This window comes from Microbaculum marinum (genome assembly GCF_037855135.1).
GTDB lineage: Bacteria > Pseudomonadota > Alphaproteobacteria > Rhizobiales > Tepidamorphaceae > Microbaculum > Microbaculum marinum.
Genome location: NZ_JAZHOF010000005.1, coordinates 172,214 through 285,790 on the forward strand (window position 1 = coordinate 172,214; position 113,577 = coordinate 285,790).

Below are 113,577 nucleotides of genomic sequence, written 5' to 3' on the forward strand. Positions count from 1 at the left end.
GACGGGGGCGAGCGTGCTCGAGGACCTCGCCGCCGCCGGCCACGAGCTGCCGAGCAAGGTGCTGGCCTGGCGGCAGCTGACCAAGCTGAAGTCGACCTACACCGACGCCCTGCCGGGCTACGTCAATGCCGAGACCGGCCGCGTCCACACCTGCTACGCGCTGGCCGCCACGACGACGGGACGGCTGTCGTCGTCGGAACCGAACCTCCAGAACATCCCCGTCCGCACCGAGGAAGGGCGGCGCATCCGCAAGGCCTTCATCGCCGAGAAGGGCATGAAGCTCGTCTCCGCCGACTACAGCCAGATCGAGCTCCGCGTGCTCGCCCATATCGCCGACATTCCCCAGCTGCGGAAGGCCTTCGAGGACGGGCTCGACATTCACGCCATGACGGCCTCGGAGATGTTCGGCGTGCCGGTGGAAGGCATGGATCCGATGGTCCGCCGCCGCGCCAAGGCGATCAATTTCGGCATCATCTACGGCATCTCGGCCTTCGGCCTCGCCAACCAGCTCGCGATCCCGCGGCAGGAGGCGGCCGACTACATCAAGCGCTATTTCGAACGCTTCCCCGGCATTCGCGACTACATGGATTCCACCAAGGCCTTCGCCCGGGCGAACGGCTACGTCGAGACGATCTTCGGGCGGCGCTGCAACTACCCCAACATCACCAGGGGCCACCCGTCCGAGCGGGCCTTCTTCGAAAGGGCGGCGATCAACGCGCCGATCCAGGGGTCGGCCGCCGACATCATCCGCCGGGCGATGGTGCGCATGGAAGACGCGCTGGAAAAGGCAGGCGTCGAGGCGAGCATGCTGCTCCAGGTTCACGACGAGCTGATCTTCGAGGTGCCGGAAGATGCCGTGAACGACGTGATGCCGGTGATCGCCAGGGTGATGGAGGAGGCGCCGCTGCCGGCCGTCGAGCTGAAGGTGCCGCTGCGGGTGGACGCCCGGGCCGCCGACAACTGGGACGAGGCGCACTAGTCTCGCAGGCCGGCTGAACCGATGGCCGTCAGGAACATCCTGTGGATCATGTGCGACCAGCTCCGGTTCGACTACCTGAGCTGCGCCGGCCACCCTTCGATCAGGACGCCCAACATCGACGCGCTCGCCGCCCGTGGGGTGCGTTTCACGCGCGCCTACGTGCAGTCGCCGATCTGCGGCCCGTCGCGGATGAGCTTCTACACCGGCCGCTACGTGCGCTCGCACGGCTCGACCTGGAACGGCTTTCCCCTGCGCGCCGGCGAGCCGACGCTCGGCGACCACCTGAACGAGATCGGCGTGCGCAACGTGCTGGTCGGCAAGACCCACATGAAGGCGGACTTGGAGGGCATGCGCCGCCTCGGCATCGATCCGGGGACGACGATCGGCGTGCATGTCTCGCAATGCGGCTTCGAACCCTACGAGCGCGACGACGGACTGCATCCCGACGGCCCCTATTCGCCAAACCCACCCTATGACGACTATCTGCGCCAGCACGGCTTCGACGCCGCCAATCCGTGGGAGCACTGGGCGAACTCGGCCGACGGGGAGGCCGGCGCGATCCTGTCCGGATGGCTGCTGGCGCATGCCGACAAGGCTGCCCGGGTTCCCGAGGAGCGTTCCGAAACCGCCTACATGACCAACCGGGCGATGCAGTTCATGCGGGAGGCGAATGCCGACGGCCGGCCGTGGTGCCTGCACCTCAGCTACATCAAGCCGCACTGGCCCTACATCGTCCCGGCTCCCTACCACGACATGTACGGCGCCGACGACGTGGTCCCCGTGGTCCGGTCGGACCGGGAGAAGCGCGACCCGCATCCGGTCTACGCGAGCTACATGCAGGAGCGCTTCTCGGAGGTGTTCGCCCGGCCGGGCGTGCGCGAGCGCGTGATCCCGGCCTACATGGGCCTGATCACGCAGATCGACGACCATCTCGGCCGCCTGTTCGCCTTCCTCGACGAGGAGGGCCTGGCCGACAGCACCATGATCGTCTTCACCTCCGACCACGGCGACTATCTCGGCGACCACTGGCTCGGCGAGAAGGAGCTGTTCCACGAGGTCTCGGCGAAGATCCCGCTGATCGTCGCCGATCCCTCGCCGGACGCGGACGTTACGCGAGGCACGGTCAGCGACGCCCTGGTCGAGGCGATCGATCTGGCACCGACCTTCCTCGACGCCTTCGGCGGCAGGCCGAAGCCCCACATCCTGGAAGGGCGGTCGCTGATGCCGCTGGTCAGGGGAGAGGACTGGCAGCGGCGCTACGTGATCAGCGAGTACGACTATTCGATGCGCCGCGCGCGCACCGACAACGGCGTGCCGATCGCCGACTGCCGGATGACCATGGTGTTCGACGGGCGCTGGAAGCTGACCCATGTCGAGGGCTTCCAGCCGATGCTCCACGATCTCGACAGCGATCCCGACGAGTTCGTCGATCTCGGCGCTGACGACGCCCATGCCTGCGTCCGCGACCGCCTGTACGCTGCGATGTTCGCCTGGGCGCGCACGCCGAAGAGCCGCATCACGGTCTCCGACGCCGACATCGCCGCCGCCTACGGACGCGAACTCGATGCCAACATACTCATCGGCTACTGGGACGAGGCCGATGTCGATGCCGCTCGCGCCGAGCGCCGGTCGCGGGACGGCGACAAGCCGGGTTAGCCGACGCGCCTGCCGTCGGCCACTCCCATCGCCTCGGCGATGAGTGCCTCGGCGGCTTCTGCGAGCAGGCTGTCCTCCGCCTCTCCCGGCACCGCCTCCTTGCCGATTTCCAGCATCACCGGCACGGCAAGGGGAGAGACGCGGTCGAGCGCGCGATGGACGATCCGGCCCTTCGTCCGGCGCAGCATGTCGCCGACGCGGGAGACGTCGAGCAGGCCGGCCGCAGCGTCGGCGCGCGTTGCCTTGAGCAGCACGTGGTCCGGCTCGTGGCTCATCAAGACGTCATAGATCAGGTCGGAGGAAACCGTCATCTGGCGGCCGGACTTCTCCCTGCCCGGATGGCGCCGCTCGATCAGCCCGGAGATGATCGCGCAGGTGCGGAAGGTGCGCTTCATCAGGTTGGATTCGGCAAGCCAGGCCTCCAGGTCGTCGCCCAGCATGTCCTGGTCGAACAGCTCGCCGAGCGACAGCCGGTCGAGCCGGATCATCGCAGAGAGATCGCCGAGGCCCCAGACGGCGAGGGCATACTCGCTGGCGACGAAGCCGAGCGGCCGCGCCCGCAGGCGCTCGAGCCGCCGCGTCAGCAGCATGCCGAGGGTCTGGTGGGCGAGGCGCCCCTCGAAGGGATAGCAGACCAGGTAGAAGCGCGACCCGCGCGGGAACGTCTCGACGAGAAGCTGGTCGCGGCGCGGAAGGACCGAACGCAGCTTCTGGATGGCGAGCCATTCGCCGACCTCGCCGGGCAGGTGCTTCCACCGGCGCTCGTCGGCGAGGATCGCCCGGACCCGGTCGGCAAGGTAGGTCGACAGCGGAAACTTGCCGCCCTGATAGGAAGGAACCTTGGCGTCCTCGGCCACGGCCCGGGAGACGAAGACCTCGGTCTCCTGCATGCCTTCCAGCCGCAGCACCTGTCCCGCGAAGACGAAGGTGTCGCCGGCCGAAAGCTGCTCGACGAACCATTCCTCGATCTCGCCGAGAACGCGGCCGCCCGACAGCGCCTTGCGGCGGCCCGGGCGCACCAGCCTCACCTTCAGCATCGGCGCCTCGACGATGGTGCCGACGTTCAGCCGGTACTGCTGGGCGACCTGCGGGTTGGAGACGCGCCACAGGCCCTCGGGCGTCCTGCGGATGCGGGCGTAGCGCTCGTATGACTTCAGGGCGTAGCCGCCGGTCGCGACGAACCCGATCACCCGGTCGAAATCGTCGCGCGTCAGATCGGCGTAGCTGGCCGCGCTGGTGATCTCGGCATAGAGCGCGTCGGGGTCGAACGGGGCGGCGACGGCCGATCCGAGGACGTGCTGGGCGAGCACGTCGAGCGCCCCGGTGCGCGGCGGCGGCGAATCCTGGGCGCCTTCGGCGAGCGCCTCCAGCGCCGCCTCGCATTCCATCACCTCGAAGCGGTTTGCCGGCACCAGCAGCGCCTTCGACGGCTCGTCGAGGCGGTGGTTGGCGCGACCGATGCGCTGGGCGAGGCGGCTTGCCCCCTTCGGGGCGCCGACATTGATGACGAGGTCGATGTCGCCCCAGTCGATGCCGAGGTCGAGCGTCGACGTGCATACCACCGCCCGCAGCGATCCGGCCACCATCGCGGCCTCCACCTTGCGCCGCTGGGCGACGTCGAGCGAACCGTGGTGCAGGGCGATGGCGAGGCCGTCCTCGTTGATCCGCCAGAGTTCCTGGAACAGCATCTCCGCCTGGCTGCGGGTGTTGACGAAGACCAGCGAGGTCCGGTGGTCGCGGATCGCCTCGTAGATCACGCCGAGCGCGTGGCGGGCGGAATGTCCCGACCACGGCACCCGCTCCCTGGGCGACAGGATGGTGACGTCGGGGGAAACGCCGGTCTCGGCGACCAGCAGGTCGGCCGCGTCGGGGCCGTTTGACTGGTCGACGGGCCAGCGGGCCAGCGCCTGCGGATCGGCGACGGTGGCCGACAGCCCGACGACCCGCAATCCCGGCGCCAGCGACCTGAGCCGCGCCAGCCCGAGCGCCAGCAGGTCGCCGCGCTTCGAGGTGACCAGCGCGTGCAACTCGTCGAGGACAACGGTCTTGAGATTCCCGAACAGTTTCGGCGCCTCGCGGCTGGCGATCAGCAGCGCGATCTGCTCCGGCGTCGTCATCAGCATCTGCGGCGGATCGAACCGCTGGCGCTGGCGCTTCGACTGCGGCGTGTCGCCGGTGCGGGTCTCGACGCGGATGTCGAGCCCCATCTCGGCGATCGGCGTTTCCAGGTTGCGGGCGACGTCGACGGCGAGCGCCTTGAGGGGAGAAATGTAGAGCGTGTGCAGCCCGCCCGGACCCATGGCAGGCTCTGCCTTCGCTGTGCCGGGAACGTGCCGTCGCTGTGCCGCCAATGCGACAAGGCTGGGCAGGAAGCCTGCCAGCGTCTTGCCGGCACCGGTCGGGGCGATCAGCAGCACCGATCGGCCGGCGCGGGCGTGCTCGAGCAGGGCGATCTGGTGCGGCCGCGGCGACCAGCCGCGCGCGGCGAACCATCCGGCGAACGGCTCGGGCAGCAGGTCGGGCACGGCTATCGGATCGGCGAGGCTCACCCCACACAGGTAGCGCCGGGCGGCGCATCCGCCAAGCCGCCGGCTATTGCGGCAGCCGCCCGGGCGCCTCCGGCTCGTCGACCCGGGCGAGGACGTCGCCCGTTGCCGCCGCGACGGCCGGCTTTCCGGCGAGCAGGATCAGCCCGTCGACAGGCTCGCCGCGCTCGCTTCGAAGCCGCACCTGCGCGGTGGCGGCCACCGTGAGGCCGGCCGTGGCCGCGCAGGCCTGCAGGTAGGCCTGCGAATGGGCAAAGCGCAGGCCGGGACCGAGCATGTAGCCCGCGCCGTCGTAGCGCTCGGCGCTCGCCGCGAACAGGCCGCCGGGCACCAGCGCCCGCGCGGCGGCCAGAAACACGGCGGAGAGATCGCCCAGATAGCCGAGCACGTCGGCGGCGGCGACCAGGTCGCAGGTCTCGCGCTCGCCGGACAGGACGGCGACGGCGTCGCCCTCGACGACCCGGTCGTAGACGCCCTTGGCGGCGGCCTCCGCCAGCATTCCCGGCGACAGGTCGATGCCCTCGAGCCACGACACCGACCCGCGCAGCGCCTCGCCGAGCAGCCCGGTGCCGCAGCCGAGATCGAGGACGCGCGCGAACCGGTCGCGGCCGCGCTCGGCGAGCCAGCCGCACAGCAGGTCGCGCAGATGCCATGGCGCGGCATAGTCCAGCCCCTCGACCAGCGCCCTGTCGAAGCGCGGCGCGTACTGGTCGAACAGCGTGCGCACGTAGGCCTGCGGCATGGCGTCGGGGACCGGCACCGCGCCGAGCGCGGCAAGCCGCAGGCCGGCACCCATCAGGTCGTCGGGGTCGAGCCCGGCGGCGCGGCGCAACGCCGCGACGGCTTCGGACCGCAGGCCGGCGCGCTCGGCCAGGTCGGCGCGCACGCACCAGCCGGCCGCCCAGCCGGGCGCGATCTCCAGCGCCTGATCGAGCACCGACAGCGCGCCCTCGGCGTCGCCGCCCTCGGCCAGCATCATGGCGTAGGAAAACCGGCGATCGGCGATCAGATCGCCGGACCCTGCGGCCGGAGGGCCCGCGGACTGCGGATTGCGGAACGACAAGGAGGTGGAGCGCCTTCGGCGCGGGCAGAGGAAACCGGCGCTTCACATGCGCCCGGGCCCGGCGAAACGCAAGCGCAATCTTCGGGCCTTCAGGCCGGCGCGCAGGAGCCGCCGCCGAGCACGCAGAACTTCGCGCAATGGGGGTGGCAGAGCTTGACGGCGCCGCCGGAGAACATGCCGCCGTCGGCCCGCAGCGACTGCGCGAGCGTCGAGCCCATGCCGAACTCGGCATCGTAGGGCAAGAGCGTGCAGGGCAGCACGGTCGGCCGCTCCTCGCCGCGGCGCTTCACCACCATGCGGCTGGTCGCGCACATCATGGCGTCCGGCGAGATGCCGAGGATGCCCCAGCAGGCGGTGGTGATTTCCGGCACGTCGACGCGGGCGTCCATCTCGGGAAAGATCACCAGGGACGCCGTGTCGCCGGGATCGATCGACCAGCCGCGGTCCGCAAACAGGGCGCCGTATCCCGCCCGGGCAACCGCGTCGGGCTCGCCCCAGACGGAACGGCCGGCAATCGCGATGCGGAAGCCGTTCCCGGCAAGCCAGTCGACGCCGGCAAGGGTCCGCTCGAAGGTGTCGGGGCCACGCTCGGCCTCGTGCAGCGCGGCTGTGTAGTGATCGAGGCTGACGCGCAGCACCAGCCGCTCGCCGTAGCTCTCGCGAAGCCGGAGCAGGCCGGCGCGGATGCGCGGCCGCTGCATCGGCTGCATGGCGTTGGTCAGCACCAGCACCTCGAAGCCCCGCGCCAGCGCGTCCTCGAGGAGTTGGAGAATGTCCGGGTTCATGAACGGCTCGCCGCCGGTAAAGCCGATCTCGCGGGTGCCGAGGCGGAGATCGGCTATCTCGTCGAGATAGGCGCGGGCATCGCCGGCGGTGATGTAGACGAGCCGGTCGTTGGTCGGGCTCGATTCGATGTAGCAGTTGACGCAGGTGATGTTGCAGAGCGTGCCGGTGTTGATCCACAGCGTGTCCAGCCGCTCCAGCGCCACGCGCGCCCGCGCCTCGCCCCGGGCGGTGACGTCGGGGTCGCGGAACTTGCCGGGATCGAGCGGAACGTAGGACTTGGCGAAGGTCAGGTCGTTCATGGAGCGGGATCTGGATGCGGATCGGAATCGGCACGCGCACGATGGTCGCCGCGAAACCTAGCAGACTCGGCGAAACCGCACAGCCTGCCGCCCGTAACGGCCGTTCACTTTCGCTTTACGGCTGAACGGGGGCGGCGGGTCGCCTCGCGTCCGCCGCCCGGTGGGATGTTTGCCGCCCTCTTCCCACTTGACAGATCCGCCGCCCTGCGGCTGTTCTGTCGCCCGGTGCGGGCGTAGTTCAGTGGTAGAACGTCAGCTTCCCAAGCTGAATGTCGTCGGTTCGATCCCGATCGCCCGCTCCAGTTTCCTCCACGGCCCCGACGGGGCAGCGACTTCAGCCCCGGGGCGCCAAGGACGGCTATGTGACGGCCGGATGCCCGGGGGTCGTTCAGAGCGGCCCGGTCTCCGGGTATCTGCGATGCAGCCCGTGACCATGCCTGACCGCGTCGACGACGTCCGCCCGGGTCAGGCCGATGTCATTGAGTTCGCGCTCGGTCTTGTCCAAGAGCAGATCATAGTCGCGCCGCCGGCGCCGGACGTCCCGCATGTGCTTCAGGACGCCAGCGAGCCAGGCGCGCAGCCCGAACCGGGCGTGCACGCTCCCGTCGAAACCGTGAACCGCGCGAAGCGAGGCATTCGTGTGCATTTCCATTTTCAACTCCATAGGGTCTGGGGGGCCGCCGATATCGAAATCGGGGGCGGTCGCAGAGCGATGCGGGCCGCACCGGCGGGTGCCCGTTCAGAATCTTCGGTTCAGCGGATTCGCACCCGCATCGGGCTGATCTGGCGAATGCCGCCACATCCGGTCATCCGGGGATGCGTCTCGATTTCGATCTCCCGGACGGCGCAGACCAGGGCATCGAGGCCCTCCTGCATCTCGAGCCGCGCCAGCATCTCGCCGATGCAGCGGTGCGGGCCCGCCCCGAATACCGGGTGCATGCGCGGATGGTCGCAACGGCGGATGTCGAAGCGGTCGGGATCGGCGTAGAGCGCAGGATCGCGCATCGCCGACATGGTGCTGACGCGCAGCATCACACCCGCCGGCAGCAGCACGCCGCCGACCTCGACGGGAGCCGTCGTGAAGCGGGCGACAGACCCGACCGAGGGCTCGTAGCGCAGGGCCTCGGCGACGGCGCCGGGGATCAGGGCCTGATCGTCCTTCACCAACCGCCACTGCCGAGGGTGCTGCACGAGCAGGGCGACGAGCATCGCGAATGCCGCGCGTGTCGTGTCGCTGCCGCCGAGAATGATTCCGAGCACCTGATGGACCAGACTCGGGAACGGGATCACCTGATTTGACCGCCAGTCGGCAACCAGCTTCGAGAGAACGTCGTCGCGGGGCTCGACCATCCGGGCAAGCATGTGCTCCTCGACATAGGTGGACAGGTGGAGCGCCGCGTCCTCTATTTCCCTGTGATGGCGATGCGGATAGACCGGCGTCAGCGCCCGCGCGACCGTGCAGGCGTGGCGTGTGAAATAGGGAACTTCCGACCCGGGCAGTCCCAGTATGGCGGCAATCATTTCGGCCGGCACGCGGGCTGCCATGCGCTCGATGAAGTCGAAGGACTCGCTGCGCGGCAGATCGGCAACGATCGCGTCGGCCACGGCGCGGATCCGCGGCCGGGCCTCCCGGATCGCCCCGTGCGCGAAGGTGCGGGCGAAGAGCCCGCGCTTGGCCCGATGCGCATCGCCATTGCCGAAGAGGAAGATGTCCTTGAGGAATCGCGCAACGACACCGTCGGGGATCCCGTTCAACTCGACATAGTCGGGACCTTCGACCTGGATCGTCCTCGGATCGCCCAGCATCGCCAGGACGTCGTGGGCGCGCAGCGCCATGTACTGCCTCTCGCCCACCTGAATGATCGCGTGCTCTTTGCGCAAGGCGGCGAAAGCGGCATGCGGTTCTTCCGCGAGGGCAGACAGGTCTATGAACGGAAGCGCGGCTGTGTCGGCAGTGATGTGCCGGTTCATAAGTCACTCCATTGTCTGAAATATCGTTCAGGTCAGGCCGGCGGGGCATCGCAGGGTCGTGACGACGCCGGCCAGACGGTTCGCTATCGGGTGATCCGTCTACGTCGTGCCCATTCGAGAACGGGCTGTCGCAGACATTCCAATGTTCCTCGTCAACTTGGGCGTCGCCCCGTTGCGGGTCGCGCCGGCCGTCTTCTGCAAGGTCGAGGCAGCATTGCGCTGTCCCCAACCACGGACGGCTCCGAACGGCCGAAAGCCGAAGCGAGACACCATCCTCATCGGACGGGGATCGCCTCGGCTTTGGCCCCAATGTCGTAGCGGCAGCTAAGTGGTGATATACCGTTGTTGTCAGCGTTGTAGGCACGGTGGTATTGCTGCCGCGACGTCGTTGTTTTTGCAGCCGGGAGTTGCGCGTGCCGCAAGATCTCCAGGTCTCTCTCTTGGGCGAGCTACGCGTCATCGCTTCCGGATCGGAGGTTGCCCTTCCCGCGTCACGCAAGGCGCGAGCACTTCTGGGCTTCCTCGTTGCGACCGCCCGCCCGCATCGCCGCGAGCGCCTGTGCGAGTTGTTCTGGGCCCTGCCCGACGACCCCAAGGCGGCGTTGCGCTGGTCGCTGAGCAAGCTGCGACGGGCGGTGGATGCGCCGGACCGCGCGCGAATCGTGGCCGATCGTGAACGGGTCCAGTTCGATGTCGAAGACGTCGATGTCGACATCAGGAGGATTCACGAGCGCCTGCGACAGGACGGGGGCCCTCTCCCCGTCGCTGACCTCGAACAGATGGCCAGGCAACTGGACCTGGTGCTGCTGGACGGGCTCGACGGCGCCGGCGACGAGGCCTTCGACGCCTGGCTGCTGGCCGAGCGCGACGATGCCGAGGCGGCCCGCGCCGACGTCCTCGGACGGCTCGCCACCCATCCGGCAATCTCTGCGGCTTCGGCAAAGAAGTGGCAGCGGCTCTGGAGGGAGGTCGAACCCGACGGCGCGGCGGACAACGCCCGGGCCTCGTCCGCTTCGGCCGACGGACAAGCGGGCGGCACGGGACGCCGGCGGCGATCCAGGCATGACGCGGCGGCCGGCGCGCCTGCGCCCGGCTCCTCAATCGCAGACCGGCATGCCGGTACGACCGGGACGAGCTTCAAGTCGCGTGCCTTGCGCGCCCAGCGGATCGGCTTCTGCCAGGCCCGCGACGGGACCAAGATCGCCTATGCGACCGTAGGATCGGGGCCGCCGATGCTGAAGGCGGCCAACTGGCTGAATCATCTCGAGTTCGACTGGGGAAGTCCCATCTGGGGCCGGAGCTTTGCCGCGATCGCCCGGCGCCGCACATTCATCCGCTACGACGAGCGCGGCTGCGGTCTGTCGGACTGGGACGTCGAGGACCTGAGTTTCGAAGCGTTCGTCGACGACCTCGAGGCGGTCGTCGACAAGCTCGGGCTGGACCGCTTCCCCCTCCTGGGGATTTCACAGGGCTGCGCTGTTTCGATCGAGTACGCGGTGCGCCATCCGGAGCGGGTGAGCGGCCTGGTGCTGGTCGGCGGCTACGCGGCCGGCTGGCGACACCTGGCCACTCCGGACGAGCAGGAGAGGCGCGAGGCGGTGCTGAAGCTGACGGAGGTGGGGTGGGGTACCGACAATCCGGCCTACCGGCACATCTTTTCACAGACCTTCATGCCGGATGCGGACCCGGGCGACCTCGCCTGGTTCGACGAGTTCCAGCGCCTGACCACCTCGCCGCACAACGCGGCACGGTTCCAGGACGCGTTCGGATATATCGACGTCCGACACAGGCTCGCCCACGTCAAGGCGCCGACGATCGTGCTGCATTCGAAGTACGACCAGCGAATCCCGCTGGACCTCGGCCGCGCGATCGCCGCGGAAATCCCCGACGCGCGCTTCGTCCCGCTGGAGAGCCGGAGCCATATCATCGTCGACTACGAACCGGCCTGGCAGGCCGGATTCGATGCCGTCGGCGAGTTCCTGGCGGAGAAGGGAATCTAGGCGGTTCGCACGGGCGGCGGCACCGCGAGGCCGTGCCGAGGCCGAATGTCGTTGCCCCCGGTCGCGCGATCGAAGGTGGTGGCACGGCCAGGTCAGGATGCCGGCGCGTCCATCCTCTCTACCTGGCAGGGAGTTGCCCGCAGCGGGATCGACCCGCTGATCGGGTCGCTCCTGGAGGTGTCGACCGCCTGGTTCATGTTCGCAGCCCGGGGGCCCGCCGTGCCACCGTTTGCCTGGTCCGCCTCGGGGAACCACCAGCCGTGCTGGGCGAACACGATTGCGGGCTCCAGATCCCTGACGATCCGGCAGCGGGCGACGAAGGACCCCGTGCGCGTCGCCACCTTCACCCAGTCGTTGTCGGCGATGCCCCGCTCAGCGGCGCTCTCCGCGGACATCTCCAGCATCGGGTCCGGCATCAGCCGGCGCAGCGATGCGAGATTGCGATGCTGGCTGTGGCAGAATGCGACGACCTTGGCGCAGCTGACGGTGAGCGGGAAATCGGGATCGGGGTCGGCAGCATCGCCGCTCACCTCGGGGACGGGCGCGTAGCCGTGCTCGAGCAGACGCTCGGAATAGATCTCCAGCCGGCCCGTCGGCGTCGGGAAGCCGGCCGGCACGCCTGCTCCGTCGGCTCGGGCATACGGCCGGTAGGGCACCGATCCCGGCAGGTCGATTCCTTCCGGCGAAGCCCGCAGCTGCTCCACCGTGAGCCCGGCGGGGGCCAGCGCGTGATCGTGGCCGCGGTCCGCATCGCCGCCGAAGAACGTCTCCGACATCCCCAGGCGCAGGGCCAGGTCGATCACGATGTCGGTGTCGCTGCGCGCCTCGCCGACCGGCTCGATGACAGCCGGCCGCAATTGCACGCGGCGCAGACCCTGGAGGCTTGCGTCGAAGCCTGTGCGCAGGCCCTCGCGCTCCCACGAGGTCGAGACAGGCAGGACGATGTCGGCGTATTCGGCGCTCGGGTTGAGGAAGAAGTCGGTGTGGACGTGGAACTCCAGCCGCTCGAAGGCCTCCCGCGCCCGGTCGGTGTCCGGCTGCGAGACGAGCAGGTTGGTGCCGAAGGAAAACAGCATGCGGACGGGATACGGCTCGCCGTCGAGGATTGCGCGGTAGACGTCGCGGCCGGTGACCCAGCCGGTGCGGCCGGGGCCGAGCGGCCGCTCGTCGAGGCCGACCGCCTTGGCGCGCTGTTCGTCGGTGAGGAGGTCGTGCCCGGAGATGTCCGCGAACGGCGCCGCCACGCCGGGAACGTTGCCGCCCTTGCGGCCGTAGCAGCCGGTCAGCGAATAGAGGATCGAGATGGCCCGGTCGGTCTGGCTCGCCGTCGTGCTCTGGCCGACGCCGTTCCAGGCGTAGTAGGAGGTCGCCTTGCTCTGCGCGAGGAGAGCGGCGGCCGCACGCAGCGCCTCGGTCGGCACGCCGGTGATCGCCTCGACACGTTCTGGCGTCCAGGCTGAAGCCGTGTCGGCGAATACCCCGAAAGCGCTCCGGCAGGCGACGTCGCGCGCGCCGACATTGGCTATATATGCGGCGTCGAGCTCGACAGTCCCGGGGTCGTCGAGCCAGCGCCGGGCGGCCGCGTCGTAGCGCAGCGGCGTGCCGCCGGGGCCGGCGGCCAGCAGGACGTCCGGGCTGCCGCCGGCGGAGATATCCGACTGCCGCAGGAAGGCGCCGGTGTCGGAGCGCACCAGCATCGGCCCGTTGGTCCATTCCCGAACAAAGTCCGCGTCGATGCCGCCGTCGCCGATCAGCAGGTTGGCGAGACCGAGCGCCAGCACCTGGTCGGTCCCCGGCCTGACCCTGAGCCAGCAGTCGGCGCGGCGGGCATAGAGGGTCGGCCGCGGGTCGACGACGAGCAGCCTCGCCCCGCGCTTCATCGCCTTCTGCACCTCGACGGAGCGGGCGAGCCAGGTCGCCGTCGGGTTGTGGCCCCACAGGACGATCAGCTCGCTTTCGGCGAAATCCGGCGTTCCGATGTCCCAGCCGTAGGTGAACTTCGAGGCGACGTCCTTGTGCCAGTTACAGATCTCGGTCGAGTAGATCATGTTCGGGCTGCCGAAGCCGCGAATGAACCGCTCGACCCAGGCGATCCCGTCGGAGATCTGGGTGCCGCTCGGCGTGGTGACGGAGAAGGCGACCTGCTCGGGTCCGTGCCGGTCGCGGATGCCGGCCATCCGCTCCGCGATGGTGGCGAGCGCCTCGTCCCAGGAGATCGGTTCCCAGGTAGTCCTGCCGGCGCCCTTCGGCGAGGTGCGCCGCAGCGGCGTGGTCAGGCGGTCGGGATGGTAGACCAGTTCCGGCGTCGCCTTGCCCTTCGGGCACAGCTTCTCGCCGCTGGGATGTCCCGGCAGCGGCTCGATCGCCAGGATCCGGCCGTTCTCGATGACCGCGTTGCAGCCGCACCGGGAGCGGCACTGGGCGCAATAGGCGGGCGTTCTTGTGACGTCGTTCATGCCCACGACATAGCACGCCGCCTCCCGCGGGAATATGCCCGCGCGAGCATGGCCGGCACGAGCCGGGGGGCTAGCGCCTGGCCTCGGCGGTCTCGGCGATGATCCGTTCGGCCTCCTGCGGATCGAGCCTTGGCGGGTGCCAGTCCCGGCCGGGGGCGGCGTCGAGCAGCATCCTCGTATAGGGATGCTTCGGGGCGCTGAAGACCTCCTCAGCGGTGCCGTATTCCACCATAACGCCCTTCTCCATGACGGTGATGTAGTCGGAGATCTGGGCGGCGACGCGCAGGTCGTGGGTGATGAAGATGATCGCCGTGTCCAGCCGCCGCTGCAGGTCGTCGATCAGCCGCAGCACCTGCTTCTGGACCGACAGGTCGAGGGCGGAGACGCTTTCGTCGGCGATCACCACGTCCGGCTCCATCGACAGCGCCCGGGCGATGCCGATGCGCTGGCGCTGGCCGCCGGAGAAGTTGCGCGGATAGCGGTCGTAGGCGTCGCGCGACAGGCCGACGAGCTCGAGCAGCTCCAGGGCGCGCTCGCGCGCCTCTTCCTTTCCGACGCCCATCAGGATCGGCCCGCGGGTGATGATCCGGCCGACTCTGTGGCTCGGATTGAGCGAGCCGAAGGGATCCTGGAAGATCATCTGGATCTCGCGCCGCGCGGTCTGCAGGTCGCGTCCGCCGAGCGCCAGGAAATCGCGCTCGTGGATGAAGACCGTGCCCTCCGTCGGCTCGGTCAGGCGGATCAGCGCCTTGGCGAGGGTCGACTTGCCGGATCCAGATTCGCCGACCACCGCCAGCGTCTCGCCGCGCCGCAGAACGAAGCTGGCGTCGTTGAGCGCGTGCACCTCGCGGCTGCCGTCGCTGTAGACCTTGTGCAGCGAGCGCACGTCCATGATCGGCGGATCGTCGCGGCCGAGGTCGGGCTGGCGCGCCGTCTCCAGCGCCGGCATCGCATCGACCAGCATCCGGGTGTAGTCGACGCGCGGATGCATCAGCACCTGCTCGGCCGGACCCTCCTCGACGATCTCGCCCCAGCACATCACGGCGACGCGGTCGGCGATGTCGGCGACCACCCCGAAATCGTGCGTGATGAACAGCGTGCCGTTGTCGTAGATGCCCTTCAGCTCGGCGATCAGCGACAGGATCTGGCGCTGGGTGGTCACATCGAGCGCCGTGGTCGGCTCGTCGGCAATCAGCACGTCCGGCTTGCAGGCGAGCGCCATGGCGATGACGACGCGCTGGCACTGCCCTCCCGAGATCTGGTGGGGATAGGAGTCGTAGATGCGCGCCGGCGTCGGCAGGTGCATCTGCTCGAACAGCGCCAGCGTCTGTGCCTTGCGGTCGGCTGCGGCGATCTCGGGGCGGTGGAACTGGAACACCTCGTCGACCTGCTTGCCGACCCGCATGGCCGGATTGAGCGCGGCCATCGGCTCCTGGTAGATCATCGCGATCCTGGCGCCGCGCATCTGCCGCAGCTCCTCCTCGGAGAAGCCAAGGACATCGCGGCCATTGAACAGGATCTCGCCGCTGGTGATCGTCAGCCCCGGCGGCACGGCGTTCATGACGGCGCTGGTCATCACGGACTTGCCGGAGCCGGATTCCCCGACGATGCACAGGATCTCGCCGCGCCTGAGCGACAGCGAGACATCCTTTACCGCGTAGCGACGGTCGGCCTTGCGCGGCAGTTCGATGGTGAGGTTCCTGATCTCCAGGACCGGGCGGTCGGTGTCCGGGCTGTCGGTGCCCCTGCCGTCGCTGTCATCCCCGTCGGTCATCCGCGCTCCGTCCGTCTGTCGCTGCCGTCCGTTGCCGCGGTCCGGCTCAGGACCGTCCGGCGGCATCCGGCAGCGGCCGTGGCGCCGGGCGCTGCCAGGACCGGTTGATCGCCTGCTGCTCCGCTTCGATGCGCTCCATCACCACGGCAAGTCGGCGCGCCGCAGACGTCAGATCCGCCGGGTTCTGGCCCTCGAGCATCAGGAACGCGTAAGAATCGAGCGCCGTTCCATCCCTCCGACGCGCCGCCCGGATCACCCGCATGATCGCCCGCTCGGGATCGAGCACGCTGCGGCTGCAGACCGGACAGGCAGGATCCGAATAGGCGAGCGGGCTCCTGCGGCCGCCGCGGATCGCGGCCATTACCCGCGAGATCGCGGCGAAGAACAGCGGTCCGCGCTCCTCGCCGAGAATGAGTTCCGCCCTGGCAATCGCCGTTTCCCAGCCGAGGCAGCTGTTCTTGCCGTAGCCGATGCACAGCCAGCGCACCTGCTCCAGCGCCAGCGTCTCGAGCCAGTCGTAGCCGCAGTGGACCACGGGCGTCGCCGGCACCCCCGCATGTCCGGGGCTGTGATGGTTGTCGTGCATGTGCCGCTCTCAAATATGACTTTTTCTTTCATATTTAAACGCGCCGCAAATGGCAAGCCGCCGCGGCGGCGGGCGAACGGAGGCGGTGCGGATCAGGGCGGCCGGACGCGGACACGGGCCGCGGGCGATCAGAGCTGCTGGCCGACGTCGATCCGGTTGCCGTCCGGGTCCTCGAACACGAAGGCGCGCAGCCCGTAGTCCTGGTCGCGCAGTCCCTTGACGATGCGAAGTCCGTGGGCGCGGCACAGGGCGTGCAGCGCGTCGACGTCCTCGACCATCATGTGCGCGATGTTGAAGGGTGCCGCGGCGCGGTCCTTCTGGAGGGTGAGATGCAGCTCGGCGGCGTCGCGCTTCAGGATCATGAAGCCGACGGGCTCGCCGTTCTCGAATACCTTCCGGAAGCCCAGGACGCCGGCATAGAACGCTTCGGCCCGGGCCATGTCGGCAACGGGAAGGGTCGCGGCGATCCGGCCGAACCGGAAGCCGGGAATGTCTGCGGAGGACATGGGATCGGTCTCGCTCTTGGGACCTCGGCTGGCGAGGCGCGGACGGTGCCGTGCCCTCGGACCGTGTCCTGGAAAGGTCGACGAGACGGTGCTCGATATGGCCTCCGGCTAGCTAGCAGACGCCGCCCGCGCGGTAAAGGTCAGCCTGGCGAGGCCGCCTGCCCTGCCGACGCCCAGGTCGCGACACGTCCGAGAAAGCGCGTGGCGGAGTCGATCTGTTCCACGGCGATCCATTCGTCGGGCTGGTGGGCCTGCTCGATCGAGCCCGGGCCACAGACCAGGGCCGGAATGCCGGCGTCCCGGAAGAAGCCGGCCTCGGTACCGAACGGCATCATCGCCGAGGGGCCCAGGCCGCCGCAGGTCTCGACGATGGCGATCGCCTCGTCGACGGGATCACGCGGCAGCGGAGGGACCCAGGCCACGACCTCGGTGGCATGGCCGACGTTTGCCGGCGTCATGCGGGCGATGAAGGCCTCGATCATGCCCCGCAGGCCGGCGACGTCCTCGTCCGGCGCAGGCCGGAACTCCCAGATGACCTTGCAAAGGTTCGGCACGATGTTCATCGCGGCGCCGCCGTCGATGCGCCCGACGTTGAAGGTCGTGCGGCCGGCCCGCCGGGCGCCGCCCTCGCTCATCGAACGCAGCATCGCGACGAGCGCCGAGGCAGGATAGATCGCACTCGCTCCGGCGCTCGGATCGCTGGAATGGGCCGCCTTGCCGGTGAAGGTGGAGCGGAAGCCGCAATAGCCCCGGTGTCGGTCGCCGATCCGCATGCCGGTCGGCTCGCCGATGATCGCCAGGGCCGGCTTCGCCTCGTGGCGCAGCATGTCCTCGATCAGGCGGGGAACGCCGAAGCAGCCGATCTCCTCGTCGTAGCTGAGGGCGATGTGGATGGGTCGCTTCAGCTCCGCCTCCGAAATCCCGGCAACGGCAGCCAGGCAGCAGGCGACGAAGCCCTTCATGTCCGCCGTCCCGCGACCGTAGAGCCGCCCGTCGCGCTCGCTGAGCGTGAACGGATCCGTCGACCAGTCCTGCGAATCGACCGGCACCACGTCGGTGTGGCCGGACAGCACCACGCCCGCGGCGTCGGCCGGGCCGAAGCTCGCCAGGACGTTCGCCTTGGTGCGGGTATCGTCGTAGGTCACCCGAACCCGTGCATCATGGCGCTCCACGTGGGCGACGACCCAGTCGACCAGTTCCAGATTGGAACGGCGCGAGGTCGTGTCGAAGCCCACAAGCGCGTCCAGGACCGCAATCGCCCCCGCTTCCATCCTGCCGGCCCCGGTCAGGTGGCCAGCGCGGCGGCATTGCGCGCGCGGGCGGCGCGAAGACGCTGGCCGGCAATATCCATCGCCGCCGCCTCCGTGGTGATGGCGTCCGCGTCGGCCCGCTCGAAGATCGCCTGCAGGGTCGTGGCGATCCTGGCGACCCTGCGGTCGACGAGGGCCTGGTCGAATCCGTCGATCTCCGAGGCGACGCGGATCATGCCTGCGGCGTTGATGACGAAATCGGGCGCATAGAGGATGCCACGGTCGCGCAGCCGGAACCCGTGCTCCTGCCGGGCAAGCTGGTTGTTGGCCGCGCCGCCGACGATGCCGGCCCTGAGGGCGTCGATTGTCCCGTCATCGATGATGGCGCCCATCGCGCAGGGGGCGAAGATGTCTGCATCGGCCGCATAGATCGCCTCCGGCTCGACGACTCTGGCGCCGTACGCGGACGCGGCCTGCGCCGCCCGGCCCGGGTCGATGTCGGACACGACCAGCGCGGCGTCGGCGTCGGCAAGGAGGCGGCACAGGTGCCAGCCGACATTGCCGAGCCCCTGCACCGCGACGGTCCTGCCGGCCAGCCGGTGCGATCCCCAGCGGTACCGGGCGGCGGCGCCGAGACCGATGAACACGCCGAGCGCCGTCGTCGGCGAGGGATCGCCGCTGCCGCCGAGTTCGGCCGGCAACCCGACGACGTGACGCGTCGTCTTGCGGACCTCGGCGAAGTCGTCAACCGTCGTGCCGACGTCCTCCGCGGTGACGTAGCGCCCGCCGAGCCGGTCGACGGCCACGCCCATCGCGCGCAGCAGCGCCGGCGTCTTCGCGGTCTTCGGATCGCCGATTATGACGGCCTTGGCGCCGCCGTAGTCCAGGCCGGCCGCCGCCGCCTTGAAGGTCATCCCGCGCGACAGCCGCAGCACGTCGCGCAGCGCCTCTTCCTCCGAGGCATAGGGGTACATGCGGCAGCCGCCGATGCCCGGCCCGAGCGAGGTGTCGTGAACGGCGATGATGGCCCGCAGCCCGCTCGGCGCATCGCTGACGAACACCACCTGCTCGTGGTCGGCGAAGGATTCTGTCGAGAAGACGGTCATGTGCAGGTCTCCGGATAGGCGAATGGCAGTCTAGGCCTGCGGCCGGTAGGGCCGGACGGGATCAGACGGAGGCGGCGAGCCCGATGCGGATCCGGCGGTTGCGGCGCCCCTTGTTGTCGATCTTCAGGATGCGGACGGGACGCGATGCGCCTGTCGAGGCGAGATGGGTGCCGCCGCAGGCCTGCCGGTCGAGGCCGACGATCTCGACGACGCGGATCCTGCCGTCCGGCGTCGGCGGCGGTGCGACCGAGCGCGAGCGGATGAGGCCCGGCTCCTCGAACGCCTCGTCCTCACCGACATACGTCTGGCGGACGATCAGGTCCTGCCGGATGGCGTCGTTGATCTCGGGTTCGAGCGCCCTCAGCCGGTCGTTGTCGGCCTCGCTCAGGTCGAAATCGATGCGGGCGGTCCCGTCGTCGTTCATCTGTACCCCGGTCACAAGCGCCCCGTCGAAGCCCTGGTAGACGAGCGCGTTGACGATGTGCAGGTCCGTGTGCAGTTCACGCATCAGCTGCCGGAAGTCGGGGTCGACGGCGGCCTCCACGGGACCGGCGGGAACTTCGGTGCCCTCAGGCAGCAGATGCCAGAGCTGACCGCCCCGGGTCTCGAAACCGCTGAGGTCTGCCTCGCCGCCGGCCCAGCGCAGCACGCCGCGATCGGGAAGCTGGCCGCCGCCGCCGGGGTAGAATGGCGTCTCGGCAAGCTGCACACGACCGGGCATGGCGTCGACCACCTCCGTTTCGAGGCTCAGTGTCTCCGGATTGTCCAGACAGAAGTAGCGTGCCATGCCGTCCCCGTCGCTCGAGCTGCGCACCCGAAACCGACGTTCGGGCTCGATTGCCGTGATCGCGATCAGTGTGCCCGGGGCGGGGCGGCGGCTATTGGCCGAAATTGAAGCGCGCGGTCAGTTCCGCACGGCGGTGACCCATTGCAGGGGCGTGATGCCGTAGGAGCGCTTGAAGTGCTTGCTGAGCGCCGCCTGGTCGTAGAAGCCGGCGGACACGGCTGCCTCGGCCAGCGACACCCCCGTCTTCATGGCGGCGATCGCAACCTTCAGCCGGAGCTGGGTGAGATAGGCGTGCGGGGTCAGGCCGGTGCCGCGCTTGAACAGGCCGATGAGTTGGAACGGGTTCAGGCCGATGCCCTCTCCCATGTCTTCCAGGCGCAGCTCCTCGTGGTAGCGGTCCTGCATGATGTCCTGGACGGCCCTGATCTTGCGGCGATCGGAGGCCGGCAGTTCGACGCGGCCCTGGCTTGCCGCGTGGCGGCAGGCGAGCTGCCCGAAGCTGGCGACCAGAAGCTCCGACTGTTCCAGCGCGTCCCGCCCGTCGTCGAGAGCCCTGTGCAGGGCGAGGAAGGCGTCGATGAGGTCGCGGTCGCGGAAGACGTTGTCGGTGAAGTACGGTGTCTCTCCCAGGCCGACCGCCGTCTTCACCGCATCGATCGCCGGTCCGGCGAGATAGAGGCCGCGATAGCACCAGCGACTGCTGCGCGCCATGCGGCCGGAATGCGGCTCGTCCGGGTTGAAGACCAGCAGCACGGTTTCCGTCGCCTCCTGCGTCCTGCCGCGGCTCTTGAACTCCGACCCGCCGACCTCCGTCACCGCCACCACGAAGGCCTCGTGGACGTGGGGGGCGTATTCGTGGGTGGTGAAATCCGCGACGAGGCAGCTCAGGCCCGGCACCTGCGGATCGCGCCAGTATCTGGACCTGTTTCGGGGATCTGTCCGGGGCACGTGATGGTCCTCCGCCTCAAGTCTAGCAAGGATACGGGGCCGGTGCGAGGAGGGCCGCCGGTCCCGGCTACTGCAGTTTCGGCCGCTCGGCTACTGCAGCTTCGACCGGTCGACGATGGCGGCGACGTCGAGGCCGCGCGGCAGGCTGCCGAACGCCCGGTTGGCCAGGCCGTCCAGCCGCGAGACGACGAAGGCGTCCGCCACCGCCGGCGTCGAATGGCGCACCAGCAGCGCCGCCTCGAACACCGTCGCGATCATCGCGGCGAGGTACCGGGCGCGCAACTCCTGGTCGCGCAGGTCGGACAGTTCCGTCTCCAGCGTGTCGATCGCCGTGTCGAGCCGGTTGTCGGCGCCGCGCGCCCGGCCGAGCTCCGCCAGCAGGGCGGCGACCGTATCGGGCTCCATCTGCATGGCGCGCAGGACGTCGAGGCAGATCATGTTGCCGGTGCCCTCCCAGATGCCGTTCAGCGGCGCCTCGCGGTAGAGGCGCGGCATCGGCTGTTCCTCGATGAAGCCGTTGCCGCCGTGGCATTCTACGCATTCCGCCACGAAGCCCGGCGTCCGCTTGCAGTTCCAGTACTTGGCGACCGGGGTGAGGATACGCTCCAGCAGGCGCGCCTCCTCCGACCCCGAACGCGCCTCGTCGGTGGCGCGGGCGAGGCGGAAGCCGAGCGCCGTCGCCGCTTCCGATTCCAGGCACAGGTCGGCGAGCACCACGCGCATCAGCGGCTGCTCGGCCAGCACGCGCTGGAAGGTGCGGCGGTTGTGGGTGTGGTGCAGGGTGAGGTTGAGGGCCCAGCGCATCAGCCCCGCCGATCCGACCGCGAAGTCGAGCCGCGTCAGGTGCGCCATCCCGATCGCGGTGCGGATGCCGCGTCCCTCCTCGCCGAGCAGCACGGCGTAGGTATCGTCGTACTCGATCTCGCTGGAGGCGTTCGAGCGGTTGCCGCACTTGTCCTTCAGCCGCTGTATGAAGAACCGGTTGCGCGTCCCGTCCGGCAAAGACCGCGGGACGAAGAAGCAGCTCGGTCCGGCCTCGGTCCGGGCGAGCGTCAGGAAGGCGTCGCTCATCGGCGCCGAGCAGAACCACTTGTGGCCGGTCAGGCGATATTCGCCGCCCGGCCCGCCGCCGTTCACGGCGACGGCCCGCGTGGCGTTCGCCCTGAGGTCGGAGCCACCCTGCTTCTCGGTCAGCGCCATGCCGATCGTCGCCGCCGGCTTGTCGGCGACCGGCACCGGCCGCGGGTCGTAGTCCTCGGCGAGAATCTTGTGCTCCCATTCGCGCTCGATCGCCGGGACGAGGCGCAGGCTCGGGACCGACGAGTAGGCCATCCCGGTCGGACAGCCGATGCCGTTCTCGATCTCGTTCCAGAGGTAGCTGAGGGCGGCGCGCGCCGTATGGGCACCGGGCTCGCCGGCGGTCCAGGACAGGGAATGGACGCCCGAGCCGAAGGCGAGCTTCATCAGCACGTGGTAGCTCGGATGGAACTCGACCAGGTCGACGCGGTGGCCGAAGCGGTCGTGGGTCCTGAGCACGGGCTCGTGCGCGTTGGCGAGGTGGGCGTGGTGCTGGATCTCTGCGTCGCCCGCCGCCGCACCGAGCTTCGAGGCCCGCCCGGCGACCCACGCGGCGCCCTCGCGGGCGACCGCCTCGCGCAGGATGGTATCGGCCTCGTAGTAGTTGACGCCGGTGAGGGCGCCCGACTGGTTGGTCACCTCGTGCGTGGTGATCGGATAGACGTGTGCTGCCGCGGCCGACATGGCGGTCCTCCCCGCTCGGTTTGTTGCCTGCGGATGCTATCACCGGGGGTTGCGGCCGCAATTGGCGGGAATTGCGCTCCCGCCACCCCCGACAAGAATCGCCAATACCCCAGAAGCTGAGGCCGCTCTTCTGGTCCGGACCTTGGAGAAGACCTTCGTGGCTTTGCGTCCCGAGGGCCCGAGGAGACGACAGGAAGAAGGACGGGCATGGCGGATGACCATCGGTCGGCAGGCTGGTTCGACACGGACGATGCGCCGCCGGTCGGACCGATCGCCGGCGACACGACCTATCTCGAGGCGATCCGCGCGGCGCTCGAGGACGAGCTCGCCGAGGACGACCGGGTGGTGCTGATCGGCGAGGACATCGGCGTGATGGGCGGCGCGTTCCGGGTCACCGAGGGTCTGTGGCAGCGCTTCGGCGACGACCGGGTCATCGACACGCCGATATCGGAGATCGCCATCACCGGCTCCTGCATCGGCATGGCGATCTCGGGGATGCGGCCGATCGCCGAGTTCCAGTTCGCCGACTTCATCTCCTGCGCTTACGACCAACTCGTCAACGAGGCGGCCAAGCTGTACTTCCGCTTCGGCTGCCCGGTGCCGATCGTGATGCGGGCGCCGGCGGGCGGCGGCGTCGGCGCAGGACCGTTTCACTCCCAGAGCCCGGAAGCGGTCTTCGCGCATTGTCCGGGGCTGAAGGTCGTCTGTCCCGGCTCGGTGCAGGACGCCTACGACCTGCTGCGACTGGCCGTCGCCGATCCGAACCCGGTTCTCTACTTCGAGCACAAGGCGCTCTACCGGGCGCTCAGGGGGCCGCTGAGGCGCGGCCGGCCGGACGGTGCGCTGGAGACCGCCAGGATCGTGCGGCCGGGGACCGACCTGACGCTGGTCAGCTATTCGGCCACCCTGTCGAAGGCCCTCGAGGCGGCGCAGCGCCTGGAGGCGGAGGACGTATCCGTCGAGGTCGTCGACCTGCGCTGCGTCAGCCCGATCGATTTCCCGACGATCGCGGAGTCGGTCCGGCGCACGACCAGGTGCATCGTCGCCCACGAGGACACGCGCACGCTGGGGATCGGCGCGGAGATCGCCTCGTGGCTGGCCGAGCACTGCTTCTACGACCTCGACGCGCCGGTGATGCGGGTGACATCGCCCGACACGCCCATCCCCGCGGCGAAGTCGCTGGAGCAGGCGTTCCTGCCGTCCGCCGAAAAGATCGCGGCGGCGGTCAGGGAGTGCATCGTCCAATGACCGCCGCGAAGCAGAAGCCGCGGGCGGCGACCAACACCGACGTGGATCTCGGCCTCAGCCTGCTGCACTGGATGGACCTGTCGCGGGCGATCGAGGACAGGCTGCACGTCATGAAGCGGCAGGGACGGCTTCCCGGCCGGCTGGTCAGCGGCCGCGGCCAGGAAGCGATCCCTGTCGGCGCGACGCTGGCGCTCGAGGCGCACGACATCGTCTGCCCGCTGCATCGCGACCTCGGCGCCAACCTGGTCAAGGGGATCACCCCGACCGAGTTCCTGTGCAGCTATCTGTGGAAGACCGGCCATCCCTCCCAGGGCCGCGACAGCGACGTCCATATCGGCGACCTGCGGCGCGGCATCTATCCGATGATCTCGCACCTGCCGGATTCCTGGCCGGTGGCGCTCGGCTTCGGCATGGCCTCGACCCGGCTCGGCCTCGACCGGGTGACGCTGGCGTTCTGCGGCGACGGCGCGACCTCGACCGGTGCATGGCACGAGACGCTCAACATGTCGGCGGTCTTCCGGACGCCGAACGTCTGGGTGATCGAGAACAACAAGTACGCCTATTCGACGCCGCTCGCGAAGCAATACGCCATCACCTCGCTCGCCGATCGCGCCGCCGCCTACGGGATGCCCGGCGTCGAGGTCGACGGCAACGACGCGATCGCCGTCCACGAGACGGTCAGGCAAGCCGTCGACCGGGCCCGCGGAGGCGGCGGCCCGACGCTGATCGAGGCCCATACCATGCGCATCGAGGGCCATGCCGTGCACGACGACGCGAGCTATGTTCCCAAGGAGCTGATCGCGGAGTGGAAGGCGCGCGATCCGATCGATGCGCTGCGCGGTCGCCTGCTCGCGGCAGGGGTCGAGGCGGAGCGGCTCGAGGCAATTGCGGCGGACAACAAGGCGGCGGTTGGCGCCGCCGTGGCCGCGGCCGAAGCCGCGCCGCAGCCAGAGCCGTCCGGCTCGGAGGAACAGGAGGTGTACGCGCCGCCGTCCGCCGGCGACTGGGTGCTGCCGCCGGCGAAGGATGCGGGAGGCGCGCGGCCATGATCGACGTGGTGATGCCGCAGCTCGGCGAATCCGTCACCGAGGGAACCATCGCCTCCTGGCGCAAGGCCATCGGCGACCCGATCGCCGCCGACGAACCCCTCTGCGACGTCTCGACCGACAAGGTCGCGTTCGAGGTCCCCTCGCCGGGCGCTGGCATCCTGTCGGAGATCCTCGCCGAGGAGAACCACGTGGTGGCGGTGGGGTCGGTCATCGCGCGGATTTCCGCAAGCGGCGACGCCGCGACGGCGCCGGCGGCCCGATCCGCGGCGGAACCCCGGCCGGAGGAGGCGCGGCCTTCCGACGCCAGGCCTCGTCCGAGCCCGCTGGCGCGGCGGCTGGCGCGCGAAAACGCCGTCGATCTGGCGGCGCTGGCCGGCTCCGGCGCGCGCGGCCGGGTGCGCGGCGAGGACGTGCGCCGGGCGATCGCCGTCAGTGTGCCGGCAAGCCCGGCCGAGGCCGCGCGCACCGAAGCACCCGTGCCGGACGGCGACACCGTCGTTCCGTTTTCGGCTGCCCGGCGGCAGATCGCGGCCCACATGGTGCAGTCTGTGCATACTTCGCCGCACGGCTATATCGCCTTCGAGGTCGACTATGGGGCGGTCGAACAGGCGAGATCCGCGGTCCGGGAGCGGTTTCGCGCCGAACAGGGCTTCGGCCTGACCTACCTGCCATTCGTCCTGCATGCCGTGGCGAAAGCGCTGCGGGCCTTTCCGAATATCAATTCCCGGATCGACGGCGATGCCCTGGTCCTCCGGCGACCTATCAACCTGGGGATTGCCGTCGATCTCGACCACCAGGGCCTGGTCGTTCCGGTCATCCGCAACGCCGACGGCCTGAACGTGACGGGGCTGGCGCGGGCAGTGGCGGATCTGGCGAGCAGGGCACGCGGCAACCGGCTGACGGCCGCCGACCTGACGGATGGCACGTTCACGGTCACGAACCCGGGACCGGCCGGCACCTATGTCAGCGTACCGATCATCAACCAGCCGCAGACGGCGATCCTCGCGACGGACGGCGTCGCGCGGCGACCGGCGGTGGCGCGGCTCGCCGACGGGTCGGAGGTGATGACGATTCGCTCCCTCGGCGTGGTCGGTCTGTCCATGGATCATCGCGCCTTCGACGGGGCCTACGCGGCCGCGTTTCTGGCTGCGGTCAGGCAGCGGCTCGAGCTTACCGACTGGAGCGCGGAGCTGTCTGACGGCGGGACGCACCAGGCGCGACGCTAGCCGAGTCCCGTCGTCCGTAGCTGTCCCGGGCGGATGTCATCGCCAGGTCGTTACGCAGTCCGGTGAGGCCGTGCTCGGTCTTCTCCCAGCGGCACGGGTCCCGGAATATCTGCCAGACGGCGCGCGCGGCCGGGAGCGAAATGGTCAGCCAGTAGACGGGCAGCAGCGCCAGTTCCGGCACCAGCCACCACATCGACCGGCCCCGCAGCGCGACCATCGCTACGGCGAAACCGCCGATATAGCCGAGCAGGAGATTGGTCAGCCCGAGCCAGTTCAGGGCAGTGCGGGCGAGGTCGCCGGATCCTGCGAAAATCCCGCCGCTTGCGATCTGCGCGGCGATGATCGCGACAAAGACGGGCTGGACCACCACCGAGAGCACGACGCCGCCGAAGACGGCCTGCATCACCAGAAACCGCGCCATCCCCAGATCGCCCAACAGGTCGAGCGGCGCCCGCATATGGACGATATAGGTCTGGATCCAGCCCTTCAGCCAGCGCGAGCGCTGCAGGAGCCAGGGCCGGAACCTGACGGGAGCCTCCTCCCAGGTGGTCGAGTCGAGCACGTCGCAGCGATACCCCGCTCGGGCGAGCCGCAGCCCGAGGTCGGCATCCTCGGTGACGTTGTAGGCGTCCCAGGCGCCGACCTCCTTCAACACGCGCGTTCGAAAATGGTTGGAGGTTCCGCCGAGCGGCAGCGGCAGACCGAACCGGGCCAGCGCCGGCAGGATGACGTTGAACAGCGACGCGTATTCCAGCGCCATCTGCCGGGTGAACCAGCTCTCCGGCCAGTTGAACCACGCGAGCCGCGCCTGCAGGCAGGCCAGATCGTCGGGTGCGGCCAGCAGACGCTCGGCGGAACGGCGAAGCTGGTCGGGCTCGGGCAGGTCTTCGGCGTCATAGATCGTCAGCAGTTCACCGCGGGCGAATGCCAGCGCGTAGCACAGCGCCTTTGGCTTGGTCCGGGGCCTGGCCGCGGGAACGGCGAGGATCTCGAACTGCGGCGGCAGCTCGAGACGACGCAGCGCCGCCAGAGTGTCGTGGTCGTCGGCTTCGGCGATCAGCTTGATGTCGAGCCTGTGCGGCGGATAGTCGAGCCGGTTCAGCGCCCCGACAAGCGAGGCGACCTGGCCGGCCTCCCGATAGAGCGGCACCAGGACGGTGTAGAGGGGCAGTTCCCGGTCGGCGAGCCGGCGACAGTCGTGCCGCCGCGGCCTGAGGCCGAGGACCGCCGCGGCGACACGGAGGGTCACGGTGGCGAGGAAGAACAGGGCCAGCACGCCCATCGTCACGAGCGCGGCGGTGGTCGGATGGAGCGCCGCCATCGCCGACACGGCGGCGATCATGGCGATCACGCCGGACATCTGCACCGGCGACAGCAGCGGGCTGGCCGACAGCTCGGCCGGCAGGCGGCCGAGCCCGTCCCGCGACCGGTCCAGCAGGGTCGCCCGGCCGCATGCGGCAATGGCATCGCTGAGCGCCTGAGGCGGGGTCACGAAGACGCGCCTGGCCGAAGCGCGGCCCTGCAGCACGCCGATGAACGAGGCCACTTGGGCACCGCGCGGCGCCGCGGCGATCGCCAGGCCGTCGCGTCCGGCAATCTTGAGGACGCCTATCCGCGCCGCAGCCCCGGGATTCTCGGCAGCCAACGGGTCAACGGGTGTCTCGATGCGCACGAACCGGGCGAAACGCGCTCCCACCGCGCCGGCCAGCGCCCGATAGTAGTCGTTCGTTCGCAGCTCGCCGCGGGCGAGGAGAATCTCGTGTGCCGAGGCATTCACCCGGGAGGCCTCCAGGACGGCCGCCTCGATCACGTTGCGCGGCAGCGCTCCGGCGAGAAAAGCGACATCGCTGGGAAGTCCGGCGGCCAGCCCGCGCCGAACAGCGCCTGAAGCAGGCACGCCAGCCCCCTACTGACAACGTGATCCAGCCTCATTATAAGCAGGAGCCGAGCGAGGCTGCGAGCAAAATTTCACGCAGTGGTTGTCTGTACGGTCATGCGCAACAGAATTATAGCCGCCTTAGGTTGCATGCTTGCGGGCGTCGCCACGCTGGTCCCGTTGCCGGCGGCGGCGGTGGACCTGCCCGCCGAGGTCAGCGTGCCGAGCTTCTGGGATCCCGCGCACCGCATGGAGAAGCCCGACCTTTCGGAGATGCGGGCGATCCGGATTCTCGCCGAGGCGGAGAATCCGCCCTTCGCGTTCATCGGCGCCGATGGCCTGCCGACAGGCTTCAGCGTGGAGCTCGCCCGGGCAATCTGCCTGGAGCTGGAGATTCCGTGCACGGTCCAGGCGCTGCGCTGGAACTACCTCGCCGGCGGCATCGACGCCGGCCTCGGCGACGCGGTGATCGGCTCGTTCGCGATCTCGGCCGACAGCCGCGCCCGGTTCGACTTCTCCAATCGCTTCCTCACCCGACCGGCCCATTTCGTGGTGCGCCGGGACGCGGCGGAAATGGAGATCCTGCCCGAAGGACTCGCCGGCAAGCGGGTCGGCGTCCAGAAGGGCACCGCGCACGAGGCCTATCTCAGGGCCTACTTCCCCGGCTCCATCCTGTTCACCTTCGACACCGAGAACGAGGCGCGCGCCGCGCTGAAGGACGGCGACATCGATGCCCTGTTCGCGGACGGCCTCAATTCGAGCATATGGCTCAACGGCGTGACGTCGGAAAATTGCTGCCGGTTTGCCGGCGGACCCTTCACCGAGGCGCGCTATTTCGGCGAGGGGCTGGCGATCGCCGTGGCGCCGGGCAACGACAAGCTGCGCGAGGCGTTCGATTTTGCGCTTGCCCGGATCCAGCAGGACGGCACCTACCGGGAGATCTTCCTGCGCTACTTCCCGGTCAGTTTCTATTGAGCGGCGGCTTCAGCGCACCGGCGGCCGTTTCGCGCCGACGGCGTTCTCCGCGCTCCCGGTTCTGGCGGCTGAGCGGCAGCAACAAGGACCAGCCGAGGCGGGTGGGATCCTCCGACTGGTAGTCGTCCAGCCCGATCACCATGGCCTCGTGGCCGAGTGCCGGCTGCGGCACGTAGGTGCGGAACATCCGGTCCCAGATCGACAGGTTGAAGCCGTAGTTGGAATCCGTCTCGGCGACGTCCGTGGAGTGATGGACCCGGTGCATGTCGGGGGTGACCAGGACGAGGCGCACCACCCGGTCGACGCTGTCGGGCAGCCTCGCATTGGCGTGATTGAACATCGCCATGCCGTTCAGCACCACCTCGAACAGGAAGACCGACAGGGGCGGGGCGCCAAGCGCCGCGACGACGGCCATCTTCCACAGCATCGACGCCGCGATCTCGACGGGGTGGAACCTCAGGGCGGTCGTCAGGTCGATATCGACGTCGGCATGGTGGACCCGGTGGAAGCGCCAGAACAGCGGTATCTTGTGAACGGCCAGATGCTGCGCCCAGATAGCCAGATCGAGGGCGAGAAAGGCGATCAGTCCCGCCAGCCAGCCCGGGGTGCCGGTAATGTGGAACAGCCCGACCCCGCGCGACTGGGCCCAGAACGCGACGCCGACGGCGGCGAGCGGGAACAGGAGGCGGACTGCCGCCACGTCGATGGCGACGATCGCCAGGTTGGTGAACCATCGCCGCGACCGCCGGTGGGTCAGCGTCCGGCGCGGCGCCGCCCATTCGAACACGGCCATCAGCAGGAACACGGCCGCGAAGGCGGCAAATCGCAGTCCCCCTTCGCCGATCGTGTCGATCGCATCCATCCGGACTGATCCCGCTTTGCCAATTGTCTGAGGTCGCGCGGCAAAATATCGTGGCCGCGACTCTTGCCCGCAACCCACATCCGATGACAGAGCCACACATGACCGTGACCGCCGACAGTCTGCTCTGGACCCGTGCCGGCGATCCGCAGGCCACCCTGCTGCTGGCCCACGGCGCCGGGGCCGGCATGACGAGCCCGTTCATGGAACGGATCGCCGAGGGGCTGGCGGCGCTGGGCGTCAGCGTCGCCCGGTTCGAATTCGCCTACATGGCGGAGCGCCGCGAGGGGGGCGCCAAGCGGCCTCCACCGAAGGCCGAGCGGCTGATTGGCGAATACGAGGCGGCGCTGGAGATCGCTTGCAACGAGACGGGCGGCGGACCGCTGCTGATCGGCGGCAAGTCGATGGGCGGCCGCGTCGCGGCGATGGCGGCGGCCGACCCGGACGTCGCGGCTGCCGTGTCCGGCGTCGTCTGCCTGGGCTATCCGTTCCACGCCACCGGCAATCCCGGACAGCTCCGCCTCGAGCCGCTGCAACTGGCCGACGCGCCGGTGCTCGTCTGCCAGGGCGACCGCGATCCATTCGGCAGCGCTGCCGAGATTGCCGACTACGGCCTGCCGGACAGCGTCTCGCTGCTCTATCTCGAAGACGGCGACCACGACTTCAAGCCGCGCGGGCGGTCGCCGGCGACATGGAAGGGCAATCTCGCCATCGCCGCCCGGGCGGTCGCCGACTTCGCGGCGGCGCAGGCGGACGGACGAGACGGCGGGGCGGGGCCTTAGGTCGTCCGGAACCGGGCGCGGGCGGCGCGCTCGATCGCTGCGCACACCAGCGGGTCGAGGTCGAGCCGGTCGCGCAGGAGCTGCAACATGCGCAGTTCCTCCTGTTCGACGTCCAGATCGGCAGCGGCGACGTCGACGGCGAGCGCGTAGGCGGTGTCGTAGAACCGCTGCGGAAGCGAGCCGGCGATCAGGTCGAGGACCGTCCGCAGGCTGCCGTCCTCGTTGAGGAGAGTACCGCAATCCTCGGCGACGGCGACCAGCTTCTCCTTGTCGAAGTCCCGGAAGGCGGGGAGGTTCTGCACGATGCCGCCGATGCGCCGCAGCTCGTTGTCGGTCATCGTCCGATCGGCCGCCGACATGGTCACCATCGTGTAGATGAGCGCTTCCTGCGGGCTCACCGTCTTGGTCATCGCTTGCTTCCCGTTGATTGCGAAGTGGATCCGGACTGCCGGAGGCCGGGTATCGGGCATTGGAAGACCTGCCGACCCCTGTCTCCGGCGACGTGGGGTACGGCGGGAACGTAGACGTCCCGCTCCCCGCTCGCAAGGCGGGCAAGCGGATTGACGGAGCCGCCGCGCCTCCATAGTTTCCGCGCCTGCCGGACCGACCGGAACAGGAACCCTGGAAATGACCGATATCGCCGAAACCGCAGCCGACTACGGCGCGGACCTTGCCGCACTTGCCCGCGACAGCCGGGCCTGGCCCTTCGAGGAAGCCCGCAAGCTCGTCGATCGCCTGGAGAAGATCGGCAAGGACAAGACAGTGATCTTCGAGACGGGCTACGGACCCTCCGGCCTGCCCCATATCGGCACCTTCGGCGAGGTGGCACGCACCACCATGGTGCGACACGCCTTCCGCGTGCTCACCGAGGACAGGATTCCAACCCGGCTGATCTGCTTTTCCGACGACATGGACGGCCTGCGCAAGGTGCCCGACAACGTGCCGAACCAGGACCTGCTGAGGGCCAACCTCGACAAGCCGCTGACCCAGGTGCCCGATCCGTTCGGCAAGTACCGGTCGTTCGGCGAGCACAACAACGCCATGCTGCGCTCGTTCCTCGACGCGTTCGGCTTCAAGTACGAATTCATGAGCGCGACGGCCTGCTACACGTCGGGCCGCTTCGACGAGGCGCTCCTGAAGGTGCTGGAACGCTACGACGAGGTGATGGCGGTGATGCTGCCGTCGCTGCGCGAGGAGCGCCAGGCGACCTACAGCCCGTTCCTGCCGACCTGTCCGCGGACCGGCCGGGTCCTGCAGGTGCCGATCATCGAGCGCGACCTGCCCTCCGGCGCGGTCGTCTACAAGGATCCGGACACCGGCAGGCTCGAGCGCGTCAAGGTCACCGGCGGAAACTGCAAGCTGCAGTGGAAGGCGGACTGGGCAATGCGCTGGTATGCGCTCGGCATCGACTACGAGATGTCGGGCAAGGACCTGATCGACTCGGTCAAGCTGTCGAGCCAGATCTGCCGGGTGCTCGGCGGACTGCCGCCCGACGGCTTCAACTACGAGCTGTTTCTCGACGAGAACGGGGAGAAGATCTCCAAGTCGCGCGGCAACGGCCTGACAATCGACGAATGGCTCCGCTACGCCGGGCCGGAAAGCCTGTCGCTGTTCATGTACCAGTCGCCGCGCAAGGCCAAGCGGCTCTATTTCGACGTCATTCCGCGCAATGTCGACGACTATCAGACGTTTCTGGAGAAGTACCGCCAGCAGCAGTCGGAGCCGTCGAGCGCGCCGGAGGAACGGCTGCAGAATCCGGTCTGGCACATCCACACCGGAAACCCGCCGCAGCCCGGCGTGCCGATATCGTTCTCGATGCTGCTGAACCTGGTGTCGGCCTCCAATTCCGAGGACCGGGACGTCCTGTGGGGCTTCATCCGCCGCTATGCGCCCGAGGCGAGCCGCGAGGCGAACCCCGAACTCGACAAGCTGGTCGGCTACGCGGTCCAGTACTTCCACGATTTCGTGGCGCCGAACAAGCGCTACCGGGCACCGACGGATGTCGAGCGCGCCGCGCTCGCCGACCTGTCGGAGAAGCTCGGCCAGCTGCCGAAGGACGCGGATGCCGAGACGATCCAGAATGTCGTCTACGAGATCGGCAAGACGCACCCGTTCGACAACCTGCGCGACTGGTTCCGGGGCCTGTACGAGGTTCTGATCGGCCAGAGCCAGGGACCGCGCTTCGGCTCGTTCGTCGCGCTGTACGGCATCGACGAGACCCGTGCGCTAATCGGCGACGCCCTCGACGGGCGTCTGGGCTGACGGCTCGGGCTGGGGTAACGGCTCGGTGACGACCGGCGGATCGGGTTCGGGGCTGGGGAATGCCGGCGCCTGGAAGGGCTGCGGCGGCAGGTCGGGCGCGGTGAAGGATGTCGGCAGTTCCAGGCCGGAACCGCCGGTGCCCTTGACCTCCCACCTGGCCAGGTAGACGCCGCGCTTCTGGGTGCGCGCCGCATCCGCCTCCTCGGCGTATCCGGCGTCGGGATCGGCTTCGGCCCAGCCCTGCTCGACCAGCCAGCCGTTGATGTCCTGCAGGCCCGCCGAGCAGGTTCCCACGATCGCATCCCCGGCTTCCGACACGACGGTGCAGTCGACTGCGCGGTGGCGGATCAGCATCCGCAGGGCGGCGGCGGCGACACGGCCGCACGGCCAGGTCTGGCCGGTCTCGTCGGTGCAGGTCTTCTCGCCGGGCACCGGGGAGATGCCGGCAAGGCGGATCGTCCTGTCGCCGGCTTCGAGCGTCGCCGCGTCGCGGACGATGACCCGGTGGTAGCGCCGGACGTCGGGCTCGTTGTCTTCCTCCTCCTCGGCCTGCTCGACCGTCTCCGGATCAACGTAGCGGCTGGTCGGGCGGGCGAGGACATTGGGCGGCGTGACGTCACGCGGGATTCGGACGGCGGTCTGGCTGGTCGCCTCCCCGTTGGAACCGGCCAGGCCGGACGCGTCGGTCTGCGCGGGGCGGGGCCCGGCGCGCATCGCACCGCGCCCGGCGACGCCCGGATCGTCTGACCCCGGCGCCGGCGGAACGACGGTTTCGGCAACGTCCGGCGGGCGCCAGTCGGAGAACAGCCCGAACCCGTTGAGAACGATGCCGTAGACGAATGCCGCGACCAGGAACGTGGCGACGGCCGTCAGTATGACTCGGATCATTCAGCCCTTGCCCGGACGAATTCGGATGCAGCGGCCATCGTCGCCCAGCAGCAGGGACGGCGCAACCGCCGCGTTGTCGCGGGCCGCACGGGCGGGTCGGGTGGCGCGCTACTGGCTCGCCCAGATGATGCGGGCGATCCAGTCGATCTCCCGCAGGTCGAGCGTGCGGTGCTCGTGCTCGGGATTGATCGAGTGCAGTTCGATGATCCGGGCCGTCCGGCGCGCCAGCACCTTGGCCATCACCTCGCCGTCGCGGGTGCGCACGACGACCCGGTCGCCGCGCCGGACCGAGGAGCCCGGCGAGACGATCACCACGTCGCCGTCGCGGTAGAGCGGCAGCATGCTGTCGCCGGAGACCTCCAGCGCATAGGCGTGGTCGTCGGAGACGTCGGGAAACGCCACTTCGTCCCAGTCGCCCCCGACGGGAAAACCGCCATCGTCGAAGAACCCGCCCGCGCCGGCCTGCGCGAAGCCGATCAGCGGCACCGGGCGCGTGCGGTACTGGGTGTCTTCCGTGCCGGGATCGCGCACCAGCGAGACGAATTCGTCTATCGTCGACCCGGTCGCCTGCAAGACCTTGGAAATCGATTCGGTATTCGGCCAGCGCAGCCGCCCGTCGCTGCCGACGCGCTTCGACTTGTTGAAGGTGGTCGGGTCGAGCCCGGCCCGTCTGGCCAGCCCGGAGGCGGACAGCGAATAGCGCGCGGCCAGCGCGTCGATCGCGGACCAGATCTGGCGGTGGGACAACATCGGGCAGCTCCATTCACCCGGCAGCGGCTGCCGGAGGGTGGTGTTGGAATTTATTCCGATAATATAGGAATTATCCCCTCTGCCGCCGGATGTCCAGCGGCGTCTCGCTGCAGGCCGCGCAGGTCGAATCGCTTGCCGCGAAATGCCCCCGACGATACGGTCCCGCCGCAATGGAAAACACCGTCTTCAAGATATGCGGGCGCGAGGAGTGGGCGGCGGCTTCTGTCGCCGGCGAATACCTCGGCAACGCCGACGACGCCCGCGACGGGTTCATCCACCTGTCGGCCGCCGACCAGGTGGCGGGAACGCTGGAAAAGCATTACGCCGGCCGCACCGACCTGCTGCTTGTCGCCGTCGATGCTGAAGCCCTCGGTACGGCGCTGAAATGGGAACCGTCGCGCGGCGGCGCCCTGTTTCCCCACCTCTACGGCCCCCTGCCCCTGGCCTCGGTCACCGGCGTCACGGAGATCGGGGCCGACCAATGACCGGCTTGCTCGAGAGGATCGGCGGGCCGGTGCTGCGGGCGATCGATCCCGAACGCGCCCACGACCTGGCGATCGCGGTGCTGAGAACCGGGCTCGTCAACCGACGGCCTTCGCCCGACGACGAGCGGCTGCGGGTCCGTTTGTGGAACTTGGATTTTCGCAATCCGGTCGGCATGGCGGCCGGGTTCGACAAGAACGGCGATGTGCCGGACGCGCTTCTGGGACTTGGGTTCGGCTTCGTCGAGATCGGGACCGTGGCGCCACGGCCGCAGCCCGGAAACCCGAAGCCCAGGGTGTTCCGCTTGTCCGCCGACGAGGCGGCGATCAACCGATACGGGTTCAATACAAAGGGCCAGGACGCGGTCACGGCAAACCTGGCGCGCCGCGACCGGAGACGGTCCGGCATACTTGGCATCAATATCGGCGCCAACAAGGACAGCGAGGACCGCACCGCCGACTACGTTGCCGGCGTCGCGGCATTTGCCGAGCACGCCGACTACCTGGCGGTGAACATCTCCTCGCCGAACACGCCGGGTCTGCGCGACCTCCACCACGATCTTGCGCTGGAAGATCTGCTGGCGCGCGTTTCAGCCGAACGCGACCGTCAGACCGCGGCGACCGGCCGGCGCGTGCCGCTGCTTCTGAAGATCGCGCCGGACCTGGAGGACGCCGATCTGGACGCCATCGCCGGTGCCTACGGGCGTCACCGCTTCGAGGGCCTCATCGTCTCCAACACGACGCTGAGCCGCAGCGGGCTCGCCGATCCGCAGGCGAGCGAGGCGGGCGGACTGTCAGGCCGGCCGCTGTTCCGGCGCTCGACCATAATCCTTGCCCGCCTGCGCCAGCGCGTCGGTCCCGGCGTGCCGCTGATCGGCGTCGGCGGCATCGATTCCGGGGCCACTGCCTACGAGAAGATCCGGGCCGGCGCCTGCCTCGTGCAGGTTTACACGGGACTGGTCTTCAAAGGGCCCGGCCTGGTGGACACAATCAAGCGGGATCTGCTGGAGGCCTTGCGCCGCGACGGTCTTTCGTCGATCTCCGATGCGGTCGGCACCGGCACGGACGACTGGGCGAGGCAGGACATCGGATGACGGTCACGATCTGGCACAACCCGCGCTGCTCGAAGTCGCGGCAGACGCTCGCACTGATACGCGAAAAGGGCATCGAGCCCGAAATCGTCGAGTACCTGAAGACGCCGCCGGATGCCGCGGCGATCAGGGGCGCGCTGAAGAAGCTCGGCATCGGACCGCGCGACTTGCTGCGCAAGGGCGAGGCCGCCTACAAGGCGCGGAAGCTTTCCGACACGTCGCTTTCCGACGATGCTCTCATCCAAGCGATGGCGGAGGAGCCGGTGCTGATAGAGCGGCCGGTGGTGATGACGGACGGCAGGGCCGCCCTCGGCCGCCCGCCGGAGGCCGTGCTCGAAGTCCTCTAGAGCATCATCCGGTGGTGCAGGTCGAGCATGATCCACAGCGTGCCGCCGATCATGATGCAGATCAGCACGGCGGCGAAGCCCAGCACCAGAATGTTCTCGCGCGGCGTCCGGCGGAAGTCGATGTGGAGAAAGTATCGCAGGTGCACCAATACCTGGACGATCGCCAGTACGGCGATCAGGATCAGCGCCGGCCGGCGGTCCAGCAGGCCGAGCGCGACGACGCCGAACGGGATCGCCGTCAGAACGATGGCGATCCCGTATCCGACGAGATAGCTCCTGCGCAGGGCGGCGGGGGTTTCGTTCGCGATGTCCATCACAGCGTCCCCATCTCACAGAATGCCGGGCAGGTAGACCACCGAGAAGATCCCGATCCAGACGATGTCCAGGAAATGCCAGAACAGACCGAGCCGGAACAGCCGGGAGCGCACGGACGGCGTCAGGTCCTTGACGAGCAGTTGGACGATCATCACCGCGATCCAGACGATGCCGCCGGTGACGTGCAGCCCGTGCGTGCCGACCAGGGCGAAGAACGCCGACAGGAAGCCGCTGCGGTCAGGACCGGCGCCCTCGGAGATCATGCCGACGAATTCCGAAATCTCCAGCGACAGGAAACCCAGTCCCAGCACGGCGGTGACGAGCAGCCAGACGATGACGCCGTTGCGGTTGCCGGACGCCACCGCGACGCTCGCCATGCCGAACGTGAGCGTGCTGGTCAACAGCAGCGCCGTCTCGGCCGATGCGCGGGTCAGGTCGTACACGTCCTGGCCGGTGGGGCCGCCATCGGTGCCGCGCGTCATCACCACATAGGTGGCAAACAGCAGCGCGAAGATGATGGCGTCGCTCATCAGGTAGAGCCAGAACCCGAAATCGCGCTCCTGGAGGGGATCGATCTCCGGTGTCTTGCTCGCCGAGAGAGGGCGTCCCGGCACCACGGATTCGGCTGTCATCGGATATCTCGTCCGCTCGATGTGTGGAAAGGCGCTGCGACCGCGCCGCGATGACATACACGCAGGCGCATCAGTAACCCAGCAGCGGACCGCTGCCGCGCGCCTCCAGCGCGGCCACCTCGTCGGACGACAGCTCGAGTTCCTCGTCGTCACCGAAACTGCGCGCCACCACCGTGGCGAGCGCTATGAGCAGGCTGAGGATCGCCAGCCACCAGATGTGCCAGACCATGGCGAATCCGAACACGCCCGCAATGACCCCGATGACGACTCCCGCCGCGGTGTTCTCCGGCAGTTCTATCTCGGAGGCCACGTCGTCCTTGTCGGCTTCGGCGGGATGTTCCTTGCGCCAGATCAGTTCGTCACGATCGTGCACCTGGGGAATGCGTGCGAAGTTGTACGGCGCCGGCGGCGAGGCGGTCATCCATTCCAGCGTCCGGCCGCCCCACGGATCGCCCGTCCGGTCGGCCAGCACCTCGCGGTCGCGGATGCTCACGTAGAGCTGGGTGATCAAGCAGCCGATGCCGACCAGGATCGAGCAGGCGCCGATCGCCGCCACGATCAGCCACGGCTGCCAGGCGCCGACGTCGTAGTGCTCCATGCGCCGCGGCATGCCCATGAAGCCGAGCACGTAGAGCGGCATGAAGGCCAGGTAGAATCCGACGATCCAGAACCAGAACGCCCGTACGCCCCATGTCTCGTCGAGACGGAAGCCGAACGCCTTCGGGAACCAGTAGGTGTAGCCAGCGAAATAGCCGAACAGCGCGCCCGGGATCAGCATGTTGTGGAAATGCGCGATCAGGAACGTCGTGTTGTGCATCAGGTAATCGACGGGCGGCAGCGCCAGTGCGACGCCGGTCATGCCGCCGATCACGAAGGTCACCAGGAAGCCGACCGTCCACAGCATCGGCACCCGCAGCTCGATGCGGCCGGCATACATGGTCAGCAGCCAGTCGTAGACCTTCACCCCGGTCGGCACGGCGATGATCATCGTGGTGATGCCGAAGAAGGCGTTGACGTCGGCGCTGGATCCCATGGTGAAGAAGTGATGGAGCCAGACGGAGAAGGACAACAGCCCGATGACGGCCGTGGCGTAGACGAGCGAATCGTAGCCGAACAGGCGCTTGCGCGAGAAGGTGGCGACCACCTCCGAAAAGATCCCGAAGGCTGGCAGGATCAGGATGTAGACCTCCGGATGGCCCCAGATCCAGATCAGGTTGATGTAGTTCATCATGTTGCCGCCGCCGTCATTCGTGAAGAAATGAAAGCCGAGGTAGCGGTCAAGGACCAGCTGCCCGCCGACGACGGTGATCGCCGGGAAGGCGAACACGATGAGGACGCTGGTGACCAGCGCCGTCCACGTGAACAGGGGCATCCGCATCAGCGTCATGCCCGGGGCGCGGCGCTTGAGGATGGTGACGACGAAATTGATGCCGGTCATCGTGGTGCCGATGCCGCTGAGGATGACGGCCCACAGCCAGTAGTCGACGCCGACGCCGGGATTATACTCGATGCCGGAATAGGGCGGATACCCGGTCCAGCCTGCGGTCGAGAACTTGCCGATGACCAGCGACACCAGCACCAGGCCGGCGCCGGCGGCGGTGAGCCAAAGGCTCACAGAATTCATGAACGGAAAGGCGACGTCGCGGGCGCCGACCTGCTGCGGCACGACGAAGTTCATCAGTCCCGACAGGAACGGCATTGCCATGAAGAAGATCATGATCGTGCCGTGCGAGGAGAACACCTGGTCGAAATGCTCCGGCGGCAGATAGCCCTCGTTGTTGGCCGCCATCGCCTGCTGCGCGCGCATCATGATGGCGTCGGCGAAGCCGCGCATCAGCATGACCAGCGCCAGCACGACGTACATGATGCCGATGCGCTTGTGGTCGACGCTGGTCAGCCACTCCGTCCACAGGTACCGCACCTTGCCGAGCCACAGCACGAAGCCGATGACGGCAACGCCGGCCAGCACCTCGGCCATCGCACCGCCGAACGCGATCGCGCTGTAGAAGGGCAGAGCATCAAAGGTAAGCTTTCCCAGCATCAGAGACTGCCCCGGCCGCTCGGTGTTTCGCAGATGAACTCGCCCGCATAGGCATCGAGCTGCGCCGTCCGGCGCTCCGCCGGCTGGCCGGAATATTTCTCGATGATGCTGTCGAACAGGTTCGGCTCGGCGCTGGAATAGTACTTCACCGGGACCTTCTGGCTCGGCCTGGCCAGCTCCGCGTAGGTTTGGCCATCAAGCGCGTCGGGCGACGCGCGAACGATGTCGAGCCAGGACTCGAAGCCGGCGGGCGGCACCACCTTGACCCGGAACTGCTGATCCGCGAAGCCGGTGCCGCTGTATTGCATGTTGCGACCGATATAGGTGTCCTCGTCGTTGGCGATGAGGTTCAGCCGCGTCTGCATGCCCGCCATGGCGTAGATCTGCCCGGCCAGGCCGGCGACGTAGAGCGAGTTCATCACCGTGTCGGAGGTGATCCGTATCGACACCGGCTGGCCGGTGGGGATGACAAGCTCGTTGACGACGGCGACGTTCTGCTCGGGATAGATGAACAGCCACTTCCAGTCCTGGGCGATGGCCTCGACCCGGAGCGGGGTCTTGTCCGGCTCCACCGCCAGATAGGGATCGAGCCGGTGGGTGTAGTCCCAGACCAGGGTGCCGATCGCCACGACGATGATCGCCGGGCCGGCCCAGACGATCGCGTCTACCCGGTTGGACTGCCACTCCGGCCGGTAGTTTGGATTGTTGGACGAGGCGCGGTAGCGCGTCAGCACGATGATCGCGAGGATGTAGACGGGAAGCACGACCAGCAACATCAGTCCGACGGCCGCGAACAGGAGTTCGCGTTCCTCCCGGGCGATCGGTCCGTCCGGCAGTAGGACCGGCCAGTCCTCGGTGCTGCAGCCCGCCAGCAGGAGCGCCACCCCGATCAGGAATGCGGTGCGCAGGCCGCGTTGCAGGCTTTCGGGGGACGTGCCGACTGTCTTCACGATGATCTTTCGATGTCCGAACGTTCGTATGCGCCAGGCGAACTCAAAACATAGAAGACCCGAGGCAGTGCTGACTACCCTCAGGTTACATTGATTCTGAATGGAATAGGCAACGTTCGTTAACGCGGCGTTCAGGGGCGCGTCGGCCGCGTCAGCCTTCGGGGAACGTGCGTTGCAGGCGCAAGGGGTAACGCGCGGCAAGCGTCAGGCCGCGGACCAGCAGGAACACGGCCAGCGCCAGCCACAGTCCGTGATTGCCCAGGAGCGGCGTCGCGACCAGCCACACGAGAAGGTAGACCGCCAGCGAGACCAGCATCATGTTGCGCATGTCATCGGACCAGGTCGCGCCGATGAAGACGCCGTCGAACTCAAAAGCCGCGACGCCGAACAGCGGCGTCAGCGCCGCCCAGACGAGGAAGTGGCGGGCCGCCGACCGGACCTCCGGGCTGGTGGTCAGGAGATCGATGATCGCCGGGCCCGCGACAAGGAGGACCACGCTGAGCGCGGCCGCCAGCGCGTATCCCCAGGCCAGCGTCAGAGCGACGGCACGCGAGAAGGCCGGCCGGTAGCGCGCCCCCACGGCGCGCCCGGCGAGCTGTTCGGCGGCGGTGGCGAATCCGTCGAGAAAATAGCTGCCGAATATGAAGAGGTTCATCAGGATGGCGTTGGCCGCCAGCACGACGTCGGTCTGCCGCGCGCCCGCCGAGGTGAACAGGGCGAAGACCAGCAACAGCGAAAACGAGCGGATCATGATGTCCCGGTTGACCGAAAAGGTCCGGATCAGCCCGAGTCTCTCCGTGAGCGCGGCCAGTGGGATGAATGCGTTCGCGCCCAGCGTGCGCCAGGCCAGGAGAACGCCCACGATGGCCGTCACCGTCTCGCCGATGACCGTGCCCCATGCGACGCCTGCCACGCCCCATCCGAGCCACAGCACGAAGGTCACGTTGAGCGCCATGTTCAGCCCGTTGAGGAGGAGCTGCAGGCCGAGCCCGGTGCCGGCGCGGCCGAGACCCAGAAACCATCCGAGGATCGCGTAGTTCAGCAGCGAGACGGGTGCGCCCAGCGCGCGTATCGCGAAGTATTCGGAGACCGCGGCGTTGACCGGCTCGCTGGCGCCCATGAAGCCGAGCGAGACCGCCAGGAGCGGCACCTGCAGCGCGATGATCAGGGCGCCGGCTATCAGCCCGATCAGGGCCGAGCGGTAGAGCGTCGCGGTCTGCGCGGTCTGATCCTCGGCGCCGACCGCCTGGGCGGTCAGGCCGGTGGTGCCGGACCGCAGGAAATTGAACGTGGCGAACAGGATGTCGAAGACGACCGCGCCGACGGCGATGCCGCCGAGCAGGTCGGCGCGGCCGAGCTGGCCGATCACCGCGGTGTCGACAATGCCGAGCAGCGGCGTCGACAGATAGGCGATCGTCATGGGAATCGCGATGGCGAGGACGCCTCGCTGGGTCACCTCGAAGGGGCGGACGGTCGACATCGGACGGCAGGTCTTTCGGGACAGGGGAAATCCCGTGGACGACGGGATGCAGGACGGCCTCGGCGACCTTCGGAGCGGCGGGGGAAGCGGACGTCTTGCTTATAGCGCGAACCCTTGCCGGATGCATCAGCGCAGCTGGCCCGACCGCGCCACAGGTGACGCCGGCCTCCGCGCGCCATATGACTCCGCAATGTCCCTGTCAATCGTCCACCACGAGGCCTTCGTCGCCGCGCTGCCGGCGAATCACCGCTTTCCGATGAACAAGTACGGTCGTCTCGCCGAAATCCTCCGGGACGAGGGAGTCGCCGGGCCGCAGGGGTTCACGGCGCCAACCGAGGCGCCTGCCTCATGGCTGCGGCTTGCGCACGATGCATCCTATGTGGACCAGGTGCTGTCGGGGACGGTGCCGCGGCCCCTGGAGCGGGAGATCGGGTTTCCGGTCGAGGAAACCATCGCCCGCCGCGCGCGGCTGTCGACGGGGGCGACGGTGCTGGCGGCGCGGATCGCGGCCGACCGGGGCATCGCCTGCACGACCGCCGGCGGCAGCCATCACGCGCGCCGCGCGGGCGGCGCCGGATTCTGTGTCTTCAACGACGTGGCCGTGGCCGCCCGGCTGATGGCGGCCGACGGCGTCGGCAGCGCGCTGGTGGTCGATCTCGACGTCCATCAGGGCGACGGCACCGCCGAAATCCTGGCGGACATGCCCGGCGTCTTCACATTCTCCATGCACGGTGAAAGGAACTACCCGGTGCGCAAGGTGGCGGGAGACCTCGATGTCGGCCTGGCCGATGGAACCGGCGACGATGCCTATCTGGAAACGCTCGCCGACGCGCTGCCGCCGCTGATCGACCGTCTGTCGCCCGAGATCGTCTTCTACAATGCCGGCGTCGACCCGCATCGCGACGACCGTCTGGGCCGGCTGAGCCTCTCAGACCGGGGGCTCGCGGAACGCGACAAGCGGGTGATCGGCACGTGCCGGGACCGGGGCATTCCTGTCGCCTGCGTCGTCGGCGGCGGGTACTCAGCCGACATCGACGCGCTGGCGAGACGTCACGCGATCCTGCACCGGACCGCTGCGGCCTTCCTGTAGAGCGTTTACTCGCCGCGCCCCACCCTGGTCAGCCGCATCACCAGCCAGATCGGGATCACGACCACGGCGCCGAGCAGGAAGTACCGTCCCAGATCGCCGATCGCCTCGAACCCGAGGTTCCAGATGCCGCGGACCAGGCGCTCGAAATTGCGCACGATGTCGAATGGAGAGATGCCCAGCGCCGAAAAGATCAGGCCGACGATCAGCGATATCACGGCCAGACGCACGATCACCCAGCCGGGCGGGCCGCCGAAGAAACGAGTCAGTGGGCCGTTCGACATGGTTGCTTCCTCTGCTGGCCTGAGACTCCGTGCTGCCTGGTACGCCGCCGGGTTCGGACCTACAGGTAGGAGATCACGATCGGGTTCGCCAGTCCGGACCGCCGACCCGTTGACCACCGCAAAGGCAGGGAAAGCCTCAGTCCTCCTTGAGAAGGGCCTCGAGGACCTCGATCCGGTCGGCGTCGGCAGGCCGCTTGTCCCAGCGGATCCGGCCGATGCGCGGAAACCGCATGGCGAGGCCCGACTTGTGTCGGGTCGAGCGGGCCAGTCCCTCGAAGGCGATTTCCAGGACCAGGCCGTTGTCCGGTTCGTGATCGACCTCGCGGACCGGCCCGAACCGGTTGATCGTATGTCGCCTGACGAACTGGTCGAGCCGGCGCAGCTCTTCGTCGGTGAATCCGAAATAGGCCTTGCCGACAGGTACCAGTTCGGCGCCCTCGGGCGCCTCGCGCCAGACGCCGAAGGTATAGTCGGAATAGAACGACGAACGCTTGCCGTGGCCGCGCTGGGCATACATCAGCACCGCATCGACGTTGAAGGGGTCGCGTTTCCACTTGTACCAGTGACCCTTGGGCCGGCCGGCGAGATAGGGGCTGTCGCAGCGCTTGATCATCACGCCTTCGACCGCCCCGGCATCGTCGTCCGCGCCGTGGCCGGCGGGATCGGCACGGGCGGCGGTCAGCTCCTCCCAGCTCTCGAAGTGCACAATAGGCGACAGCGAGATGCGCTCCGAACCCGTTGCCGCCACGAGCGCCTCGAGCCGGATCCGCCGCTGCGAGAACGGCAGGTCCCTCAGATCCTCCCCCGCCTCGACCAGCAGGTCGTAGGCGATCAGGTGGGCGGGAAACTCCGCCAGCATCTTCGGCGTGACCGTCTTCCGGTTCAGGCGCTGCTGCAGGGTATTGAACGACTGAACGCGGCCCTCGCGCATGATCAGCAGTTCGCCGTCGATGGCGCCGTCGAAGTCCAGCGCCTCCAGCAGATCGGGAAAGGCCTTCGAGATGTCGTCGCCGGTCCGGCTGTAGAGGCGGCGGGCCGGATGTCCGTCCGCGCCGGTCGCCGACACCGCCTGCACCCGGATGCCGTCCCATTTCCATTCCGCCGCGAAATCGGCGGCGTCGAGCTTGTCGAAATCCGTTTCCTCCACGGCGTGGCTCAGCATCGCCGGCCGGAACGGCGCGGGATCGGAGATCGCCGGCTTGCCGGAGCGCCCTTCCGCCCAGGCGAACAGCGCCTCGTACGGCGGCTCGAGACCGTGCCAGACTTCCTCCACGTCGGCCGGCTTCAGCGAGCCCAGCGCGGCGACGGCCGTCTTCGCGAGCCTGGCCGAGACACCGACGCGCAGGCCGCCGGTGATAAGTTTCAGGAACGCCCAGCGCCCGGTCTCGTCGAGCCGATCGAGGAACGAGGCGATGATGCCCGGCAGTTCCGCCTTGCCGGCCGACCGCAGGGTCTCGACCACCTCGGGCAGCGGGATGCCGGGATCGGCGCGGCGGAACGGCTGGTCGGGGCGGTCCGGCCCACTCGCTCCGGGCTGCCGGTCCGCGGCAGGGTCCTTGCCGGCCGGCTGCGCCGGCGACCCCCCTCCCCGACCCTCCCCCGCAAGGGGGGAGGGAGGGTGGTTGGTGCGGCCGCTCGCGGTATCCGTGGCTGTCTGATCGGCCGCTGTTCCTTTGTTGGCCGTCTGCGACGGCGACCCCTCTCCCCGTCCCTCCCCCACAAGGGGGGAGGGGGCGGATTTGGCACTGTCCTTATCCCTGACGAGATCCCCATCACTCGTTGCAGTGACAACAAATCTGTCTCGTTTTTCATGGAATCTGCCGCTTGCGCCCCCCTCCCCCCTTGTGGGGGAGGGATGGGGAGAGGGGTTCTCGCGGACGCTATCGCCGAAGGAGTCCGCCCTTCCTTCCCCCGCCGGCCACATCAGCGCCACCGTCTCCGACAGGTCGCCGACATAGTCGTAGGACATGCGGAACAGCACCGGGTCGGTGCGCTCCTCGATCAGGGCGCGGATGACGCCGGGCTTGGCATGGCGGAAGTTGAGGTCGCCGGTCAGGGCGGCCAGCGCGAGGCCGCGGGCCGGATCGGGAGTCTCGGCGAAATATTCGGCGATCAGCGCGATCTTGGCGTTGCGCCGCGGCTCGTAGGCGAGCCGGTCGAGCAGCGCCGCGAAACGGTTCATCCGCTGCTGCCGGCGCCCTCGTCGCCGTCCGCCTCGTCTTCGTTGAAGACCGTCGCGATGCGCCACCCCTCGTGACCGTCGATCAGCGCGTAGCGGCAGGCGAACTCCATTGCGGCCTCGCCGTCCTCGCGTTCCTGCCGCCAGGACAGGTTCGCGAACGCGGTTGCCCCGGCGGCCACCAGGCTCTTCACCTCGAATGTGGAATGGACGATCTCCTCGGTGTCATAGACGGCGAGAAGCGCCTCGATGTTTTCCAGCAGCTCCTCGCGATCCAGGAACACATTGCCGGCGCCGAGCTGCCAGATGGTGCAGGGGTAGGCGAAGCAGTCGGCGACCGCCTCAGCGTCGAAATCGTCGAACCCGGCGGCGTACTCCTCGAACAGGGTGGTGATCTCGTCTTCGGTCTCGGGGATCATCTGGATCTCGGCTGACATCGGGATTCCGTCGGTACCCTTCGCATCGTCGTACCGTTCTGCCATGCTCCTTTGCACGGAAACGGGATGCAAGTCTGGAAATGAACGCTGATCCTTCCAAACGGCAGCAGCGCGGCTGGGTTCCCTCCGACGAGGCGGCCAGCGGCGGCAAGCTGCACATGCCGGCGACCGAGCGGAACACCGCGCCGATCCTGACGGTTCTGGAGGAGATTGCCGCCGGAGCCGGCATCCGCCGCGCGCTCGAACTCGCCAGCGGCTCCGGCCAGCACGCGATCGCCTTCGCCGCGGCGTTTCCCGGCGTCACCTGGCAGCCCAGCGAGCGCGATCCCGCCGGCCTTCGCTCGATCTCGGCCTGGCGGGCGGAGGCGGGACTCGGCAACCTCGCCGAACCGCTTCGCATCGACCTCGACGATCCCGGCTGGGCCAGCGGGATCGACGGCCCGTTCGAGCTGATCGTCGCCTGCAACCTGCTGCACATCTCGCCCTGGAGCGTGACGCGGAACCTTCTGTCCGGCGCGGCAGCGCTGCTCGCGGAGACCGGGACGCTGTTCGTCTACGGCTGCTTCAGCCGCTCCGGCGACATCGTGTCCGGTTCCAACCGGGCCTTCGACGAGGGGCTGCGGCGCCGGGATCCGAGCTGGGGGGTACGCGACACCGACGACGTTGCCGCGGCTGCGGCTTCGGTCGGGCTCGACCTCGTGCGCGTCGTGCCGATGCCGGCAAACAACACCGTTGTCATCGTCCGGCGCGCTCAATCCGGCTCCTCCTCCTCGTAGCCGACCAGCCGCAGCGGCCGGGCGCGGATGCCCTGCGTGTCGGCCCAGTGGACGAGCGCGTCCTCCTGCCCGTGGGTGACCCAGAGCTGCGAACAGCCGGTCTCGACGACCGTGCGGCACAGGTCGTCCCAGTCGGCGTGGTCGGAGATCACCAGGGGAAGCTCGACGCCGCGCTGCCGGGCCCGCGCCCTGACCCGCATCCAGCCGGAGGCGAAGGCGGTGACGGGATCGGCGAAGCGCCGCGACCAGACGTCCGTCATCGAGCCCGGCGGTGCGACGACGATCTCGCCGGCGAGGTCGCCTTCGGTCTCGCGCACGAGGATGAGCGGGCCGAGGCCGATGCCAGCCTCCTCGTAGAGGGTGCAGAGCGCCTCGAGCGCGCCGTGGATGTAGATCGGCCGGTCCCAGCCGGCCGCCCGGATCAGCGCGATGACCCGTTGCGCCTTGCCGAGGGCGTAGGCGCCGACGACATGCGTGCGATGCGGGAACAGCGCCAGAGAGTCGATCAGACGCGCGATCTCCGCGCGCGAATCCGGATGGCGGAACACCGGCAGGCCGAAGGTCGCCTCGGAGATCAGCACGTCGCATTCGACGACCTGGAAGCCGGCGCAGGTCGGATCGGGCTCGCGCTTGTAGTCGCCGGTGACGACGATGCGCAGTCCGTTCGCCTCCACCGCGATCTGGGCCGATCCGAGCACGTGGCCCGCGGGATGGAACGACACCCGCGCATCGCCGATCGTCACGGTTTCGCCGATGCGGGCGGCCTGCGTCGCGCCGGCGAAAGCCGGACCGTAGCGCGCCGCCATGATCGCCAGCGTCTCCGGCGTCGCCAGCACGGAACCGCTGCCGGATCGGGCGTGGTCGGAATGTCCGTGCGTGACGAGCGCCCGGTCGACCGGGCGGACGGGGTCGACGAAAAAATCGCCGGGCGGACAATAGAGGCCGCGCGGGGTGGGGAGCAGGAGTTCTTCGGGGCGCATACAGGCAAGATAGGACGTCGCCGCGGCGATAACGAGTGGCCCGATCGCGGTGCTTGGTCTATGCACGGGCGCAGACCGGCCGATGCGGAAGGACTGGACGACCGATGAGCGGTACGACGATCGTCAGCGCCGACAGCGCACCGGCGCAGGGCAACGCCGAACTGGTGCGACGCTTCTTCGCCGACGTGCTGTCGCCCGGCGGACACGGCCGGATCGACGACTTCCTCGCCGAGCACTTCGTCGACCACGATCCCGAGCCGGACGGAGAGCCCGGCCGCGCCGGCGTCGCCCGCAAGCTGGCGGGATTCCGCGCCGCCTTTCCCGATGGCCGGTTCGAACCGGAGATCATCGTCGCCGCCGGCGACATGGTGTCCGCGCGGTCCAGGTTCGTCGGTACGCAGACCGGGGCGATGGGCCCGCTACCGGCCAGCGGCCGGACGGTCGAGGTGATGTTCCACGATTTCTACCGGATCGCCGACGGCCGCATCACCGAGCACTGGCACGTCTTCGACGCGGCCGGAATGATGCAGACGCTCGGCGCCGGAGCGGCGGGGTGACAGTCGGATTGACTGTCGATCTCCCCGCCGCCGGCGCCGGTCTCACGCCGCGAGGGCGTCGGCGTGGGCTGCGGCCCTCGCCCTTGCGGTCGCGTCCCTGACGGCCTTCTCGGCCGCCTCGGGGCTGAAGATCGAGCCTTCGACGCGGACGACGTCGACGTCGGTCATGCCCATGAAGCCCAGCATGTGCTTCAGGTAGGGGGCCTGGAAGTCGATGGCATCCAGCGGGGCGGCGCTGTAGACGGCGCCGGTCGCCAGCACGACGTAGACCTTCTTGCCGGTCACCAGGCCGACGGGATGGCCGTCCTCGGTGTACTGGAAGGTCAGGCCGGCCCGGGCGAGATGATCGAGCCACGACTTGAGCGTCGAGGTGATCGAGAAGTTGATCATCGCCGAGGCGATGACGATGATGTCGGCGGACTTGACCTCGGCGACGAGTTCGTCGGACAGGGCCACGGCCGCCTTCTGTTCGGCGGACTGCTGGTCCTCGGGGACGAAGAACCCGCCCAGCAGCGTCGGACCCATATGCGGGAGCGGATCGTTGCCGATGTCGCGGGTGACGATTTCGGCGCCGGGATTGGCGGTCGTCAGCTCCTCGACCAGGGTCGTCGCGACCCGGGTCGACAGGGAGCTCTCGCCGCGCGGGCTGGTGGTGACAAACAGAATCTTGGTCATGGATGTGCTTCCGGTTGGCTTGTCGAAACGGGGTTCACTTGCTTTCAGCAGGGCGCAGCGCTACATGTTACCGATCGGTAACGCCGTAATAGGTACTGACCGGTAACACCCCTGTCAAGGGGTTCAACGAAGATTGGGCAGGAATCCGCCATGACTGCGCGCATCGCCGCCGCCTCGGACGGCGCTCAAGACACTGGAATGTCAGGGAAAAGCCCGCCGGAAAAAATTCCGCCGCGGGAGCGCATTCTGGCGGCCGCCCGCGAGCTGTTCTACACCCAGGGCATCCGGGCGGTCGGCGTCGAGGCGATCGCGGAGGCTGCGCAGACTAACAAGATGACGCTGTACCGGCACTTCTCGTCGAAGGACGAACTGGTCGCCGAGTACCTGCGCAGCTTCGCCAGCGAGGAGGAGGCGGTCTGGGGCTGCATCGCCGCCACGCATCCGGGCGACCCGCTGGCTCAGCTCAAGACCTGGATCCACCGCATGGCGAAGGACGTGGCGGATCCAGATTCGCGCGGCTGCGCGCTCGCCAACGCCGCCGTGCAATTGCCCGAAGCTGGCCATCCGGCCCGGTGCGTCATCGAGAACAACAAGCGCACGCACCGCGCCCATGTGCTGGCGCTGTGCCGGGAGGCGGGCCTGCGCGACCCGGACCTGGTGGCCGACGGCATCTTCCTGATGCTGGAAGGCGCCCGGGTGAACATCCAGAGCGAGGGCCACGGCGGCCCCGCCTGCCGCTTCGTGGCGCTGTCGGAGGACCTGATCGCCTCGCACAGCCGGTAGGGGGACGCCGAGGGGCAGAACTCCGACAAGATGTCAGGGTCGGGAAGCCTTCTAAATCGGGGGCAAGCGGTCTTCGACGAAAGGCCGTGCACCGAAGCGCGCGCCTTCGACGTACCCCCCTCTCCAACTCTCCCCCACAAGGGGGGAGAGGGGCGCAAGGCGCCTTTTCCGAACCAAACTTTCTACAGGCCGAGCAGCAGGCTCCGAATTGGCAATGTGACGGGCGGAGCTGCAATGGACCCTCTCCCCCCTTGTGGGGGAGAGTTGGAGAGGGGGTATGTGCAGAGCGCCGGCAGACCGCGCAGGCATCTCGTCGAGGATCGCGGATCTGGTCCTCGCAACAGGTGCTCGGCCGATTCGGCGTGGCCTACGTCGTCGGCAGATGAAAATGCTTCGACAGCTTCAGGCCCTGCGCCTGGTAGTGCGACCCGATGTCGGTGCCGTAGAGGCTGGCGGGGCGCTCGGTCAGGTGCTCGTAGACGAGGCGGCCGACGATCTGGCCGTCCTCGATGATGAACGGCACGTCGCGGCTGCGCACCTCGAGGACGGCGCGAGCGCCGTGGCCGCCCGCGGCGGCATGGCCGAAGCCCGGATCGAAGAAGCCGGCATAGTGCACCCGGAACTCGCCGACCAGCGGATCGAAGGGTACCATCTCGGCGGCGTAGGTCGGCGGTACGTGGACGGCCTCCTTGGAGGCGAGGATATAGAACTCGCCCGGATCGAGGATCAGCGAACCGCGCGGACGCGCCTCGATCGCCTCCCAGAAATCGACCACGTCGTAGCCGGCGCGCCTGTCGACGTCGACGACGGCGGTGTGCCGCTTGGCGCGGTAGCCGACGAGGCCGGCGCGCCCGGCCAGGTCGACGCTGACGGCGATGCCGTCGGCGATGTTCGGGCTGTCCGTGTCGACCAGCCGCTCGGCGCGGTGCAAGGCGAGCGTCTCCGCATCGTCGAGGAGCGCGTGACCGCGGCGGAACCGGATCTGCGACAGGCGCGAGCCGGTCCTGACGAGGATCGGGAACGTGCGCGGGCTGATCTCCAGATAGAGCGGGCCCTGATAGCCGGCCTCCACCTTGTCGAAGGCCCGGGCGTTGTCGGCGATGACGCGGGTGAAGACGTCGAGCCGGCCGGTCGAACTCTTCGGATTGGCGTCGGCGGCCAGGTGTGGGGGAAGCCGCAGCTCTTCCAGAAGCGGCACGATGTAGACGCACCCGGTCTCCAGCACCGCTCCCCTCGTCAGGTCGATCTGGTGCATCTTCAGGGGATCGAGCCGCTGCTTCACGGTATGAAGCGGTCCCGGCAGGAAGCTGGCGCGCACGCGGTAGGCGATGCGGCCGAGGCGCAGGTCGAGGCTGGCCGGCTGGATCTGGTCGGTGGCCAGGTCGCCGCCTGTGACGATCTGCCGGTTGTCGACCAGCCTGCGTATCGCCTCGGCCGGCAGAATCCCCGGCCGGCGATCCGACGGACCTCTGCCCGCATTGGCCCCGTCCGGTTGGGCCCGATCCGGTTGCGCGGGGCCTTTGCCCCCGCCGCCGTCTGCCTTTGCTTCCGCCATCTCAGCGTCCTGTCCCGCCTGCCCCGTGTCTCATCTAACCGAGGCGGCGCTTGACGCCAAGGCGTGGCGGGGATACGACACCGCCCATTCGTGGTGATTTGCGCCGGCCGGCTTGCAGCCACGTAAAACAAATCGCTAAAAGGCCGGGTCGAAGAACCCGGTAGCGCCTGTTGGCTCTCCGGGGTTTTTGTCCCGGCCCTCCCCTGGAGGACGGCAATGAACGAACACTTCGATCCATTTGTGGAAGACGCGGCGGGCGACGGCGAACTCGGCCTCGATACCCTGCTCGTGCACGGCGGAACCGCCCGGTCCGGCTTCGGCGAGACGTCCGAAGCGATGTTCCTGAATTCCGGATTCGTCTACGACAGCGCCGAGGCCGCCGAGGCGCGCTTCAAGGGCGAGGCCGCCGGATTCATCTATTCGCGCTACGCCAATCCGACCGTCGACATGTTCGAGAAGCGCATGGCGCTGATCGAGGGCGCCGAGGCCGCCCGGGGCACGGCGAGCGGCATGGCCGCCGTGACCGCGGCGCTGCTGTGCCAGTTGCAGGCCGGCGACCACGTCGTCGCCTCCCGAGCGCTGTTCGGCTCCTGCCTCTACGTGGTCGACGAACTGTTGCCGCGCTACGGGGTGCCCTGCACGCTGGTCGACGGCACCGATCTTGACCAGTGGAAGAAGGCCGTGCGGCCGGAGACGAAGGTGTTCTTCCTGGAAAGCCCGACCAATCCGACGCTCGACGTGCTCGACCTGAAGGCGATCGCCGACATCGCCCACGATGCCGGCGCGCGCCTTGTGGTCGACAACGTCTTCGCCACCCCGCTCGGCCAGCGGCCGATGAAGCTCGGCGCCGACGTCGTCGTCTATTCGGCGACCAAGCATGTCGACGGGCAGGGCCGCTGCCTCGGCGGCGTCATCCTGTCGACGGAGGAATTCATCACCACCCGGCTGAAGGACTTCTACCGCCACACCGGACCGAGCATGAGCCCGTTCAACGCCTGGGTGATGCTCAAGGGCCTGGAGACGCTGGCGCTCCGGGTCGAGCGCCATGCCGCGAGTGCCGCGCGCGTTGCCGACTTTCTGGCCGGCCTGCCGGGAATCACCAGGGTACTGTATCCCGGCCGCGCCGATCATCCCCGCCACGAGATCGCCAGGCGCCAGATGGCCAATGGCGGTCCGATGGTCGCGTTCGAGGTCGAGGGCGGCAAGCAGGGCGCCTTCCGGGTCGCCGATGCCTTCAGGATCATCAAGATCTCCAACAATCTCGGGGATTCCAAGAGCCTCGTCACCCACCCCGCGACGACCACCCACCAGCGGCTGACGCCCGAAGCGCGCGCCGCGCTTGGCATCGGCGATGGCCTGCTGCGGCTGTCGGTGGGTCTGGAGGACCCGCGCGACATCGAAAACGACCTCGCCCGGGGGCTGGCGGCGCTGTAGCGACGCCGGCGGGAAATGCGCCGGCGCGGCATCGCGGCCACACCAGCGGGGAATCGGCGATCCATGTCCCACGGCAGCGATGGCCATTCGGCCCGCCCGCGTTACAATTGCGCCATGTATCGCGCGACCACACGAGGCATAGAGATCATCGTCGAGCCGGCGTTCAGCGAGGAACGGTCGGCGCTCGACGCGGGAGCCTATTTCTGGACCTACACGATCCAGATCGTGAACCACGGTCCGGAGACCGTGCAGCTCTTGAACCGCCACTGGCGGATCATCGATGCGCAGGGCAAGACCTTCGAGGTGGAGGGGCCGGGCGTGGTGGGCGAGCAGCCGGTGCTCGATCCCGGCGATTCCTACCGCTATACCAGCGGCGTGCCTCTGGCGACCTCCTCGGGAATGATGTCGGGGTCCTACGGAATGCGGACGGGAAGCGGCGAGAGCTTCGAGGCGCAGGTGCCGCCGTTTTCGCTTGACGTTCCCAGCGTTGCCCCCACGATCAACTGACCTGTCGCCAGAGCCGGAGCCGCGGTGCTCGATTTCCGACCGATCTTCCTGGTAATCGGCGTGCTGTTGGCGACGCTTGGCTGCGCCATGCTGGTGCCGGCGCTGGTCGACGTGATGTTCGGCAACGACGACTGGATCGTCTTCCTGGCATCGGCGCTGATCACGGTCTTCATCGGGGTGACCATGTGGGTCACCTGCCGCGGCGCACAGGCGCGGCTGGGCCTGCGCGAGGCTTTCGTGCTGACCACCTCCATATGGGTGGTGGCGGCCGGCTTCGCGGCGCTGCCGCTGACGTGGTCGCAGCTCGACATGAGCTATACCGACGCCTATTTCGAGGCGATGTCGGGCCTGACGACGACCGGCTCGACGGTCATCGTCGACCTCGACCTGGCGCCGCCCGGCATCCTGTTCTGGCGCGCTTTCCTGCAGTGGCTGGGCGGCCTCGGCATCGTCGTCATGGCGGTCGCGGTGCTGCCGATGCTGCAGGTCGGCGGCATGCAGCTGTTCCGCGCCGAGGCCTTCGACACGCCCGACAAGATCCTGCCCCGCGCCGCCCAGATATCCGGTTCGCTGACGGCACTGTTCATCGTGCTCACCGGCGCCTGCGCGATTTCCTACGGCGTCGCCGGCATGCAGTTCACCGAGGCGATCATCCACGCGATGACCACGGTCGCGACCGGCGGATTCTCGTCGCGCGACGCCTCGATCGGCGCGTTCAATTCCCCGGCGATCGAGTGGGTCAGCGTCGCCTTCATGATCGCCGGCAGCCTGCCGTTCCTGCTCTACATCCGGGCCGTGCAGGGTCAGCCGATGGCGGTGATCCGCGACGAGCAGGTGCGCGCCTTCTTCGTGATCCTGCTGGTTCTGAGCATTCTGGCGTGGATTTCGGAGGATCAGGAAACCGCCCATGCCGGCGCGATCCGGTTCCGCGAAGCCATCTTCAACATGACCTCGATCATGACCGGCACCGGCTATGCGACGGTGGATTACGGCCTTTGGGGACCACTGGCGCAGGGCGTCTTCCTGATCGCGATGTTCATCGGCGGCTGCGCCGGATCGACGTCATGCGGCATGAAGATCTTCCGCGTCGTCGTCGTGTTCGAGGACATCCGCCAGCACGCGCGCCGCATCGTCTATCCCTCCGGCGTGTTCGTTAAGCGCTACAACGGCCGGCCGCTGCCCGACAACGTCTCGGCGGCGGTGCTGAGCTTCGTCTACCTGTTCATTGCCAGCTTCTGCGTCATCGCGGTCGCGCTGAGCCTGATCGGTCTCGACCCGGTGACGGCGATCTCGGGTGCGGCGACCGCGATATCCAATGTCGGCCCGGGCCTCGGCCCGATCATCGGCCCGGTCGGCAATTTCGCGCCGCTGCCGGATGCGGCGAAGTGGCTGCTGGCGCTCGCCATGCTGATCGGCCGGCTCGAGGTGTTCACCGTGCTGGTGCTGTTCATCCCCGCGTTCTGGGTGCGCTGACCCTGGCAGAGGATGGCGCCGCGCCTATCCGGCGCCGGCCAACCTTGCGACCTCCTCGACGACGACCTTGCCCATGGCGTTCTTCGGGAGTTCGTCGACGAACATCACGTCGCGCGGGTGCTTGAAACGGGCGAGCCGCCCCTCGAACCCCGCGATGATGGTCTCGCGGCTGATGCCCTCGGCGACGACCACTGCGATCGGCACCGCGCCCCACCGCTGGTCCGGCCGGCCCACGACGCAGCAGTCGCGTACACCCGGCATCTCCCTGAGGATACGTTCGGCCTCGGCCGGATAGATGTTCTCGCCGCCGGAAATGATGACGTTCTTGATGCGGTCGCGGAACCAGAAGTCGCCGTTGCCGTCGACCTCGGCGATATCTCCCGTATGGAACCAGCCGCCGGCGAAGGCGGCTGCCGTCGCGTCGGGATCGTTCCAGTAGCCCGCCGCGACGTGCGGGCCGCGGATCAGGATCTCGCCGGCAAGCCCGGGGGGCGAATCGTTGCCGTCAGCGTCGACGATCCGGGCCTCCGAGTGCAGCCCGATCCGGCCCATCGATCCGACCGTCTCGAAGGCGTTGCCGATGCGCTGGTAGATGGCGATCGGTGCGGTCTCCGACGAGCCGTAGACCTGGATGACCGGGACGCCCCGCCCGTGAACCGCTTCGATCAGTTCCTGAGGCACGACCATCGACCCCGTGGCGAGCGCGCGCAATGAGCCAAGATCGGCATCGGGCCAGTCGGGATGGTTCATCACTGCCGAGATCGTCGCCGGCACCAGCACCGACAGCGTCGGCCGGCGGGTGGTGACCTCGTTCAGGAAGGCGCCGGGCTCGAAGCGCTCATGCAGGGTGACGGTCGCGCCGATGTGCAGCGCCGGCGTGGTCTGGATGTTCAGGCCACCTACGTGGAACATCGGCAGCACGGTCAGCACGTGGTCGTGCGCCGTCATGTCATGCATGTGGATCGCGTTGACCGCGTTCCACGCGATCGCGCTCTGGGTCAGGATCGCGCCTTTCGGGCGGCCGGTGGTGCCCGACGTATAGACGAGGAGCAGCGGGTCGGCGAGGCGTCCGGTTGGGGCGGACGGCTGGCCGGCGCCGGCCAGCAGATCATCGACCGATCCTGTCGTGGCCGCCGGTTCGCCGAGGTCGACGACCCGACAGCCGGCCGGCAGCGTGCTGCCGTCGAGCGCGCCGAGAAAGGGATGCTGGGCGAAGAGGGCCCGCACCCCGGCGTTCTGGAGGATGAAGGCGTGCTCCGGCGCGGCGAGCCGCCAGTTGAGCGGCACCACCATGGCGCCGATGCGCGCGGCGGCAAACAGCAGGATCAGGAGATCGGGATGGTTGGTGCCGAGCCAGGCGATCCTGTCGCCCTGCCGCACGTCGAACTCGTCGGTGAGGACGGCGGCCATGCGCCCGATCCGCTCGGCCATCGCCGCATAGGTCAGGGTTTCGCCCTGAAACCGGATGGCCGGCTTGCGGGGGTGAAAACCGGCGTTGCGGTCTATCCAGAGCGATATGTTGCGCATCGGATCAGTGCCACCTCGAGTTCATGCCGCCGCGGACTTTTCCTCGCGGTGTCCGGTTTGCCGCAGTCGCGCGTCCGCTCCGGAGGGTCTCACCTCTTCCCGGCGGGGAGAAGTCGGGTGTCCGCCCGATCCGGTCTGACGTCAGCACCTGCCGAGTCGCCCGGACGCCCCTCAGTCGTCCGTCTCGCCGGGCTCGTATAGCGCCTCGCGGCCGATACGGTCGAGGCAGATCTCCGCCGTCCACGGCAGCATCAGCGAGCCGCAGCGGCTGTCGCGGTAGATCCGCTCCAGCGGCAGCGTCTTCAGCATCGACTGGCCGCCGCAGGTGCGGATCGCCAGCTGGGCGAGCTCGTTGGCGTTCTCCATCACCGTGTACTGGGCGGCGTAGGCGCGCAGCACCTGCTCCTTCGACGGATCGGCGCGGGCTTCCGAGACCGCTTGGAACCACAGCGCCTTGGTCTGCTGCAGCATCACGAACATGTCGGCGATCGCGTGCTGCTTGGTCGGGAACTTGCGGCGCTTCTCCGGCCCGGTATTGGGGATCTCGCCGCGCAGGTACTTCACGGTGAAATCGAAGGCGGCCTGGGCGAGGCCGAGATAGGTCGGCGACAGCGTCATGAACATGTGCGGCCAGCGCGAGGCCGCCTGGTAGTAGACGCCGCGCGGCATCAGCGCCGCGTCGTCGTCGACGAACACGTCCTTGAGCAGCAGCGTCCGCGAGACGGTGCCGCGCATGCCGAGCGGATCCCAGTCGCCGACGACTTCGACGCCCTCGGCATTGCCCGGCACGGCGATGTACATGGTGTCGCGGCGCGAGGGTCTCTCGCCCGGCTTCATTTCGCCGCACAGCACGCCGTAGTAGTCGGCGGAGCCGGACAGTGAGGCGAAGATCTTCTTGCCGTTGATCAGCCAGCCGCCGTCGACCCGCTTGGCGGAGGTGGAGAACGGTATGACGCCGGCGGCGGCCGCGCCGCCCTCCGAAAACGGCTGCGCGTAGATCGCGCCGTCGTCGATGATGCGCGTATAGTGGGTGGCCCGCCGGCGCAGATGGTTGGCGCGCTGCTCCTCGGTCATCTCGAGGTCGTCGGACAGCGGCCCGCTCCACAGGCACGAGCAGACGTGCATGTTCCAGGTCAGCGCGGTCGCGCCGCAGTAGCGGCCGATCTCCGCCGCCGTCGTGGCATAGGACCGGAACCCGGCGCCGGAGCCGCCGTGCTCCTTCGGCACCGCGATGCCGAGCAGGCCGACCTCGTGCATGTCGCGGTAGTTCTCGGTCGGAAAGATCGCCTCGCGATCGTAGGTGGCGGCGCGTGGTGCGAACTTCGCCTTGCCGATGCGCCGCGCCAGCGCGTTGAGCTCGGCCTCCTCGTCGCCGAGACGAAACGCCGCCGGATCGAAGAGCGGCGCGTCGGTGTCGATCTGGTCGAGGTCGATGACGTTCATTTCACGTCCTCCGGTAGCGATTCCAGGAATGTCCGTACGGCGTCCGCGAACCGGTCGGGACACTCGAGCGGCGCCATGTGGCCGGTCTTATCGAGCACTTCCAGCCGTGCCCCGGCGATCAGTTCCGCCATCCGCGCCATGGTCTTCAGCGGAGCGTTGCCGTCTTCGTCGCCGGCAATCAGCAGGGTCGGTACGGCGATGCGTTCCAGCTCCGCCCGCCGGTTGAAGGTGACGAGACACGTCAGTCCGGCGCGGTAGCTTTCTTCCGGCAGGTCGGCCATCAGCGCTTCGATGGCGGGGCCGGCGGCCGGGTCCGGATCCGGGCCGACCAGGCTGGTGGCGGCCTCCCGTGCCAGATCGGCCATCGTCCTGCCGGCATCGAGCGGCCCGAGCCGCGCCTTCAGGAAAGCCTCCTGAAAGGACCCGTCCCGGGAACCGAACACCGGCGTCGTGCCCGACAGGATCAGCGCCGAAATGCGGTCGGGGTGGAGCGCGGCGATCTCCTGGGCGACCATGCCGCCGATCGAGTGGCCGAGGGGGATCGCCTTGTCGATGCCCCTGCCGTCCAGTTCGGCGATCACGCCGGCGGCAAGGTCGGCAAAGCTGAACGCGCCGTCGAGCGGCTTGCCGCCATAGCCGGGCATGTCCCATGCGATGATCTCGAAGTCGCCACCCAGCCGCCCGACGACCGGATCGAACATCCGGCAGTCGGAGCCGACGCCGGAAAGAAGGACGATCGGCACGCTCATGGCGTGCTCTCGACGAGCTTTCCGGCGTCGACGACGGGAACCCCGTCCAGCGCGATCGTGCAGTTGCGCGTCGGCAGGTCGAAGTGGCCCTTTGTGTAGCGGCCGGCAAACTCGTTGGCGCCGGTCGAGAACAGGAAGTTGCCGGCAAACGCCCGGATCTCGGTGCCGTTGGTGTCGCGCTGGTCGTACATCGTCAGGGCCTCGTAGCGCGCCGCCTCGTTGAGGCCCCAGCCGACATGGCTGACGGCATAGGCGTTGCGGTCGCCCCACGCCGCGAAATAGCGGCGCATCAGGTCGGCATCGGTGCCGTCGCCCTCGATGTCGGTGACGTAGTCGTTCTCGATCGTCAGCTTCACCGGTCGCTCGAAATAGCGCTTGAAGGTCAGATTCACGTCGCCGCAGTCGAAGACCAGCGACCCGTTCACCGAATTGGCCCGGGGGAAGCTGACCACGACGCCGCCCGGCCAGTGCGCCACGGTCTTCGGCCGGTCGGTGTAGCCCCAGACGCCCGCCGAGGCGGCCTGCCGCATGTCGACGGTGAGGTCGGTGCCGGCAGCCGAGGTCACCCGCATCTCGGTCGCGGAGCGCGCGCGCTTTACGGCCGCCTTGACCCGCGTCTCCATGGCCTGGTCGGGGATCAGCCGCTCCAGCGCGTCGGGATGCTCGTTGGAGATCATCATGATCCGGGCACCGCCGGAGATGATGTCCGGCAGTTCCGGGGAGTGCAGCAGCCCCTCGACGGTGCAGTCGACGACCAGGCTCGCAGCCTTCAGGCCCTCGACGGCGGCCCGCTGACCCGTCAGCGCGGCCGAGGCGCCCGTCGAACGCACCGGCACGGGCGCATCCTGGCGCGGCGAGGGCACGGTAACGTGGAAGGCGGTGGCGCCGAGGCGCGCCAGCGCCAGTTCGGCAAGATGAACGTTGAGCGTGCGCGACTGGGTTTCCGACAGAATCGCCGTCTGTTCGCCGGGCTGGACCTTGCAGAGTTCGAAGACCCTGACGAAGGCGTCGATCCACTTGGCCTCGATCCGGTCGCTCAGCATCGGCGCAGGTCCTCCCCTTCGTTCAGTCGGCGGATCGGTGTGCTCCCGGTGCCGCCGACACCGGACCGGATAGTCGCGGCCGCGATGGACGAAGGAAAGACTAGCACTCGAAAATTTATATGAAAAGTGATAATTTTATGTTTGAACTATATGTCCCGCCCGCGCAGTGCCGGGCCAGCCGGTCCAGCAGCCGCGGCAGAAGGGAGTGCAGGATGAACGATCCAAAGGACTTCCGGATGGCTCTCGGCCGGTTCGTCACCGGCGTCACGGTGGTGACCGCGATCGATCCGGCGGGCCGGCCGATCGGCCTGACCGCCAACTCGTTCAATTCCGTGTCCCTCGATCCGCCGCTGGTGCTGTGGAGCCTGGCGCGCAAGTCCGCCAACCTGCGCGCCTTCGAAGAGGCTTCGCATTTCGCGATCAACGTCCTGTCCGTCGACCAGAAGGAGATCTCCGACCGGTTCGCGCGCCCCTCCGAGGACCGCTTCGCCGGCCTCGAATGGACGCCGGGTGCCGGTGGCGCCCCGGTGCTGGGCGGATGCGCCGCCGTGTTCGAGTGCTGCAGCGAGCAGCGCTACGAGGGCGGCGACCATGTCATCTTCATCGGCCGCGTCGAGCGCTTCGGCCACGAGGATCGGGTGCCGCTCGCCTATCACGCAGGCGGCTACGCGACGACGGCGCACTACGCCGGCGAATTCACGACCGGCCCGTTCTCCGAGGACTACCTTCTCTATCTGCTGGCCCGTGCCTCGAGCCTGGCCAGCGCCGAATTCCACGCCGAACTGGCGCGGATCGGCGTGCCGGTGCCGATGTGGCGGATCCTGGCAATCCTGTCGGGGTCGGACGGCCATCCGGTCGGCGAGATCGCCGCGCGGGCCCTGCTGAAGCAGCCGACCGTGACCAAGATCATCGACCGGCTGCAGGACCTCGGCTACGTCACACGCAAGCCCGGCGTCGGTGACCGGCGCCGGGTTCTGGTCGAGATCAGCCCCGCCGGGGAGGAGCTCGTCGCCTCGCTGATCCTGCGCGCCAGGGAGCACGAGGACCGGCTGCTGGATGCGCAGACACCCGCCGAATCGGAGATCCTGAAGCGGGTGCTGCAGCAGCTCATCCGCCGCCTTGCGGAACGCCGCGAGGGCACAGTCTCCAACGGCGATTCCGGGATCGACGTTCCGCAAGCAGACGATCTCAGTCCGCGCGCCGGATCACGAACCTGAAGACGTTGCCGTCGGCATCCGATTCGACCAGTTCGTTGCCGGTCGTCCGGCAGAACGTCTCGAAGTCCTTCACCGAGCCGGGGTCGGTCGCGAGCACTTCCAGCGTCGCCCCGGCCGGCATGTCCTTCAGCGTCTTCTTGGCGCGGATGATCGGCATCGGGCAGTTCAGTCCTTTGACGTCGAGCAGCTGATCGGCCATCGGGTCGTGTCTCCTGTTGGATAGTCGCTGCCGGTGCTAGCAGATGACCGGCGCGCTGTCGCTGCCGGGCCTCACGAGGCGAGCCGCTGCGGCTTCGTCGCCGTGAAGACGTCGATCAGCGCGCGGGCGGCTGCGCCCGGCTGGCGCTCGCTGTGGCGCAGCAGCACGAAGTCGCGCGGCGGCAGGTCGACCGGCAGGGCCCGCAGCCGCTTCGCCCGGATCGCCGCGGCGACGACATGCTCGGAGATGATGGTCGCCCCGGCGCCTGCCTCGACCGCCTCGCGCACCGCCTCGTTGCTCGGTAGCACCAGGAAGACCCTGAGATCCTCGAACTTCAGCCCCCGCCGCTCTGCCTCGTCCTCGAGCGCCTGACGGGTCCCGGAGCCTGCCTCGCGGACCACCCAGGAGAAGCCGCGGATGTCGATATCTCCTTGAGATGTCCTCGGAATCCGGTCTTGGCCAGGGGCGACGACGAGTACCAGATGGTCGCGGTCGACCGTCCGCCGGACAAGGGCCGGATGCCCGGTCGGACCTTCCACCAGGCCGATGTCGGCAGTGCCGCCGACGACGGCCCGCTCGACCTCGCGGGTGTTGCCGATGACGACGTTCAGCCGGATGCCGGGGTGTTCGAGGTGGTAGCTGGTGATGCGCCGCGGCAGCCAGTAGGTGGCGATCGTCTGGCTCGCGGCGATCGACACGGTGCCGCTGGCGAGGTTGGACAGATCCTCCAGCGCGCTGCGGGCCTCGCTCGCCCGGTCGATCACCGCGCGGGCCTCGGGAACGAAACGGCGACCGGTCTCGGTCAGCTCGATGCCGCGGCCGACACGGTCGAAGAGCCTTGTTCCGTAACGGTTTTCCAGCGCAGAGATGGCCGCCGACACCGCCGACTGGGTCATCCCCAGCGACCGTGCCGCACGGGTGACGTGGCCATGCTCGGCGACCGCGAGGAAGATCCGGAGCTGGTCGAGGGTCATGGGGAATGATCGATTTTCACGATCGAAATGACAAGAGCAATATGTTGGATCGATGATTGCCGCCCGGACCAGAGTGGCGGATGCGGAATTATTTTCTCTTTTAGCGCAATGCGAGGAAACCTCATTCCAGGAAGGCGGTCCGGTCGGGTTCTGCCATGATGCGTCATCAGCGTGCCAACTCTGCGCCGTCGCAGTGTCATCTGCCTGTCACCGATGCGCCACCGGAGCGTGACGGCGTCGATACGTCGCCGGCGGTCGCCGACGAGGTCAGACGGACCACCTGCTACATGTGCGCGTGCCGCTGCGGCATCGACGTCCACCTGGTCGAGGGCCGCATCCGCTACATCGGCGGCAACCCGGACCACCCGGTCAACCGCGGCGTGCTGTGCGGCAAGGGCAGCGCCGGCATCATGCAGCACTACAGCCCCGCCAGGCTCCGCAAGCCCCTGTTGCGGACCGGCGAGCGGGGCAGCGGCGCGTTCCGCGAGATCGAGTGGGACGAGGCGCTGGCGATCGCCACCGACCGGCTGAAGCGGATCCGCTCCACCGATCCGAAGAAACTCGCCTTCTTCACCGGCCGCGACCAGTCGCAGTCCTTCACCGGCTGGTGGGCGAAGCAGTTCGGCACCCCCAACTTCGCCGCCCACGGCGGCTTCTGCTCGGTCAACATGGCGGCCGCCGGGCTCTACACCATCGGCGGCTCGTTCTGGGAGTTCGGCGAGCCCGACTGGGAGCATGCGAAGTACTTCCTGCTGTTCGGAGTGGCCGAGGACCACGATTCCAATCCGATCAAGATCGGCCTCGGCAAGCTGAAGGCGCGCGGCGCCAAAGTCGTTTCGGTCAACCCCTGCCGCACCGGCTACAACGCGATCGCCGACGAATGGGTGGGCATCCGGCCGGGCACCGACGGGCTGTTCGTGCTGGCGCTGGTCCACGAGTTGCTGAAGGCCGGCAGGGTCGACCTCGACTACCTGATCAGGTTCACCAACGCCGCCCACCTCGTCATCCATGAACCCGGAGCCGCGGACGACGGGCTGATCCTGCGCGACGAGGCCGGCAGGCCGCTGGTCAGGGACCGGCGCAGCGGGACAGCGACGGCGATGTCGGCGAATGTCGAGCCCGAGCTTGCGGGGACATTCGAGGCCGACGGCCGGACCGCGCGGCCGGCGTTCCAGCTGATCGCCGAGCGCTATCTCGACGAGGCCTGGTCCCCCGACGCCGTCGCCGAACGGTGCGGGATTGCCGCCGACCGGATCCGCCGCATCGCCGCCGAGCTCGCCCGCGTCGCCTTCGAGGAGGCGATCGAACTGCCGGTCGCCTGGACCGACGCGAACGGCGTGCGGCACGAGACGATGACCGGACGGCCGGTCGCGATGCACGCGATGCGCGGCATCTCGGCGCATTCGAACGGCTTCCACACCTGCCGGGCGATCCACCTGCTGCAGGTGCTGCTCGGCTCGGTCGAGGTGCCCGGCGGCTTCCGCTGCAAGGCGCCGTATCCCAGGCCGGTCCCGCCGGGACCGAAGCCCGCGGGCCGCGACGGCGGCAGGCCCGACACGCCGCTCGACGGGATGCCGCTCGGCTTCGTTCAATCGCCCGACGACCTGCTGGTCGACGAGAACGGCGGCCCGATCCGCATCGACAAGGCCTATTCCTGGGAGGCGCCGCTGGCCGCCCACGGCCTGATGCACACGGTGATCCGCAATGCCTGGGCTGGCGATCCCTATCCGATCGACACGCTGTTCATGTTCATGGCCAACATGGCCTGGAACTCGTCGATGAACACGGCGGAAACGATCGCGATGCTGACCGACCGCGACGAGACTGGCGACTACCGGATCCCCTTCATCATCTATTCGGACGCCTACAATTCCGAGACGGTCGCCTATGCCGACCTGGTGCTGCCGGACACGACCTACCTGGAGCGGCACGATTGCATCAGCCTGCTCGACAGGCCGATCAGCGACGCCGACGGACCGGCCGACGCGATCCGCCACCCGGTCGTCGAACCGGACCGCGACGTGCGCGGCTTCCAGTCGGTGCTGCTCGACCTCGGCGCACGGCTCGGGCTTCCCGGCATGGTGCGCGACGACAGCTCGCCCGCCTATCGCGACTACGCCGACTACATCGTCAACCACGAGCGCAAGCCCGGCGTCGGGCCGCTTGCGGGCTGGCGCGGCAACGGCGACGAGCACGGCCGCGGCGCCCCCAATCCGCAGCAGCTTCAGCGCTACATCGACAACGGCGGCTTCTGGAAGCACGAACTCGAGCCCGGCCAGCGCTACTACAAGATGGCGAACCGCGGCTATCTCGACTTCGCCGCCGGCTTCGGCCTGATCGACACGCCGGACCAGATCGTCTTCCAGCTCTATTCGGAGGTGCTGCAGCGCTTCCGGCTGGCCGCGCGCGGGCACGGCGCCGTCGTCCCGCCGGAGGCCGAAAGGGCGCGCATCGAGCGATATTTCGATCCGCTGCCGTTCTGGTACGCGCCGCTGCAGGAGGCGGCGGTCGATACCGGTGTGCTGCCGCTGCACGCGATCACCCAGCGGCCGATGCACATGTACCATTCCTGGGGCTCGCAGAACGCCTGGCTCAGGCAGATCACCAGCCAGAACCGCCTGTTCGTGCATCGCGACACGGCGGGCCGGCTCGGCATCGCCGACGACGACTGGGTGTGGATCGAAAGCCATTCGGGAAGGGTCAAGGGACAGGTCCGGCTGGTCGACGGGGTGAACCCGGACACCGTGTGGACCTGGAACGCGATCGGCAAGCGGCGTGGCGCCTGGGGGCTCGATCCGGAGGCGCCGGAGGCGACGCGCGGCTTCCTGCTCAACCACGCGATCTCCGACGTCCTGCGCCAGAGCGCCACACCCGGCGGTCCGGGCGGCGGCCCGGATGGCGGCCCTGATGGCGAAGGCGGCGGCGGCAGGGCCTATTCGAACTCCGATCCGGTGACCGGGCAGGCCGCCTGGTTCGACCTCAGGGTCAGGCTCAGCCGCTGCGCGCCTGCAGACTGCGGCGAGGCCGGGCCGCAGTTCCCCGAACTGCCGCCGCCGCCGGACCTGCCGCCATCCCCGACGATCCTGCAGTACGGTCGCCTGTTCCGGCAATGGCGGCAGGATTCAAAGAGAGGGGAAGCAGGCAAGGCCGGCCGGGCCGGCGGAGGGGCGGCATGACCGGCCTGCAGAAGTCGACCGGCCGCAAGCTCGGCCTGGTCATCGACCTCGACACCTGCGTCGGCTGCCAGGCCTGCGTGACGAGCTGCAAGGAATGGAACACCGGCGGCCACATGGCGCCGCTGACCGACATCGACCCCTACGGCGAGGCGCCCGACGGGGTCTGGTTCAACCGCGTCCACACCTACGAGCAGGAGGTCGAGACCGGCCCGGGAACCAACAGGGGGACCGGCACGGGCACCGGCAGCCGCACGGTGCACTTCCCGCGCTCCTGCCTGCACTGCGACGAGCCGGCCTGCGTCACCGTCTGCCCGACGGGGGCCTCCTACAAGCGGGCCTCCGACGGCATCGTGCTGGTCGACGAGGACAAGTGCATCGGCTGCAAGCTGTGCAGCTGGGCCTGTCCGTATGGCGCCCGCGAGTACGACACCGAGGTCGGCGTCATGAAGAAGTGCACGCTGTGCGTCGACCGGATCTACAACGACAACCTGCCCGAGGCGGACCGCGTGCCTGCCTGCGTCGCCTCCTGCCCGGTGGGCGCGCGGCATTTCGGCGACCTCGGCGACGAGACCTCGCCGGTCTCGCAACTTGTCGCGGCGCGCGGCGGCGTCGACCTGATGCCCGAACTGGGCTACCGGCCGGTCAACAAGTACCTGCCGCCGCGCGAGCGGCATGCCGACGCCGGCGCGGCGCCGCTGGAGCCGGTCGGAGGCGAGGGCGGCTTCTTCGCCTGGGTCGACCGGATGCTGTCGAGGTAGACCGGTAGAGACGGACCGATGCATCCAGCCATCTCGGTCATCTTCTTCACCACCGCCAGCGGGGCTGGCTACGGGCTGCTCGCCCTGACCGGGATCGGGCTGGCGCTCGGCCTGGTGCCGGCCGACCGGCTGTTCGGACTCATCGCCCTCGGCCTGGCGCTGACACTGGTCACGGCGGGACTGCTGGCCTCGACGCTGCATCTCGGCCACCCGGAGCGGGCCTGGCGGGCCTTTTCGCAATGGCGCTCGTCGTGGCTGTCGCGCGAGGGGGTGGCAAGCGTGCTGACCTACGTGCCCGCGGCGGTCTTCGCCGCCGGCTGGGTGCTGTTCGGGCGGACCGGATCCATGATCGTGCTGGCCGGCCTGCTGGCGGCCCTCGGCGCACTCGTCACGGTCTATACCACCTCGATGATCTACGCCTCGCTCAGGACCATACCCGAGTGGGCGAACGGCTATACCACGCCGGTCTACCTGCTGCTTGCGGCGATGAGCGGCGCGGTGCTGCTCAACGCCGTCGCCGCGATGTTCGGCGGCGAACCCGTCGTCGGGTGGGTCGCTGCCGCGCTGCTCGCCGCCGGCTGGGCGCTGAAGCTTGCGGCCTGGCGGGCGAACGACACCCGCGCGCCGCCCGTCACCGCGGGGCGGGCGACGGGCCTCGGCGACGGGGCCGTCCGCTCGATCGAGTGGCCGCACACCGCGGAGAACTACGTGCTGAAGGAGATGGGCTACCGGGTCGCCCGCAAGCACGCGCGGCAGCTCCGGCGGATCGCCTGGATCTGCGCCTTCGCGGTGCCGCTGGCCCTGGTGCTGGTCTCGCTGGCTGCCGGCGGCGCGGCGGCAATCGCGGCCGCAAGCGCAGCCTGCGTCTTTGCGGGCCTGGGCCTGGTCGTCGAGCGCTGGCTGTTCTTCGCCGAGGCGCGGCACGTGGCGGCGCTTTACTACAGGCCGGCTGTGTAGACGAAACTGCTGTCTGGACCGGTCGGGAGGCTCGGCAATCCGTTCGTCCGCGCACTCCGGCGCGAATCGACGGACGCGGACCGCGCTGCCTGCGGCAGCGCGCCCCCTCCCCGACCCTCCCCCACGAGGGGGGAGGGAGAAGAGGGCCGATCCGCAGGCTACGGCGGCGCGGCGCGCCCCCTTCCGCGATAATGTCGACAGCGCAATGACCTAGGCGCGAGGCCCCCCCTCCCCCTCGTGGGGAGGGGTCGGGGGTGGGGCGCGCAGCGAGCTTCGGCGAGCGGAGCGTGCGGCGGTTGCCGTATCCGAGGACGCCTGCGTGCCGCCGGTGTTCGGGAATGGTGCTCGAGCCCTGGCTGTTCTTCGCCGAAGCGCGGCACGTGGCGGCGCTTTATTACAGGCCGGCTGTGTAGACGAACTGCTGTCTGGACCAGTCGGGCTCGGCTGTCCGCCTCCGCGCACTCGGGCGCGAACCGACCGATGCGGACCGCGCTGCCTGCGGCAGCGCGCCCCCTCCCCGACCCTCCCCCACAAGGGGGGAGGGAGAAGAGGGCCGTGCCAGAGGGAATGATATGGGCCGAGCACCGTAAGCCTTCCCTTCAAGGGACGCACCCCGCCTCCATCCGGCGAACGGGAGCAGACGGTCTCTACGCAGGGGAGGCAATAGAAGCAGAGGCTGGGGCAAGGATGCTCTCCTTGAAAGGGCGCGCGCCTCACCCTTCCACACATGGGAGCAGTAGACGTGAGCCGTGCCACAACAACTCCCCTCCCCCTCGTGGGGAGGGGTCGGGGGTGGGGCGCGCAGCGAGCTTCGGCGAGCGAAGCGTGCGGCGTTCGCCGCATCCGAGGACGCCTGCGTGCCGCCGGTGTTCGGAGATGGTGCTCGAGCGCTGGCTTTTCTTCGCCGAAGCGCGGCACGTGGTGGCGCTGTACTGCCGGCCGGATGGATAGACGAGACTGCTGTCGGGTCGAAGCGGAGGCTCGATTGACCGCTCTCCGCGCAATCCGGAGCGGACCGACGGACACGGACCGCGCTGCCTGCGGCAGCGCGTCCCCTCGGCGATAATGTCGACAGGGCAATGACCTGGGCCACCACAACTCCCCTCCCCCTCGTGGGGAGGGGTCGGGGGCGGGGCGCGCAGCGAGGTTCGGCGAGCGGAGCGTGCGGTGGTTGCCGCAGCGGCTTCGCCTGCCTTCGGCTGGCGCTTCAGCGCCGGCAGTTCGTCGCCGATGCGGCACGCTGGTGCCGCCGCATTGCCCGGCTCGCCGGCGGCGTCTACAGCGCGGCGACCGTCAGGTTGGTCATCGTCTCGATCGGCCCGCCGTCCTCGACCCGGTCGACGACCAGGAAGGTGAAGCGGCCCGGCTGCGGGTTGCGGATGATCATCGTTGCCGCGCGGTCGCCGTTGATCTCCTTCGGCCAGGTCGCGTCCAGCGTCAGCACGTTGCCGCTGCGCGTCCCCGACAGCTGCACCGGGCCGGCCGGCGATCCGTTGTAGACGCCGGAATAGCGGCCCGTCTGCGGCTCAAAGCGCAGTTCGACGCTGATGTCGCGGGTGAAGATGCCGAGCGCCCGGCAGGTGCCGCGGATCGCCGCGCCGGTGTCGGAGCTGGACCCCTCGAGCGCGCAGCTGACCTGCCGGTTGCTCGCCTGGGCGTTCTCGCGCACCTTGCCGCTGGCGCTCCACTGGCCGGCGAACCGCTGCAGGTAGGCTTCCTCGCCGCTGGCCCGCGCCTGCGGCGCCGCGAGGCTGCCGAGGCCCACAAGGGCGAGGGCGCCGCAGGCCATCGCGGCGTATGGAATCGATCGTCTACGCATCACATACTCTCTTCGTTTTTCGTTTTCGGGCTCCCGCCATGCGGGTCGTCATGGGTCCGGTGTTCCCGGACAACGCGAGAGGCCGCGGCAATGTTCCGGGCGAATCCCGGCGGTCGCCGCAATTGCCGGCTGCAGGGTGGGCCTCCGGCGGTTCTCCCGGATGCCGCGCGCAGCAGTTGCGATGTTGCCCGGTCGGTTGCCGAATGCGGCTGGCGAAAGATCCGGCGCGGCGGAGATCCTCGAATGCCTCCTCTCGCCCCTATCCCGCGTTACAGCCCGCAGCGAGGCACGTCCGAACAGGGCGGGGCGTGCCGGAGCGAAGGCGGACACGGCGGACCGGCCGTTTGCCCCAAGAGAGACCTCCGCAGGCCTCCGCGTATCAGACATGCGCGCGGACACCGCCGGGCCGCTGGCTATCGCGGCCACCGAATTGCGGTTGAGACGGGGCAAGAAGGCGGAGCAGCCGGTCGGCGCGATGCTCGCCGCCCTCGCCCATCGGGCGCGCGAGCCGTCGCCTCGCGAAACGATTGAACGGCGCGCCGCAATCCCCTATGGTCCGCCCGCATCCGGCGCCATGCACCCGTAGCTCAGCTGGATAGAGCGCTGCCCTCCGAAGGCAGAGGTCACAGGTTCGAATCCTGTCGGGTGCGCCATTCCCGAACAAAAGAGAGAACTACGGGCGCAGACGTTTCCAGGCCCTCGGAGGCTGTTCGTGCGAGGACGGCTTTGGTAGACGCCCGATCCCGTCGAAATGCTCATACGGCGTGGTCGCCAAAGTCGTTGCCGGGCCGCGCACAGCCGATACCGGCAGTCGTGGACGCAGCGATGTGATGCGCGATTGACGCACGGCTTTCGAAGACGCACGCACGGTCCGCGGCGGAATGCGGAAACTGTCGCGACAGGCCTCCCCGAGACTTCATCGCATCGAGTTCGGCAGCGCGAGGACCAGCCAGGGGAAGGCGGTGAGCAGGGCGAGGCGCAGGATTTCCATTCCCACGAAGGGCAGCACGCCCCTGTAGATGGCGCCGAGCGGGAGGCTGGTCTCCATGCTCTTGATGACGAATACGTTCAGGCCGACCGGCGGGGTGATGAGGCCGAGCTCGATGGTGATGACCACCAGCACCCCGAACCAGATCGGGTCGAAGCCGAGATGCTGGATGATCGGGAAGATGATCGGCACGGTCAGCACGATCATCGCCAGGCTGTCGAGGAAGCAGCCGAGGATCAGGTATCCGAACAGGATGAGGGCCAGGATGACCAGCGGCGGCAGGTCGAGGGTGCCGATCCATCCGGCGATCATGTGCGGCGCCCCGGTCACGGCGAGGAAGTAGCCGAACATCACGGCGCCGATCAGGATCAGGAAGATCGACGCGGAGGTGCGGCAGGTTTCGACCAGCGCCCCGCCGATCTCGCGGATCGGAAGCTGGCCGCGCAGGACGCCGATGGCGAGCGTGAAGATCGCGCCCATCGCCGCGGCCTCCGTGGGGGTGAAGTAGCCGTAGTACATGCCGCCGAGCACGAGCAGGAAGATCAGCACGATCGGCCAGATCTTCGCATAGGCGGCAAGCCGGTCGCGCCAGCCGAACCGGGCGCCCTGCGGCAGGCTCTCCGGCGAGACCCGCGAGATGATCGCAATGACGCCCATGTGCATGACGACGGCGAGGATGCCGGGCACCAGGCCGGCGACGAAGAGCCGCCCGATGTCCTGTTCGGTGAGGATCCCGAACACGGCGAGCGCGACGGAGGGCGGGATCAGGATGCCGAGCGTTCCGCCGACCGCGATAGTCGCCGCGGCCACCCCCTCGTCGTAGCCGCTGTCCCTCATCGGCTTGAGCGCGATCCTGGTCATGGTCGCGGCACCGGCCGCCGACGACCCGCAGATCGCGGCAAAGCCGGCGCTGGCGGCGATCGTCGAGAGGGCGAGACCGCCGCGCCAGTGGCCGAGCGTCTTCAGGCCGGCGTCGAACAGCCGGGCGCTGATACCGGAGCGGAACGCCGCCACGCCCATCAGGATGAACAGCGGCAAGAGCGCCAGCGCCGGGTCGGATGCGGTGCGGATCGGGGCGCTCGCCAGGACCGACATCGCCGGCCCGAAGCCGACGACCGTCGCGTACCCGGCAAAGCCGACGATCGCCATGGCGATGCCGATCGGCACCTGCAGCACCATCAGCGCAAACAGGGCGGCGAAGCCGACGGGGGCGAGCAGTTCATTCGCCATGGAGGGTTCCCTGTCCGACCAGGTGCCCGGGCCGGCCGGGCGCGTCGCCGGGGGCAGAGCGGCGGTGCCTTGAAGAGAACCAGCCGAGAGCCAGCGCAACCGCCATCAGGGCCGTGAGGACGAGCCCCGCCCAGGCGACCGCGGCGAACGGCCATAGCTCGAAGCGCAACTCCGGAGTGACTTCGCGGCTGCGCAGGACGAGGGCGAACTGCCGCTCCCCGGCAACCGCCATTAGCACCATGAAGGCGGCCGTCACCAGATTGGCGAAGACGCGGATGGCGAGCCGGACGGGTGGCGGCGCGACCGATCCGAGGAACTCGACGCGGACGTTGTCGTCGTGACGAAACGCGACCGCCGCCGCCCAGAAGACCATCACGCCCATGAGCATGCTGGAGAAATCGATGGCATCGGGCAGGTTCGCGCCGAACGCCCGCAGGACGATGGCGGCCGCCGTCACAAGGGCCACAAGGGCAAGCGAGAGGGCCGCGACGAGATCTGCGACCCTCTCCAGCACTGCGAAGATCGAACGCGAAGCCATCGGCTACCCGGATCAGAAACCCGCGCCGGCCTGCGACAGGCGGGCCTGAAGATCCTCCATCATCGGCCCGGCCGCGCCGTCACCGTAGCGCTGATCGACCTGCGCGGCCCAATCCGCGTACAGGCCCTGCGCCTTTTCGACCCACGGCGCCCGGTCCTCCGGCGCGACTGTCACGATCGTGTGGCCGCCGATGTCCTCGAGCTCCTGCCGGCCGTCCTGTTCCCAGGTGGCCCAGTCGCTGGTGATGCGCTCGGACCATTCGGGCGTGCAGTGATCGTCGATGACCTTCCTGTTTTCAGGGCTCAGGTTTTCATAGAAGGCCGGGTTCACCCCGTACATCGCCATCGGCACGTAGAACGGCAGGTCGACGTGGTGGACGAGGTCTTCGGCGAGCCCGAAATTGATGATCGTGTTCCAGGGGAAGGTGACGCCGTCGACCACGCCCCGCTCGACGCCCTGCCGGGCCTCGGGTGCCGCGAGCTTCACGGGAATGGCGCCCAGGGCCGCGAGATAGTTGCCGACGCTGGCAGAGGCCGGACGTATCTTCATGCCCTTCAGGTCGCTGATCGTCTCGACCTTCGCCCTAGTGTGGATGCGGCCGGGATCGTGGGTGGCGAAGAGACAGAACCTGATCTCGGGCATCTCTTCCCTGGCCTTTTCGGCGTACCACTCGTGCAGCACGCGGGCGCCGGTGGCGGCATCCGTCATCAGGAACGGCAGCTCGCCCGCTTCGATGATCGGGAAGCGACCCGGCGAATACCCCGAGACGAACCAGCCGGCGCCCACCTGGCCACTGGCGATCATGTCGTAGTGGTCGGCCGCCTTGCCGAGTTGCTGGGCTGGGAAGATCCGGACCTTGATGTCACCGCCGGAGGCTTCCTCGATGGACTTCGCCCACATCTCCGCGCCGGCGTGGACGCGATGTCCGGTCGGCACGAAATGCGAGAATGTCATCGTGGTTTCGGCTGTAGCCGGCTGGCTGAAAGCAGCGCCCGAAAGCAGCGCCGCGGCGACCCACAGCGTGATCGCCGGTACGCATCTGCGTCTGGTCATGGCATTTCTCCCTTGCAATAGACTGATCGTTCGTTCTTTGAATTCATTATTATTCGAAGTCCGGTACGTGCCACAAGAAAAATCGTCCGTTCGTTCTATTAATAGACAGCCGGTTTACGGGCGCCGTTCTGACCTGAAAGGTCAACGACTTGACGGGACTACGTTATCCAGGCCGCGAGATCGTCGAGGAAGCGGTCGGCTGCGGCAAGCTGCGACAGCGCGACGTGCTCGTCCGGCTTGTGCGCCACGGCGATCGTGCCGGGACCACAGACCACGGCGGGAATTCCTGCGTTCTGGAAGTTGCCGGCTTCGGTGCCGAACGCCACGGCGCCGTCGCCCGATATTCCGGTGAGGCGCCGCACCAGTTCGACGGCCGGACCGGTCCCCGCGGGATCGAGCGGCAGGACGCAGGCGAGCCGTTCGGTGTCGATCCGCGCCCCCGCGCAACCCATCCGCATTGCATCCGTCGCGGGTCCGAACAGGTGAGCAAGCAGCGTCTCCTCCAGGAGGTCGCCATCGACCTCCGGTATGTCGCGGAACTCCCAGAGAAGCCGCGACGATCGCGGGATCATGTTCACGGCCGTCCCACCGGACATCACGCCCGCATTGAAGGTACAAGTATCCGGTACCAGGCCCCGCGCACCCGATCGCCGGGTCGCGAGCTCCCCGAAGATGCGTTCGAGATGCAGGATGAAGCGGGCTGCGTGGACGTTCGCGCTGACACCGATCTGGCTCTGGCTGGAATGCGCCTCGAGCCCGGTAAATACCGTTTCGTAGACGCGCGCGCCCTTGTGGCAGGTTGCGACCTGCATCAGCGTCGGTTCGCCGACCACCGCGACCGCCGGCAGCGCTGTCGAGGCGACGAGATCGTCGACCAGCCGCGGCACCCCGCGGCAGCCGAGTTCCTCGTCATAGGACAGCGCCAGATGCACGGGGCGTCTCAACGTGGCGGGATCGAGGCGGGTCAGCATCGACAGGCAGCAGGCGACGAATCCCTTCATGTCCGCCGTGCCGCGGCCGAACACGCTTCCGTGCTTTTCGGTGAGCCTGAACGGGTCGGTGGACCACTGCTGGTCGTCGACGAGCACCACGTCGGAGTGCCCGGACAGAAGCAGTCCCGGGACGTCTACGGGGCCAATGCTCACCAGCAGGTTCGCCTTCGTGCGCTCGTCGTTGTAGGTCCGCCGCAGTCGCGCGCCTTTGGCCGCGACGAGGTCGCCCACCCAGTCGATGAGGTCGAGGTTCGACTTCGAGGAGACCGTGTCGAAGCCGACGAGCCGGTCAAGAAAATCGAGCGTGTCGCCTGCCATGCCGGTCGCGACCGACCTACCGCTCGCCGGTGCCGACGATGGTCACCGAGCAGACGTTCTGGGCCGGCGCGCCGCCCAGATTGTGGGTCAGGGCCAGCCGCGGCGCGTCGAGCTGGCGCCCGCCGGCCTGGCCCGTCAGTTGCAGCCAGCATTCGTAGAGCATGCGCAGCCCGCTGGCGCCAACCGGATGGCCGAAGCACTTCAGGCCGCCGTCGACCTGGCAGGGCAGCCTGCCGTCGATATCGTAGGTGCAGTCCAGCATGTCCTTCCACGCTTCGCCCTCGGCGCTGAAGCCGAGATCCTCGAGCGTAACGAGTTCGGTGATAGAGAAACAATCGTGCAGTTCGACGAAGCTCAGTTCGGCGCGAGGATCGGCGACACCGGCCTCGTGATAGGCGCGCCTGGCGGCGATCCGGGCCGTGTGGACATAGGACCCGTCCCAGCCGCCCTGCTGCATTTCCCAGCCGTTCGAGGTGACGAGCTGGATCGCCTTCACCGTCACCAGCGGCGTCTTGCCGAGCCCGCGGGCGATGTCGGGCGTCGTGACGATGGCGCAGGCGGCACCGTCGGAGACGGGGCAACAGTCGAACAGCCCAAGCGGCTCGGCAACGATCGGCGCGGACATCGCCTGCTCGATCGTGATGTCCTTCCTCAGATGCGCCTTAGGGTTCGCAACCGCGTTGGCGTGGCTCTTGGCCGAGGTATGGCCCATCGCCCGCTTCAGGTCGTCGCGCGCGATGCCGTGGCGCGCGGAATAGGCGGACGCGAGTTGCGAGAAGTTGCCGGGATTGGTGTGGGTCGGCAGGTACATCGGCACGAAGGTGCCGCGCGAGGCGGTCGGCAGGCCGGCGAAGCCGGTGTCCTTCAGCTTTTCCACTCCCATCGCCAGGGCAATGTCGGCCGATCCGGAGGCGACCGCGAAGACAGCGCCGCGGAACGCCTCGGTGCCGCCGGCGCAGAAGTTCTCGACCCGCGTCACCCCGATGTTGGGCAGCCGCAAGGCCTGCGCCATCGGCGTGCCGGACTTGCCGGCGCCGATGTCGTCGTAGTGCGAGGAATACCAGGCCGCGTCGATCTGCGTCGGGTCGATGCCGGCGCTCGCCAGCGCCTCCAGATAGGCCTCGACCATCAGCTCTTCCTGGCCGACGTCCCAGCGCTCCCCGAACTTCGAGCAGCCCATGCCGAGAATGGCGACCCTGTCTTTCAGTCCCGATGGCATCAGGCGCTCCGGCGGTCGGCTTCGTCGGTTGCTGCGCGGGAGGCAGCGCTGGCTGGCACCGCCTTCCAGAAGTAGCGCAGATAGGCGTTCTGCTCGTCGACATCCTTGATCCGGAAGACGAACCGCACCGCATCGCCGATGCGCATCGCCTGTGCGTCCGGGTCCGTGAACTCCATCATCAGGCGCCCGCCACCGTCGAAATCGACGAGGCCGTAGCAGGCCGGCGGCTGGTGCGAGAAGGCGAGGCCGTCTGCGGTCACGGACGCGATGCGGCCGAGGCGGTCGGCCAGAGGATAGGGGTCCTGCGTGTCGGCGAGCGGCGCCTGCGGGTTGGCGCTGATCCTCGAGGGCGGGAACTGCACGGCGCCGGTCTCCCGGCAGCGCCCGCCGACGAAGCCGAGCAGCGCATCGTTGTAACGATGGGCAACCGACAGCGCCTCGTTGACGCCGCCGCGCCCGCGCAATCCTTTCTCCCAGGGCAGGAGCCCGCAGAAGACTGGCAGCTTCAGATAATGGCGCTCCGGTATCCCGGCGTCGAGTTGCGCGGAGACCGCCGGACGCCGCTCCGCAATCGCCTCCGTCGCCTCGAACACCAGAGCGGTCGCCCCCTGGCCGAACTGCGCGAGGAGGATGCGCTCGCCCGGCTCGATCTCCTCCATGGCGGCGGCGAGCATCAGCAGCGCGTGACCGGTCCCGGTGTCGCCGCATCGTGCCGCCAGCGTATCCGCGATCCGGGCGTTGCCCAGCCCGGCCTTCTTTGCAACGGCGGAACCGATGCCGCGAATGGTGCCCGGAAAGACGAACAGGTCGATGTCCCCGGCGCCGACGCCGGCCCGGCCCAGCGCCCGCGCGATCGCGTCGGGAACGAGCTTGAGGATGCCCTCCTCGCGCACCCAGCGTTCCTCCCAGACCGTGGCGAAGTCCGATCCGGTCCGGCGGTACCGGTCGGCGAAGGGCGAGGTGAGGCTTGCCCCGCCGAGATAGGCGAGCAGGCCCGGCCCGGCTCCCGTCAAGACCGCCGCGCCACCGTCGGCAAGCTGCATCTCGTCGGCGCTGCCGGCGCGCGAGACCGGCCGGTCGGCGGCGACGACCAGTGCGGCGCTGGCGGCTTCGAGCGCCATGTGCAGTGTGACCAGCGCACCCCTCGGCGTGCCGGTGACGTCCTGCGCGATGCAATCGGGCGGCAGCCTGAGGGCGCCGTGGACGACGCTGGCGTTCTGCCGTTCCGCGAAGGCCGGCGTGGTGGTCGCGAAAGCGAGCGAGGCGATGCGATCGCCCGCATCCCTGCCGGCGCTGCCAGACAGGCAATCGCGCGCCGCCGCCACGGCCATCGTCGTGGAATCCTCGTCCCAGAAGGCGAGCGTCCTCTGGCCGGACGCGCTCCTGGCGAGGCCCGGCGCGAGCCAGCCGACGGCCTCGGCGATGCTTGAACGCTCCAGCCGGGCACGGGGCAGATAGGTGCCGATCGCGGCGATCCCGGTCACTTGCCGAGCTCGCGTTCGAGTTCCTGTTCGAGAAAGCCAGGCGCGCGTTCGGGAACCATCACCGCAATGGCGCGCACCACGACGGATTCGAACAGACCGGCCAGGTAGTACGGCTCGCCGGCGAGGAAGGCGTCAACCTCGGCGCGCGTCTCGTAGTCGAGCGCGAAAGCGCTGCCGACCACCGGTCCGTCGGGTTCGACCCGCATCGGGCCGCCGAACAGGATGTGGTCCTTGTGGGCGATCATGTAGCGCAGGTGTTCGGCGCGGGTCTTCTGCCGCAGGCCGGGCTTGGCGGGGTCGTCCAGACAGGTGATGTGGAAGGGCATTTGGTTCTCATCCCAATGTTCAGGCACGTCAGGCGTCACCCCAGTACCATGGCGTCGTCCTCGACCGTGTCGCCGCGGATCTGCTGGAACAGGTCCAGCAGGTGGGCGACCGTCATCGAACGGCGTTCCTCGCCGGTCAGGTCGAACAGGATCCGGCCCTCGTGCAGCATGATCGTGCGGGTGCCGTGGGCGAGCGCCTGGGCCATGCTGTGGGTGACCATCAGGACGGTGAGCTTGTCGCGCGCCGCGAATTCGTCGGTGAGGCGCAGCACGTTTGCCGCCGCGTTCGGGTCGAGTGCCGCGGTGTGCTCGTCGAGCAGCAGCGCCTTGTTGGGGACGAGGCAGCTCATCAGCAGGCTGAGCGCCTGTCGCTGGCCGCCCGACAACAGGCCGACCCGGTCGTTGAGCCGGTTCTCAAGGCCGAGACCGAGGCCGGCAAGCCGCTCCTTCCAGTGCGCGATCCGGTCGCGCGGCGCGCCGGGCCGAAGCGTCCGGCCGCGCGTGCGCTGGGCGGCAACGGCGAGGTTCTCCAGGATCGTCAGGCCCTCGCAGGTTCCCGCGCGCGGGTCCTGGAAGACGCGGCCGAGCCGGCGGGCGCGCCGGCAGGCGGTCTGGCGGGTGACGTCGTCGCCGTCGATCAGGACGCTGCCTGATGCGGGCATCACGTCGCCCGCGAAGACGCCGAGCAGCGTCGACTTGCCGGCGCCGTTGGTGCCGATCACGGTCACGAACTCGCCTTCGCCGATACTCAGCGAGACGCCGCGCAGGGCGCGGTTCTCGAGCGCCGTGCCGGGATTGAAGACGACGCTGACGTTGGCGGCTTCGAGCATGCCCTTGCCCCCTATCAAGAAGTCTGCTTCTGGGGGCTTGCCGCCTTGAGCCCGGCAAGCGACGGCTTCCGGAAGCGTGAGGCCGCGATCGCGGCGACGACGAGGACGGCCGTGACGATGTTGAGGTCCTGGGCGCGCAGGCCGATGGCATCGAGGTTCAGCGCGAAGGCGATGACGATCCGGTAGACGACGCTGCCGACGATCGCCGCGGCGGTGGCCAGGAAGATGGTGCGCACCGACATCACGGTCTCGCCGACGATGACGGAGGCAAGCCCGATGATGATGACGCCGACGCCCATGGTGACATCGGCGAAGCCCTGCGACTGGGCGAACAGCGCACCGGCGACCGCCACATAGGCATTGGAGATGCCGAGCCCGAGCGGCAGCATGCGCGCCCGGTCGATGCCCTGGGCGGCGGCCATGCGCGGATTGGCCCCGGTCGCCCTGAGCGCCAGCCCGACCTCGGTGCCGAGGAACCAGTCGAGCACGAACTTGCCAAGCGTGACGATCGCAAACAGCGCGATCGGCATCGACAGGTAGCCGGGGATCGGCAGGCCGCTCAGCGGCGAGAACACGGTGTCGGAAGCGGGCAGCGGCAGGTTCGGCCGGCCCATGATCCGCAGGTTCACCGAATAGAGCGCCATCATCACCAGGATGCTCGCCAGCAGGTGGAGAATGTTGAGCCGCACGTTGAGCTGCGCGGTCACGAAGCCGGCTGCGTATCCCGCAATGGCGGCGAACAGCGTGGCGAGATACGGATCGATGCCGTGCATGATCGAGACGGCGGCTATCGCCGCGCCGAGCGGAAAGCTGCCGTCCACCGTCAGGTCGGGAAAGTCGAGGACCCGGAACGACAGGAAGACACCCATCGCGACAAGACCGAATATCAGGCCGGCCTCGATCGCTCCCATGAGGGCGAACAGCGTCATGCTACTGGACGACCGTCGTGGCTTCGCCCAGCAGGTCTTCCGGCAGCTCGACGCCCATGTCCTTTGCCGAGCCCGGATTGAGGTAGAGCTCCAGCTTGTCGACGAAGCGCACCGGCAGGGCCGCCGGGTCGGCGCCCTTGAGGATCGCCACCGCGCTTTCGCCGGCCGCCGCGCCGATGTCGGCATAGTCGAAGCCGAGCGCCGCGATGGCGCCTCGCTCGACGGAACCCGTGTCGGCGGCGATCACCGGAATGTCGGCGTCGCCGCCGACCCTCACCACGGCCTCGATGCCGCTGACGACGGTGGAGTCGGTGGGAATGTAGATCGCGTCGACCTTGCCGACGAGGCTGCGCGCGGCGTCGAGCACGCCGCTCGACTGGGCGGCGGTCGCCTCGACGACGGCGAGGCCGGCCTTTTCGGCCTCTTCCTTGACGACGTCGACCTGCGCGACGGAGTTCGCCTCGCCGCCGTTGTAGATGACGCCGATGGTCCTGGCGTCCGGCACGATGCGCTTCACCAATGCGAGGTGCTTGTCGATCGGCGTCATGTCGCTGGACCCCGTGAGGTTGCGTCCCGGCGCCCCGTAGCTGTCGACGAGGCCCGCCGAGAGCGGATCGGTGACGGCGGCGAAGACAACCGGGATCTCGGAGGTCGCCGACATCGCCGTCTGGGCGCTCGGCGTCGAGATGGCGATGATCAGGTCGGGATCGTCGCCGACGAACTTGGTGTTGATCTGCACCTGGGTGGGCATGCTGCCCTGGGCGCTCTGCACCTCCAGGTCCATCGTCTCGCCGGGCACGTAACCGGCCTTTTCGAGCACCGCGAGGATGCCGTTCTTGGTCGCCTCGATCGCCGGGTGGTCGACGATGTAGCTCAGCTTGACGACGACCTTGTCGTCGGCGCGCGCCGTGACCGGTGAAATCGCCATCAGTCCCATCGTCAGCGCGGCCAGGGTGAGACCGGCCACCTTCATCCTGTTCATTTTCGGCTCCTGCAACGGTTGTGTGATCAGCCTTATTCGGCCGCCTCCCGCAGCCTTTCCCCCGGCATGCCTTGCGTGATCTGCTCGAGGAATGTCCGGCGTCTTTCGCGCGCCGCTTCGATGCTTGCGTTCTTGACGTGGCCGTAGCCGCGGATCGCCTCGGGCAGCCGCGCCAGCGCCAGGATCGGATCGCGGGTATCCGCATCGAGCCGCGGCAGCAGCGTGCGGATGTCGTCCTCGTACTGCAGGAGCAGGGCGCGCTCGGCGCGCCGGTCGGCGAGATAGCCGAATGGGTCGAACGGCGTGCCGCGCAGCCCCTTCAGGCGGGCCAGAATTTTCAGCGCCGGCAGCACCCACGGCCCGAAGCGCCGCTTGCGCGGATGCCCGGACGCGCCGTCCGACGTGCCGAGCACGGGGGGCGCGAAATGGAAGCTCAGCCGGGCGCCCGGCTCGAAGGTCGCGGCGAGCGACCTGGCGAAGGCGCCGTCGGTGAAGAGCCGCGCGACCTCGTATTCGTCCTTGTAGGCCATCAGCTTCGCGAAGTTGTCGGCGACGGCGTGGGTGAGCGGTCCAGCGTCGCCGTGGAGCCGGGTTTCCGCCTCGGCGACCTCGTCGACGAGGGCGCGATAGCGCTTCGCATAAGCCGCGTTCTGATACGCGGTCAGGAACGTGGCGCGATGCTCGGCGAGCGCCTGCCAGGTCATGGTTTCCGGCGGTGTCGGGACGGCCGCTTCCAGCGGCTTGCAGACAGCGCTCGGCGCGACGGCGGTCCGGCGGCCCAGTTCGAAGGCGGCGTTGTTCAGCGCCACCGCGACGCCGTTCATCTCGATCGCCCGCTCGATGGCGGCCCGGGACATCGGGATCAGGCCCTGCTGCCAGGCGACGCCGACCAGGAGCAGGTTGGCGCCGATCTCGTCGCCGAGATAGTGGCGGGCGAGATGCCGTGCCGGGAGGAAGGCCGGATCGGATGCGCACCATCGCGTGAGGCTTCTCGACAGCAGGCTGGTGCTGAAATCGTAGTCGGGATCGCGGGTGAACTCGCCGCTGACGGCCTGTTCGGAGGCGACGATCAGGCGTCCGGCCCTGGGGTCGACGAGGCCGAGCGCCGAGGGTTCGGCGGACACCCTGAGGTCGCCGCCGATCAGCAGGCGCGCGTTGGCGGGGGCGATCCGAACGCTATCGAGGACCTTCGGATCGGCGGCTATCCGCAGATGGCTCGTGACGGCGCCGTATTTCTGCGCCATGCCGAGCCGGTCGTGGATGGAAAAGGACTTGCCTTCCAGGTGCGCGGCCATCCCGAGCAGCGCGCCGACCGTGACGATGCCGGTGCCGCCGACGCCGGCGATCACGATGTCGTAGCTTGTATCCGCCTCGAGAGCGGGAATCTTGGGCTCGGGCGCGGCAATGTCCGGCAGGCCTCTGGGGGCGGGCTTTCTCAGCTCGCCTTCGACGGCTACGAAGCTCGGGCAGAAGCCGCCGACGCAGGAGTAATCCTGGTTGCAGTTCGCCTGGTCGATTTCGCGCTTGCGGCCGAATTCGGTTTCGACGGGCACGACCGACAGGCAGTTCGACTGCACCGAGCAGTCGCCGCAGCCCTCGCAGACGCGTTCATTGATAAAGATCTTGCGAGGTGCCGCCGCCATCCGACCGCGCTTGCGCCGGCGCCGCTTTTCCGTGGCGCAGACTTGGTCGTAGATCAGGACCGTGACGCCAGGCGTCTCGCGCAGGTCGCGCTGGACTTCGTCGAGGTCGTCGCGGGGGCTGACCGGAACCCCGCGCGGCAGCAGGCCGGCGGTTTCGTAGGCCGAAGTATCGTCGGCGACGACGACGATCCGCCTCACCCCCTCGGCCTGGAGCTGGCGGACGATGAGGGGCACCGACAGTTCGCCCTCGACCGGCTGGCCGCCGGTCATCGCGATCGCGTCGTTGAACAGGATCTTGTAGGTGATGTTGACGTTGGCGGCGAGCGCTGCGCGGATCGCCAGCAGGCCGGAATGATAGTAGGTGCCCTCGCCGAGATTGACAAAGACGTGCTTCGTCCCGGTGAACGGCGCGGTGCCGATCCATGGCACGCCTTCCCCGCCCATCTGGGTGAAGGTCTCGGTATTGCGGTCCATGCCCGTCGCCATGAAATGGCAGCCGACCCCGGCGAGCGCGCGGCTGCCCTCGGGTACGACGGTTGAGCGGTTGTGCGGGCATCCGGAACAGAAATACGGCGTGCGCGGCCCGACCGAGATATCCGGCGCCTGAGCTGTCCGGGTCAAAGATGTTTCCAACACCGCCTGTCGGCGCGGATCGAGCCAGTCGCCGATCTCCGGGGCGAGCGCTTTCAGGATCGCGCCTGAGTCGAGTTCGCCGACCATCGGGAACTGGGGTGCGCCGTGCCGGTCGTGGCGTCCGAGCACCACCGGCGGCCGGTCCTCGCCGTAGAGGGCGGTCCGGACCTGGGTCTCCAGAATGTCGCGCTTTTCCTCGATAATGAGGATTGTCTCGTGGCCCCTGCAGAAGGCGGCGAGGCTAACCGGATCCGCCGGCCACGGCATGCCGATCTTGTAGACGGAGATGCCGAGTTCCTCGGCGTTGGCCAGTGTCAGGTCGAGGGCGGCGAAGGCCTGCAGCAGATCGAGATAGGACTTGCCGGCGGTCACGATGCCGAGCCGTGGACGCGCGCCCCGGACGATCGTCCGGTTGAGTCCATTGGTGCGGGCGAAGTCGAGTGCCGCGGGCAGCTTGACGCCCAGCAGCCGGCGCTCCACATGCGGCCAGGGATCGGGCCAGCGAATCCAGCGATCGTTCCCCTGGCCAGGCTCTTCGGGCAATGCCACCGAAATGCGGTCGAGCCCGACATCCGCAACAGCCGTCGAGTTGACGTGCTCGGCAAGAACCTTGAAGCCGACATAGCAGCCGGAATACCGCGACATCTCCCAGCCCAGAATGGCGTAGTCGAGCATCTCCTGGATGTCGGCCGGGTAGAGCACCGGCATCTGCATGTCGATGAAGGTCGGTTCGGAGTGATAGGCCTGGCTGGAGGACTTCAGGGCGTGGTCGTCGCCGCTGACGATCAGCACGCCGCCGCGCCGGGACGATCCTGCGCCGTGCGCGTGTCGAAGCGCGTCGCCGCAGCTATCGAGGCCGGCGCCCTTGCCGTACCACATGCCGAAGACCCCCTCGACCGTGGCATTGGGATCGAGCGCGGTCTGTTGCGTGCCCCAGACGCTGGTCAGGGCGAGATCCTCGTTGATGCCCGGCTGGAAGCGGATGCGGTGATCCTCGAGCGGCTGCCGGGCCCGCCATGCCTCCGTATCGACGCTCGACAGCGGCGAGCCGCGATAGCCGCTGAGGAAGCCCGCGGTGTCGAATCCCCGCTCTCGATCAAACCGCCGCTGCCGCAGCATCGCCACGAGAAGGGCCTGCGTTCCGTTCAGCACCACACGGCCCGAACGGGCGGTGTACTTGTCGTCGAGGCTAACGGGGGACAGCAGCATTGCGAGGGAGCCGGTACCGGTCTTCAAACTTGATCCAGATCAAGGATTAATGCATAGAACGAACGATCGGTCAATTAAAAGGCGCCAGAATGATGGGGGCCGGGGAGACGACGATATGCACGACAGGATTGCGATCGTGGGCGCGGGCCAGGCGGGCGCGGCACTGGCGATGCGGCTGCGCGCCGGGGGCCATGTCGGCGAGATCGTGATCTACGGAGCCGAACCGCATCTGCCCTACCAGCGGCCGCCGCTCTCCAAGAAGTACCTGAGCGGCGAATGGGAGGCCGAGCGCCTGTATCTGCGGCCGGATCACTACTGGAGGGATGCCGGCATAGAGGTCCGCTCGGGCGAACCGGTCGTCGCGATCGATCCGGCTGCCAGGACGCTGCGCTGGGGGGGCGAGGATCGGCCCTGGGACAGGCTGGCGCTGACCACGGGGGCCCGCCCGCGGCCCCGGCCCGCAGGGTTCGCCGACGTCGACGGCGTCTACGAGCTGCGCTCGCTGAACGACGTCGATGCCATGCGCGCCCGCTTTTCGCCGGGCAGACGGCTGGCCGTCGTGGGGGGTGGGTTCATAGGGCTCGAGACGGCGGCCGTCGCAGCCGGTCTCGGGATGGTGGTGACGGTCATCGAGCTGGCCGAGCGCATCCTGGCGCGCGTGGTGTGCGCCCGGACGTCGGAGCACTTCCGGAACCTGCACGCCGCAAACGGCGTGCGCATTCTGGAAGGACGATCCGTTTCGAAGGTCCTCGGCGACGGGGCCGTGACGGCTGTGGAGCTGGACGACGGGAAGCGGATCGACACGGACATCGTGCTGCTTGGCGTCGGCGTGCTGCCGGAGACCTCGCTTGCCGAACAGGCGGGCCTGCGCTGCGACAACGGTATCCTGGTGGACGAGCGCTGCCGCACCTCCTGCTCCGGCATCTGGGCCGCCGGCGACTGCGCGGCGTTTCCTTTCATGGGGGAGAAGACCCGCCTCGAGAGCGTCCAGAACGCCATCGACCAGGCCGAGGCGGCGGCCGACGACATGCTCGGCATCGGCGTGCCCTATGTGCCGGTGCCGTGGTTCTGGTCGGATCAGTACGACACCAAGCTGCAGATCGCCGGCCTGAACCGCGGCTATACGCAGGTCGTCTCGCGGAGCACCGGGCGGGGCCTGTCGAACTGGTATTTCAAGGACGAGGACTTCATCGCAGTGGACTGCATCGGCGATGCCCAGGCGTTCATGATCGCCAAACGGCTGCTGGCGGGCGGCGCCAGGATCGATCCGGCACGGGTGGCGGATCCCGATATTCAGCTGAAGTCGCTGCTGGCGTGACCGGCCCCGGCCTCAATTGCCGGTGTTCCGGTATCCGTTCAGGAAGATGTCCACGGCGCGGTCGGCGAGGGTGGCAGGCTTGATGGCACCGTCGGACCGGTACCAGGTGTAGGTCCAGTTGATCATGCCGAAGAACAGCATCGTGTCGACATGGGCGCTGTCCGCATTCTCCGCGCGGTCCGGCCGGATCCGCCCGAGCGCATCCTGGACGTAGGCGACGAGCTGCCGCTCCTTCCTGACGATCTCGTTGCGCTTTCGCTTGGGAAGGAAGTCGATGCAGGTCAGCAGTACGACATGCTTGTCGCGCGAGACAGCGTAGATCTCGAGGAAATACGCGATCAGCTCGCGGAACCGCTCGACCGGGTCGTCGCTGTCGGTCAGCGTCTCCTGACACTCCTTGAGCAGCTTGTCGACATGCTCGGTGAGCATGGTCGACAGGATCGCCTCTTTCGACTTGAAATAATGATACAGGCGGGACTTCGAGCATTCGTTCGCCGCGGCAATGTCGCCGATCGACGTCGCGGCGTATCCCCGCGAGGCGAACAGCGTGGCGGTGCGCTCGATGATCGAGGCCTGGATCTTGTCGTAATCTGCAGAGCGGGTTCTCGCCACGGAATGTCCTGAACGTAAAATTGTTTGATCGTTCGGACATATATATGGCGCGTCGCGGCGATGCAATTTGCCGTGTCGCCCCTGTCGCCGGCGGGGAAATGTCAGGGCGGGAAGTGCCGCAGACTAGGGAATGGCGGCGACGACCTGAATCTCCAGCCGCAGGCCGGGCAGCATCAGGTCGGCCCGGACCGTCGCGCGGGCGGGCGGCGCATCCGTGCCGATCCATGCGCGCCACAGGTCGTTGAACGCCGGAAAGTCGGCGACGTCCGTCAGCCAGATCGTGGCGGCGAGCAGGTTCGACTTCCCCGCCCCGACTTCGGCGAGAAGAGATTCGATTCGCGAGAAGATCTCCCGGGCCTGGGCCGCGAGGTCGCCCTCCCGGTTGTCGAGCGCGACCTGGCCGGACAGGTAGGCCGTGTTGTTCCAGACGGTGACCTGGGACATCAGGTCGTTCGATGATATCCGTTCGATCATTCGGTTCCCCGTTGTGCTCGTCCGGTGCCTCAAACGTGCCCGGCTGCGCCGAGATAGTGCACGTGTTCGGCGGCAATGTCGCCGATGGTGGCGGTGCCCAGCAAGGTCATCGCGCGCGTCAGCTCTGACTTCAGGATCGAGATGACGTGGGCGATCCCCGGCGCGCCGCCGGCGCCGGCGCCATAGAGCGTGTTGCGGCCCATCAGGACGAGATCGGCGCCGAGCGCCCTCGCCTTGATGATGTCGGTGCCACGCCGAAAACCGCTGTCGCAGATGATGGTCAGCGCCTCTCCTGCCACCTTGCGGGCGTCCGGTAGCACGGTGAGCGGCGAGATCCCGCCGTCGAGCTGGCGGCCGCCGTGGTTGGAGAGGACAACGCCGCGTGCACCCAACTCGGCGGCGCGTTCGACGTCCTTGACGCTGAGCAGGCCCTTGATCACCACCGGCCCGTCCCACAGTCCGATGAACTCCTCGACGTCGCGCCACGTGACCGAAGGATCGAGCTGCGAGTTCATGAATGCGACCAGTCCCTGGGCGCTGCCGGCCGCGGCCCTTGCCGCCTCCACCATGTTCTCCGGCTTCGGCGCGCCGCAGCGCGCCAGCCTCAGGAGCCAGCCTGGCCGAATCGCGGTATTCGCCACGTTGCGCCGAGTGGCGCGCAGAGGCAGCGTGAAGTCGTTGCGCGGATCGCGCTCGCGGTTGCCCCCCGTCGGGCAGTCGACGGTTATCACGAGCACCGAATAGCCGGCAGCCTTCGCCCGTTCCACGAGGCTGCGCGATAGGTCGCGGTCGCGGAAGATGTAGAGCTGGAACCAGTTCGGCGCGGCGGTGGCGTCCGCGACGTCCTCGAGCCGGACGCTGGAGACCGTGCTGAGGCAGAACGGGATCGCCGCCTTCTCCGCCTCCCTGGCCAGCAAGGTTTCCGCCTTCGGCCAGGCCAGCCCTGCAAGGCCGGTAGGGCCGATGCCGAACGGCGCGGCGAACCGGTTGCCGAAGATCTCGACCGTCAGATCGATGGCGCTGACGTCGTTAAGCACCCGTTGGACGAAGCCCCACTCGTCGAACTGCCGCCGGTTTCGCCGCTTCGACACCTCGTCCTCTGCGGCGCCGTCGATGTAGTCGAAGATCGCCCGGGGCAGCCGCCGTCGTGCGGCTTCCCGCATGTCCTCCAGGTTCAGGACATCGTTGAAGGGGCCCGAGGCTGCTTCCATGTCAGTGAGTACCCTGGTTCAGTGAACGTCCGGTCGATGCAGCACACGTGTGGCCTTGGCTTCGTAGCGGGGCAGCGTGCCCTCGTCGAAGCAGTCGACCTCGACCTTGATGCCCAGGCGGGCTTTGACTTCACGCTTGATGTCGGCAGTGATCTGCCCGGCCGGCCGGTTGCTGCGGCGTTCGGATTCGACAGCAACGCACATCGTCCCGATCGTCTGCCGTTCGCGGTCGACGTAGATCTGCCAGGCCTCCTTCACGGTGCCCGGCGTGCCGGCGACGATATCCTCGATCTGGGAGGGGAAGACGATCACGCCCTTCACCTTAATCATGTCGTCGCTGCGCCCGATGATCCGGCCGATCTTGCGCATGCCGCGCCGGCCCGACGGGCAGTCGAAGGGGCGTTCCGACAGGCGCACGAGATCCCGCGTGCGCCAGCGCACGACCGGTGATGCCTCGCGGCACAACGTGGTGATGACGATCTCGCCAACCTCGCCCGGACCGACCGGCTTCAGGGTATCGGGATCGAGGATCTCGGTGACGATGGTGTCTTCGTTGACGAGCTGAAGTTCGTCGTCGGCATGGGTGTAGGGCGTCGAGATCGCCAGGACCGGGCCGCCGGCCTCCGTGGTGCCATAGATGTTATGGCTGATGAAGCCCTCGGGCATGGCGTCCTCGAGCTGCGCGCGGAACTCCGTTGAGACGGACTGTCCGCCCAGGATCGCCAGCGTCAGCGTCCAGTCCGATTTCGGATCGATGCCGGCCTCGCGGGCATGCGTGAGCAGCGTCATAAGCCAGAGCGGCGACATCGAGGCGACGTCGTAGCAGTGGTCGCGCAGCCACTTCGCGGCGAGTTCGCCGCGCCCCGGCCCGATCGGGAAGTTCGTGCAGCCCATGGCCGAGAATCCGATGTCGAGTGCCGGCCCGCCGATCCACAGGCCGTATCCGTAGCCCTGGTAGGCGCGCATGCCCGGCCTGACGCCGGCGGCCGCCAGGATCCGGCTCATCTGATAGGGCAGCAGCCTCCGATAGTCGTTCGCCGTCATGCCGAACGTCACAGGCAGGCCGGTGGTCCCCGATGTCGCCATGAAACGCTCGACGCTGTTCATCGGCACGGTGAGGAACGGAAACGGGTAGTGGTCGTGCAGGTCGGATTTCTCCAGGAACGGCGCGTTCTCCAGCCCGTCCTCGGCCGCAAGGTCTCCGGGATGCATGCCGGCCGCGCCGAAATGCGCGATCCATTCGACGCTTTCGCCGAGCCGGCGACCGAGTTCGGCCAGTCGGGTCTTTTGAAGCTTGCAGATGGCGGGATAGTCCAGCCCTTCGAGATCCTCGTGCAGCATGTCCGTCTCCTCCTGCGGGCCATGACGTCGCATTCTTTCGTGAGCCGCTTGCGCGCGCTGGTGCGATGACGGTGGCGGCTCTTTATTAGATCGAACGTTTGGTCTAAGTAAAGAGCCCGCTGCGCCTCGCGTTGCGCCACGTCCGGCTAGAGGCCGACGGCGCGGCGGGGCGCTTGGAGTAGCGGCAGGACGTGGGAAGCCGTGGAGGACGGAATGGCCGGAGCAGGCGTGATATCCCGGGAACGGGAGGCCGACGCGACCGTAGCGATCGGACGCCTTCGCGATGCGTTCGGCGACCGGGTCAAGACAGGTGCGACGTGGCGCGAGCAGCACGGGCACACGACATCCTACCTCGCCAGCCAGCCGCCGGATGCCGTCTTCGCGCCGAAGGATGTCGACGAGATACGGCGGGCCGTCGTCATCTGCGCCGCCGAACGGTTTCCGGTGATCCCATTTGGCGGCGGCACCTCGCTTGAGGGGCAGTTGAACGCACCGCGCGGCGGCCTGTCGCTCGACATGAGCGACATGAACCGGATCCTCGCGGTGAATACCGACGACCTCGACTGCGTGGTGGAGCCGGGCGTGACGCGCCATCAGCTGAACGCCCATGTTCGCTCGTCGGGGCTGTTCTTCCCGATCGATCCGGGCGCAGACGCCTCGCTCGGCGGCATGGCCTCGACGCGTGCCTCCGGCACCAACGCCGTCCGCTACGGTACGATGAAGCAGAACGTCCTGTCGATGAAGGTGGTGCTGCCGAACGGAGAGCTCATCCAAACGGCGCAGCGCGCGCGCAAGTCATCGGCCGGATACGACCTGACCAGCCTGTTCGTCGGCGCCGAGGGCACGCTCGGCGTGATCGCCGAACTCTCGGTGCGGCTCTATGGCCTGCCGGAGAAGATCGTCAGCGGCACCACATACTTCCCTACGCTGGATGCCACCGTGCGGACGGTGATCGAGACGATCCAGATGGGCATTCCCGTCGCCCGCCTCGAACTCATGGACCCGCTGTGCATGAGGGCCGTCAATGCCTATTCCGGTCTGGCGCTGCCGGAGGAGCCGACACTGTTCGTCGAGTTTCACGGCATGCCTGCGGGCGTCGACGAGCAGGTGTCGGTATTTGCAGAGCTGTGCGCGGCCAACGGGGCGGCGCCGTTCCGGTCGGCCGCCCGGCTGGAAGACCGCGACCGGCTCTGGGCCGCGCGCCACAACCTGTATTTCGCGTTCCCGGAACTGCGCCGCGATGCGCGCGGCATCCCGACGGACGTCTGCGTTCCGATTTCTAGGCTTGCCGAATGCGTCGGTGTAACGGAAGCCGACATCGCCCGGTCAGGTCTGCTGGCGCCGATCGTCGGCCACGTCGGCGACGGCAATTTCCACCTGATGATCCTGGTGGATCCCGAAGACCCGGAGGAAATGGCACGCGCGCACGGGGCGCTCGAACGCCTGAACGAAAGAGCTATCCGCATGGGCGGCACCTGCACCGGCGAGCACGGCATCGGACAGGGGAAGCGCCGCTTCATGGCGATGGAATTCGGCGGCGCGCTCGATCTCATGAAGGCGATCAAGGCCACGGTCGACCCGGCAACCATCATGAACCCGGAAAAGATCCTGTGACCTGCATGCGGCCCGTCGCGCCGGCGATTCCAGGACCCCGCCGCGCCCACTATCGATGATCCCGCTTTTCCTTGACAGGCACGGTTTCGCTGCGCCATATAATAAATCGAACGATCGTTCTATAAAAGGCGATCTCCGATGAATTCGATGAAGAACCCAGGGACGACGATTGCATGGCACATCTGTCGAACGGTCACGGCACCAACGGCCACGGCGCGAACGGCGTCGCGTACCGGGACCTGATCAGACCGACGCAGGTCCACAGTTCGCTCTACTACGACGAGCGCGTCTTCGAGGACGAGCTTGAACGCATCTGGTACCGCGGCTGGGTCTATGTCGGACACACGAGCGAGGTGCCCAACAAGAACGACTACGTGACCAAGGCGATCGGGCCGACGCCGGTGCTGATGGTTCACGATCGGACGGGCGAGATCAGTCTGCTGCTCAACAAATGCCCGCATCGCGGCAATCAACTCTGCGCCTACCAGAGCGGCAACCGGACCACCTTCACCTGCCCCTATCACTCCTGGACCTTCGCCAATACCGGCAAGCTGATGGGCTATGCCTACGCCGACGGCTACGAGGGGCAGGACAGGGACAAGTTCAGTCTCGGCAGGGTGCCGCGAATCGGCATCTACCGCGGGTTCGTGTTCGGTTCCTTCGCGGAGGACGGACCGTCGCTCGAGGACTATCTCGGCGGGGCAAAGGCCTCCATCGATCAGCTTCTCGACAATTCCCCGGAGGGCGAACTGAAGCTGACCGCCGGCTTCCTGCAGCACCGCACCAAGGCCAACTGGAAGTTCATGCTGGAGAACGAGACGGACGGATATCATCCCGCCTTCGTTCACGGATCCGTCTTCCAGGTCACCGACAGCGGCATCGGCGATCTCTATGGGCCGGACTCCACCGCCCTGACGCGCGATTTCGGCAACGGGCATACCGAGTTCGATCTCAGGCCCGAATGGCGGCGCAGCGGCAAGCCCCTGGAATGGTTCGGGACCAACGAGACGCGTCTGCCCAACTACGTGTCGGGCATGCGCGACGCCTATGGTGCCGAACGGGCGCGGGAGATCATGATCGACGGGTCCCCGCACATCATGATCTTCCCGAACCTGTTCATTGCCGAAATCCAGCTGTTCGTGCTGCAGCCGCTGGCCGTCGACGAAACCGTCCAGCACGTGACGGCGCTGCAGTTCAAGGGCGCGCCGGACTTCAACCGACGCCTGCGCCAGCAGACGATGGGATCCGTCGGACCGGCCGGGCTGCTGCTTGCCGACGACACCGAGATGTACGAGCGCAACCATCGGGGCGCGGCGATCCGCGATCCCGAATGGATCACCCTTACCAGGGGCCTGCACCGCGAGCGGACGGACGAGAACGGCTTTCTCGTCGGTCATTCCACCGATGAAGTTCCCCAGCGCGGAATCTGGTGGCACTATCTCGAACTGATGGCAGGATGACATGACGATGGGACAGATCGCGACCCGGGCCGGCGCCCGGGAGGACGGCTCGAACGGGGCAGCCGGCGAGGCCGAGCCGCTGCCTCAGGACAATGCGTCGCTGCTTCACCGGATCGAGCAGTTCCTTTTCATGGAGGCGCGCCTGCAGGACACCCACGCCTATGACGAGTGGGAGGCGCTGTGGACCGACGATGCCACCTACTGGGTGCCCGCCAACGGTCACGACATAGACCCGGAAACGCAGATGTCGATCATTTACGACAACCGCTCGCGGATCGGCGTGCGCATCGGCCAGCTGAAGACCGGGCGCCGGCACACCCAGACGCCGCCGTCGAACCTCGCCCGCATCATCTCCAACGTCGAGCTGGTGGAGCGGTCCGGCGACGAGGTGGCGGTGCGTGCCAATGCGTTCATCTACGAGGACAACCTGCGCGGCGAGACCATGTGGGCGGCGCGCAACGAGTATCGCCTGCGCTTCGTCGACGGCGAGATCAAGATGGTGCGCAAGAAGGTCGGCCTCGTGAACAATCACAAGCCGATCTACACGCTGTCCTTCCTCGTCTGAGCGCCGGCGGGAGCAGATCATGGACACGCGCGTGGAAAGCGGAAGCCCTGAAACCTGGATCGGCGAGGGACCGGTCCTGCTCCACTTCGATGGAGCAATCGCCACCCTGACGCTCAACCGGCCCGCCGCCTCGAACGGCATGAACATCGAGATGATGAAGGCGATCTACGAGGCGGTGATGCACTGCCATCGCGACCCGCGCGTCCGCGTCGTGCACCTCAGGGGCGCCGGACCGAACTTCTGCGCCGGCGGTGACGTGCGGGAGTTCGCCGCGAAGGGGGAGGCGCTGGGGGACTTCCTCAAGGAGGTGACCTCCTACCTGCAGATCGCGGTCGGCGCCCTGATCCGGCTCGACGCGGTGGTCGTCACCGAAGTCCACGGCTACGCGGCGGGCGGCGGCGGCCTCGGCCTGGTCTGCGCGTCCGACATCGTCGTGGCCGGCGCCTCCGCCAGGTTCATGGCCGGGGCGACGCGAGTCGGCATGGCGCCGGACGGCGGCGCTTCCGTGATCCTGGCGCGGCTGATCGGACTGCGCCGCGCCGCCGACCTGTTCCTGACCAATCGTATCGTCGCGGCGGACGAAGCGCTGTCGATCGGCCTGGTGACCGAGGTTGCAGGCAACGACGACCTCGCCGAAGCGGCCCGTCGCAAGGCGGAGTCTGTCGCCAAGGGTGCGCCCAGGGCTCTGGCCGCGACGAAGCGGCTGCTGTGGAACGGTGTCGGCCTGAGCGTCGAGGCCTGCCTGCCGGAGGAGGCCCGCACGGTGTCGGAACTGTCGGCGACCGCCGACTCGCGCGAGGGGCTGGCGGCCGTCATCGGAAAGCGCAAGCCGGTCTTTACGGGCGCCTGAGCCGTGGCTCCCGAAGCTCCGTTGCGCGCGCTGGTCACCGGGGGGGCGGGCGGCATCGGCGCCGCCATCGCGCGCCGGCTCGTCGCGGACGGGCTCGACGTGACGATATGCGATCGCGATGCGGAGGCCGGAACCGACCTGGCCGGGACACTGGGGGCGACGTTCGTCGAGGTCGACGCGACGGACTACAGGGCGATCCAGGCCCTGTTCGACGACCGGGAGCACTTCGCGGTTCTGGTCAACAACGTCGGCGCCGATCAGCACGCCTTCTTCACCGACCTGATGCCGGCCGACTGGCGCGCCCTGCTCGCCGTCAATCTGGAGAGCACCTTCGCCTTCACGAAGGGGGCGCTGCCGGGCATGCAGGCCGCGTCCTACGGCCGGATCATCAACATCGCCTCGGAGGCCGGTCGCCTCGGGTCGAAGGGCGGGTCGGTCTACGCCGCGGCGAAGGCCGGCGTGATTGGCTTTACGAGATCCATCGCTCGGGAAAACGCCCGCTACGGCATCACGGCGAACGCCGTTCTGCCCGGCCCCATCCGGACGCCGATGGTGGAGAGGGCGGCAGCGGCACACGGACCCGGGATCGTCGCGGACATGGAGAACCTGACGCTGCTCCGGCGTCTCGGTGAGCCGGACGAGGTTGCCGCCGCGACCGCTTTCTTCGCTTCGAGGGAAGCATCTTTCGTCACCGGCGAGGCCCTCGGCGTGTCCGGCGGCATGGGATGCGGGGCCGGATGAGCGGTTCACGCCAGATGCGAGCGCACGAAGTCGCCGATCTGTTCGACCGATTGCCCCGCCTCCGGCAGTTCGGGAAACACCTGGAAGTGATGATACATCTCCTCCCAGATCCTCAGTTCCACGGTCACCCCCTGCTCTCTGGCTCTCCGCGCAAGCAGCTTCGAGTCGTCGAGCGTTATGTCGAAGTCGCCGGCATGGATCAGGATCGGCGGCAGCCCGTCGAGCCTCGCTTCGACGGGCGACGCAAGCGGATCGAGAGCATTGCCATCTCGGCCGAGATAGGTGCGCGCCATCGCGGCGAGTTGCTCCGGCTTGGAGAAGACGTCGACCGGCGCGCGGCTGACATAGCTGTCCCCACGCATGGCGAGATCGACCCACGGCGAAATCAGAACGAGGCAGGCGGGTATCCCCACGCCGGCTTCGCGCGCCTGAAGCGCGACGCCGAGCGCCAACGCGGCACCGGCGGAATCTCCGGCGACCGCGATCCTACGCGGATCGATACCGCTGTCCAGCAGCCATCGGTAGGCGGCGAATGCGTCCTCGGCCGCGGCGGGAAACCGGTGCTCGGGCGCAAGCCTGTATTCGAATCCGAGCACCCTCCCCCCGGTCGCCGCCGACAGTCTCGACATCAGGTTCAGGTGCGACTTGATCGAACCGATCTGATATCCGCCGCCGTGACAGAAAAGGACGACGCGCTCTGATGCGGCGCCCGGAACGCGGATCCACGATGCAGGCATGTCGCCGATGCGGACCGGTTCGACGGCGGCGTTGGTCGGTTCCGCCAGGAAAGCGTCAAAACTCGGCCTGATGTATGAAATCGACGCGTTTCTCTCCCAGTCAGCCTTCTGTTCCCTGAGCCTCTGAGAGACTTTATCTCTCACTTCCGACGGCGTATCTGTCATGTATGTTCTCTACATTCGTGCATATCTGTAATATGTATATCAGAAGGAACAAATATTCACCGAATTATTTTTAAAATCTCTCAATCAGAATCATATCATTTTGATTTTGCTTCATGTGAGTTTGCGTACGACAACGTAGGAAACCGGGCGTCGAACATGGTTCCCGAACGTATTCCGGATACGCTCGGCGCCATCCTGGAGCCGGTGGGGTTGTCGCGTGATGCGCACGCGACGCGGCAGCGAGGGGAAATCAATCCTGGCATCGGGAGGCCGTCAGATCGAATCGATGGCGAATTGTCGACGCGCGACCGACCGGCGCCTGCGAGATCGCGGCCAACGCGGGGCAAAAGCGTCGAAGCATTCGGCCTCAGTCGGCGCGACCTGCCGCGCTTCGCGGGATCACAATGCGCGGCGTCTACGGGCGTGTGCTCGATCGGACCGGGCCCGAACCCCAGCCGGGCCTCAAGGACAACCTGGATGTCGGCCGATGGTGTCGGACGTCTTCGAGATCGAACGGTGCGAGATGGCATTCCGCCGCGCAGGGCGGACGGTCCGGAAAGATACTTTTCAGGCCCTGAGCTGCATTTGTGCCCCGGGGATGTCGCCCCGGATCACGGCGCCAACGCCGCGCCTCACCCCTCGATCGGGACGAGGAACCGGCCGCCGTCGATCTTCTTCTCTCCGTCGACGTAGAGCGTCGGGTGCAGGATCACGCCGTCCATGTGGATGTTGGACTTCACCGTGCCGCCGACGTCGACATTGGTGCCGAGGCCGAAGTGCAGGGTGCCCATGATGTTCTTGTCCTCGCGCTGGATGCCGCGGATCACCGCCTTGGCGTTGACGCCGACGGAGGCCTCGGCCGGGCACATGTAGGCGTTGTCGTCGCCGTAGGCCTCCAGGTAGTCCTTCAGGATCCGCGCTTCCGGTCCGCCGTCGATCGAGACGACCCGGCCGTCCTTCACGGTCAGCTCGATCGGCGTGTAGAGCCGGCCGAGGTGGTGCATAGTCAGGTCGATGACCAGCTTGCCGTTGGCGCTGCCCTCGACCGGGGCGACGTTGAACTCGCCGGTCGGGAACAGGTAGTAGAGCAGGTTGTTGCCGGGCCGGTTCTCGTCTTTGGCGAAGTTGATGATCCGGTAGGGATCGAAGTCGTCGCCCGGCAGCGGCGGCCGGGTGATGCGGCCGTCGACGGAATAGGTGAACTCGGTGCCGTAGGCCGAGGTGACGCGGCATTCCTTCGGATCGTCGCCGAACACGTTCTTCGACACGTAGTGCTTGCGCACCGCGACCTGCTTCATGTCCTCGGTGACGGCGCCCGACTGGAACATTTCCAGTGTCATGCCGCCGTCCATGCAGATCGCCGGGATGCCGGCGGCCATGGCGTCGAAGTTGGCCGGGCAGTGCAGCATCCCCGTCGAGGCCAGCAGCACGTTGACGTCCGACTTCATCATCGCCTCGATGACGGCCGACGGCGGGTCGTAGTAGTCGGCCGGCCGGCGCTCGAACAGCGCCACCGTCGCCTCGGCGCCAAGCTCGCACAGCGTCGACTGGACGACCTGCCAGACGCGCGGGTCGTGGGCGGTGTCGGTCAGGATCAGCACCCGCTGGCCCGGCTTGATGTTGTGCACGAACGGGGCACGCAGATATTCCATGCTTCCCGTGACGAACGCCCCTGCCTGCATGATCGCTCCTTGGTCGCCGATCCCCCCGCATGGCCTCGCCCGCCACGCACTGTCTGGCTGTTCTGTCGACACTTAATCGTGTCGGCGGAGCCCCGTCAAGGTTTTCCGCCTTCGTGTCGGGCGTTCCCATCAACGCTCGGGCGGATCTCCGGGCGTCCGTACTCTCTTAATCATTCCGCGCATTCTCGGCCCGTCGCGCGCGGTCGTGGCGGTGTCCGCCGCGACTGCCCCGACGGCCGGACGCCACCCCGAGGGGCCGACTGATACTGTCGACACACCATGCGATGCCCACCGCTGCCCTTTCCGGCAGATTCTGTTAGTGTTGCAGCCGGAAACGGCTGTAGAAGGTCGGCGGGTGCCCGCCATCGACGCCGGGCACGGAGACGGGAGATCGGGCAGGACGTGGACGGGCCGGTAGGGGCGGGCAAGCGCGGCAAGGCGGACAAGACCTCGGTCGGCCGTGCCCAGGCGGTGGTGCGGCGGGTCATCGCCGACGGCCACGACAGGCCGTCGCTCGTCTCGCAGATCGCCTGCGAGGTGGGCGCGGAGATCGTCCTCGGCGTGCTGGCGCCCGGTGACGACCTCAACTCCGTCGAGCTGTCGCGCCGCCACAAAACCAGCCGGACGCCGGTGCGCGAGGCGCTGATGCTGCTCGAGAAGGAGGGCCTGGTCGACGTTCCGCCACGGCGCCGGCCGCGGGTCAATGCCCTCAGCCTCGAGGAGATCCGAGACATATACCGGGCCCGCGGCGCCCTGTTCGCCCTGATCGCCGGCGATACCGCCCGCGGCGCCAGCGCCGGGGAGGTCGCCGAGCTGCGCGGGCTGCTCGGCGCCATGGAGACGGCGGCCGATCGCGGCGACCTCGACGGCTATGTCTGGGCCAATGTCGACTTCTACGACCGCAACACCCAGCTCACCAACAACCGGACGGTGAAGCGGATCCTCGATTCTCTGCTGCTGCGCACGCTGCCGCTGCGCCGGCTCAGCCTTTCCCAGGACGGCAGGCTGACGCGCTCCATCGACGACCACCGCCGTCTCGTCGCAGCCTACGAGGACCGCGACGCCGACCTCGCCGCCGCGCTGATCCGCTCCAACCACATGAACGCCCTGAAGGCGCTGGAACGGCATCTGGGCGGCTCGACGGACGACGGACACGCCGCCACCGGTCCGTCGCGATGAGCCGGATCGCCTGGGCCGACCTGAACGGCGTGGCGCTGCGCTACGCGGCGACGGGAGCTTCGGGACCGACCGTCGTGCTGATCCACGAGATGGGCGGCTCGCTGGAGTCCTGGGACGGTGTGGTCGCGCAGCTTCCCGGCGACATCCGCACGCTCCGCCACGATCTGCGCGGCTCCGGCATGTCGGAAAAGATCCAGGGCTGCGCGGACGTCGAGGCGCTCGCCGCCGACATCGCCGGCCTGCTCGACCTGGAGGCCGTCGCCGGCCCGGTAGTGCTCGCCGGCTGCGCGGCCGGCGCGGCGGTGGCGATGTGCTTTGCGGCACGCTACCCTGCCCGCACGGCAGGGGTCATCGGGCTCGCGCCGGCGGTCGGCGTGCAGGCGGCGTTCCGGGCCGAGCGGCTCGAAGGCCTGAAGTCCGTAGAGACGCACGGGCAGCGCTCGATCGAGCAGGACATGCTGGCGAGGGCCTGGCCGGACGTCCTGCGCCTGCGCGATCCGGACGTATTCGCGGCCTACCGGGCCCGCTGGATCGCCGCCGACCCGTACGGCTTCGCGGCGCTGTCGCGGATGCTGTTCGACCTGACCTTCAACGACTACCTGCCGCAGATCCGCTGCCCGGCACTGATGGTCGCCGGCGAGCACGATCCGCTGCGGCCGCCGGACCACGTCGCCGAACTGAGCACGCATATCCGCGGATGCCGCTTTCGCAGCGTCGATTCGGGTCACTTCATGAACGTCCAGTCGCCGGAGCTGGTCGCCGGGCTGATCGCCGGATTCCTGCGCGACAACGGCCTCGCCTGAGGCCGCCGGCCTGACGGCGATGGGCCGGCCGTCAGGATACCTGCGGCAACGCGAGGATGCGGTCGGCGCGCACGCCGAACACCCGCTCGATCAGGTCGGCCGTCAGCGTCGCGGCAGGCGGCCCGTTGGCGACGGTGCGCCCGTCGTCTACCACGATCACCCGGTCGGCGTAGTCCGAGGCCAGCCGCAGATCGTGCAGAATCGCCAGGCCGCCGCCGCCGGCCCGCACGTGCTGCCGGGCGAGGTCGAGGATCTCGAACTGGTGGCGGATGTCGAGGCTCGCCGTCGGCTCGTCGAGGAACAGCCAGTTGACCTTGCCGTCCTCGACCGGCCGGCCGAGCTGGCAGAGCACGCGGGCCAGGTGGACCCGCTGCTGCTCGCCGCCTGACAGTTGCTGGTAGAACCGTCCCTCGTAGCCCGCGAGTCCGACCCGGCCGAGCGTCCGGACGACCATATCGGAGGCAACCGGCTCGGCCCCGGCCCGCAGGCCCCGCCGCCCGCCGCGCAGACCGAGCGACACCACCTCGTGCACGGTGAACGGGAACGCCAAGTGCTGCGACTGCGACAGCACCGCGCGGCGTCGGGCGAGGTCGCGGCCGTGCCACCGCGACAGAGGCACGCCGTCGAACAGGACCTCGCCGCCCCAGGGCTGCAGATCGCCGACCAGCGCCCGCAGCAGCGTCGTCTTGCCGGCGCCGTTGGGGCCGACCACCACCGCCAGTTCGCCCGGTGACAGACCGAGCGTCGCCTCGCGCAGCACCTCGCGCCCGGCCAGTCGTACCGAAATGCCGCGCGCCTCGATCATCACAGGTCCACGATCGAGCGCTGGCGCAGCAGCAGCCACAGGAAGAAGGGCGCCCCGAGGATCGCCGTGACGATGCCGATCGGCAGTTCCGCCGGCGCCACCACGGTGCGCGCCACCATGTCGGCGCCGACCAGAAGCGAGGCGCCGAGCAGGGCGCTTGTCGGCAGCAGTCCGACATGGCGCGGACCGATGGCGAGTCGCAGCAGGTGCGGCACCACGATGCCGACGAAGCCGATCGGTCCGGCGACCGCGACAGAGGCGCCGACCGCGGCGGCGACCGCAAAGATCGCCACCCGCTTCATCGCCTGCACCGGTACCCCGAGATGGCGCGCCTCGCCCTCGCCGAGCAGCAGCGCGTCGAGGCCGGCGGCGAGCTGCGGGATCGTCGCCAGCACGAAGGTCAGGAACACTCCGGCGATGGCGACCTTCTCCCAGGTCGCACCGGCCAGGCTGCCCAGCGTCCAGAAGGTGAAGTCGCGCAGCTGCCGGTCGTCGGAGATGAAGATCAGCATGCCTGTCGCCGCGCCGGCGAGGGCGCCGATCGCAATCCCGGCGAGCAGCATGGTGGCGACCGAGGTACGGCCCTGCCGGGTCGCGATGCCGTAGAGCAGTACGGTGGTGACCAGGCCGCCCGCGAACGCCGACACCGGCAGCGCGTAGAAGATGCGGTCGCCGAGGATCGGCAGCAGGAAGCCGGAACCAAGCACGATCGTCGAGACTGCCGCCAGCGCCGCACCGGCGGTGACGCCGACCAGGCCCGGATCGGCGAGCGGGTTGCGGAACAGCCCCTGCATCACGGCGCCGGAGACGGCCAGTCCCGCCCCGACCCCGAGGCCGAGCAGCGTGCGCGGAAGGCGGATTTCCCAGACGATCAGCGCGTCGCGAGCGTTCGCCGCTGATGCGTCGCCGCCGAGTCCGAACAGCAGCGTCGCCGCGCGAACCGGGGTGAAGCCGGACGGCCCGACGGCGAGGGAGAGGAAGGAGACGACGATCACCAGCGCCGCAAGCACCGCAGCGGTCAGCAGCGCGTGGCCGGCCCGGTCGCCCGGCGATCGCCTCAGGACGGCGGCAAGGCTCATTGGCCGGCGGCGCCTCCCGAGGCGGCGGCCCAAGGCCGCTCCGGCAGTTCGGGGATCGGCGCGTCCGGGTAGATCGCGTGCGACAGGTCGCGCACCGCCTGGGCGACGCGCGGTCCGAAGCCGAGCAGATAGAGGCCGTCCATGGTGACGAGGTGGGGTCCGTCGGCGGCCGGCGTGGTCGCGAGCGCGGGATGGGCGAAGACCTCGTCTGCGGCGGCGGCGTGATCGCCGCGCGCCATCATCACGATGACGTCTGGCGCCGCCTCGATCACCGCCTCGTCGTTGACAGGCTTGTAGCCGGTGAACCCTGTCAGCGCGTTGTCCGCGCCGGCCATTTCGATCATGGCGGCCGCCGACGTGCCGTCGCCGGCCGCCATGATGCGGCCGTTCGACAGGCTGAGCACGAACAGCACCCTGCGGCGATCCTGAAGCCCGTCAACAGCCTCCCGGACCGTCTTCAGGTCCTGGGCGACCGCTTTGGCCATGTCTTCGCCCGCCTCGGGGACACTCATCACTTTTGCGACGAACCGTATCTTCTCTGCCACACCCTCGGGATCGGTCCCGCCGGGCGCGGAGACGAAGGGCACCGAGGCGGTCTCCAGCAGCTCCACGGCCTCCGGCGGACCGGCATCGGCCTCCGCCAGGATCAGCGACGGGTCGGTCGACAGCACCCCTTCCGGCGACAGGGCCCGCAGATATCCGACGTTCGGCTTCTCGGCGAGGGCCTCGGCCGGATACAGGCTGGTCGTGTCGACGGCCACGATCCTGTCCTCCAGGCCGAGGCCGTAGAGGATCTCGGTGATCGAGCCGCCGACCGATACGACCCGGCTCGAGTCGGCGATCTCGACCGCGTGCCCCCGGGCGTCCGTCACGGATACCGGTTCGGCCCTGGCGCCGGAAACGCCGCCTGGAAGTCCGGCAGACAAGCCGGCCACGACCAGCGCCGCGCCAAGGCTGGCCGGCACGATCCGGCTCGCCGCGCGGGGCAGCCGCAGAAGCCTGCAAAAGAATGGAAATACTGCGTTCATGGGCATGTGCTCGCTTTCGGGCGGGCGCTCGCGGGGAGGGCGCGTGCGGACGATCTGCAGCCGCTGGCGACGGCCTGTTGATAACTTGACTGTAATAGTCATATTAATCTAGAACGCAAGCCGTCGGGTGACGCCGTTCCCGCGAGGCGGCGGCAACCGGCGCATCAACCACAAGCAAGCCAACGGCCCTCCGGTCCAGTAGCTAGCCGCGCCTTCCAGGGGCTTTCCCGGGGAAGACGCTTCCGCAAGCCATGATCGGGGGCCCAATGACAATCCAACGCACGACACCCAGATTGCTTCGAACCGCCATGCTGGCGACGACGGCCATTTGCGCCATAGCACCCGCCATCGGCCTCACCGGCACGGCGCGGGCCCAGGACGCGCAGGACCAGTGGCAGGCCGGCCAGCTAGAGGTCGACGTCACCAACATCTACCTGCAGGAGATCACCGTGGTCCCCTCGAAGACCGAGCAGGAGGCCGTCGACGCCCTCGCCTCGGTCAGCGTGGTGACCCAGTCCGAACTGCAGATCCTGCAGCCCACCAACATCCAGGACATCTTCTTCGGCATGCCGAACGTCGAGGTCGGCGTCTCGCAGGACGCCAGCCACGTCGGCGGCAGCTTCAACATCCGCGGCCTTCAGGACTTCGGCCGCGTCGCGGTGATCCTCGACGGCGCGCGCAACAACTTCCAGCGCAACGACCACGGCGCCAGTTCGACGGTGTGGATCGAGTCTGAGATGATCGAGGAGGTCACCGTCGTGCGCGGGCCGGTCTCCAACCTCTACGGCTCGGGCGCGATCGGCGGCGTCGTGGTGTTCGAGACCAAGTCGGCCTCGGACTTCCTGAAGCCCGACGAGAGAATGGCCGGCCAGATCAAGGGCCGCTACGAGACCAACGGCGACGGCTGGACGGCGGCGGCCACCGGCGCGGCCCGCTTCAGCGATCAGTTCGATGTCATCGGCAACGTGGTCTACCGCACCGCCGACGACTACACCGACGGCGACGGCAACGTGGTTCCGTTCTCCAGCTACGACGTCCTCGGCGGCCTCGCCAAGGCCCAGTACCGTCCGACCGACGACCAGGAGATCACGCTCGGCTGGATCGGCAACCGCGACGACTGGTACGAGGCCGGCACCGTCCAGGACGTGACGCTGCAGGAGAACACGTTCACCGGCAAGTACACCTATGCGCCGATCGAGAACCAGTGGATCGACTTCACCGCGAGCGGCTACTACGTCGACACCGACCAGTCGCAGACCGCGCTGGTCAGCTCGACCCGCTTCAATCCGACGACCGGCATGCCGGTCTTCGTGCCCGCGGGAAGCGTCCGCGAATTCACGCTTGGCACCGGCGGCTTCGACCTTTGGAACTCGTCGACCTTCGAGACCGGCGCCTTCCAGCACGTGATGACCGTCGGCGGCGACTGGTTCCGCGACAACGCCGAGACCTATGACCCGCTCGGCGGCGCCTCGGTCTACAACCCGAGCGGCGTGCGGGTCGCCTACGGCGCCTACATCCAGGACCAGATCAACTATTCGAACTGGCTCGAGATCATCGGCGCCCTGCGCTACGACGGCTATTCGCTCACCGGCAACGGCGTCGACACCTCATCCGACCGCGTCTCGCCGCGCCTGTCGGTCGGCGTCAAGCCGTTCGAGGAATCCTTCCTGTACGGCGTCCAGTTCTACGGCTCCTACGCGGAAGGCTACCGCTCGCCGAGCATCATCGAGACGCTGATGACCGGCCTGCATCCCGCCGGCGTGGCCTTCCCCTTCTTGCCCAACCCGAACCTCGTTCCGGAAACGGCCAAGACGTGGGAAATCGGCCTGAACTTCAAGCGCGACAACATCCTCTCGCAAGGCGACGGGGTGCGCATGAAGGCGGCCTGGTTCCACAACGACGTCGACGACTACATCGGGCTGGAATACCTGTCGCCGTTCACGCCGGGCAGCGGCTGCCCGTTCATCCCGCTGCCGTGGTCGATCCCGATCTGCGCGCAGTACCAGAACATCGACCAGGTCGAGATCCAGGGCTTCGAGTTCGAGGCCGTCTACGACACCGGCTGGCTGTTCGCCGGGCTGCAAGCCGCCTCGATCCAGGGCCAGGACCTGTCGACCTTCCCGTCGACGCCGCTCTACACGATCCCGCCGAATCAGGTCACCGGCCGGCTCGGCTTCCGCATGCTCGACGAGTCGCTGGTGTTCGGCGGCGAGGTGCAGAAGGTCATGCCCTACCACAGCCTGAGCTTCACGCCGACGGCGGCCTACATCCCGACGATCGTCGACGGCTACACGCTGGTCAATCTGTTCGCCTCCTGGGAGGCCAACGAGAACCTGCGCTTCGACGTCAGGCTGGAGAACCTCTTCGACGTCAACTACGGCAACTACCTCAACGTCGCCGCCGGATCCGACCTCTTCGAACAGGGCTTCAACGCCAAGTTCGCCGCAACGCTGCGCTTCGGCCTCGTGGAAGAGCCGCTCGTCGAAGAGCAGATTGTCGTGAAGCAGTAGACAGGAATGCGAGGCGCCATGACGATTGCACGGCCAGTTACGCGGCGGACCGATCCGGTGTCGGGGGACTCGGATTCACTCGTCGGGCTGTGGAAATCGTTGTGGCGCCCGCTTTCGGCCGCCGGGTTGGCGACGGCCGCCCTTCTCCTCCTGGCCGGGTGCGGTCCGGCGGCCGCCACCTCCGAGACAGTCACCATCGAGCTGAACCGGCTCGAGGACGTCCAGGGCGGCTGTCGGCTGAGCTACGTGCTGACCAACGGGCTGCCGGTCTCCGTCGAGGCGCTGGCGCTCGAGGTCGTTCTGTTCGACACCGACGGGCGCGTCGACCGTTTCCTCCTGTTCAAGGCCCGGCCGCTGCCGGTCGCCAAGACCCGCGTGCAGCAGTTCGAGATCGGCGACACCGCGTGTGGCGCCATCGGCCGCGTGCTCCTCAACGACGTCACCGACTGCGCAGGCGAGGGCCTGTCCCCCGGCAGTTGCCTTGCCGCGATCAGGACGCAGAGCAGGGCCGACGTGCCATTCGTTTCCACGCTGTCCCCCGACGGCGACACGGCTACCGGCGAAGAGGCGGGCGACGCCGCACCGAAAGCCGAGTAAGGAGTAGGAGGAGACTATGGAGCAGCAAGTCGCGCAGGCGGCCGCGCCGTCGGGCCCGGCCGCGCCGGATGCATCTGCCGGATCCGACGCGCCGGTGTCGGGGGCACCCGATCCGTCCGTTTCCGACGCCGCTCCGCCCGGCCCGGATGCCACCGGGGTTCTGCCCGGTTCGGCGACCGCCGGGGACTCGTCGGTGCCGGATGCCGCCACCGCGGTGCCCGGCATGGACGCAACCGGCGATCCGACCGTCGGCACCCAGCCCGCCACCGCCGACGATGGGGGCCTGCTCGACGCCGGCGTGTCCGGGCTGGACCAGCTCGTCGATCTCGGCGGCCCGATCGTCGCCCTGCTGCTCGTACTGTCCGTGGTGGCGCTGACGATCGCGCTGGTGAAGCTGTGGCAGTTCGCCCGCTTCGGCGTCGGCCGGCGCCGACTGGAGGATGCGGTCCGGCGGTGGTGCTCCGAGCCGGACGCCGTCTCCGCAGACCGCGCCGCGAACGTGCCGGGCCCGGTCGCCGCGCTCGTTTCGCGGGCCATGACCCGTCTCGTCGCCGGCGACAGCGAGACCTATGCGCGCGAGGAGATCGAGCAGGGCGCGGAGGAAACCGTCGCGTCGCTGCGCTCCTATCTGCGGGCGCTCGAGGCGATCGCCCAGGCCGCGCCGCTGCTCGGCCTGCTCGGCACCGTGCTCGGCATGATCGACGCCTTCAAGGTGCTCGAGGCGAGCGGCGGCGACGTCGACCCGGCCGGGCTTGCCGGCGGCATCTGGGTGGCGCTGATGACCACCGCGGTCGGCCTTGCGGTTGCCATTCCGACTGCCCTGGCACTGCACTGGTTCGACGGCCGGGTCGAGAAGGAGCGCCGCCGCATCGAGCGGCTGGCGACGCAGGTGCTGACCCATCCTCCGCACGCCGGTGCGGGCCGCGTCCTGCCGGAGCCGGTCAGCCTGAGGGACTTCGCGGGCGCGGCGGCCCGCAGCGAGCCGGCCCATGCGCATTGACCGGGCGATACGGATCCGGCGCACGACGAGCCTGACCGCGCTGGTCGACGTCGTCTTCCTGCTGCTGCTGTTCTTCATGCTCGCCTCGACCTTCTCGCGCTTCTCGGTGATCGAGGTCGGCCTCGGCGGGTCCGGCAGGCCCGCCGCCGAAACGTCGCTCGACACCATCCTGCTCAGCGTCGACGCCGAGGGCAGCCTGTTCGTCAACGGCAGCGCCGTTGAGCCCGGGACGCTCGCCGAGGTGCTGCGCGGCAGCGGCGACGCCCGCTCCCAGCGCATCCTGCTGCGGCCGACGTCGCGGGCCACCGCGCAGGACATCGTCTCGGCGCTCGAGCTGGCCCGCGCGGCGGCTGCCGGCGACGTGATCCTGGTCAGGTGAGGCACGGATCATGCGACTCGCCGAACGCGCCCGACGACCCGCCGACGACGGCATCGTCCCGCTGATCAACATCGTCTTCCTGCTGCTGATCTTCTTCCTGATCGTCGGCACCATCGCACCGAAGCCGGATATCTCGGTGGCCTATCCGGAGACCGAGAAGAGCCCGGTCACGCGGGCGCCCGCCGACGCGCTCTACGTCTCGTCGGGCGGCTACATCTCCTATCGCGGCGCCGCCCTCGACATCGACAGCCTGGCCGCCGCTGTCACCGCGGTGCCGCGGGATGACGCCGACGGCCCGCTGCCGGTGGTGGTCGACCGCGCCCTTCCCGCTCCCGAGCTCGCCCCGGTCCTCGGCGCGCTCGCCGGCGCCGGGGTGGAGTCGGTGCGGCTGATCACGCTGCGCGCCGGCAATGCCCGAAGCGGCGACACCGGGAGCGGATCGTGATCGGGCCTGTCCAGTGGATCGTCGCCGGGGCGCTGGCGATCGTGCTGCACGGTGCGGTGCTGGCCTTCGCCTGGTCGACGCCGGATATTTCGCTGGAGGGCTCGTCGGGCCAGCCCGGCGCGGTATGGGGCATGCCGGTCGAGACGATCGCCGACACGGTCGACCCGACCCAGGCCGCCGCGTCGGCCGCCAGCCCGGTCGAGGCGACAGAGCCCGTCGAGGAGACCGAGCCGACCGACATGGCCGAGCCCGTCGAGCCGACCGACGCGGACCCCGTCGAGCTGGCCGAACCGGTCGAGCAGGCCGAGGCGCGTGAGGACGTCGCCCCCGCCCGGCCCGATACCGCCCGAACCGTGGACGCCGCCGAGGCCGTCGACGCTGCGCCGCAGGAGGCCGTCGCGCCGGATACCACCGAGGCGACCGAGGTGACGGCGTCGACCGAGACGCCGAGCGAGGCGGACCAGCCATCGACGCCTGCCTGGGAGGGCGGCATCGCTGTCGCCGCCCCGGCGCCGTCGCCGCAGGAGAGCGAACCGGTCGAGGAAACGCGCGTCGCCGCGCTGACTCCGGTCTCCGAGGCCGCGGCGGTCGAAGCGACAACCGGGATCGAGGCGGTCACCGCGACCGATGTCACGATCCCGGTGCCGCCGCTGCGACCGGCTGACGTGCCTCGGGTCACCGCGCCGCCGAAGCCGGCGGTCAGCAAGCCAGCACCCGCCAAGCCCGCCCCGCAGGCGGCCCCGAAATCAACCAACCCTGCGCCGAGCGCCAGCAGCACCCGCACCGCCTCGGCGCCCGCCGGCGAGCAGGCCGGCAGCACCGGCAGCCGGTCGGCCTCTTCGGGCCGGCAGCTGATCACATCGTATGCCGGCAAGGTCGCCTCGCACCTGCAGCGCCACAAGCGATATCCCGCCGGCACCGAGCGCGGCCAGACCGGCACCGCGACCATCACCTTCACCATCGGCGCCGACGGCCGCGTCCGCGGCGCCCGCCTGTCGCGCAGTTCCGGCGTCGGCCCGTTCGACCAGGAGGTGGTGGCGATGGTCAGCCGGGCTGCGCCGTTTCCCCCGATCCCTTCGGCGATCGGCAAGTCGTCCATGACCTTCACCGTGCCGATCCGGTTCCAGCCCCGCTGAGCCGGACCCGCTTCCCAAACCGAACGAGGAGAAAACCGATGTTTATCGCAATGAACCGCTTCAAGGTCGCCAAGGGGTCGGAGGCCGATTTCGAGACCGTATGGCGCTCGCGCGACAGCCATCTCAACGAGGTGCCGGGCTTCGTCGAGTTCCACCTGCTCAAGGGTCCCGACCGCGACGACCACACCCTGTACTCCTCGCACACGGTGTGGCGCAGCCGCGGCGATTTCGAGAACTGGACGAAGTCGGACGCCTTCCGCCTCGCCCACAAGAACGCCGGCGCCAACAAGCCGCTCTATCTCGGCCATCCCGAATTCGAGGGTTTCGAGTCGGTGCTCAAGCTGACCACCACCGAAGCCGCCGCCTGAGGGAGGCCACGCCGCGCCTGCCTCGCCGCCGGCGCCCCGGACGTACCGGAGCCGTCAGGCGGCGAGGCGCGAGGTCGCCGGGATGCGGATCTCGAAATGGGCGCCCGGCCCCGCGTCCGTCCGCAGCAGGACGTCGCCGTTGAACTTGCGCAGGATCTCGCGGCTGATCGGCAGGCCGAGACCGCTCGAGCCGGCTTCCTGGCGGCCGCTGCCGCGTCCGAACTTGGAGAAGATCGTCTCGTTGTCGGTCTCGGCGATTCCCGGCCCGTTGTCGCCGATCGAGACGACGTAGTCGCCGTCCCGGCAGGTGCTGCGCACCTCGATCACCGGCGCGCGCGAAGTGTTGTACTTCACCGAATTGTTGAGGATGTTCAGGAAAACCTGGGTGAGCCGGCCGAAATCGGCCATCACCGTCACGTCCGCCTCGCGTTCGCCCGCTTCTATCCTCACGCCGTTGCGGGCGGCCAGCACCGAGATGGATTCGAGCGCCCGGTTCAGCGCCGCCTCGGGATCGACGGGCACCAGCTTCCAGTCGACCTTGCCGCTCTCCAGGAAGCTCAGGTCGAGGATCTCGTCGAGCAGCGTGGTCAGCCGCAGGCACTCCAGGTTGATGATCGCCAGGAAGCGCTGCGCCTGCTCACTGGTCACGTCCGGCGTCTCCAGCAGGATCTCCGAGAACGAGCGCAGCGAGGTCATCGGCGTGCGCAGCTCGTGGCTGACCTGGCTGAGGAAATCGTCCTTCTGGGCGGCAAGCTTCTGCAGCTTGGCGTTGGCCTCGCGCAGCTGCCTGGCGGTGCTTTCCAGTTCGGCCGATTTCTCCGCCAGCTGCTGGCTGTATTCGAGGATCTGGGCGGTCTCGTCGGCGATGTTCATCAGCTCGGTGAGGCTGATCGTGCCGCCGCCGGCAATCTGCGACACCATCGCGTGCGCCGAGGCCGCGCCGACCGTGCCGCCGAGTTCGCGTTCCAGTCGGGCGATGAAGGCGTCGTCAACGACCGGCAGTCCGGCCCGGATGCCCTGGGCGCGGGCGAAGTCTTCGAAGAAGATCCGGGCCGGCTCCGAGCCGAGGATGCGCTGCGCCAGCACGAACAGGTCCTCAGCCGGCGCGGCGCGGTGGATGACGCCGGGCGGCTCGCCGGCGCGGGTGCGGAACACGTCGACGAACAACGCCCCCTGCAGCCGTTCCAGCGGGGTCGGGCGGGTCGCAAGCGAGACTGCGATGAACAGCGTCACGTTGACCGCCAGGCTCCAGAACAGGGCGTGGACGAGCGGATCGGGGATGTCGATGCCGAGGAAGGCCTGCGGCCGGAGCGCCGCCAGCCCCCACGGACCGGCCTCGACGAAGAAGCTGATCGCGGCAAACTCCGTCCGGAAGCTCGGCACGAGCAGCATGTAGGCCCAGATAGCGAACCCGGCGACGACGCCGGACAGCGCCCCGTAGCGGGTCGCGCCGCGCCACGTCACCCCGCCCACGACGCCGGGCAGCACCTGCGCGATCCCTGCGAAGGCGATCAGGCCGATCGAGGCCAGACCGTCGGAGCCGTCGGTGAGGCGGAAGTAGAGGAAGCCGAGAAACAGGATCGCGGCGATCGAGACGCGCCGGCTGATCAGCAGCAGCCGGCGCACGTCGCCGCTCGTGTAGTGGCCCGAATGGGAGGTCTTCAGCGCCACCGGCATGACGATGTGGTTGGAGACCATCGTCGACAGCGCGATCGCGGCGACGATCACCATCGAGGTCGCCGAGGAGAACCCGCCGATGAAGGCGAACGTCGCCAGCCCGCCCTCGCCGGCCGACAGCGGCAGGGTCAGCACGAACATGTCCGGATTGGAACCGGCGGGCAGGTGCGCGAGGCCCGCCACCGCTATCGGCAGCACGAAGATCGAGATCAGCACCAGGTATAGCGGAAACATCCACGAGGCGGTCGCCAGGTGCTTCTCGTCGATATTCTCCACCACCGTCACCTGGAACTGCCTCGGCAGGCAGATGATCGCGGTGGCCGACAGGAAGGTCAGCGCCACCCAGCGGCTGTCGAACACGTCGCTGGCGTGCAGCAACTCGGGCGAGACGCGCGTAAAGACGTCGCTGAGGCCCTCGGAGATGCCGTAGATGGCAAAAAGCCCGACGGCGATCAGCGCGAACAGCTTGACCAGCGCCTCGACCGCGATCGCGGCGACGACACCGTGATGGCGTTCGTTGGCGGTGACGTTGCGGGTGCCGAACAGGATGGTGAACAGCGCCATGCCGGCGGCGACCCAGAATGCGGTCATGCCCTCGCTGGTGCCGTCGGTGTCGCCGGTGATGACACGGAAGCTCAGCGTCACCGACTGCAGCTGCAGGGCGATGTAGGGCGTCGTCGCGATCACCGCGATCAGGGTGACGAAGACGGCGAGCGTCGGGCTCTTGCCGAACCGCGACGAGATCAGGTCGGCGATCGAGGTGATGCGGTGCACCCGGCCGATGCGCACCAGCTTGCGCAGAAGCCACCACCAGCCGACGAAGACCAGGGTCGGGCCGAGATAGATCGTCGCGAATTCCAGGCCGCTGCGCGCGGCGGAGCCGACCGCGCCGTAGAATGTCCAGGAGGTGCAGTAGATGGAGATCGACAGGGTGTAGACCAGCGGCGACTGGAGCCAGCCGATCCGCCCGCGCTGGGCCCGGCGGTCGACGACGAAGGCCACGACGAACAGCAGGGCCACGTAGGAAACGGAGACGACGAGAATCAGGTTGGCCGAGAGCATCAGCCCTCCTGGATCTCCGGTTCGGACCCCTCGGCCTCTCCGGGCATCACGTCGCGCAGCGGCCGGGCCAGCAGCCAGGCGCACAGGATCAGCGCGAACCACACGCCGAACAGGTAGAGAATGATCGTTGGGATGCCGGCGACGTTGCCTTCCGAGACGAAGATACGGATGAAGGGCGGCATCAGCAGGAACACGCCCGCAAAGGGCAGGACGAGGGCGGCGTCCCGGTACTTGCGCCGCCGCAGACCGGAATCGCGGACACCGGTCACGACAGCAGCGACTTAACGACCGAAACCACCTCCGCGTTGGAAAACGGTTTCGTGATGAAGGCGTTGACGCCGATTTCCTCGGCCAGGCGACGGTCCTGCTGCTGCATCCGCGCCGTCAGCATCACCACCGGCAGGTTCTCCAGCTCGGGCCGCGACCGGATCGTCCGCAGCACGTCGAAGCCGTCGGCGCCCGGCAGCATGACGTCGAGGATCATCAGGTCCGGCCGCCCCGATTGCAGGGTTTCGATCGCCCGCGCGCCGTCGAGCACGGAGGTCACCTCGAACTGCTCCCGCTTCAACAGAAACGTGAGGGATTCGACGATGTTCTCCTCGTCCTCTACGATCAGCACGTGCCTGCTCACAGGCCCGTATCTCCCCCCAAAGAGTTTGCCCGGCCCGGCGCGCCGCAGCGGTGTGCCGCGCCGGCACGGGGCGGTGCCTGAGTGTCCCGCCTGCCGACGGTGTTGCCGTCAAGACTACGATGGGCGGTCCGTGAAATGCGAGCGCAAAATTGCCGCCTTGCTGGCGTCCTGCCCGTCCCGAGTTCAGCTTCCGGACGTGCACAAGCTGAATGCAGACGTCGGAACCAGGCCGCACATCCCTGGGCCGCACATCCTGTGACCGTCAGCTCTGCAGGCGCCCGACGAGCGGATCCTCCGCGCGGTGGGCGCACTCGCTGCGCGGGCAGATCCGGCAGTTGGGTCCAACCGGTTCGGCGCTGCCGCGGCCTCCGGTTTCGAGGCCGTCGCCGTAGACGACCTTTCCGGCCGCCTCGACGGGAACGGCGAGCATGTCGGTGACGTAGTCGACCGGGCGGTTGAAGCCGGGGGTGCCGGTGCGCCGGGCCCGGGCGACGAACAGCACACGCTGGCCGTCGGGAAACTGCGCCAGCTGGCGCACCACCGCCTCGGGCGTCGACTGGGCCCTGTAGATCGCCCACAGCGGACAGGCCGCGCCGTGGCGCGGAAAGCGCAGGTCGACGGACGGCCGCCGGTCGATCGTGTGTCCCGCCGCGTTCGCCGCCAGATAGGCCAGTCGCGGCCCCTCGTCGAGCTGACCGCTGACCGCCGTCAGCCGCCGGCAGACGCGGTCGAACCCGACGTTCCAGGACTGGCAGAGCGCCTCCAGGTCGTATCGGCAACGCACCGCCGACTCCAGGAAAGGCATGGCCGGCAGGCGGGCGGCATCCGCAGCGTAGGTCGTCAGCAGCGCGATGACGTGCCGTCGCGCGACGGCGCCGATCGAGCCGCCGCCCCTCTCGATCAACCCGTCGACAAGCGGCTCTATCGCGTCGGCCAGGACTGCGCGGCCGGCCCCGTCCGGATCGAAGCTGTCTCGGGCCGTTCCCCGCAGCAGGTCCTCGACCGCGGTCTCGAGCGGCTCGAAATAGTTGTCATGGGCCAGCAGGAAGGCCTCGATCTCCTCCACCGGCGTCGCCGACCGCCGGGCGGTGTGGGCCTTGTCGAAATAGTCGGCCAGGGCCTGGGCGACGTCGGTCAGGCGTCCGCTCTCGCGCGCCAGCGTCCGGTGGAAGCGGTCGCGCTGGCCGGCGTCGATGTCCTTGACATCGTCAAGGATCTCCGAGGTCGAGCGGATCGCCGAGATGTGGGTCAGCATCTGGTGGACGATGTCGCCGAGATAGGGATCGTGCGTCAGACGGTCGGACAGCGCGGTGGCGAGATCGTTGCTGGCCCGGCTGGAGCGGTAGAGCCTGGTCAGCGCGTTGGCCCAGTCGGGAAACCGGCCGATGAAGGCTTCCGTCGTTTCCGGGTCTATGGCGCTGTCGCGCAGCTGCGGGTCGGCGGCGATCTCGTGCAGTTCGCCGGCCAGGCGCCGCTCGGCGGCGCCGTCGAGGTCGGTCGGCTGCAGGTCGAGGCAGTCGGCCGCCTTCTTGAGCAGGCCGCCGCCGATCCGGCGCTTGGAGAACTCGATCAGGTTCAAATAGGCGGGCGAGATACCCATCCGGCGCGCCAGTTCCGACTGCGACATGCCGAGCGCCCGGCGCGTCTCCCGGATCTTCAGGCCGACGATCGTGGTGGCCATCGCGCGCTCCCCGTTCCCGGACCCGGAGGCCCGGATATTGCCGCGCCTGCTGCGCCGCAATGTAAAAGTTTTTCAATTTTGCATATGCGAAACAGACCGATTTTACAAAATTTTTGTTCTTATACAAAGGTTTATTGTGTTCTTTTCAGAAATAGGCGAGCGTCCTATGCGAGTGCAACCACTCATTGACCAAACGGACTTTCAACAAACCGTCGAGGGAGGACCCAAATGAGCGGTCTTAAGGACATCAACAGGCGTACGCTGCTGAAGAGCACCGCCGCCGTCGGCGCCGGGCTGGCGCTTCCGACGATCTTCACCAGCGCCGCCCGCGCCTATCTGAACGAGCCGAAGGGCTCGACCGTCACCTTCGGCTTCAACGTGCCGCAGACCGGCCCGTATGCCGACGAGGGTGCCGACGAGCTGCGCGCCTACCAGCTCGCCGTCGAGCACCTCAACGGCGAGGGCGACGGCGGCATGCTGAACACGATGAAGCCGCTCGCCCTCAAGGGCAACGGCGTGCTCGGCAAGAAGGTCGCCTTCGTGACCGGCGACACGCAGACCAAATCCGACGCCGCCCGCGCCTCCGCCAAGCGGATGATCGAGAAGGACGGCGCGATCATGATCACCGGCGGCTCGTCGTCGGGCGTCGCGGTTGCGGTGCAGTCGCTGTGCCAGGAGGCCGGTGTCATCTTCATGGCCGGCCTGACCCACTCCAACGACACCACCGGCAAGGACAAGCGGGCCAACGGCTTCCGCCATTTCTTCGACGCCTACATGTCGGCCGCCGCGCTGGCGCCGGTGCTGAAGTCGGAATACGGAACCGACCGCACCGCCTACCACCTGACCGCCGACTACACCTGGGGCTGGACCCAGGAGGAATCGATCAAGGCGGCGACCGAGAACCTCGGCTGGAACACCGCCGCCACCGTGCGCACCCCGCTCGGCGCCGGCGACTTCTCGCAGTACATCACGCCGGTCTTGAACTCCGGCGCCGACGTGCTGATCCTCAACCACTACGGCCGCGACATGGTCAACTCGCTGACCCAGGCGGTGCAGTTCGGCCTGCGCGACAAGCAGGTCAACGGCAAGAACTTCGAGGTGGTCGTGCCGCTCTACTCGGAGCTGATGGCCCAGGGCGCCGGCGAGAACGTCAAGGGCATCCTCGGCTCGGCCAACTGGGACTGGAAGCTGCAGAACGAGGGCACCCAAGCCTTCACCAAGTCGTTCGGCCAGAAATACGGCCAGCCGCCCAGCCAGGCCGCCCAGACCTGCTACGTCCAGGCGCTGCTCTATGCCGACGCCGCCGAACGGGCCGGCACCTTCGAGCCGTGCGGCATCGTCGCCGCCTTCGAGGGCGACGACTCGCTGGAGGGCATCGATTCGGAATCCAACAAGGGCTTCAAGTTTACCGGCATGGGCAACGGCGAGACGCTCTACCGGGCAGCCGACCACCAGTGCTTCAAGCCGGTGCTCGTGGTGCGCGGCAAGGACGCCCCGGAGAACGAGTTCGACCTGCTCGAGGTCGTCGAGGAGGTCCCCGCCAAGGAGGTCTGGTACGAGCCGGACAATCCGATGTTCGCCGGCGGCGACCTCGGCCAGTGCAACAACGGCGCCTGAACCGGCGTCGCGACAGCAACCGGCGGCCGGCCTCCCGCGGGGGGCCGGCTGTCGCCTGACCGCCGGCGACCGACTCGATAAAGGCCGTCTCGATGGACGCGATCCTCCTGCAATTCCTGA

General features: G+C 68.4%; 102 protein-coding genes, 2 tRNA genes and 1 riboswitch (2 of these 105 only partly in view). Of the genes, 43 read left to right on the forward strand and 61 right to left on the reverse strand.

The window, feature by feature from the left end; genetic code table 11:
• On the forward strand, positions 1–979 hold the end of the coding sequence (gene polA, locus V3328_RS13560) for a DNA polymerase I (RefSeq protein ID WP_340330212.1). It extends 2,018 nt beyond the left edge of the window; 979 of the gene's 2,997 nt are visible here — the last part of the coding sequence; the start codon falls outside the window, past its left edge; the stop codon is at positions 977–979.
• Between the two features lie 21 nt (positions 980–1,000).
• Complete coding sequence (locus V3328_RS13565; RefSeq protein WP_340330213.1) at positions 1,001–2,635, forward strand: alkaline phosphatase family protein; 1,635 nt, start codon at positions 1,001–1,003, stop codon at positions 2,633–2,635.
• On the opposite strand, the gene V3328_RS13570 is transcribed toward V3328_RS13565, so the two are convergent.
• The 3 genes from V3328_RS13570 to V3328_RS13580 all read right to left on the reverse strand — a co-directional run bounded on the left by V3328_RS13570 (position 2,632) and on the right by V3328_RS13580 (position 7,329).
• Complete coding sequence (locus V3328_RS13570; protein ID WP_340330214.1) at positions 2,632–5,184, reverse strand: ligase-associated DNA damage response DEXH box helicase; 2,553 nt, start codon at positions 5,182–5,184, stop codon at positions 2,632–2,634. The genes V3328_RS13565 and V3328_RS13570 overlap by 4 nt on opposite strands.
• A 43-nt stretch (positions 5,185–5,227) precedes the next feature.
• A complete protein-coding gene (locus tag V3328_RS13575; RefSeq protein ID WP_340330443.1) occupies positions 5,228–6,160 on the reverse strand; it encodes a class I SAM-dependent DNA methyltransferase in 933 nt (310 codons plus the stop codon).
• Positions 6,161–6,333: 173 nt separating this feature from the next.
• Entirely contained in the window at positions 6,334–7,329 is a 996-nt protein-coding gene (locus V3328_RS13580; RefSeq protein WP_340330215.1) for a radical SAM protein, read from the reverse strand.
• 227 nt (positions 7,330–7,556) lie between these two features.
• Between V3328_RS13580 and V3328_RS13585 the strand changes: the two genes are divergently transcribed.
• A tRNA-Gly gene (locus tag V3328_RS13585) sits at positions 7,557–7,631 on the forward strand.
• A gap of 86 nt (positions 7,632–7,717) precedes the next feature.
• Here V3328_RS13585 and V3328_RS13590 read toward each other — a convergent pair.
• Together V3328_RS13590 and V3328_RS13595 are read right to left on the reverse strand one after the other, a co-directional pair.
• Entirely contained in the window at positions 7,718–7,981 is a 264-nt protein-coding gene (locus V3328_RS13590) for a YjiS-like domain-containing protein (protein ID WP_340330216.1), read from the reverse strand.
• Positions 7,982–8,082: 101 nt separating this feature from the next.
• Positions 8,083–9,300, reverse strand: coding sequence for a cytochrome P450 (locus V3328_RS13595; protein ID WP_340330217.1), 1,218 nt, complete (start codon positions 9,298–9,300; stop codon positions 8,083–8,085).
• 413 nt (positions 9,301–9,713) lie between these two features.
• Here V3328_RS13595 and V3328_RS13600 point away from each other — a divergent pair, with 413 nt between their 5' ends.
• Positions 9,714–11,300: a bifunctional AfsR/SARP family transcriptional regulator/alpha/beta hydrolase gene (locus tag V3328_RS13600; protein ID WP_340330218.1), complete on the forward strand. Its 1,587-nt coding sequence runs from the start codon at positions 9,714–9,716 to the stop codon at positions 11,298–11,300.
• Positions 11,301–11,392: 92 nt separating this feature from the next.
• On the opposite strand, the gene V3328_RS13605 is transcribed toward V3328_RS13600, so the two are convergent.
• The 9 genes from V3328_RS13605 to V3328_RS13645 form a co-directional block, all read right to left on the reverse strand.
• Complete coding sequence (locus tag V3328_RS13605) at positions 11,393–13,756, reverse strand: molybdopterin-containing oxidoreductase family protein (RefSeq protein WP_340330219.1); 2,364 nt, start codon at positions 13,754–13,756, stop codon at positions 11,393–11,395.
• A 70-nt stretch (positions 13,757–13,826) separates the two neighbouring features.
• Positions 13,827–15,530: a dipeptide ABC transporter ATP-binding protein gene (locus V3328_RS13610; protein ID WP_340330220.1), complete on the reverse strand. Its 1,704-nt coding sequence runs from the start codon at positions 15,528–15,530 to the stop codon at positions 13,827–13,829.
• Between the two features lie 46 nt (positions 15,531–15,576).
• Positions 15,577–16,116 carry a hypothetical protein gene (locus V3328_RS13615; protein ID WP_340330221.1) on the reverse strand — a complete coding sequence of 180 codons (540 nt, stop codon included), beginning with the start codon at positions 16,114–16,116 and terminating at the stop codon, positions 15,577–15,579.
• Between the two features lie 128 nt (positions 16,117–16,244).
• The gene (locus V3328_RS13620; RefSeq protein WP_340330222.1) at positions 16,245–16,622 is read right to left on the reverse strand and encodes a glyoxalase superfamily protein; all 378 of its coding nucleotides are present in this window, start codon (positions 16,620–16,622) and stop codon (positions 16,245–16,247) included.
• Between the two features lie 140 nt (positions 16,623–16,762).
• Entirely contained in the window at positions 16,763–17,893 is a 1,131-nt protein-coding gene (gene argE, locus V3328_RS13625; protein WP_340330223.1) for an acetylornithine deacetylase, read from the reverse strand.
• A 14-nt stretch (positions 17,894–17,907) separates the two neighbouring features.
• Positions 17,908–18,978, reverse strand: coding sequence for a Glu/Leu/Phe/Val family dehydrogenase (locus V3328_RS13630; RefSeq protein WP_340330224.1), 1,071 nt, complete (start codon positions 18,976–18,978; stop codon positions 17,908–17,910).
• 61 nt (positions 18,979–19,039) lie between these two features.
• The gene (locus V3328_RS13635) at positions 19,040–19,765 is read right to left on the reverse strand and encodes an alanyl-tRNA editing protein (RefSeq protein ID WP_340330225.1); all 726 of its coding nucleotides are present in this window, start codon (positions 19,763–19,765) and stop codon (positions 19,040–19,042) included.
• A gap of 117 nt (positions 19,766–19,882) precedes the next feature.
• Positions 19,883–20,713, reverse strand: coding sequence for an AraC family transcriptional regulator (locus tag V3328_RS13640; RefSeq protein WP_340330226.1), 831 nt, complete (start codon positions 20,711–20,713; stop codon positions 19,883–19,885).
• A gap of 90 nt (positions 20,714–20,803) precedes the next feature.
• A complete protein-coding gene (locus tag V3328_RS13645; protein WP_340330227.1) occupies positions 20,804–22,474 on the reverse strand; it encodes an acyl-CoA dehydrogenase family protein in 1,671 nt (556 codons plus the stop codon).
• 207 nt (positions 22,475–22,681) lie between these two features.
• Here V3328_RS13645 and V3328_RS13650 point away from each other — a divergent pair, with 207 nt between their 5' ends.
• The 3 genes from V3328_RS13650 to V3328_RS13660 are packed head-to-tail and all read left to right on the forward strand — an operon-like array spanning position 22,682 to position 25,997.
• Positions 22,682–23,722 (forward strand): alpha-ketoacid dehydrogenase subunit beta, encoded by a 1,041-nt coding sequence (locus tag V3328_RS13650; protein ID WP_340330228.1) that lies wholly within the window; start codon positions 22,682–22,684, stop codon positions 23,720–23,722.
• Positions 23,719–24,771, forward strand: a complete 1,053-nt coding sequence (locus V3328_RS13655) for a thiamine pyrophosphate-dependent dehydrogenase E1 component subunit alpha (protein ID WP_340330229.1) — start codon at positions 23,719–23,721, stop codon at positions 24,769–24,771. Before V3328_RS13650 ends, V3328_RS13655 begins: the two co-directional genes overlap by 4 nt.
• Complete coding sequence (locus V3328_RS13660) at positions 24,768–25,997, forward strand: dihydrolipoamide acetyltransferase family protein (protein ID WP_340330230.1); 1,230 nt, start codon at positions 24,768–24,770, stop codon at positions 25,995–25,997. Before V3328_RS13655 ends, V3328_RS13660 begins: the two co-directional genes overlap by 4 nt.
• Here V3328_RS13660 and V3328_RS13665 read toward each other — a convergent pair.
• Positions 25,942–27,894 carry a glycosyltransferase gene (locus V3328_RS13665; RefSeq protein WP_340330231.1) on the reverse strand — a complete coding sequence of 651 codons (1,953 nt, stop codon included), beginning with the start codon at positions 27,892–27,894 and terminating at the stop codon, positions 25,942–25,944. The two genes, V3328_RS13660 and V3328_RS13665, sit on opposite strands and share 56 nt — an antisense overlap.
• Positions 27,895–28,023: 129 nt before the next feature.
• On the opposite strand from V3328_RS13665, the gene V3328_RS13670 reads away from it, so the two are divergent.
• Complete coding sequence (locus V3328_RS13670) at positions 28,024–28,848, forward strand: transporter substrate-binding domain-containing protein (protein ID WP_340330232.1); 825 nt, start codon at positions 28,024–28,026, stop codon at positions 28,846–28,848.
• Here the strand turns inward: V3328_RS13670 and V3328_RS13675 are convergent.
• The gene (locus tag V3328_RS13675; protein WP_340330233.1) at positions 28,835–29,710 is read right to left on the reverse strand and encodes a sterol desaturase family protein; all 876 of its coding nucleotides are present in this window, start codon (positions 29,708–29,710) and stop codon (positions 28,835–28,837) included. The genes V3328_RS13670 and V3328_RS13675 overlap by 14 nt on opposite strands.
• A 98-nt stretch (positions 29,711–29,808) precedes the next feature.
• On the opposite strand from V3328_RS13675, the gene V3328_RS13680 reads away from it, so the two are divergent.
• Positions 29,809–30,489, forward strand: coding sequence for an alpha/beta family hydrolase (locus V3328_RS13680; RefSeq protein ID WP_340330234.1), 681 nt, complete (start codon positions 29,809–29,811; stop codon positions 30,487–30,489).
• Here V3328_RS13680 and V3328_RS13685 read toward each other — a convergent pair.
• Positions 30,486–30,899 carry a tellurite resistance TerB family protein gene (locus tag V3328_RS13685; protein ID WP_340330235.1) on the reverse strand — a complete coding sequence of 138 codons (414 nt, stop codon included), beginning with the start codon at positions 30,897–30,899 and terminating at the stop codon, positions 30,486–30,488. The genes V3328_RS13680 and V3328_RS13685 overlap by 4 nt on opposite strands.
• Positions 30,900–31,116: 217 nt before the next feature.
• On the opposite strand from V3328_RS13685, the gene V3328_RS13690 reads away from it, so the two are divergent.
• Entirely contained in the window at positions 31,117–32,751 is a 1,635-nt protein-coding gene (locus V3328_RS13690) for a lysine--tRNA ligase (protein ID WP_340330236.1), read from the forward strand.
• Here the strand turns inward: V3328_RS13690 and V3328_RS13695 are convergent.
• Together V3328_RS13695 and V3328_RS13700 are read right to left on the reverse strand one after the other, a co-directional pair.
• Complete coding sequence (locus V3328_RS13695; RefSeq protein WP_340330237.1) at positions 32,716–33,639, reverse strand: thermonuclease family protein; 924 nt, start codon at positions 33,637–33,639, stop codon at positions 32,716–32,718. The two genes, V3328_RS13690 and V3328_RS13695, sit on opposite strands and share 36 nt — an antisense overlap.
• A 108-nt stretch (positions 33,640–33,747) precedes the next feature.
• Complete coding sequence (locus V3328_RS13700) at positions 33,748–34,389, reverse strand: S24 family peptidase (protein WP_340330238.1); 642 nt, start codon at positions 34,387–34,389, stop codon at positions 33,748–33,750.
• A gap of 170 nt (positions 34,390–34,559) precedes the next feature.
• Between V3328_RS13700 and V3328_RS13705 the strand changes: the two genes are divergently transcribed.
• Genes V3328_RS13705 through arsC form a run of 3 tightly spaced genes read left to right on the forward strand, consistent with a single transcriptional unit; the run spans position 34,560 to position 36,309 of the window.
• Positions 34,560–34,874 (forward strand): DUF952 domain-containing protein, encoded by a 315-nt coding sequence (locus V3328_RS13705; RefSeq protein ID WP_340330239.1) that lies wholly within the window; start codon positions 34,560–34,562, stop codon positions 34,872–34,874.
• Entirely contained in the window at positions 34,871–35,965 is a 1,095-nt protein-coding gene (locus V3328_RS13710; protein WP_340330240.1) for a quinone-dependent dihydroorotate dehydrogenase, read from the forward strand. The genes V3328_RS13705 and V3328_RS13710 overlap by 4 nt, the downstream gene beginning before the upstream one ends.
• On the forward strand, positions 35,962–36,309 hold the full coding sequence (gene arsC / locus V3328_RS13715; RefSeq protein WP_340330241.1) for an arsenate reductase (glutaredoxin): 348 nt from the start codon (positions 35,962–35,964) through the stop codon (positions 36,307–36,309). Before V3328_RS13710 ends, arsC begins: the two co-directional genes overlap by 4 nt.
• Here the strand turns inward: arsC and cyoD are convergent.
• The 5 genes from cyoD to V3328_RS13740 all read right to left on the reverse strand — a co-directional run bounded on the left by cyoD (position 36,306) and on the right by V3328_RS13740 (position 41,727).
• Positions 36,306–36,623: a cytochrome o ubiquinol oxidase subunit IV gene (gene cyoD / locus V3328_RS13720; RefSeq protein WP_340330242.1), complete on the reverse strand. Its 318-nt coding sequence runs from the start codon at positions 36,621–36,623 to the stop codon at positions 36,306–36,308. The genes arsC and cyoD overlap by 4 nt on opposite strands.
• 15 nt (positions 36,624–36,638) lie before the next feature.
• On the reverse strand, positions 36,639–37,256 hold the full coding sequence (cyoC, locus tag V3328_RS13725) for a cytochrome o ubiquinol oxidase subunit III (protein ID WP_340330243.1): 618 nt from the start codon (positions 37,254–37,256) through the stop codon (positions 36,639–36,641).
• Positions 37,257–37,326: 70 nt separating this feature from the next.
• Entirely contained in the window at positions 37,327–39,297 is a 1,971-nt protein-coding gene (locus V3328_RS13730; protein WP_340330244.1) for a cbb3-type cytochrome c oxidase subunit I, read from the reverse strand.
• Positions 39,297–40,247 (reverse strand): COX aromatic rich motif-containing protein, encoded by a 951-nt coding sequence (locus tag V3328_RS13735; RefSeq protein WP_340330245.1) that lies wholly within the window; start codon positions 40,245–40,247, stop codon positions 39,297–39,299. The genes V3328_RS13730 and V3328_RS13735 overlap by 1 nt, the downstream gene beginning before the upstream one ends.
• A 151-nt stretch (positions 40,248–40,398) precedes the next feature.
• The gene (locus V3328_RS13740; RefSeq protein WP_340330246.1) at positions 40,399–41,727 is read right to left on the reverse strand and encodes an MATE family efflux transporter; all 1,329 of its coding nucleotides are present in this window, start codon (positions 41,725–41,727) and stop codon (positions 40,399–40,401) included.
• Positions 41,728–41,917: 190 nt separating this feature from the next.
• Between V3328_RS13740 and V3328_RS13745 the strand changes: the two genes are divergently transcribed.
• Positions 41,918–42,817 (forward strand): histone deacetylase family protein, encoded by a 900-nt coding sequence (locus V3328_RS13745; protein WP_340330247.1) that lies wholly within the window; start codon positions 41,918–41,920, stop codon positions 42,815–42,817.
• 5 nt (positions 42,818–42,822) lie between these two features.
• Here the strand turns inward: V3328_RS13745 and V3328_RS13750 are convergent, their stop codons facing one another.
• From V3328_RS13750 to V3328_RS13760, 3 genes are all read right to left on the reverse strand, one after another.
• Positions 42,823–43,098 (reverse strand): DUF6460 domain-containing protein, encoded by a 276-nt coding sequence (locus V3328_RS13750; RefSeq protein WP_340330248.1) that lies wholly within the window; start codon positions 43,096–43,098, stop codon positions 42,823–42,825.
• Positions 43,099–43,234: 136 nt separating this feature from the next.
• Positions 43,235–45,280, reverse strand: coding sequence for a cisplatin damage response ATP-dependent DNA ligase (locus tag V3328_RS13755; RefSeq protein WP_340330249.1), 2,046 nt, complete (start codon positions 45,278–45,280; stop codon positions 43,235–43,237).
• Positions 45,277–45,759 carry a nuclear transport factor 2 family protein gene (locus V3328_RS13760; RefSeq protein ID WP_340330250.1) on the reverse strand — a complete coding sequence of 161 codons (483 nt, stop codon included), beginning with the start codon at positions 45,757–45,759 and terminating at the stop codon, positions 45,277–45,279. The genes V3328_RS13755 and V3328_RS13760 overlap by 4 nt, the downstream gene beginning before the upstream one ends.
• 35 nt (positions 45,760–45,794) lie before the next feature.
• On the opposite strand from V3328_RS13760, the gene V3328_RS13765 reads away from it, so the two are divergent.
• Positions 45,795–46,490, forward strand: coding sequence for a DUF938 domain-containing protein (locus tag V3328_RS13765; protein WP_340330251.1), 696 nt, complete (start codon positions 45,795–45,797; stop codon positions 46,488–46,490).
• Here the strand turns inward: V3328_RS13765 and V3328_RS13770 are convergent.
• Positions 46,466–47,470, reverse strand: coding sequence for a ligase-associated DNA damage response exonuclease (locus V3328_RS13770; RefSeq protein WP_340330252.1), 1,005 nt, complete (start codon positions 47,468–47,470; stop codon positions 46,466–46,468). The genes V3328_RS13765 and V3328_RS13770 overlap by 25 nt on opposite strands.
• Before the next feature lie 104 nt (positions 47,471–47,574).
• Between V3328_RS13770 and V3328_RS13775 the strand changes: the two genes are divergently transcribed.
• Complete coding sequence (locus V3328_RS13775; RefSeq protein ID WP_340330253.1) at positions 47,575–48,027, forward strand: ester cyclase; 453 nt, start codon at positions 47,575–47,577, stop codon at positions 48,025–48,027.
• A gap of 42 nt (positions 48,028–48,069) precedes the next feature.
• Here V3328_RS13775 and V3328_RS13780 read toward each other — a convergent pair whose 3' ends face one another.
• Complete coding sequence (locus V3328_RS13780) at positions 48,070–48,702, reverse strand: FMN-dependent NADH-azoreductase (RefSeq protein WP_340330254.1); 633 nt, start codon at positions 48,700–48,702, stop codon at positions 48,070–48,072.
• A gap of 150 nt (positions 48,703–48,852) precedes the next feature.
• On the opposite strand from V3328_RS13780, the gene V3328_RS13785 reads away from it, so the two are divergent.
• On the forward strand, positions 48,853–49,485 hold the full coding sequence (locus tag V3328_RS13785; protein WP_340330255.1) for a TetR/AcrR family transcriptional regulator: 633 nt from the start codon (positions 48,853–48,855) through the stop codon (positions 49,483–49,485).
• A 367-nt stretch (positions 49,486–49,852) separates the two neighbouring features.
• Here the strand turns inward: V3328_RS13785 and V3328_RS13790 are convergent, their stop codons facing one another.
• On the reverse strand, positions 49,853–51,040 hold the full coding sequence (locus V3328_RS13790) for a 2'-deoxycytidine 5'-triphosphate deaminase (protein WP_340330256.1): 1,188 nt from the start codon (positions 51,038–51,040) through the stop codon (positions 49,853–49,855).
• Positions 51,041–51,120: 80 nt separating this feature from the next.
• A riboswitch (SAM riboswitch) is annotated at positions 51,121–51,199 on the forward strand.
• A gap of 57 nt (positions 51,200–51,256) precedes the next feature.
• Between V3328_RS13790 and V3328_RS13795 the strand changes: the two genes are divergently transcribed.
• The 3 genes from V3328_RS13795 to V3328_RS13805 all read left to right on the forward strand — a co-directional run bounded on the left by V3328_RS13795 (position 51,257) and on the right by V3328_RS13805 (position 54,454).
• On the forward strand, positions 51,257–52,474 hold the full coding sequence (locus V3328_RS13795; protein WP_340330257.1) for an O-succinylhomoserine sulfhydrylase: 1,218 nt from the start codon (positions 51,257–51,259) through the stop codon (positions 52,472–52,474).
• Positions 52,475–52,588: 114 nt separating this feature from the next.
• The gene (gene apaG, locus V3328_RS13800; RefSeq protein WP_340330258.1) at positions 52,589–52,981 is read left to right on the forward strand and encodes a Co2+/Mg2+ efflux protein ApaG; all 393 of its coding nucleotides are present in this window, start codon (positions 52,589–52,591) and stop codon (positions 52,979–52,981) included.
• 24 nt (positions 52,982–53,005) lie between these two features.
• A complete protein-coding gene (locus V3328_RS13805) occupies positions 53,006–54,454 on the forward strand; it encodes a TrkH family potassium uptake protein (protein WP_340330259.1) in 1,449 nt (482 codons plus the stop codon).
• A gap of 24 nt (positions 54,455–54,478) precedes the next feature.
• On the opposite strand, the gene V3328_RS13810 is transcribed toward V3328_RS13805, so the two are convergent.
• The 4 genes from V3328_RS13810 to V3328_RS13825 all read right to left on the reverse strand — a co-directional run bounded on the left by V3328_RS13810 (position 54,479) and on the right by V3328_RS13825 (position 59,216).
• Positions 54,479–55,981 (reverse strand): class I adenylate-forming enzyme family protein, encoded by a 1,503-nt coding sequence (locus tag V3328_RS13810; protein WP_340330260.1) that lies wholly within the window; start codon positions 55,979–55,981, stop codon positions 54,479–54,481.
• Between the two features lie 171 nt (positions 55,982–56,152).
• Complete coding sequence (locus V3328_RS13815; RefSeq protein WP_340330261.1) at positions 56,153–57,424, reverse strand: acyl-CoA dehydrogenase family protein; 1,272 nt, start codon at positions 57,422–57,424, stop codon at positions 56,153–56,155.
• The gene (locus V3328_RS13820) at positions 57,421–58,173 is read right to left on the reverse strand and encodes an alpha/beta fold hydrolase (protein ID WP_340330262.1); all 753 of its coding nucleotides are present in this window, start codon (positions 58,171–58,173) and stop codon (positions 57,421–57,423) included. Before V3328_RS13820 ends, V3328_RS13815 begins: the two co-directional genes overlap by 4 nt.
• Positions 58,170–59,216 (reverse strand): 2,5-dihydroxypyridine 5,6-dioxygenase NicX family protein, encoded by a 1,047-nt coding sequence (locus tag V3328_RS13825; RefSeq protein ID WP_340330263.1) that lies wholly within the window; start codon positions 59,214–59,216, stop codon positions 58,170–58,172. Before V3328_RS13825 ends, V3328_RS13820 begins: the two co-directional genes overlap by 4 nt.
• Positions 59,217–59,428: 212 nt before the next feature.
• On the opposite strand from V3328_RS13825, the gene V3328_RS13830 reads away from it, so the two are divergent.
• Positions 59,429–60,433 carry a flavin reductase gene (locus V3328_RS13830; RefSeq protein ID WP_340330264.1) on the forward strand — a complete coding sequence of 335 codons (1,005 nt, stop codon included), beginning with the start codon at positions 59,429–59,431 and terminating at the stop codon, positions 60,431–60,433.
• Here the strand turns inward: V3328_RS13830 and V3328_RS13835 are convergent.
• Both V3328_RS13835 and V3328_RS13840 read right to left on the reverse strand, forming a co-directional pair.
• A complete protein-coding gene (locus V3328_RS13835) occupies positions 60,405–60,632 on the reverse strand; it encodes a sulfurtransferase TusA family protein (RefSeq protein ID WP_340330265.1) in 228 nt (75 codons plus the stop codon). The two genes, V3328_RS13830 and V3328_RS13835, sit on opposite strands and share 29 nt — an antisense overlap.
• A 71-nt stretch (positions 60,633–60,703) precedes the next feature.
• Positions 60,704–61,606, reverse strand: a complete 903-nt coding sequence (locus V3328_RS13840; RefSeq protein ID WP_340330266.1) for a LysR substrate-binding domain-containing protein — start codon at positions 61,604–61,606, stop codon at positions 60,704–60,706.
• A gap of 158 nt (positions 61,607–61,764) precedes the next feature.
• Here V3328_RS13840 and V3328_RS13845 point away from each other — a divergent pair, with 158 nt between their 5' ends.
• Genes V3328_RS13845 through V3328_RS13855 form a run of 3 tightly spaced genes read left to right on the forward strand, consistent with a single transcriptional unit; the run spans position 61,765 to position 66,497 of the window.
• Complete coding sequence (locus V3328_RS13845) at positions 61,765–64,782, forward strand: molybdopterin oxidoreductase family protein (protein WP_340330444.1); 3,018 nt, start codon at positions 61,765–61,767, stop codon at positions 64,780–64,782.
• The gene (locus V3328_RS13850; protein ID WP_340330267.1) at positions 64,779–65,540 is read left to right on the forward strand and encodes a 4Fe-4S dicluster domain-containing protein; all 762 of its coding nucleotides are present in this window, start codon (positions 64,779–64,781) and stop codon (positions 65,538–65,540) included. Before V3328_RS13845 ends, V3328_RS13850 begins: the two co-directional genes overlap by 4 nt.
• An 18-nt stretch (positions 65,541–65,558) precedes the next feature.
• Positions 65,559–66,497 (forward strand): dimethyl sulfoxide reductase anchor subunit family protein, encoded by a 939-nt coding sequence (locus tag V3328_RS13855; RefSeq protein WP_340330268.1) that lies wholly within the window; start codon positions 65,559–65,561, stop codon positions 66,495–66,497.
• Between the two features lie 1,276 nt (positions 66,498–67,773).
• On the opposite strand, the gene V3328_RS13860 is transcribed toward V3328_RS13855, so the two are convergent.
• Entirely contained in the window at positions 67,774–68,316 is a 543-nt protein-coding gene (locus V3328_RS13860; protein ID WP_340330269.1) for a hypothetical protein, read from the reverse strand.
• A gap of 385 nt (positions 68,317–68,701) precedes the next feature.
• On the opposite strand from V3328_RS13860, the gene V3328_RS13865 reads away from it, so the two are divergent.
• Together V3328_RS13865 and V3328_RS13870 are read left to right on the forward strand one after the other, a co-directional pair.
• Complete coding sequence (locus tag V3328_RS13865; protein ID WP_340330270.1) at positions 68,702–68,902, forward strand: hypothetical protein; 201 nt, start codon at positions 68,702–68,704, stop codon at positions 68,900–68,902.
• Positions 68,893–68,969 (forward strand) — tRNA-Arg (locus V3328_RS13870). The genes V3328_RS13865 and V3328_RS13870 overlap by 10 nt, the downstream gene beginning before the upstream one ends.
• 263 nt (positions 68,970–69,232) lie before the next feature.
• Here V3328_RS13870 and V3328_RS13875 read toward each other — a convergent pair.
• From V3328_RS13875 to V3328_RS13925, 11 genes are all read right to left on the reverse strand, one after another.
• Positions 69,233–70,534: a TRAP transporter large permease gene (locus V3328_RS13875; RefSeq protein ID WP_340330271.1), complete on the reverse strand. Its 1,302-nt coding sequence runs from the start codon at positions 70,532–70,534 to the stop codon at positions 69,233–69,235.
• Positions 70,524–71,072: a TRAP transporter small permease gene (locus tag V3328_RS13880; RefSeq protein WP_340330272.1), complete on the reverse strand. Its 549-nt coding sequence runs from the start codon at positions 71,070–71,072 to the stop codon at positions 70,524–70,526. The genes V3328_RS13875 and V3328_RS13880 overlap by 11 nt, the downstream gene beginning before the upstream one ends.
• Before the next feature lie 12 nt (positions 71,073–71,084).
• The gene (locus tag V3328_RS13885) at positions 71,085–72,125 is read right to left on the reverse strand and encodes a TRAP transporter substrate-binding protein (RefSeq protein ID WP_340330273.1); all 1,041 of its coding nucleotides are present in this window, start codon (positions 72,123–72,125) and stop codon (positions 71,085–71,087) included.
• Positions 72,126–72,283: 158 nt separating this feature from the next.
• Positions 72,284–73,435, reverse strand: coding sequence for an acetylornithine deacetylase (gene argE / locus V3328_RS13890; RefSeq protein WP_340330274.1), 1,152 nt, complete (start codon positions 73,433–73,435; stop codon positions 72,284–72,286).
• Between the two features lie 16 nt (positions 73,436–73,451).
• Complete coding sequence (locus V3328_RS13895; RefSeq protein ID WP_340330275.1) at positions 73,452–74,654, reverse strand: acetyl-CoA acetyltransferase; 1,203 nt, start codon at positions 74,652–74,654, stop codon at positions 73,452–73,454.
• Positions 74,654–76,138 carry a 3-oxoacyl-[acyl-carrier-protein] synthase III C-terminal domain-containing protein gene (locus V3328_RS13900; RefSeq protein WP_340330276.1) on the reverse strand — a complete coding sequence of 495 codons (1,485 nt, stop codon included), beginning with the start codon at positions 76,136–76,138 and terminating at the stop codon, positions 74,654–74,656. Before V3328_RS13900 ends, V3328_RS13895 begins: the two co-directional genes overlap by 1 nt.
• Positions 76,135–76,464 (reverse strand): YciI family protein, encoded by a 330-nt coding sequence (locus V3328_RS13905; protein WP_340330277.1) that lies wholly within the window; start codon positions 76,462–76,464, stop codon positions 76,135–76,137. The genes V3328_RS13900 and V3328_RS13905 overlap by 4 nt, the downstream gene beginning before the upstream one ends.
• A 35-nt stretch (positions 76,465–76,499) precedes the next feature.
• Positions 76,500–77,294, reverse strand: a complete 795-nt coding sequence (locus tag V3328_RS13910) for an ABC transporter ATP-binding protein (RefSeq protein WP_340330278.1) — start codon at positions 77,292–77,294, stop codon at positions 76,500–76,502.
• A 14-nt stretch (positions 77,295–77,308) separates the two neighbouring features.
• Positions 77,309–78,223, reverse strand: coding sequence for an ABC transporter permease (locus V3328_RS13915; RefSeq protein ID WP_340330279.1), 915 nt, complete (start codon positions 78,221–78,223; stop codon positions 77,309–77,311).
• Position 78,224: 1 nt separating this feature from the next.
• Positions 78,225–79,160, reverse strand: coding sequence for an ABC transporter substrate-binding protein (locus V3328_RS13920; RefSeq protein ID WP_452303570.1), 936 nt, complete (start codon positions 79,158–79,160; stop codon positions 78,225–78,227).
• A gap of 77 nt (positions 79,161–79,237) precedes the next feature.
• Positions 79,238–82,690, reverse strand: a complete 3,453-nt coding sequence (locus V3328_RS13925) for an indolepyruvate ferredoxin oxidoreductase family protein (RefSeq protein ID WP_340330281.1) — start codon at positions 82,688–82,690, stop codon at positions 79,238–79,240.
• A 115-nt stretch (positions 82,691–82,805) separates the two neighbouring features.
• On the opposite strand from V3328_RS13925, the gene V3328_RS13930 reads away from it, so the two are divergent.
• Complete coding sequence (locus V3328_RS13930; protein ID WP_340330282.1) at positions 82,806–84,008, forward strand: NAD(P)/FAD-dependent oxidoreductase; 1,203 nt, start codon at positions 82,806–82,808, stop codon at positions 84,006–84,008.
• Between the two features lie 12 nt (positions 84,009–84,020).
• Here V3328_RS13930 and V3328_RS13935 read toward each other — a convergent pair whose 3' ends face one another.
• From V3328_RS13935 to V3328_RS13950, 4 genes are all read right to left on the reverse strand, one after another.
• Positions 84,021–84,620, reverse strand: a complete 600-nt coding sequence (locus V3328_RS13935) for a TetR/AcrR family transcriptional regulator (protein WP_340330283.1) — start codon at positions 84,618–84,620, stop codon at positions 84,021–84,023.
• 123 nt (positions 84,621–84,743) lie between these two features.
• A complete protein-coding gene (locus V3328_RS13940) occupies positions 84,744–85,094 on the reverse strand; it encodes a RidA family protein (protein ID WP_340330284.1) in 351 nt (116 codons plus the stop codon).
• 29 nt (positions 85,095–85,123) lie between these two features.
• Complete coding sequence (locus tag V3328_RS13945; RefSeq protein WP_340330285.1) at positions 85,124–86,305, reverse strand: alpha-hydroxy acid oxidase; 1,182 nt, start codon at positions 86,303–86,305, stop codon at positions 85,124–85,126.
• Positions 86,306–86,323: 18 nt separating this feature from the next.
• Positions 86,324–87,646, reverse strand: a complete 1,323-nt coding sequence (locus tag V3328_RS13950; RefSeq protein WP_340330286.1) for a phenylacetate--CoA ligase family protein — start codon at positions 87,644–87,646, stop codon at positions 86,324–86,326.
• Between the two features lie 213 nt (positions 87,647–87,859).
• Here V3328_RS13950 and V3328_RS13955 point away from each other — a divergent pair, with 213 nt between their 5' ends.
• From V3328_RS13955 to V3328_RS13975, 5 genes are all read left to right on the forward strand, one after another.
• Positions 87,860–89,260 carry an FAD-binding oxidoreductase gene (locus tag V3328_RS13955; RefSeq protein ID WP_340330287.1) on the forward strand — a complete coding sequence of 467 codons (1,401 nt, stop codon included), beginning with the start codon at positions 87,860–87,862 and terminating at the stop codon, positions 89,258–89,260.
• A gap of 173 nt (positions 89,261–89,433) precedes the next feature.
• The gene (locus V3328_RS13960) at positions 89,434–90,720 is read left to right on the forward strand and encodes an aromatic ring-hydroxylating dioxygenase subunit alpha (protein WP_340330288.1); all 1,287 of its coding nucleotides are present in this window, start codon (positions 89,434–89,436) and stop codon (positions 90,718–90,720) included.
• Between the two features lie 7 nt (positions 90,721–90,727).
• Complete coding sequence (locus V3328_RS13965) at positions 90,728–91,285, forward strand: aromatic-ring-hydroxylating dioxygenase subunit beta (RefSeq protein WP_340330289.1); 558 nt, start codon at positions 90,728–90,730, stop codon at positions 91,283–91,285.
• Positions 91,286–91,304: 19 nt separating this feature from the next.
• Positions 91,305–92,135 carry an enoyl-CoA hydratase/isomerase family protein gene (locus V3328_RS13970; RefSeq protein WP_340330290.1) on the forward strand — a complete coding sequence of 277 codons (831 nt, stop codon included), beginning with the start codon at positions 91,305–91,307 and terminating at the stop codon, positions 92,133–92,135.
• A 3-nt stretch (positions 92,136–92,138) separates the two neighbouring features.
• Complete coding sequence (locus tag V3328_RS13975) at positions 92,139–92,876, forward strand: SDR family NAD(P)-dependent oxidoreductase (protein ID WP_340330291.1); 738 nt, start codon at positions 92,139–92,141, stop codon at positions 92,874–92,876.
• Positions 92,877–92,881: 5 nt separating this feature from the next.
• Here the strand turns inward: V3328_RS13975 and V3328_RS13980 are convergent, their stop codons facing one another.
• Positions 92,882–93,613, reverse strand: coding sequence for an alpha/beta hydrolase (locus V3328_RS13980; RefSeq protein ID WP_340330292.1), 732 nt, complete (start codon positions 93,611–93,613; stop codon positions 92,882–92,884).
• Between the two features lie 797 nt (positions 93,614–94,410).
• Positions 94,411–95,460, reverse strand: coding sequence for an aminopeptidase (locus V3328_RS13985; RefSeq protein WP_340330293.1), 1,050 nt, complete (start codon positions 95,458–95,460; stop codon positions 94,411–94,413).
• A 402-nt stretch (positions 95,461–95,862) separates the two neighbouring features.
• On the opposite strand from V3328_RS13985, the gene V3328_RS13990 reads away from it, so the two are divergent.
• A complete protein-coding gene (locus V3328_RS13990) occupies positions 95,863–96,639 on the forward strand; it encodes a GntR family transcriptional regulator (protein WP_340330294.1) in 777 nt (258 codons plus the stop codon).
• Positions 96,636–97,442: an alpha/beta fold hydrolase gene (locus V3328_RS13995; protein WP_340330295.1), complete on the forward strand. Its 807-nt coding sequence runs from the start codon at positions 96,636–96,638 to the stop codon at positions 97,440–97,442. Before V3328_RS13990 ends, V3328_RS13995 begins: the two co-directional genes overlap by 4 nt.
• A gap of 31 nt (positions 97,443–97,473) precedes the next feature.
• On the opposite strand, the gene V3328_RS14000 is transcribed toward V3328_RS13995, so the two are convergent.
• From V3328_RS14000 to V3328_RS14010, 3 genes are read right to left on the reverse strand one after another with little or no spacing between them, the layout of a single operon-like run.
• Complete coding sequence (locus tag V3328_RS14000; RefSeq protein WP_340330296.1) at positions 97,474–98,247, reverse strand: heme ABC transporter ATP-binding protein; 774 nt, start codon at positions 98,245–98,247, stop codon at positions 97,474–97,476.
• On the reverse strand, positions 98,247–99,326 hold the full coding sequence (locus tag V3328_RS14005) for a FecCD family ABC transporter permease (protein ID WP_340330297.1): 1,080 nt from the start codon (positions 99,324–99,326) through the stop codon (positions 98,247–98,249). The genes V3328_RS14000 and V3328_RS14005 overlap by 1 nt, the downstream gene beginning before the upstream one ends.
• The gene (locus V3328_RS14010; protein ID WP_340330298.1) at positions 99,323–100,354 is read right to left on the reverse strand and encodes a heme/hemin ABC transporter substrate-binding protein; all 1,032 of its coding nucleotides are present in this window, start codon (positions 100,352–100,354) and stop codon (positions 99,323–99,325) included. The genes V3328_RS14005 and V3328_RS14010 overlap by 4 nt, the downstream gene beginning before the upstream one ends.
• Before the next feature lie 293 nt (positions 100,355–100,647).
• Between V3328_RS14010 and V3328_RS14015 the strand changes: the two genes are divergently transcribed.
• The 7 genes from V3328_RS14015 to hmuQ are packed head-to-tail and all read left to right on the forward strand — an operon-like array spanning position 100,648 to position 106,789.
• Positions 100,648–102,864 carry a TonB-dependent hemoglobin/transferrin/lactoferrin family receptor gene (locus V3328_RS14015; RefSeq protein ID WP_340330299.1) on the forward strand — a complete coding sequence of 739 codons (2,217 nt, stop codon included), beginning with the start codon at positions 100,648–100,650 and terminating at the stop codon, positions 102,862–102,864.
• Between the two features lie 18 nt (positions 102,865–102,882).
• Positions 102,883–103,461, forward strand: coding sequence for a hypothetical protein (locus tag V3328_RS14020; RefSeq protein WP_340330300.1), 579 nt, complete (start codon positions 102,883–102,885; stop codon positions 103,459–103,461).
• 16 nt (positions 103,462–103,477) lie between these two features.
• Positions 103,478–104,461, forward strand: coding sequence for a MotA/TolQ/ExbB proton channel family protein (locus tag V3328_RS14025; protein WP_340330301.1), 984 nt, complete (start codon positions 103,478–103,480; stop codon positions 104,459–104,461).
• The gene (locus tag V3328_RS14030; protein WP_340330302.1) at positions 104,451–104,840 is read left to right on the forward strand and encodes a biopolymer transporter ExbD; all 390 of its coding nucleotides are present in this window, start codon (positions 104,451–104,453) and stop codon (positions 104,838–104,840) included. Before V3328_RS14025 ends, V3328_RS14030 begins: the two co-directional genes overlap by 11 nt.
• Before the next feature lie 10 nt (positions 104,841–104,850).
• On the forward strand, positions 104,851–105,285 hold the full coding sequence (locus V3328_RS14035) for an ExbD/TolR family protein (protein WP_340330303.1): 435 nt from the start codon (positions 104,851–104,853) through the stop codon (positions 105,283–105,285).
• Positions 105,282–106,421: an energy transducer TonB family protein gene (locus V3328_RS14040; protein ID WP_340330304.1), complete on the forward strand. Its 1,140-nt coding sequence runs from the start codon at positions 105,282–105,284 to the stop codon at positions 106,419–106,421. The genes V3328_RS14035 and V3328_RS14040 overlap by 4 nt, the downstream gene beginning before the upstream one ends.
• 38 nt (positions 106,422–106,459) lie before the next feature.
• A complete protein-coding gene (gene hmuQ, locus V3328_RS14045) occupies positions 106,460–106,789 on the forward strand; it encodes a heme-degrading protein HmuQ (protein WP_340330305.1) in 330 nt (109 codons plus the stop codon).
• A 54-nt stretch (positions 106,790–106,843) separates the two neighbouring features.
• Here the strand turns inward: hmuQ and V3328_RS14050 are convergent, their stop codons facing one another.
• The 4 genes from V3328_RS14050 to V3328_RS14065 form a co-directional block, all read right to left on the reverse strand.
• On the reverse strand, positions 106,844–109,528 hold the full coding sequence (locus tag V3328_RS14050) for an ATP-binding protein (RefSeq protein ID WP_340330306.1): 2,685 nt from the start codon (positions 109,526–109,528) through the stop codon (positions 106,844–106,846).
• Positions 109,528–109,797 carry a hypothetical protein gene (locus V3328_RS14055; protein WP_340330307.1) on the reverse strand — a complete coding sequence of 90 codons (270 nt, stop codon included), beginning with the start codon at positions 109,795–109,797 and terminating at the stop codon, positions 109,528–109,530. The genes V3328_RS14050 and V3328_RS14055 overlap by 1 nt, the downstream gene beginning before the upstream one ends.
• A complete protein-coding gene (locus tag V3328_RS14060; protein WP_340330308.1) occupies positions 109,794–110,159 on the reverse strand; it encodes a response regulator transcription factor in 366 nt (121 codons plus the stop codon). Before V3328_RS14060 ends, V3328_RS14055 begins: the two co-directional genes overlap by 4 nt.
• Positions 110,160–110,421: 262 nt before the next feature.
• Complete coding sequence (locus V3328_RS14065) at positions 110,422–111,840, reverse strand: XRE family transcriptional regulator (RefSeq protein ID WP_340330309.1); 1,419 nt, start codon at positions 111,838–111,840, stop codon at positions 110,422–110,424.
• Between the two features lie 228 nt (positions 111,841–112,068).
• On the opposite strand from V3328_RS14065, the gene V3328_RS14070 reads away from it, so the two are divergent.
• Together V3328_RS14070 and V3328_RS14075 are read left to right on the forward strand one after the other, a co-directional pair.
• The gene (locus V3328_RS14070) at positions 112,069–113,457 is read left to right on the forward strand and encodes an ABC transporter substrate-binding protein (RefSeq protein ID WP_340330310.1); all 1,389 of its coding nucleotides are present in this window, start codon (positions 112,069–112,071) and stop codon (positions 113,455–113,457) included.
• A 92-nt stretch (positions 113,458–113,549) separates the two neighbouring features.
• Positions 113,550–113,577, forward strand: partial view of a branched-chain amino acid ABC transporter permease gene (locus V3328_RS14075; protein ID WP_340330311.1) — the beginning only. Its footprint extends 1,001 nt past the window's final position; the window shows 28 of its 1,029 coding nt (coding positions 1–28); it begins with the start codon at positions 113,550–113,552; its stop codon lies beyond the right edge, outside the window.

Coding starts and splice junctions, on each gene's coding strand:
- V3328_RS13565 (WP_340330213.1), top strand. CDS start 1,001: ATGGCCGTCAGGAACATCCTGTGGATCATGTGCGACCAGCTCCGGTTC.
- V3328_RS13575 (WP_340330443.1), bottom strand. CDS start 6,160: ATGATGCTGGCCGAGGGCGGCGACGCCGAGGGCGCGCTGTCGGTGCTC.
- V3328_RS13580 (WP_340330215.1), bottom strand. CDS start 7,329: ATGAACGACCTGACCTTCGCCAAGTCCTACGTTCCGCTCGATCCCGGC.
- V3328_RS13590 (WP_340330216.1), bottom strand. CDS start 7,981: ATGGAAATGCACACGAATGCCTCGCTTCGCGCGGTTCACGGTTTCGAC.
- V3328_RS13595 (WP_340330217.1), bottom strand. CDS start 9,300: ATGAACCGGCACATCACTGCCGACACAGCCGCGCTTCCGTTCATAGAC.
- V3328_RS13605 (WP_340330219.1), bottom strand. CDS start 13,756: ATGAACGACGTCACAAGAACGCCCGCCTATTGCGCCCAGTGCCGCTCC.
- V3328_RS13610 (WP_340330220.1), bottom strand. CDS start 15,530: ATGACCGACGGGGATGACAGCGACGGCAGGGGCACCGACAGCCCGGAC.
- V3328_RS13615 (WP_340330221.1), bottom strand. CDS start 16,116: ATGCACGACAACCATCACAGCCCCGGACATGCGGGGGTGCCGGCGACG.
- V3328_RS13620 (WP_340330222.1), bottom strand. CDS start 16,622: ATGTCCTCCGCAGACATTCCCGGCTTCCGGTTCGGCCGGATCGCCGCG.
- argE (WP_340330223.1), bottom strand. CDS start 17,893: ATGGAAGCGGGGGCGATTGCGGTCCTGGACGCGCTTGTGGGCTTCGAC.
- V3328_RS13630 (WP_340330224.1), bottom strand. CDS start 18,978: ATGACCGTCTTCTCGACAGAATCCTTCGCCGACCACGAGCAGGTGGTG.
- V3328_RS13635 (WP_340330225.1), bottom strand. CDS start 19,765: ATGGCACGCTACTTCTGTCTGGACAATCCGGAGACACTGAGCCTCGAA.
- V3328_RS13645 (WP_340330227.1), bottom strand. CDS start 22,474: ATGTCGGCCGCGGCAGCACACGTCTATCCGATCACCACGCACGAGGTG.
- V3328_RS13650 (WP_340330228.1), top strand. CDS start 22,682: ATGGCGGATGACCATCGGTCGGCAGGCTGGTTCGACACGGACGATGCG.
- V3328_RS13655 (WP_340330229.1), top strand. CDS start 23,719: ATGACCGCCGCGAAGCAGAAGCCGCGGGCGGCGACCAACACCGACGTG.
- V3328_RS13660 (WP_340330230.1), top strand. CDS start 24,768: ATGATCGACGTGGTGATGCCGCAGCTCGGCGAATCCGTCACCGAGGGA.
- V3328_RS13670 (WP_340330232.1), top strand. CDS start 28,024: ATGCTTGCGGGCGTCGCCACGCTGGTCCCGTTGCCGGCGGCGGCGGTG.
- V3328_RS13675 (WP_340330233.1), bottom strand. CDS start 29,710: ATGGATGCGATCGACACGATCGGCGAAGGGGGACTGCGATTTGCCGCC.
- V3328_RS13680 (WP_340330234.1), top strand. CDS start 29,809: ATGACCGTGACCGCCGACAGTCTGCTCTGGACCCGTGCCGGCGATCCG.
- V3328_RS13685 (WP_340330235.1), bottom strand. CDS start 30,899: ATGACCAAGACGGTGAGCCCGCAGGAAGCGCTCATCTACACGATGGTG.
- V3328_RS13690 (WP_340330236.1), top strand. CDS start 31,117: ATGACCGATATCGCCGAAACCGCAGCCGACTACGGCGCGGACCTTGCC.
- V3328_RS13695 (WP_340330237.1), bottom strand. CDS start 33,639: ATGATCCGAGTCATACTGACGGCCGTCGCCACGTTCCTGGTCGCGGCA.
- V3328_RS13700 (WP_340330238.1), bottom strand. CDS start 34,389: ATGTTGTCCCACCGCCAGATCTGGTCCGCGATCGACGCGCTGGCCGCG.
- V3328_RS13705 (WP_340330239.1), top strand. CDS start 34,560: ATGGAAAACACCGTCTTCAAGATATGCGGGCGCGAGGAGTGGGCGGCG.
- V3328_RS13710 (WP_340330240.1), top strand. CDS start 34,871: ATGACCGGCTTGCTCGAGAGGATCGGCGGGCCGGTGCTGCGGGCGATC.
- arsC (WP_340330241.1), top strand. CDS start 35,962: ATGACGGTCACGATCTGGCACAACCCGCGCTGCTCGAAGTCGCGGCAG.
- cyoD (WP_340330242.1), bottom strand. CDS start 36,623: ATGGACATCGCGAACGAAACCCCCGCCGCCCTGCGCAGGAGCTATCTC.
- cyoC (WP_340330243.1), bottom strand. CDS start 37,256: ATGACAGCCGAATCCGTGGTGCCGGGACGCCCTCTCTCGGCGAGCAAG.
- V3328_RS13730 (WP_340330244.1), bottom strand. CDS start 39,297: ATGCTGGGAAAGCTTACCTTTGATGCTCTGCCCTTCTACAGCGCGATC.
- V3328_RS13740 (WP_340330246.1), bottom strand. CDS start 41,727: ATGTCGACCGTCCGCCCCTTCGAGGTGACCCAGCGAGGCGTCCTCGCC.
- V3328_RS13745 (WP_340330247.1), top strand. CDS start 41,918: ATGTCCCTGTCAATCGTCCACCACGAGGCCTTCGTCGCCGCGCTGCCG.
- V3328_RS13750 (WP_340330248.1), bottom strand. CDS start 43,098: ATGTCGAACGGCCCACTGACTCGTTTCTTCGGCGGCCCGCCCGGCTGG.
- V3328_RS13755 (WP_340330249.1), bottom strand. CDS start 45,280: ATGAACCGTTTCGCGGCGCTGCTCGACCGGCTCGCCTACGAGCCGCGG.
- V3328_RS13760 (WP_340330250.1), bottom strand. CDS start 45,759: ATGGCAGAACGGTACGACGATGCGAAGGGTACCGACGGAATCCCGATG.
- V3328_RS13765 (WP_340330251.1), top strand. CDS start 45,795: ATGAACGCTGATCCTTCCAAACGGCAGCAGCGCGGCTGGGTTCCCTCC.
- V3328_RS13770 (WP_340330252.1), bottom strand. CDS start 47,470: ATGCGCCCCGAAGAACTCCTGCTCCCCACCCCGCGCGGCCTCTATTGT.
- V3328_RS13775 (WP_340330253.1), top strand. CDS start 47,575: ATGAGCGGTACGACGATCGTCAGCGCCGACAGCGCACCGGCGCAGGGC.
- V3328_RS13780 (WP_340330254.1), bottom strand. CDS start 48,702: ATGACCAAGATTCTGTTTGTCACCACCAGCCCGCGCGGCGAGAGCTCC.
- V3328_RS13785 (WP_340330255.1), top strand. CDS start 48,853: ATGACTGCGCGCATCGCCGCCGCCTCGGACGGCGCTCAAGACACTGGA.
- V3328_RS13790 (WP_340330256.1), bottom strand. CDS start 51,040: ATGGCGGAAGCAAAGGCAGACGGCGGCGGGGGCAAAGGCCCCGCGCAA.
- V3328_RS13795 (WP_340330257.1), top strand. CDS start 51,257: ATGAACGAACACTTCGATCCATTTGTGGAAGACGCGGCGGGCGACGGC.
- apaG (WP_340330258.1), top strand. CDS start 52,589: ATGTATCGCGCGACCACACGAGGCATAGAGATCATCGTCGAGCCGGCG.
- V3328_RS13810 (WP_340330260.1), bottom strand. CDS start 55,981: ATGCGCAACATATCGCTCTGGATAGACCGCAACGCCGGTTTTCACCCC.
- V3328_RS13815 (WP_340330261.1), bottom strand. CDS start 57,424: ATGAACGTCATCGACCTCGACCAGATCGACACCGACGCGCCGCTCTTC.
- V3328_RS13820 (WP_340330262.1), bottom strand. CDS start 58,173: ATGAGCGTGCCGATCGTCCTTCTTTCCGGCGTCGGCTCCGACTGCCGG.
- V3328_RS13825 (WP_340330263.1), bottom strand. CDS start 59,216: ATGCTGAGCGACCGGATCGAGGCCAAGTGGATCGACGCCTTCGTCAGG.
- V3328_RS13830 (WP_340330264.1), top strand. CDS start 59,429: ATGAACGATCCAAAGGACTTCCGGATGGCTCTCGGCCGGTTCGTCACC.
- V3328_RS13835 (WP_340330265.1), bottom strand. CDS start 60,632: ATGGCCGATCAGCTGCTCGACGTCAAAGGACTGAACTGCCCGATGCCG.
- V3328_RS13840 (WP_340330266.1), bottom strand. CDS start 61,606: ATGACCCTCGACCAGCTCCGGATCTTCCTCGCGGTCGCCGAGCATGGC.
- V3328_RS13845 (WP_340330444.1), top strand. CDS start 61,765: ATGCGTCATCAGCGTGCCAACTCTGCGCCGTCGCAGTGTCATCTGCCT.
- V3328_RS13850 (WP_340330267.1), top strand. CDS start 64,779: ATGACCGGCCTGCAGAAGTCGACCGGCCGCAAGCTCGGCCTGGTCATC.
- V3328_RS13855 (WP_340330268.1), top strand. CDS start 65,559: ATGCATCCAGCCATCTCGGTCATCTTCTTCACCACCGCCAGCGGGGCT.
- V3328_RS13860 (WP_340330269.1), bottom strand. CDS start 68,316: ATGCGTAGACGATCGATTCCATACGCCGCGATGGCCTGCGGCGCCCTC.
- V3328_RS13865 (WP_340330270.1), top strand. CDS start 68,702: ATGCGCGCGGACACCGCCGGGCCGCTGGCTATCGCGGCCACCGAATTG.
- V3328_RS13875 (WP_340330271.1), bottom strand. CDS start 70,534: ATGGCGAATGAACTGCTCGCCCCCGTCGGCTTCGCCGCCCTGTTTGCG.
- V3328_RS13880 (WP_340330272.1), bottom strand. CDS start 71,072: ATGGCTTCGCGTTCGATCTTCGCAGTGCTGGAGAGGGTCGCAGATCTC.
- V3328_RS13885 (WP_340330273.1), bottom strand. CDS start 72,125: ATGACCAGACGCAGATGCGTACCGGCGATCACGCTGTGGGTCGCCGCG.
- argE (WP_340330274.1), bottom strand. CDS start 73,435: ATGGCAGGCGACACGCTCGATTTTCTTGACCGGCTCGTCGGCTTCGAC.
- V3328_RS13895 (WP_340330275.1), bottom strand. CDS start 74,654: ATGCCATCGGGACTGAAAGACAGGGTCGCCATTCTCGGCATGGGCTGC.
- V3328_RS13905 (WP_340330277.1), bottom strand. CDS start 76,464: ATGCCCTTCCACATCACCTGTCTGGACGACCCCGCCAAGCCCGGCCTG.
- V3328_RS13910 (WP_340330278.1), bottom strand. CDS start 77,294: ATGCTCGAAGCCGCCAACGTCAGCGTCGTCTTCAATCCCGGCACGGCG.
- V3328_RS13915 (WP_340330279.1), bottom strand. CDS start 78,223: ATGACGCTGTTCGCCCTCATGGGAGCGATCGAGGCCGGCCTGATATTC.
- V3328_RS13920 (WP_452303570.1), bottom strand. CDS start 79,160: ATGGGACTGATGGCGATTTCACCGGTCACGGCGCGCGCCGACGACAAG.
- V3328_RS13925 (WP_340330281.1), bottom strand. CDS start 82,690: ATGCTGCTGTCCCCCGTTAGCCTCGACGACAAGTACACCGCCCGTTCG.
- V3328_RS13930 (WP_340330282.1), top strand. CDS start 82,806: ATGCACGACAGGATTGCGATCGTGGGCGCGGGCCAGGCGGGCGCGGCA.
- V3328_RS13940 (WP_340330284.1), bottom strand. CDS start 85,094: ATGATCGAACGGATATCATCGAACGACCTGATGTCCCAGGTCACCGTC.
- V3328_RS13945 (WP_340330285.1), bottom strand. CDS start 86,305: ATGGAAGCAGCCTCGGGCCCCTTCAACGATGTCCTGAACCTGGAGGAC.
- V3328_RS13950 (WP_340330286.1), bottom strand. CDS start 87,646: ATGCTGCACGAGGATCTCGAAGGGCTGGACTATCCCGCCATCTGCAAG.
- V3328_RS13955 (WP_340330287.1), top strand. CDS start 87,860: ATGGCCGGAGCAGGCGTGATATCCCGGGAACGGGAGGCCGACGCGACC.
- V3328_RS13960 (WP_340330288.1), top strand. CDS start 89,434: ATGGCACATCTGTCGAACGGTCACGGCACCAACGGCCACGGCGCGAAC.
- V3328_RS13965 (WP_340330289.1), top strand. CDS start 90,728: ATGGGACAGATCGCGACCCGGGCCGGCGCCCGGGAGGACGGCTCGAAC.
- V3328_RS13970 (WP_340330290.1), top strand. CDS start 91,305: ATGGACACGCGCGTGGAAAGCGGAAGCCCTGAAACCTGGATCGGCGAG.
- V3328_RS13980 (WP_340330292.1), bottom strand. CDS start 93,613: ATGCCTGCATCGTGGATCCGCGTTCCGGGCGCCGCATCAGAGCGCGTC.
- V3328_RS13985 (WP_340330293.1), bottom strand. CDS start 95,460: ATGCAGGCAGGGGCGTTCGTCACGGGAAGCATGGAATATCTGCGTGCC.
- V3328_RS13995 (WP_340330295.1), top strand. CDS start 96,636: ATGAGCCGGATCGCCTGGGCCGACCTGAACGGCGTGGCGCTGCGCTAC.
- V3328_RS14000 (WP_340330296.1), bottom strand. CDS start 98,247: ATGATCGAGGCGCGCGGCATTTCGGTACGACTGGCCGGGCGCGAGGTG.
- V3328_RS14005 (WP_340330297.1), bottom strand. CDS start 99,326: ATGAGCCTTGCCGCCGTCCTGAGGCGATCGCCGGGCGACCGGGCCGGC.
- V3328_RS14010 (WP_340330298.1), bottom strand. CDS start 100,354: ATGAACGCAGTATTTCCATTCTTTTGCAGGCTTCTGCGGCTGCCCCGC.
- V3328_RS14020 (WP_340330300.1), top strand. CDS start 102,883: ATGACGATTGCACGGCCAGTTACGCGGCGGACCGATCCGGTGTCGGGG.
- V3328_RS14025 (WP_340330301.1), top strand. CDS start 103,478: ATGGAGCAGCAAGTCGCGCAGGCGGCCGCGCCGTCGGGCCCGGCCGCG.
- V3328_RS14030 (WP_340330302.1), top strand. CDS start 104,451: ATGCGCATTGACCGGGCGATACGGATCCGGCGCACGACGAGCCTGACC.
- V3328_RS14035 (WP_340330303.1), top strand. CDS start 104,851: ATGCGACTCGCCGAACGCGCCCGACGACCCGCCGACGACGGCATCGTC.
- hmuQ (WP_340330305.1), top strand. CDS start 106,460: ATGTTTATCGCAATGAACCGCTTCAAGGTCGCCAAGGGGTCGGAGGCC.
- V3328_RS14050 (WP_340330306.1), bottom strand. CDS start 109,528: ATGCTCTCGGCCAACCTGATTCTCGTCGTCTCCGTTTCCTACGTGGCC.
- V3328_RS14065 (WP_340330309.1), bottom strand. CDS start 111,840: ATGGCCACCACGATCGTCGGCCTGAAGATCCGGGAGACGCGCCGGGCG.
- V3328_RS14070 (WP_340330310.1), top strand. CDS start 112,069: ATGAGCGGTCTTAAGGACATCAACAGGCGTACGCTGCTGAAGAGCACC.